Genomic DNA, 115,035 nt, shown 5'->3' with positions numbered 1-115,035 from the left:
TTAGACAGGCCCTTCTTCTGAGCCCGTTCGGCATGCTTGCCAGAACGGGCTCCGTGGCATCTGACCCCTGAACACCGTCGTATCGTTTTAACGCTTTGTAAATCACAGGGTGTGTGCGGGCGTGTATGCTGAGCGAATTCACGGAGTCTAAAAATGTCGCCAACAAAACAGAGGTTTACCTGCGTTTTTACCGTGGCCGTCGGTACCGTGATGCTGCTGTCTGGGTGCGATGGCGGCTCCAGTAGCAGCGAGCGGGAGCCCGGGAATTTCAACACCGCCCTGTCGGGGGTGATTGATATCGAAACCGGTACCCGGGTGGATGCCGACAATGCCGATGCGCTTACCCTGAACAGTGCGCCACGCAGCACGCCCCAGAGCCTGCCTCAGGAGTTTATTCTTTCCGGGTATGTCAGTGTGGCTCAGGGCAACTACCCAACTGCGCCGGACTTTCCAGTCATTACCTACCCCGAAGATGCGCAAGACACCTATACCATGACCTTGTCCGCCGGCCAGGCGGTGGAATTGCAGGCTTTTGCAACTCGGGCCGGGGCATCGAGTGTGCGGCTGACGTTCCTGCAGGATGATGTGGAACTGGCCTCAGATTCAGTGGCTACAGGCTCGACTCTGAGCCTGACCAATTCCGATGACGATGGCACCTTTACCGTTCGGGTCGACGCCCTGGGCGATGCCCCTGTGCTCTACGTCCTGTCCTCCGCGCTGGCTCCGACCGGGCAGGGGCTGACCCTGAGCTGGCCCGACCACGAGGTGATCGAAGGTGAGGCGATCGTGGAGCTTGCCGCCGCCCGGGACTTTGGACAAACCCAGGCGATGAATCGGCGGGCGGACATGCAGCCCGTTGAGGAACTTGCCCCCGGCATGTGGCGGGTTGCTGCGCCGGCCCGCATGAGCAGCCGGGGCGCTCCCGCGGCACAGGCGAGCACTGTCGAATGGGTTAGGTTACTTCGAGAACAGCCGGGAATCGTGTCGGCGGACCCGAACTATAAAATGCAGGCCTTGGCCAGCCCTTTGACGGAACCGCTCTATCCCGACCAGCAGTGGCACTACGGGCTGCTGAATGCACCTACTGCCTGGCAGTTGGCACCCGGTGGCGGCAGGGGTGTCACGGTCGCGGTCATGGATACCGGGCTTTACCGACGCAGCAGCACCAGCTGGCACAGCGACCTGAACGCCAATGTGGTGGCCGGATTTGATTTCGTGTCAGAGCAGCTGGACAACGACGGACAGCCCGGGCCCGACAACAATCCCAGTGACCCTGGCAACAGCATCGGTAACAGCGTATTCCACGGAACTCACGTTGCCGGCACCGTTGCCGCGTTGGCCAACGACTCGGGTGGAACCGGCGTGGCGTTCAATGCCTCGCTGATGCCGGTGCGCGTGCTGGGTGAGGGGGGCGTTGGTTCCTCCGCCGATCTGCTGGCTGCCATACGCTGGGTGAAAGGTCCCGACTCTGGCGGGCCCCGTGCCGACATTGTGAACCTGAGCCTTGGCGGACTGCCCTTTATCCAGACCTTGCAGAATGCCATTGACGAGGCCACCGGTCGCGGCGTGGTGTTCGTTGCTGCGGCAGGCAATTCAGCGACCTCCGCGGAATCCTTCCCGGCGGCGTTTCGCAACGTGTTTGCTGTCAGCGCGGTCGACGGGGCCGGTCAACTGGCTTCCTATTCCAATTTCGGCAGCTGGATCGATCTGGCCGCTCCCGGTGGCGATATCAGCCGGGATGGGAACGCCGATGGCCGTGGCGATGTGGTGGTCAGCGCAAGTGCCAGCGCGATCGAGGGGGTGCCCCGGGAAACCTACATAGGCTTGCAGGGTACGTCGATGGCAGCGCCCCACGTATCGGGTGTGATGGCGCTGATGAAAGGCATCAACGGTTCTCTGAACTTTGACAGTATCAATGCCTTGCTCGCAGCCGGAGATCTGACCGTGCCGACCTGCGACTCAGAGCCGTGTCCAAAAGATAACCGGTTGGGCTGGGGGCTGATGGATGCGGGCAAGGCCGCACTGGCCGCGCAGAGCAACACCATCCCGGAGCTTTTGACCGCGTCTCCTGCCATTGTGGCCCTCTCCAGCGAAGGGGAGCAGTCTGCCACCGTGGTGCTTGAGGCCTTTGGCAGCGACCGACAAAGCGTGGTGATCAATTCAGTCTCCACGCCGCCCGACTGGTTGACCCTGAATGCCGATCTGACCGGAGCCTCCAGCACGCGATTCGAATTGCCCGTGTCGCTCAATCTGGAGGCGCTTGGCACGGATGTGTCCAAGCGCACAACGATCCGGGTGAATTACACCTCCGATCAGGCGCGTTCCCTTGAAATTCCTGTTGTTGGGCGAGTATTGTCCGATCAGAATGCGAAAGACGCCGGGCGGCATTTTGTGCTGCTGGTGGATCCTGAGCCGGAAGGCAACTTCTACCGCACGGTCGCACAGGCAAATGTGGTCGCTGAGAACGGCCAGTACCGGTTCAGCTTCGTCCCGGACGATGGCCAGGAGCCCAGGTTGACGAATGAGGTGCCGCCTGGCAACTATGTGCTGGTGGCGGGGACAGATCTCGACAACGATGCGCTGATCTGCCACGCCGGCGAGGCTTGTGCCGAATACCCGGTATCCGGCTTGCGGGAGGTCATCACCTTGCCAGACGGTGAACCGGTGACCGGCATTCGCATGACCACCAGTTATTCCCGGCCCTCTATTACCCGGGCCCACCCGGAGCTTCTGCCGCGGCCGGGTTTCCGGGGCTACCAACTTTTATCTGTCGAGCCGGCGGATAACCCCACCAAGGCTATTGCTCAACCATGATAAAAAACCGTTCCATTATTGCGCTTGCCTCCGCGCTTACCCTGACAGCCGGTTGCGCTCTGAGTCAGACCGAAACCGATACCGGCGCACCGCTGGCGAGGCAGATCGGACAGTCTTCCCACTGCGGCCTGGCGGCACCCGGCCACCTTATTCTCCGCAGTGTCGACGATGTCGACCGGCTGGAGCAGTTGCCGGCACGGACCTTGTCGCTGGCACCGCTGCGAGAGCTGGATTATGGTCGGGAATACGTTGTCCTCGCTGCGCTGGGGCAAAAGCCGACGGGTGGGTTCAGTGTCATGCTGGCGGATTCTGCCATTGTGGACGGGCGCCTGGACCTGACAGTTAACATCAAGGCGCCCGAACCGGGTGCGGTGGTTCCCCAGATGATGACGACCCCTTGCGCCGTCATCGCCGTTACGGCAGCGGGCTGGGAAGGTTTGCGGCTGGTCCCGGCGGAAAACAACCGTTGATCTTTCCCGTCGAATCCCTAAGCTATGACGCAGTTTTCAGTTCCAATTTGAGAGTCACTCCCAGCTTATGAGCCAACAACAATATAACGCCGACGCTATCGAAGTATTGAGCGGCCTTGATCCGGTTCGCAAACGTCCGGGGATGTACACCGAAACCAGTCGCCCGAACCATCTGGCTCAGGAAGTCATCGACAACAGTGTGGACGAGGCCTTGGCCGGCCACGCCAGCCGTATTGATGTTGTTCTCTACAGCGACGGTTCCCTCAGCGTGGAGGACGACGGCCGCGGCATGCCGGTGGATATGCACAAAGAGGAAGGCCTGCCCGGGGTTGAACTGATCCTCACCCGGCTGCATGCGGGCGGTAAGTTCTCTCAGGGCAATTACAGCTTCTCCGGTGGGCTTCACGGCGTCGGGGTTTCGGTTGTGAACGCGTTATCAAACCACCTGGAAGTGCAGATCAAGCGCGATGGCCAGCTGCACCGCATCACCTTCGCCGATGGCGACAAAGTGTCGGACCTCGAAGTAATCGGCACCGTCGGCAAACGAAACACGGGCACGCGTCTCAAGTTCACGCCGGACCCCAGTTATTTTGACAGCCCGAACTTCTCCGTCAGCCGCCTGCGCCATAACCTGCGGGCGAAGGCTGTGCTTTGCCCCGGGCTTACCGTCACCTTCGTGCAGGAGAAGACCGGGGAAAAGGACGAGTGGCATTACGAAGATGGGCTTCGCGATTACCTGCGCACCGCGTTGGCCGATCTGGAGGCGATTCCGCTGGATCCGTTCACTGGCAGTTTCTCCGGAAATGCCGAAGCGGTGGACTGGGCTATCCAGTGGCTGCCAGAGGGTGGCGAGGCGGTGATGGAAAGCTACGTCAACCTGATTCCGACCGCCCAGGGTGGTACCCACGTTAATGGGTTGCGAACTGGCCTGCTGGAAGCCATGCGGGAATTCTGTGAGTTCCGGAACCTGCTGCCCCGCGGGGTCAAACTGTCACCAGAGGATATCTGGGAGCGGGCGGCGTACGTCTTGTCATTCAAGATGCAGGAGCCCCAGTTCTCTGGTCAGACCAAGGAACGTCTGTCCTCGCGTGAAGCGGCGGCGTTCGTGTCCGGCATCGTCAAAGATGCCTTTAGCCTGTGGCTGAACCAGCACACCGGTGTTGCCGAGGCTCTGGCCGAACTGTTTATCAGCAATGCCCAGCGCCGCCTGCGGGCCAGCAAGAAAGTGGCGCGGAAAAAAGTTACCTCGGGCCCCGCCTTGCCCGGCAAGTTGGCAGATTGCTCGGGAGGCGATACCGCCCGGTCCGAGCTGTTCCTGGTGGAAGGGGATTCTGCCGGCGGTTCGGCCAAGCAGGCCCGCGATCGTGAATTCCAGGCGGTGATGCCGCTGCGGGGCAAGATCCTTAACACCTGGGAGGTTGATCCTTCCGAGGTGCTGGGCTCCCAGGAAGTACACGATATCGCTGTGGCCATCGGTGTCGACCCGGGCTCGGACAAGCTTGACGGTTTGCGCTACAACAAAGTCTGCATCCTGGCCGATGCGGACTCCGATGGCCTGCATATTGCCACGCTGCTGTGCGCCCTGTTCGTCAAACACTTCCGCCCGCTGGTGGCAGCCGGTCACGTGTTCGTTGCCATGCCGCCGCTGTACCGGGTGGACCTGGGCAAGGAAACCTTCTATGCCCTGGATGAACATGAGAAGCAGGGCATTCTGGACCGACTGGCGGCCGAAAAGCGCAAAGGCAAGATCTCGGTGACCCGATTCAAGGGGCTGGGTGAAATGAACCCCCTGCAGTTGCGCGAAACCACCATGGCGCCGGATACCCGTCGTCTGGTGATGCTCACCATCGAAGACGGTGACGATACTGACAGCCGTATGGATATGCTGCTGGGCAAAAAACGGGCTTCCGACCGCCGCTCCTGGCTGGAAACCTACGGCAACATCGCCGACGTTCCTCTTTAATGCGCAACTAAGGGCCCGTTTAACGGGCCCTTACGTGTTTCTCAGGCCGCTGGCCCCATTCTTATTTGATATGCATATAAAGAATATAAAGATTTCAATTTATTCTTTTTAAGTCTTTTCCTTTGCCGCTATCCTGCCGGTTTTGAGTCTGGGATGAACTCGACATGGACTGGCAAGGCTGGTTTGCGCTCTCTTTAGCAGGCGCCGCTCTGATTTTTATGAGCCTCGGGCGAGTGGCGCCGCACATTGTGATGATGGGCATTCTCGTTATCCTGAGTGCCTCGGGCATCATTTCTGCCGAGCAGGCTCTGAGCGGGTTCAGCAACAGCGGCCTGATCACGGTGGTTGCGATGTTCGTGGTGGCTGCCGGCATCCATCACTCCGGTGGTGTCGATTTGCTGGTGAACAAGCTGTTGCGCCATCCGCGTTCCGTGCGCAGCGCCCAGGCCCGGATTGCCCTGCCTGTCACCTTGCTGAGTGGCTTCATGAACAACACTCCGGTTGTTGCCACCATGATTCCGGCGGTTCATGCCTGGTCCCGTAAGATTGGTATTTCCCCCTCCAAGTTGATGATCCCGCTGAGTTATTCGGCCATTCTCGGTGGCACGCTGACGCTGATCGGCACCAGCACCAACCTGGTGGTGAACGGGCAGTATCAGGAGTTGACCGGAGACCCGGGCTTTTCGATTTTTTCTATCACCGCTGTCGGGTTGCCGGTTGCGGTGATCGGTGTCGCGGTTCTGCTACTGGTGATGCCGCGTTTCCTGCCGGATCGCCAGGATCAGCAGAAGTTCGGCTCCATGCGCGAGTTCACCCTTGAAGTCGCCGTTTCCTTTGACGGCCCGTTGGTAGGCCAGACCGTAGGCCAGGCGGGGCTGCGGGAGCTTGAGCAGTTGTATCTGGTGGAGATTGAACGGGATGGCAACGTGGTCACGGCTGTGCCCTCTGAGGAGCGCCTGAGGGGAGGGGATCGGCTGGTCTTCGCAGGCAACACGCAGGCGATCTCGGACCTGATGCGGATCAACGGCATTGTGCCTTCGGTCCACGAGGATGAGCCCAGCCTGAGCCAGGATCGGGCCGAGAGGCGGCTGGTGGAAGCCGTTCTCTCGCCACAATCCGATGTCGTGGGAATGACCATCCGGGATGCCCGCTTCCGCGACCGCTACGGTGCCGTGGTGCTGGCCGTTGCCCGCGGCGGCAGACGGGTCTCCGGTAACCTGGGCAATATTCGCCTGAAACCGGGCGATGTACTGCTCCTGGAGGCGCGTCCGGCGTTTGTCAGCCGGCAGCACTACAACAAGGACTTTTTGCTGATCAACGACCTGGATACCGAACGCCCTCGCCATGATCGGGCGTGGTTGTCGTGGGCGATTCTTCTGGTGCTGGTAGGGCTGGCTGCCTGCGGCGTTGTCAGCATGCTGAACGCTGCGCTGCTGGGCGCGGCACTGATGATTCTCACCGGCTGCTGCTCCGTTGAGCAGGCCCAGAAATCCGTTGATGTGCCGGTGATCTTGACCATCGGGGCGTCGTTCGCCTTGGGCGCCGCGCTCCAGCAGACCGGAGCGGCCGCCTTGCTGGCGACCACCATCCTGGAATTCAGTCAGGGTGAGGTGTTGCTGGCAATTCTACTGGTCTATGTGGCGGTATCGGTGCTGACGGAAATCATCACCAACAACGCAGCGGCGGTGCTGATCATTCCCATCGTGCTCTCGATGACAACCACCATGGGTATTGGCGCCGAGCCGTTTGTGATCGCGGTGATGATGGCGGCATCGGCGAGTTTCGCGACTCCCCTGGGTTATCAGACCAACATGATGGTGTTCGGCCCGGGCGGATATCGTTTTCTGGATTTTGTGCGCGTAGGGTTGCCGATGAATCTGTTCATCGGCGGGGTGACGGTTGCGGTTATTGCGCAGGTTTACGGGCTTACCTTCGGTTGAGTTGAGCCGGTGTCGGATTTGCCAGGATGTCACAGCAAAGCACTTGAAGCGAGCCGTTGTGATGGAAACCCAGTGACAGAGTGACGCACATGTAGGCACCGGTGACGCAGAGGTAGGGTTCTGTTACATGCAGGGTCTCTGGCTCATTCAACGCCTTGCGCAGGTATTGCTGGCGGAACCAGTCGGCACTGCTGGTGCTCTCCAGAGGGCGGAAACGCGGGTCAGCATGTCGATTGCCCCAGTCTGACAGTGCCGTGTCATCGATCTGAATACCCTGATCGTTCACCAGATAGCATCGAGACACCGCCGGATGGCCAAGCAGCGCCCGGCATGCCTCTTTCACGCTCTGGCCGGAGCTGAGCTTGTCGGCGGCGGTACGGAAGTGCTCGCGGAAGAACGTCACCAGTTGGAGGGTCGGGTCCAGGGTCTGCCGGTTGCGGCTCTTGTACTCGTCCAGCAACTCGTCAAAGCCGGCTTGGGAGCGGGACAGCGCTTCCAGATCGGTGCTGGGCTTTCGGAAGAAAAACCCTTGCACGAAGTCAACACCGGCATCGATGGCAATCAGGGCCTGATCCCTGGTTTCCACACCTTCCAGGAGCACCAGGCAACCGGATTGGTGCAGCAGTGACACAATGCCGTTCAGGATCTGCCGTGCCTTGTGGTCCTCGGTCGCCCGGGTCAGTAGGGTGCGGTCAAGTTTGACGATGTCCGGGGACAGGTTCCAGATGCGTTCGAAGTTCGAGTGGCCTGCGCCGAAGTCGTCAATGGCTGTCAGGCAACCGAGCTGTTTGTAGTAGGCAACGGTTTCTCTCAGTTTCTCTGCATCATCCGTCGGCTGCTCGACAATCTCCATCACAATGCGGTGTGACGGTAGTCCGGTTTTCTTCAGTAGTTGCCCGAAAAAGGAATCAGACTGGCTCCCGCTGGTGACCGCCTGCGGGGAGACGTTCAGAAACAGCCAGTTCAGTTCATCCTCGAAGGTGCTGTAGTTACGGATGTGAAGGTAGCGACAGAGTCGGTCCAGCAGGAGGTTCTCTGCAGGTGAGCTGGGCAGCTGGAACAGATGGAGGGGCAGTACCGCAGCGTTGTCGTTATCGAATGCCCGGATCAGGGCTTCGTAACCGACCGTGCGCTTGTGCGAGATGCTGTAAATGGGTTGCAGAGCCGTCCTGATTCAACATGGGGGACAGCAGGTCCAATTCGGGAGCTGTCAGCTTTTCAGTAAGGCTGCGCGACATAGGTTTAGGATCACTGTACAACGACGTCAGGCGCCCGAGCGCCTTGTTTAACGAAGGTCGTGAGCATAACCCGCAAGTTGACAGGCTGACTACACTAAAATGCAGACTGCCAGACTAAATATGTGGTTGCCACAACTTAATGTTGTATCAGGAAACTGTATGTATCCAAGGGGTTAGCGGAAGAAGACTCGGGCGACCTATGGGTCGCCTTGTCGTCAGTTGTTGCTCGGAACAACAACGTCTTCGTCAAATTCCAGTTCCATCGTGACTACCTCTCGGTGTTTACGCCCAGGCAGCGGGCCTCCAATCGATGCCTTAAGTTTATGATTGCTCTAAATTTGAACAATCCGTAAAAGCCGTATGCGACTAAAGGCGTGGCGAGGTTTGCCTTCGGAGATGCTCAAATATTTTGATGTTGGTCAGCAGAACATTTCGATTTCATCAGCAGGAACAGCTAGTTAAGCTATCGTCTTTGATCAGCAAAACGACGAGAACAACCGAAACCACGCAGAGGGATTAGCGTTCGCCATGCAGATTACGAATTCGCCGACAGGCTATGGGCTGGTCTCCGTAGCACTCCACTGGCTGGTGGCTGTTCTGGTGCTGGGCCTGTTCGCGCTCGGCTGGTGGATGGTCGATCTTGACTACTACGACAGTTGGTACAAGACCGGTCCGGACATTCACCGAAGCGTGGGGATCATCCTGTTTGGCCTGATGGTTTTCCGGACCGTTTGGCGCGGCGCCAACAAAAGACCTGCACCGCTTACGAATCACACCCGGTGGGAAGTAGCCGCGGCCCACGGAGTGCACGTGGTACTTTACCTGTTGCTTTTTACTGCCACCGTCAGTGGTTATCTGATTTCCACTGCGGACGGATCGTCGATCCACGTGTTCGACTGGTTTCACGTGCCCTCGGTGACCGGGCAGGTGAAAGGACTGGAGGACATTGCCGGAGATGTCCACTACTGGACGACCTGGGCCATCGTGGTTCTGGCCGGTTTGCACGCCGGCGCCGCCCTCAAGCACCACTTTATTGATCGTGACGCGACGCTGCGTCGTATGCTTGGCCGTCAGAATTAGGCGGTCCAACAGATTGTTTGCATCGAAACACTTGAGCCAGAAAAGGAGATTGCCATGAAGAAATTGCTGCTTGCTTCTGCCGTATCCATGACGCTGATCGGCAGTGCCCAGGCTGACGGCCATGGTGGCACCTACGCGTTTGACGACGAGGGTGCCCACCAGTTTATTACCTTCAAGATTTCCCACCTCGGTTACAGCTGGCTGTACGGGCGCTTCAACGATTTCGATGGCGAGTTCGTTTATGACGAGGGCAATCCGGAGAACAGCTCTGTATCGGTGACCATCGACACGGCCAGTGTCGACTCCAATCATGCCGAGCGCGATAAGCACCTGCGCAGCGAAGATTTCCTGTATGTGGATGATTTTCCCGAGGCCAGCTTTCAAAGCACCCGGATTGAGATGGGAGCCGATGGCGAGGCCGATATTGTCGGTGATCTGACCCTCCGTGGTGTCACCAAAGAAGTGACGCTGGACGCCAAAATGGTCGGTCACGGAGAAGATCCCTGGGGCGGCTATCGCATGGGGTTTGAAGCCCAGACCGAACTGACCCTGAAGGATTTCGGTGTGCCCAAGGATCTGGGGGAGGCCTCTGAAACGGTCGAGATCATTATCTCCGTGGAAGGCATCCGCCAGTAACATCGCGGCATAACCGTTACGATCGGGCCCCGGGGTTGCGTCAAAGGCGCGGCCCCGGGGCTTTTTGCGCTCAGAGCTGCCTGGCCTCAAAGGTGTTGCAGTTATCTATGTTGCCGGTCTCAAAGCCGCGCCGGAACCAGCGGGCGCGCTGTTCCGAGGTGCCATGGGTGAAACTGTCCGGCACCACTTGCCCGCCCGCCTGGCGTTGCAGACGATCATCGCCAATGGCTGTTGCGGCCTGCAGGGCTTCGTCGAGATCGCCAGGCTCCAGGATCTGGCGCTCCCGGTGCGCAATATGCCCCCAGACGCCGGCAAAGCAGTCGGCCTGCAATTCTTGTCTGACCGACAGCGCATTCACTTCTTGCTTGCTGCGTCCCTGTCCCAGCCGCCGGACTTCCTGGCTGATGCCCAGGACCGTTTGCACATGGTGTCCGACCTCGTGGGCGAGGACATAGGCCTGGGCGAAATCGCCGGGTGCTCCGAAACGGCGGGCCAGATCGTCGAAGAAGGTCAGATCAATGTACACCTTTTCGTCCCCGGGGCAGTAAAACGGCCCGACGGCGGCGCTGGCGAAGCCGCAGGCTGATTGCACCTGGCCAGTGAACAGCACGAGGGTGGGTTCACGATAGTCCGCACCGCGTTCTGCAAATATGGCTTTCCAGGTATCCTCGGTGTCGGCAAGCACCACCGAGGTGAAGTCGGCGAGCTCCTGCTCGGCCTCAGTGAATTCCCGCTGGCTTTCTACGGTGGTGGGGCTGCCTCCCCCCAGCAGGAAGGGCAGGATATCGATGCCCAGCATTTTCCCGCCGAAGATCAGAATGACGCCAACGATGAGTATTGTCCGGCCCATTTTGCTGCGAAAGAGCATGGGCAGAAATCGAAGCAGTACGGCGCTGCCTGCACCGGCGGCGGCATATCGAGAGGTTTGTCCACGCCGGTCTTCCACGTTGTCACTTCGCCTGCCATCTCTCCAGCGCATAGCCATGCCCCCCGGTGTGTCTGCAAAGGTTTGGAGCCGTGGCCCGAAACCGACGGTTTTGATTGTTCACTGAATGCCAGGCGTGTGATCCTGCGATGGGCACGGGAACAGGGTAAAGCCGTGCTGGTTGTAGCTACCTGATGACCCGGGGAATGCCGCGCGATTCCTTGTCCGCACCTGGGTCGGATGCAGTGACGGTGGTGCGGACTCGCTCGCACCTTGGAGTCAAGTATAGACGTCCGCTGCGGGTCTGCCCTGACTGTCAGGGAGGGTCGGAATCATGCGAGTTGAGTTGTTACGGGGGCACGCACGCCCGGGGCCAGGGTGCGCGAGAGTTATTTGTGGGACTGAAGGGATCTGCACAGATGACGTTGACGCCAGAATTGTCCGGCAAAAATCACCAGCCAGATCAGCAGGCCTGCCCACAGGTAAGGTTCGGGCACCTGAAACGAGCCACTGATGGCAAACTCCACCAGGAGCATCAGGGCAACGGCCAGAACTGCGTTCACCATCGCAGTGATCATGGCCTGTCCGCAGGCTTTCAGGTTCGGCTTCATAGTGTTCCGTTGGCTTTTGAGAAGTGAAACGTCTACTGTCGAGCAATAATCAGAATACGGGGCGGGATGGACAGCCTCCATTCGGGGTTTCCGCTATTGGAAGTTGGTGTATCCGAGTCGGCGTCCATATAATGTGGCGCGCCCCGATGCTGGTGAATTTTCCCGGGGTTACGGGTAGCATCGTCGGCAGCATCAATAACAGGTACAAGAGGCAAAAGAGGCATCCATGCCAGAGTTTCAGACTACGGATGAGGGGTTTGAGCGGGTTTCACTTCGGGATTACACGGAAAAAGCCTATCTCGATTATTCCATGTACGTCATCCTTGATCGGGCGTTGCCCAACATCGGGGACGGCCTGAAGCCAGTACAGCGGCGTATCGTGTACGCCATGTCTGAGCTGGGATTGAAATCCACCGCCAAATACAAGAAGTCTGCTCGTACCGTGGGCGACGTGCTGGGTAAATTCCACCCGCACGGCGACAGCGCTTGTTACGAAGCCATGGTGCTGATGGCGCAGCCGTTTTCCTACCGCTATCCCCTGGTTGATGGTCAAGGCAACTGGGGGTCACCCGATGATCCCAAATCCTTCGCTGCCATGCGTTACACCGAGTCCCGGCTGGCGCCGTTTGCAGAAGTGCTGCTGAGCGAACTGGGGCAGGGTACCGTGGACTGGGTGCCCAACTTCGATGGCACGATGGATGAGCCGTCGGTTCTGCCGGCACGGCTTCCGCATGTGTTGCTCAACGGCACCACCGGGATTGCCGTGGGCATGGCGACCGATATTCCGCCACACAACGTGCGGGAAGTGACGTCGGCCTGTATTCGGTTGCTCGACCAGCCAGACGCAACCATCGATGATCTTTGTGAACACATCAAGGGGCCGGATTTTCCAACCCGTGCTGAAATCATTACCCCCCGCAAAGACATCCGCCAGATGTACGAAACCGGCCGGGGCTCACTGCGGATGCGGGCTCGCTGGATCCGGGAGAACGGCGAGATCATCATTACCGATCTCCCGCATCAGGTGTCCGGCGCCCGGGTTCTGGAACAGATCGCCCAGCAGATGCAGACCAAGAAACTGCCGATGGTTGGTGACCTCCGAGATGAGTCGGATCACGAAAACCCAACCCGGCTGGTGATTGCGCCACGCTCCAATCGTGTGGACCTGGAAGGGCTGATGGCACACCTGTTTGCCACCACCGATCTGGAAAAAACCTATCGCGTCAACATCAACGTTATCGGCAACGATGGCCGGCCGGGCGTCAAGGGCCTGGGAGAGGTGCTGACGGAATGGCTGGCGTTCCGGCGAACCACCGTGACACGGCGACTCCAGTACCGGCTGGACAAAGTGTTGTCCCGGTTGCACCTGCTTGAAGGTTTGTTGATCGCTTACCTGAATATCGATGAAGTCATCGAGATCATTCGAACAGAAGACAAACCCAAGGACGAATTGATGTCCCGGTTTGGCTTGTCGGCCGAACAGGCCGAAGCCATTCTGGAATTGAAGTTGCGCCACCTGGCCAAACTCGAAGAAATGAAGATCCGCGGTGAGCAGGATGAACTGTCCGCCGAGCGCGATGAATTGCAGTCTATCCTTGGTTCCGAGGATCGCTTGCGCGAGTTGCTGAAGACGGAGTTGCTGGCCGATGCGGAAACCTATGGCGACGACCGTCGATCACCGATGGTCGAGCGCGAGGAGGCCCGGGCGTTCAGTGAAGAGGATCTGGTCTCCAACGATCCGGTGACGGTGGTGCTGTCCGAGAAGGGCTGGGTGCGCGCGGCCAAGGGCCACGACATTGAACCCGAAGGTTTGAGCTACAAGGCCGGTGACCGTTTTGCTCTGGCCGCCCGTGGCCGGAATAATCAGCCCGCGATCTTTATCGATACCACCGGGCGCGCTTACTCGTTGATGGCCCACAGCCTTCCGTCGGCGCGGGGTCAGGGGGAACCGCTGACCGGGCGCATCAATCCGCCGTCCGGTGCCAGTTTCGCCGGCCTGTTGATGGGGGATGCCAGTCAGAAAACCCTGCTGGTCACCGATGGTGGCTATGGTTTCGTTGCATCGCTCAATGACATGATCAGCAAGAACCGTAACGGCAAGGCGCTGGTGTCGGTGCCCAAGGGCGCCAGCATCATGCCTCCGATTGCGGTGCCTGCTTCGGACAAGCCGCTGTACCTCGCCGCCGTATCGAACGAGGGACGCATGCTGGTATTCCCGCTCAGTGAGCTACCTGAGCTGGCCAAGGGTAAGGGCAACAAGATCATCAGTATTCCGTCAGCCCGGGTCCAGAGCAGGGAAGAGTTCGTGGTGGCCGTCACCGTCTTTACCGAAGACGATCAACTGGAAATCCAGGCCGGCAAGCGCAAGATGGGGCTGCAGTTCAGCGATCTTGAGCACTACCTGGGAGAGCGTGGCCGGCGCGGCCATAAGTTGCCGAGAGGGCTTCAGCGGGTGGACGCTATTGATGTCATTTCCCCAGTGGCACCGGCCCAGCAAGAGGAGACGCCGGAGAGTGAGTGAACTCATACTGATCAACGTGTCCGGGCGCGACCAACCCGGGCTGACCTCGGAAATCACCGGGATCATGGGGCAGTACGATGTCCGAATTCTCGACATCGGCCAGGCGGTGATTCACGACCACCTGACGTGGGGCATCCTGATCGAGATTCCGGATGCGTCCAAATCCTCGCCGGTGATTCGGGACCTGCTGTTCCGTCTGCACGCGCTGGATCTTCAGGTGCATTTTGCGCCGATTACGATTGAGGAATATCAATCCTGGGCTGAGGCGCGTAACCGGGCCTGCTACATCGTTACCTTGCTGTCCCGGGACATCAAGGCGGAGCAGATCGCCCGTGTATCGGCGATCACCGCCCGCCACGGCCTCAATATCGACAACATCACCCGCCTGTCGGCACGTCCGTCCCTGAAGCCATCGGAGAACCGCATTGCCTGTGTCGAGTTTTCCGTACGTGGCCAGCCGGCCGATCTGGAGCAGCTGCGGGCGGATTTTCTGCATATCGCGGGCGAGATGAACGTGGATATCGCGTTCCAGCAAGACTCTATTTTCCGCCGCAATCGCCGGCTGGTGGTGTTCGATATGGACTCGACACTGATTGAAGCTGAAGTGATCGATGAGCTGGCACTGGAGGCCGGGGTGGGCGACCAGGTGGCAGAGATTACTGAGCGGGCCATGCAGGGTGAGCTCGACTTCAGTCAGAGCTTTGCCGAGCGTCTTGCGCTCCTGAAGGGGTTGGATGAGTCTGTGCTGGAGCGGGTTGCGGCTCGCCTGAAGATGACGGAAGGTGCCGAGCACCTGATCAGGAGTCTCAAGGCGCTGGGCTACCGCACGGCGATTCTGTCTGGAGGTTTCACTTACTTTGCCCGGCATCTGCAGGCCAAGCTGGGCATTGATTATGTCTACGCCAATGAGCTGGCAATTGAAAACGGTAAGGTAACCGGGCAGGTTTCCGGCCAGATCGTCGATGGCAAGCGCAAGGCCGAACTGTTGCTGGAAATCGCCGAGAAGGAGCGCATCTCCCGTGCTCAGGTGATTGCCGTCGGGGACGGCGCCAATGATCTTCCCATGCTCAGCCAGGCGGGGCTCGGGGTTGCGTTCCGGGCGAAGCCACTGGTGAAGGAATCGGCTCGCCATGCGATCTCGACGCTTGGGCTGGACGCCATTCTGTATCTGATCGGTTTTCGCGAGAGTGAGACCAATCAAGGGCTCGCGGACGCAGGTAACTGATGTCCGGGCAGCAATAAAAAACGGCGCCTCGAGGCGCCGTTTTTCGTTGGCAGTTGGCTTGGCTTATTGGTCGCCGAAATCGTAGTTCATCTCGGGAACCGGTGCCTGCAGGTAGTAGCCTTGGATGTAGTTCACGCCCGCCTGCCAAAGGGTAGCCAGCACCCCGGCATTCTCGACCAGCGGAATGATGGTCAGCTTGCCGTTGTTCTGCAGCGTTTTGACCATTTCCTTGACCTGTTCCTTGGCCTCGTCGCTCTTCTGGATTTCTTCCGTGAAGGATCCGTCAATCTTCACGTAATCCGCATTAATGTGCTTGAGGGTGTTGAACGGATTGATTGCACCGCCGAATTGGGAAATGGAAATCTTGCAGTGCAGTTCCTGAATGGCTTTGGTGAATTCCTTGGCCTGTTTCAGGTAATTGTTGGCGTCGCCTTCCCGTATCTGGAAAATCAGCGAATCCCCCGGCAGCCTTGCGGCTTTCAGGGCTACGCTGAGCCAGGCAGTGAAGGTCTTGTCCTGCAGGGTTTCCGCCGTGATGTTCAGGAACAGGCGAGTCTCGTGACCCCGTGAGCGGTGGCTGGCCAGCTGTTTGATGGTCTGCAGAATTACCCAGCGGTCAATTTTGATGGCGGTGTCTGCCGGCCCCATCGGCGGCAGGAAGTCATAAGGCGATACTTCCTCGTTGTCCTTGTTCACCATACGGACAAACGCCTCGTAGTGTTCCTCGCCCTCACCACGCAGATTAATGATCGGCTGGAACAGCAACCGGAAACGATTGTCCTCCAGGGCCTTGAGAATGGCTTCGACCGAATTGCTTTCATCCAGGGTTTCGTAGTCGGCCGGGTTGTAGACCAGCACGCCGTTGCCCTGTTCCTTGCCTTCCTGCTTGCGTACATCTGACGAGGCAGTGTGGGCCCGGGCCATCAGCTCCTCGGCCTTCGGCGAGTTCTCGGTGATTGCCGCAACACCGATGCTGACCGTGAACTGGACGGTGCGTCCGTTGATGTCGAACAAGTGGTCTTCCACTGCCTTGCGAACGCGCTCGCTCAGTTCGGCCATGGTTTTCTCATCGCACGGCTGGCTCATGATGGCGAAGGCGTCGTCGCTCAGGCGGGCCAGGGTCGTTCCTTCACCGGCCTGTTCCTTCAGAAGGTTTGCCAGGTCACCCAGCAGCAGATCAGCACCGGATATACCCACCTGACCCTTCAGGCTCATGAAGTTATCCAGCGCAATGTAAGCGAGGGCGCCGGATTCGCTGTTCTTGGCGGCTTTGGCGATGTTTTCGCCGAGCGCGTCCATCAGGAACTGTCGGTTGTACAGGCCGGTCAGCAGATCCTGGCTGCTGATCTGGCGCAACTTTTCTTCCAGTTCAGCGTCGCTGTGCTCCGGCTGAAGTACGATCTGGGTGCAGGCTTCACCGTCGTAGGTGGCGGCCGACACCGACATGGTGACGTTCAATTCGTGATCGTCACTGCGACGCGCGACGCAGTTAAGCGTCATCCCGTCTTCGCCTTGCTCAACGAAGGACTTCATGAATCCTTTGTACTTGTCCTGGCTCTCTGGCGTCAGGGTGTCGAGAACCGGAATGCAGATCAGATCGTCGATGTCGTCATAGCCGAGGAATTCCATGTACGACTGGTTGGCGTAGATGTGCATGCCGTCGTTAATGTAGGCAATGGCATCCTTGGAGCTTTCCAGCAGCAGCTGACAGCGCTGTTCCGCTTCGCGCAGGTGAGACTCCAGCAGTCGGCGGCGGCGACGCTCCTCGAGCGCGGCCAGTTCCCGGTTCACCACAAGAACCAGCAGATCGTTTTGATCTACGGGCACTGTGTCCTGCGCGCCCGCTTTGATGATTTCGACGGTGCGTTCGCGGCTATAGTCGTTGGTGAGCAGCACGAACGGAACATCTTTGTCCATGCGGCGGATCATCGCCAGGGCATCGTCTGCCCTGAACTCCTCGTCGAGGTCCCGGGCAATCAGCAGATCCCACTGACCCGATTTCAGGGTTTCCTCGAGGTCTTCCTCGGAGGTGATGCGATGTGCCCGGGTGGCCTTGCCGGAGTTGCGCAACAGGCTAACGAGCGCTTCGGCATCATTCTGGGAGGGGTCAAGGATTAAAAGATGTACGGTCGCGTTCTTCTTCTGCATTCGTCTGGGCGTCTCGTGGTACACGGTTATCTGAGCCGGCCTTGTGGTCAGGGAAGGGATTTGCTGAGATCCCGGGGTGCGATGGCCGGAGCAGCGGCATCGTTTGGCCGAACTTTTTTCTTACGCTGAATGATGCAGGGGATAGTCGGTAATAACAACCCTAGAAGCCAGGGGTTTTCTGGCCGAACCTAGAGGGACGGCCAGAGCGAGTCGAAATCGTCCTCACTGGCGCTGGGCACGGACGTTTCCGCCATAGTGCGATGGTCAGTATGGTGAAGTTTGAGCTCAAACTGGCTGATGCTGCCGGACGATGCCACCTTGTTGGACAGCACCCCCTCGTCTACCCGGCCATCGTGCAACAGGGAGATTCGACTGCCGGACTGGAATGGCAGTCGTGGCGTTACCAGAGTGGCTGCCTGGTTGATTGCGCTGATTTCGGGCAGCAACAGGCCACGAAGATACTCCGAACTGTTACCGACTTTCTGGATCAGTTTCACGCCGCAGGGCGAGGCGCTGGGCGCCAGTAACTCAATGCCGACCTGAGTACCCTCGTTTTTGACCTGCTGAATCCAGCGCACCATCGCGATGCTCCACGGGTGGGAGTGGTGCTCGCGGACACCGAGGATTTCGCCAGCCTGCAAAACGCTTGGAATGGCGCTTTCCCAGGCAACGCAGTAGCCACCGGGACTGGTGTTGATCAGTGCCGCGAGGTGCGCCCGGGGCCGGTTTTTGTCGCCGCCGGGCGATGGTGAGCTGGTGCCCGCTGAACCCCGGAAGTTGATGGGCGTATCGGCGGCGTGCAGCATGTTCTGGCCGGGTGCGCTGTCGTGGGCATTGGACCAAGGATCGTTCTTCTGTTGGGCGGAGCGGATAAACCGATTACCTTGGTCCTGATCCTCGTTTTCGTTACCGTCGATGAAATCGGCAAACGGCTTCTCGCCAGCAACAAAGTAGTGAGCGGCGGTCAGGCCCACGCAGATTTCCAGCGAACCCTGGCAGGCAATTCGATTGAAATTCCGCTTGGCAACAATGCCCAGAGCCTGGCTGAGGTGTGTCAGCAGGGTGTCGTTAATCCGCGCCGGAACCGGCAGCGGCGATTCCGCATCGAGGTGATTACGGCGATTGTGCAGGGTTTCCGCCACCATGGCTGACAGCCGCTGACTGTCAAAACCGATGCTGTCGTCGCAGGGTGACTGCTCCAGCAGACTCCGGTACATGGGTGGGTTGTCATGCTCAAGGTTGATCACGAACAGGCTGTCTTCACGCACGTCGGTCAGGCATGAAACGTGATCGCTCCAGAGTTCAAACAGCTCGTAAACCTGCAAAAGCTCGTTCTGGCGCAGCTGGTTGGGCCGGGCGCAGCCCAGCAAAAGGATTCGCTTGTAGGCATCCGCCACCGTGCTGGTGCGGCGATGCTGCAGGGTTTCATCCTCCACCTCGATGTTCACCAGCCTGTTTTTGAGTGCGAAGCGGAACAGCCGGTGGCACTCAAGCCAGCTTCGGGTGGGGCTGGGGCAGTACAGCTGATGAGAGCGGACGATCGTGGTGGCCAGTTCTGAAATGGCCCGGTGACAGGCCAGCACCAGATGCTTGCGGTTGCGATCAACGCTGCCGTCATCGAGCAGTTCCAGTACACAGAGTTTGTAGCCGGCGGCCAGATGCAGTTGCAGGGCCTGGGACAGGTTGGCAATTTTGCGCTGTTTCTCGGTCAGTGCCACCGACATGCCGAGGTAGTGTCGCGACAGCTCGTCGCAGACGAACCGGATTTTCTCCCGGATCCGTTCCAGCAGTTGCAGGCGCTGTTGCGGGTGGATGAACAACTGGTTCAATTCGATGATGGCGTGATACAGCTGGCGTGAGGCTTCACCGATATTGGCCAGGGGAAGTTGCCCGGTCCAGTCCCTGAACGCTTTTGGTGTTGGGTCGCAGAAAGACAGTGTCGCCGTCTTTTGCTCCGGGACTCGCAAATCTGGTTTCAGAATCGTGCCTTCCATTTGTTCACGCCACTGTTCGAGATCTTGATATGTATTCAGGGGCAGCCCTGTGCTCCGGGGGATTGTAGGGGTGCCCGTGCCTTTTTCTGAGGCGAATGCGGTGAATACATGTGTTGTTTTGTATCAAACGTTACAGGACTTTAACCAAGCCGACTAGGGACAAAGTGAGAACCGTTCACCACTTAACAATCTTTGACAGTTACGGGGCGAAAACCGGTGTGCAGCGTGTCACAAGTGCAGGTTCAGCGGAGTTTTGCTTTGCTCTCCGGGGACCTCCCGAACGAGCCTGGGCACCAGGAAACCGGGCAGCCGAACGAGCAGTTGCTGAATCAGCGACTGGGCCTGTTCGTCGGGTACATCGAAATGGTGGGCGCCTCGGACCGGGTCAAAGGCGTGCAGGTAGTAAGGCAGCACCCCGGCCGCGAACAGGGCTTCGCTCAGTGATTCGAGGACATCGGCGGTGTCGTTGACACCTCTCAGGATCACGCTTTGGTTCAGTAACGTAACGCCCGCATCGGCCAGCCTGCCCAGCGCCGCGCGTACGTCGGCATCGATCTCGGCCGGATGGTTGATGTGCAATACCATCACCACGGGCACGGGGGGGTTCTTCACCCAGTCGAGCAGGGCATCGCACACTCTCTGGGGGATGACGACAGGCAGCCGGGTATGGAGCCGAAGCCGCTTGATGTGAGGCACCCGGGTGATGGAGTCGGCCCATTCGGCCAGCAATCGGTCGCTGGCCACCAGCGGATCGCCGCCGCTGAGAATGACTTCATTGATTTCGGGGCTGCTGATCAGCGTTTCAATCACCTGGTTCCGGTCGCTGGGGGACAGGCGCTGATCCTCGTAGGGAAAGTGGCGCCGGAAGCAGTAGCGGCAGTTGATGGCGCACTGGCCGGTCACCATCAGCAATGCCCGGCTGCGGTATTTTCGAATCAATCCCGTGGTCTGGATTGCTCCGCTTTCTGCCAGAGGGTCTCGCACGTAGCCATCGGCGGTCTCGGATTCTGCCGTCAGCGGTAACACCTGACGCAGTAGCGGATCGTCCGGATCACCTTTGCGCATGCGGTTCAGGAAAGGCTCCGGTACCCGAACAGGAAACAGTGCATGACCGCTACGGGCGCCGTTCAGCCAACGCTCTGGTGTCAGTTCGAGTCGTTCCAGCAGGGCCTGTGGCGATGTGACGGAGCTGGAAAGTAATTGCTGCCAGGTTCGGGTGTCTTCGGCGCGGTGGGCTTCTATAGCGGTGGGAGTTCGCTGTATCATAGCGACCTTTCATTTAAATACTGCATTCTGTCAGGTGAACATTTCATGGCTTCATATTCTACCAACGAATTCCGCAGTGGTCTTAAGGTTTTGCTCGATGGCGACCCCTGTATCATTCTCGACAACGAATTTGTAAAACCGGGCAAGGGGCAGGCATTCAACCGCGTGAAGCTGCGTAACCTGATGAGTAACCGGGTGTGGGAGCGCACATTCAAGTCTGGCGAATCCCTGGAAGCGGCAGACGTTCTCGAGCAGGACATGGAATACCTCTATACCGATGGCGAATTCTGGCACTTCATGCTGACGGACGGTTCTTTCGAGCAGCATGCCGCCGATGCAAAAGCGGTTGGCGATACCGTCAAGTGGCTCAAGGAGCAGGATGTATACACCGTCACCCTGTATAACGGTGCGCCCCTGTCTGTTGCGCCGCCGAATTTTGTTGAGCTGGAGGTGGTTGATACCGACCCCGGCATGAAAGGTGATACTGCCCAGGGCGGCTCCAAGCCCGCGACCCTGTCCACCGGGGCTGTGGTAAACGTTCCCCTGTTCATCAGCATCGGTGAAGTGCTGAAGGTGGACACTCGTTCCGGTGAGTACGTCAGTCGCGTGAAAAGCAGCTGATCCGCCAATGACGAATCAACCTGTCTGGCAACCCTCTGCCTCGCAGGCTGCATTGGAAAGCCGCGCACAACAGCTGTCGTTTGTGCGCGGCTTTTTTGCGCAGAGGCAGGTGATGGAGGTGGAAACACCGGTGCTGGGCCGGCATGGTGTGACCGACCTGAATCTGGACGGCGTCTACGCTGACGTGTCGGCGGCCGGCATTAGCGGCGGCTGGCTGCAAACCTCGCCTGAATACCACATGAAGCGTCTGCTGGCGGCGGGTTCCGGCAGTATCTTCCAGATTTCGAAAGTTTTTCGCGATGGTGAACGGGGCAGCCGGCATAATCCCGAATTCTCCATGCTGGAATGGTATCGGGTTGGGTTTGACGACGCGGCACTGATGTCGGAAGTGTCTGACCTAGTATGCGGTTGGCTCGGTTGCGCCCGCCCTCGGATCGTTGCCTATCGGGACGCCCTGATCACCTGTGCCCACATTGATCCGTTCGAATCGTCGGATCGTGAACTGCGGCGAAGTTGCGAGCAATGGCTCGAGCCCGAGCAGTTGGCAGGAATGGGGCGGGACGCCTGTCTCGATCTGTTGATGAGCTTCGCTGTGGAACCGCATCTGGGGCGTGACGTGCCGGAGTTTATTGTTGGATATCCAGCGTCCCAGGCGGCTCTTGCCCGGGTCTCCACGCAGGATGGGCATCGGGTGGCGCACCGGTTCGAGCTGTACATCGACGGGCTTGAGTTGTGCAACGGGTACTGGGAGCTGGTGGATGCCAGTGAGCAGCGGCATCGGTTTGAGCACGACAACCAGTTACGGCGCCTGGCCGGGAAGCCCGAAAGGGCCATCGATGAGGCGTTTTTGCAAAGCGTCGAGGCAGGCTTGCCCGAGTGCGCGGGTGTGGCACTCGGGCTGGATCGATTGCTGATGCTGAAACTGGGAACGCGCGATATTTCCGATGTCCTGGCGTTTCCGTTCGAGCGGGCCTAGGCCTGGTTCGGTGCGTTTAGGCCAGGGTGCCGAAGGCTTCGCCTAGCCGGACGGTGGTGCCGGCGGCCAGCTTGTCGTTCCAGCTGACGGCGCCCTTGGGCATCACCATGACCACGGTTGAGCCCAGACGGAAGCGGCCCATCTCCTCGCCTTTTTCAAACCTTCTCGCCTGATCACCTTCGTAGCGGATGGCCGTAAGCTGGCCGTCACCGGGCGCGACAACGCCAGACCAGACCGTTTCCACACTACCCACAATCATAGCGCCGACCAGAACCAGTGCCATCGGGCCTGCCTCGGTATCGAAAATGCACACGACGCGCTCATTGCGGGCGAACAGGTTGGGAACGTTCTCCGCCGTGACCGGATTCACTGAGAACAGCTTGCCCGGAATATAGACCATTTCCCTTAACGTGCCCGCCACCGGCATGTGAATCCGGTGATAGTCCTTCGGGGAGAGGTAAATGGTCGAAAACTCGCCCCCGGCAAACGGTTCGGCGCGGTGTTCATCGCCGCCGAGCAGTTCGGTCAGGCCGAATGATTGACCCTTGGCCTGGAATACCCGGTCACCCGTGACTTGCCCCAGTTGGCTGATGGCGCCATCCACCGGACAGGCCATGGTCTTTTCGCCCTCGGCAATCGGGCGAATACCGGGTTTCAACTCACGGGTAAAGAACGCATTGAAGCTCGGGTAGGCGGTCGGATCGGGTTCCAATGCTTCGCTCATGTTTACCCCGTACCGGCCGATAAACCATTTGATGACCCGGTTCTTGAGCGCCGGGTTGCTGTCATCGTCAGCAAGGCGGCCGGCAAGGCGAGAGACCGCGAGTTGCGGCGTAACGTACTGGCTCAGAACAAACAACTTGTTAAGCATTCATAAAACCCTTTGCGCTCGAGAGCGCGGAAGTTTACCAAAGTCTGGTCCCTGTATAGAAATTGTTTCACGGCCTGACTGTGGTCTCGGAGCCTTGGTATTATCCGAAGCAAAAGCGAGTGGGCGCAGAAGACGCTCGCCATAACAAACTGAGAGGCGTTCATTTTTCCATGTTACTGATCATTGGTGCCGTAGTTGTCTTCGCGAGCGTACTGGGTGGGTATGTTCTGCATGGCGGTAATTTGTTGGTGCTCTGGCAACCAACGGAGATTCTGATCATCTTTGGTGCCGCGGCAGGTTCCTTTGCGATTGCCAATCCGTTGCATACCATCAAGGACGTCTTTCAGGGGGTAATGCGTCAGTTGACCGGCTCGCCCTATAACAAAGCCTATTACATGGATTTGCTCAGCCTGCTGTACGACATTTTCGACAAGTCCCGAAAGCAAGGGGTTATGGCCATTGAAGAGGACATCGACAACCCCGAGGCGAGCCAGATCTTCAGCCGTTATCCGGCGATCATGAAATCCAAGGAATTGCTCGCCTTTATTACCGATTACCTTCGCATCATCAGTTCCGGCAACATGGCCACTCATGAGCTCGAAGGCATGATGGAAAGTGAAATCGATAGCCGGCAGCATGAGCTGGAAGAGCCGGCCCACGCGGTCAACAAGACTGCCGACGCCCTGCCGGGGCTGGGTATTGTGGCCGCGGTTTTGGGTATCGTCATCACCATGAACTTCCTGTCCGAGGGGCCTGAGCGAATCGGCCTGAGCGTCGCGGCTGCGCTGGTCGGTACCTTTCTGGGTATTTTCATGGGGTATGGCTTTATTGGCCCGCTGTCCATCGCCATGGAGCATTCGGCCAAATACGAGCTTAAAGCCTACGAGTGCGTGAAGTCCTCGGTGGTGGCCACGGTTGCCGGCCAGGCGCCGCAGATGGCGATCGAGTTTGGGCGTAAGGCCCTGCCCACGGATAAGCGGCCCGGATTCCAGGAATTGAACGATCACGTTCGATCAAAATAACCCCGACTGCTGACCCGGAGCTGACACGTGGCTGAACAACCAATCATCATCAAGCGCAAGAAGGTCGTGGCCGGGGGGCATCACGGCGGCTCCTGGAAAGTCGCCTTTGCTGACTTCGCTACAGCGATGATGGCGTTCTTCCTGGTGCTCTGGTTGACCGCCACGGCCTCTCCGGAGCAGAAAAAAGCGGTGGAGGGGTATTTTCGGGACCCCGTGGGGTTTACGGACGGCGGATCACCCAACCCGGTGGATCTGGAAGGCAGTGCGTCGGTGGTGAATGAGGCGAGCCAGGATATTCAGTCCAGTCAGATCCAGATCGAAGACGAGGTGGTTGATCAGCTGACGGAAACCCTTGAGCAGCGCCGCATGAAAGAGCTCTTTCAGGAGCTGAAGCAGCGCATTGAAGACAACAAGACACTGCAGGAATTCAAGGATCAGTTGCTGATCGACATCACCGACGAAGGGTTGCGGATTCAGATCGTCGATCGTTCCGGCCGGCCGATGTTTGACAGCGGTCGCGCCGAGCTCAAGTACTACTCCCAGAACATCCTGTTCGAGCTCGCCAAGACTCTGGGTTCGGTGGATAACAAACTGAGCCTGACCGGGCACACCGATGCCACACCCTTCAAGGGCCGTCCGGGGTACACCAACTGGGAGCTGTCGGCCGACCGGGCGAACACGGCTCGCCGGGCTCTGGTGGCCGGCGGGGTGCGCGGAGAGCAGATTGCCAGGGTGGTGGGCTTGAGTGACTCGGTCCTGTTCAAAAAGGACGATCCAACGGCACCGGTCAATCGCCGTATTTCCATCATTGTGCTGAACAAAAAGACCGAGCAGGGAATTCGAAGCAGTGCCGGGCAGAATGAGCCGCCGCTCATTGATCTCACCCAGCCAAGTGAGCAGGAAAAACAGCAGGCCATGGAGCGCCTGGAGCAGGGCAATTGGCTGGAAGAGAAGCCGGAACCGGCGCCCGGTGAACTGAGCTGGTAAACAGACCGCCCGGGTCAGTCCAGCTTTAGCCCCCGAGCCTGCTGTTCGGCCATGTCCTGAAGGATTCTGTGGAAACTTTTCAGTCGCTCCGGGCTGATCCGTCCCGCCTCCGCTGCCGCGTCAATGGCGCATCCCGGATCCCCCATGTGCCGGCAATTGCGGAACTTGCAGTGGCCAATTTCATCGCGAATTTCCCGGAATCCGTATTCGATCTCATCCGGCGTCATGTGCCACAGGCCAAACTCCCGGATGCCCGGTGAGTCGATCAAGTCGCCGCCAATCGGTACATGAAACAGTTTTGCCGTGGTGGTGGTATGGGTGCCCTTGCCAGTGCTTTCTGAAATGGCGCCGACGCGGATCGCCTCATCCGGAATCAGCGTCTGGATGATGGATGATTTGCCCACGCCAGACTGGCCAACAAACACGCTGGTCTGATCTCTCACCAGTGCCTGAACCTCTGGCGAGGGTTGGTCTCCGGATTCCACCGCCGACGTCCGGACCACGTCATAACCCAGCGCTTGGTAACGACTCAGCAAGGCGTCAATCTGAGCCCGGTTGTGGTCGCGGATCAGGTCGGTCTTGTTCAGCAGGATGACGGCGGGAATGTCCGAAGTCTCCGAAGCGACCAGATAGCGGTCGATCAGGTTGTCGTGGGGTTCGGGCTCGACCGAAATCACCAGGATGATATGGTCGATGTTGGCAGCTACCGGCTTCAAAGCACCAAAGTTGTCCGGCCGCTGAAGCAGGTTTTTGCGGTCGCAGCGTGCCACGATCACTCCGGTCCCGTTTTTCCCGGGCCGCCAGATGACCTTGTCGCCGGTCACCAGGCTATCGATGTTGGCGCGCACAAAGCATCGCACCACTGTTCCGGTGTCTTCCCCTTCCAGCACTTCGACGTCCAGTTGCTGGCCGTAGTGCGCGATAATCAGGCCCTGCTGTTCCGGGCCCAGTTCACCCGCGTCGGCCTGGGCTTCGATGGACTTTTCCTTCCGGGCGGCTCGCTCGGCCCGCTCCTGCTGGATTTTTTTGATACGAAATTGCTGCTGTTTGTTCAGTCGCCGTTTTGCCATGCGGGATCGCGAGTCGGTATCCGGTGGAGTTGAGGTGTTACATGATACGTTAATCGGCCACAATACGAAGTGAATTTCCCGAATTCACTCAAGACAACCCTGAATCTTAGGAAAGAACCATGGCAGAAGGCGATCGCTTAGTTTGGATTGATCTGGAAATGACCGGGCTGGACCCGGAACAGGAGCGGATTATCGAGATGGCGACCATCATCACAGACTCGCAATTGAACCTGGTGGCGGAGGGGCCCGTAATTGCGGTCCATCAGCCTGACAGTTTGCTGGATGCCATGGATGAATGGTGCACGAAAACCCATGGTGCCAGTGGCCTCACCCAGCGCGTGAAAGAGAGTTCAATCAGTGAAGCGGAGGCCGAGCGCCTGACGCTGGAATTCCTGCGCCAGCATCTGGAGCCTGGAGCATCGCCCCTGTGTGGCAACAGCATCGGACAGGATCGCCGCTTCCTGGTGAAGTACATGCCTGAGCTCGAGGGATTCTTCCACTACCGCAATCTGGACGTTTCAACCATCAAAGAACTGGCCCGTCGCTGGCGGCCCGATGTGCTGGCGGGTGTCAAAAAGCAGGGCAGTCACCTGGCGCTGGACGATATCCGCGATTCCATCAACGAACTGCGCCACTACCGCGACACCTTCTTCAGCCTATAGACCGTGCCGGCGCAGCGCCCATTGAACGTGTTCGCGGACCATGTCTGAGGGGTGCTCCGCCCGCTGTTTGAGGGCCTCAATCACCGGTATGGTGGAGGGTGCATTACCGAGGCCCACCGCCAGGTTTCGCAACCAGCCCTCATAGCCGGTGCGCCGGATGGCTGAGCCCTCGGTCCGTTTCAGAAACTGCTCTTCCGTCCACAGAAACAGCTCGGCCAGGGTGCTGTTGTTGAGTCCGTGACGTGGCTGGAAGTCGGCTTCCCGGGTACTGTTGCTGAATTTCTGCCAGGGGCAGACCAGCTGGCAATCGTCGCAGCCGAACACCCGGTTTCCGATGAGTGGCCGGAGATCTTCGGGAATGCTGCCCTTCAGTTCAATGGTCAGATAGCTTATGCAGCGCCGCCCGTCCAGTTGGTAAGGGCTTACGAACGCCTGGGTCGGGCAGATATCCAGGCAGGCCGAGCAGCTACCGCAGTGTTCGGTTTCAAAAGGCGCATCTATGGGCAGGGGAGCGCTGGTGAAAATCTCCCCGAGGAAAAAGAACGAGCCTGCCTTGGGGTGAATCAACATGGTGTTCTTGCCAATCCAGCCCAGACCCGCGCGTTGCGCGAGGGCTCGCTCGAGCACCGGCGCGCTGTCGACAAAAGCGCGGTGGTGATAACCGGCCACCGCTTCATCTATGCGGCTGGCCAGTGTCGCCAGCCGTTTGCGGATCACTTTGTGGTAGTCCCGTCCCTGCGCGTACCGGGTCACGTAAGCCTTTTCGCGATTCCTGAGCACTTCTTTCGGATTATCCGGGGCTGGCAGGTAATCCATACGAACGGAGATGACACGTTCTGTACCCGGCACCAGCGACTCAGGCGTATACCGCTTGTCGCCGTGGTGGCCCATGTAGTCCATCTCGCCCTGATAGCCATTGGCCAGCCAGTTCTTGAGATGCCTGGCGTGCTCACCTGTTTCGGGGGTCGTGATGCCTGAGCTGGAAAAGCCAAGTTCGCGGGCCCATTCGTGAATGCGTTGGGCCAGATCAGCCAGAGTTTCTTCTGGAATGGCCGGAGAGGATGTCGTACTGGTGGGGCCTGTCATGGCAAGGGCAACTCACTGTAAAACAGAGGGTTTGTCGTGGCTTTGATTAAGTTTCGACCTTTAGGGTGGTTTTGCTATTCTTTCCAGATAGCTGGCTTTTTTTCTTTATCCGCTTTCTGCAACGGGACCTCAGCCTCATGCCGCCCTTCGCCAACAGCAGTTTACCAGACTCACTGTATTCCGCCGAAGGGGTGAGAGCGTTAGATCGTTATCTGATTGATGAGCAGGGCATTGATGGCTTCGAGTTGATGCTGCGCGCGGCCAGCGCGGCATTTCGTCGCCTGGTCTCGCGCTGGCCTGAGGTAAACACAGTGCTCGTGCTGTGTGGCGCGGGCAATAACGGGGGGGATGGGTACCTGGTAGCGGCGAATGCGATTCGCCACGGTTTGAGCGTGAACTGCATCGCCGTAGCGGCAACGGAAAAATTGACCGGCGATGCGCGCCGGGCCTGGCAGAAAGCTGCTGCCGACGGCGTTAATGTTCAAGAGCTGGCGAACCTGAGCGACGGGGAGCTTTCAAGCCTGTTTTCGGGTGCCGGAGTTGTGGTGGATGCCATGCTTGGTACGGGGGTCTCTGGAGCCCCCCGGGAGCCGTTTGCCGGACTGATTTCGCGCTGTAACGCCTCGCCTGCATGGGTGCTGGCGATCGATTTACCCTCTGGCTTAAACGCAACAACCGGGGCCACAGAAGGGGGCGCCGTGCAGGCTGACCTGACCGTTACCTTCATCGGATTGAAAGTGGGGCTGTTTACCGGTCAGGGCGCGGCGACGTGCGGCGAGGTGGTGTTTGATTCCCTCGATACCGAGGCGGAATCCGTGGGTTGCAGCGAGCGCCCGCTGGCGTCCAGGCTGGACTGGCCTGCCATCATGCACTGGTTGCCGGACCGTCGAGCAAATGCCCACAAAGGTTGCTTCGGACATGTGCTGGTGGTGGCCGGAGATCGTGGCTTCGGGGGCGCGGGGTTGATGGCGGCCGAGGCAGCCAGTCGCTCCGGTGCCGGCCTGGTGTCGCTGGCAACGCGGCCGGAACATGTGCCCGCGGCGCTGTCCCGCTGCCCGTCGGTGATGGCCCAAGGGGTGATCCATGGTTCGGAGCTGCCCCCGTTACTGCAGGCGGCGTCGGCCGTGGTGTGTGGCCCGGGGATGGGCACGAATTTCTGGGGCCAGCAAATGCTTGAGCAGGTCATCGCCAGCGGCAAGCCTGCGGTGCTGGATGCCGACGCCTTGAATCTGTTGTCGTCAAGGGTGCCGGTCAAGGCCGATAATCACATCCTGACGCCTCACCCGGGCGAGGCCGCCCGGCTTCTCGAATGCACGGTGGCGGACGTGGAGAGTGACCGGGTTCTGGCTGCTCAAAAACTTCAGGATCAATATGGTGGCACGGTGTTGCTCAAGGGGGCGGGTACGGTGCTGGCATCGGTTGACGGCACAATCGATATTGTCAGTGGCAGTAATCCCGGACTTGCCACGGGTGGCATGGGTGATGTCTTGTCGGGCATTATTGGCGCGCTTTATGGTCAGCTGGAAGATGTCCGCCGGGCAGCCGGGCTGGCAGCTGCCGTCCATCTTGCGGCCGCTGATCGGGCATCCGTGCACAAAGGTTATATGGGGCTAATCCCCAGCGATGTGATTGACGCTTTGCCGCTGATTTATCGTGAATCGGAAGGCTTGCCGAATCGAAATCGGGAGGAGTAATGGCAGTTTTCGGCAATGAACGCCGTTTTTTTTTGAAGGACGAGACAGAAACGGAGGCGCTCGGGCAAGAACTGGCACGAGTTGTGGTAGCATCCGAGCGAGGCGTCACCCTGTTTCTGGACGGTGATCTGGGTATGGGCAAAACCACCATGAGTCGTGGTTTGATGCGTGGGCTCGGGCACGAGGGGGCGGTAAAAAGCCCAACGTACACATTGGTCGAGCCCTATGAAGACCTGGCCATGCCCGCATATCACTTCGATCTGTACCGGCTGGGCGATCCGGAAGAGTTGGAATACATGGGTATCCGGGATTATTTCTCAGCAGACACCGTGTGCCTGATTGAGTGGCCTGAGCGCGGTCAGGGGTTGTTGCCGGATCCAGATATTGAGATTCATTTTGAACGCGAGGGCGATGGGCGCTCTGTCGTGCTCCGGGCGGGCACGGAAGAAGGCGCAGCACTTCTGAACAGTCTCGAATTGGTCGGCGACAGCTAGCGGTTTCGTTATCGGTTTTGGTGGGCAGGAAGGCAGTATGAGCATGGAAAAATGGATCCCGAGAGCGTTGGCCGGTGTTGTGTCGGCACTCTTGCTAAGTGTGTCGGTTATTGCCCACGCGGGTTCGCGGGTCGAAGACGTGCGCCTGTGGCCGGCCCCGGATCACACTCGCCTGGTGCTGGATACGGCCGGCAAGGTTTCGCACAATATTTTTTCCCTCGAGAATCCCGCCCGATTGGTGATCGATCTCAAGGACGCTGAACTGGGTGCGGATTTTGACGCTCTGAACCTGGACGGCAGCCCGATTCTTCGCATTCGCAGTGCCCCGCGGAACGGAAATGATCTGCGCGTGGTGCTCGATCTCAAAGGCGACATCAAACCTCGCAGTTTCCAGCTGGACCCGAACGGGCAGTATGGCCATCGTCTGGTGGTTGACCTGATTGACGAAAACGGCCGTCGGTTTGAAAAAGCCAGCACGCCCACCGTAACCCAGAGTACCGACGGCAAGCGGGATGTCGTGGTGGTGATCGACGCCGGACATGGCGGTGAAGACCCGGGCGCTATCGGGCCGCGGGGAACCCGGGAAAAAGACGTGGTGCTGAAGATGGCGAAAACCCTCGCCCAGCTGATTGATCAGAAACCGGGCTACACCGCGAAGCTGACCCGCACCGGCGATTATTACATTGGCTTGCGCAACCGGACCTTGCTGGCGCGTAAGTACAACGCCGATCTGTTTGTCTCTGTCCATGCCGATGCCTTCCGTACCCCTCAGCCGAAAGGGGCGTCGGTGTTTGCGCTGTCCCAGCGAGGTGCCACCAGTGAGACGGCACGCTGGCTGGCCCAGAGTGAAAACCGCTCGGATTTGACCGGTGGCGTCTCCCTGGGTGACAGGGATGATATGCTGGCGGGCGTGTTGCTGGACCTTTCCATGACGGCCAGCATCAATGCCAGTCTGGGCGTCGGCGGTTCAGTGCTGGGCAACCTGGGGCGTGTGGCCAAGCTCCACAAGCCACGGGTAGAGCAGGCGTCGTTTGTGGTGCTGAAATCGCCGGATATTCCTTCCATCCTGGTCGAGGCCGGTTTTATCTCCAATCCGCAGGAAGAGAAAAACCTTTCTACCCAGTGGTATCGGGATCGCCTCGCGTCGGCCATCATGGAGGGCATCGACGACTACTTCCGCAAAACGCCGCCACCAGGAACTCTGTTGGCCTGGCAGAAGCACCAAGGCAATCCGGCCGTCAGTCATTACCGGATCAAAGCCGGTGACACCCTGTCTGGGGTGGCCAGAGAAAATCAGACAACGGTCAGCGAGTTGATGCAGTTCAACGGCCTGACGGACGACCGCGTTATGGTCGGTCAAACCATTCGTATACCCGCATCCTGAGCAAGAGGTTTTTTCAGAACATGCCCCACATTCAGTTACTCTCGCCCCGGCTAGCTAACCAGATTGCCGCGGGCGAGGTGGTGGAGCGTCCCGCATCGGTGGTCAAGGAGCTTGTCGAAAACTCGCTGGACGCAGGTGCCGGCCGGGTTGACGTTGAGATTGAGCAGGGTGGCGTTAAGCTGATCCGTATCCGCGATGACGGAGGCGGTATTCACGAGTCCGATCTCCCGCTGGCTTTGAGCCGGCACGCAACCAGCAAAATAACCAATCTGGATGATCTTGAGGCAGTTTCGTCTTTGGGTTTCCGGGGTGAGGCGCTGGCCAGTATCAGTTCCGTCTCGCGGTTGACGCTGACTTCCCGTACCGAAAGTCAGGAGGCCGCTGCCCGTGTCGAGGTGGAAGGCCGGGAGATGGACGCGCATCTCTCGCCTGCCGCGCATCCTGTCGGCACCACCGTTGAAGTCCGCGACCTGTTTTTCAATACGCCGGCCCGACGCAAGTTTCTGCGTACAGAAAAAACCGAGTTCAATCACATAGAGGAATGCGTACGGCGTCAGGCTCTCAGTCGGTTTGATACCGGGTTTACGCTGCGCCACAACCAGCGTGTCGTTCAGAGCCTGCGCCCGGCCTCCACACCACTGGACAAGGAACGGCGCATTGGTTCCCTGTGCGGGCAGCAGTTTATCGACAATGCCGTGGCGATTGACGCCGAAGCCACCGGGCTGCGCCTGTGGGGTTGGGTCGCGCTGCCCACCTTCTCGCGCAGTCAGGCCGACCTGCAGTATTTTTTCGTAAACGGCCGGGTTATCCGTGACCGGCTGGTGGCTCACGCAGTGCGCCAGGCATACCGGGATGTGCTCTACAACAACCGGCATCCGGCGTTTGTCCTGTATCTGGAGCTGGACCCCGCGACGGTCGATGTGAACGTGCATCCGACCAAGCACGAGGTGCGGTTCCGGGACGGCCGTCTGGTGCATGACTTCATTTTTCGAACCTTGCACAAGGCGCTTGCCGATGTGCGGCCCGATGATCATCTCCGTGGTGCTGTCGCTCAGTCGGTGGTGCGGGAGGGGGCCGGCGCACCGGTGGCTTCGGCAGCCGTGCCAAACCATGAGACGACAAACTGGGGCGCCGGTGTGCAGGCGTCTGCGCAGGTGCCATCGCCCGGAGGCGCGTCGGCCTACAGCGGTGGCCAGCACGCTCAGCCCCAGCAGAATTGGCAGGCCAGCGACCAGATGGCTTTCTATGGCTCGTTGAATAGTGGCGGTGGCGTGGCGCAGGACTCCGCTGCACAGCCGGCCGCGACAGATCTGTCGGTCGCGCAGCCTACACCGCCAAATGACAGCGGCCAGGAGCCACCGCTGGGGTACGCCATCGCTCAGCTGCACGGCATTTACATCTTGGCGCAAGGTCGCGCCGGGCTCATTGTCGTCGACATGCACGCCGCCCACGAACGGATCACCTACGAACGCATGAAGCGCGCCCTGGCAGAGCAGGATCTCAAGAGCCAGCCATTGCTGGTGCCTGTCTCCTTGGCAGTCAGCCAGAAAGAGGCTGCGCTTGTTGAGAGTCACGGCGAGGAACTGCAGCAATTGGGGTTGCAGCTTGAACGCATCGGGCCGGAGACCCTGGCGGTGCGCCAGGTGCCGGCGCTGTTACGGGGCGCTGACACCGAACAGCTGGTTCGTGACGTGTTGTCGGATTTGATTGAGCATGGCCAGAGTGACCGGGTCGAGGCGGTGACCCATGAGTTGCTGGGAACCATGGCGTGCCACGGCTCCGTGCGCGCCAACCGTCAGCTGACCATTCCGGAAATGAACTCCCTGCTGCGGGATATGGAGGCCACCGAGCGCAGCGGCCAGTGCAACCACGGACGTCCGACCTGGACCCTGGTCACCCTGTCCGAGCTGGACAAGCTGTTCCTGCGTGGTCGCTGAGCGATGACAACCCCGACTGGGAGCGAGTCCCCCAACCCCCCGTTGGCCATCTTCCTCATGGGGCCAACGGCGTCCGGCAAGACGGATCTGGCGATTGAGCTGTGCCGCCGACTGCCTTGTGACATCATCAGCGTGGATTCGGCGTTGATTTACCGGACCATGGATATCGGGACCGCCAAACCGAGCGCGCAGGAGCTGGCGGCCGCGCCCCACCGCCTGATTGACATCTGTGACCCTGCGGAAACCTATTCGGCGGCGGATTTCCGCAGGGATGCCCTGGCTGAAATGGCGACCATCAGTCAGGCAGGGCGGATTCCCCTCCTGGTTGGCGGCACCATGATGTATTACAAGGCCCTGCTGCACGGGATGTCCGGCTTGCCGGCGGCCAGTGCGGAGGTCCGCGCGGCTCTGGAGCGTGAGGCTGACGAGAGAGGGTGGCAGGCGCTCCACGCGGACTTGGAAGCCGTCGACCCTGTCGCGGCCGGCCTGATCCACCCCAATAACCGTCAGCGATTGCTCAGGGCCCTGGAGGTCTACCGACTGACCGGCAAGCCCATTTCCTCGTTCTGGCAGGCCGAATTTGGCAATTCATCTGCAAATCAGCGAGATGGGGTGGAGGATTTCACTTATTTCACACAGTGGCAGGCAGACGAATTCCCAGACCTGCCGTATACTGTTGTTCAGCTGGCCGTAGCTCCGTCAAAGCGGAGCCAGCTTCATGAAAGGATCTATCAGCGGTTCTTGAACATGCTGGAGCAGGGCTTCCTTGATGAGGTGCGTGCCCTGATGGCGAGGGGAGATTTGCATCCCGGTCTCCCGTCCACGCGTTGCGTGGGGTATCGTCAGGCTTGGGAATACCTGGCCGGCGACACGGATTACGAGGCGTTTGTGAACAAGGGAGTTGCTGCCACCCGCCAACTGGCCAAGCGGCAGTTAACCTGGTTGAGGAAGTGGTCCGATGTGGTCTGGTTAGACAGCGACGATCCGGATATTGCCGAAACCGCCTTGAAAAACATCAGGCTTCACACCACTTTAAAATTTGACGATGACGATCTGAACTAACTAAAAACAGGAGAACACCCATGTCAAAAGGGCACTCGTTACAAGACCCTTATCTGAATGCCTTGCGCAAGGAGCGCGTGCCGGTATCCATCTTTCTGGTGAACGGTATTAAGCTGCAGGGCCAGATTGAATCTTTCGACCAGTTCGTGATTTTGCTGAAAAACACTGTCAGCCAGATGGTTTACAAGCATGCCATTTCTACCGTGGTTCCGGCGCGTAACGTGCGCCTGCCGCAGCAGGGTGCAGCAGGCGAGGGTGACTCTGAAGACTGATCGGTCTGCTCGCTGAATAACGCCACCCGCGTTTCCGAAGAACCTCAGGGTTCGACGAGCGCGGGTGTTTGTTTTTATAGCCTTTTAAAAATGATTCCTCCGGAGTTGAAATAGTTTGTTTGAACGTCCTGATGTCGGTGAACGCGCCGTTCTCGTCCACATAGATTTTACGGCTTATGACGATGCCGAAGACCCGGGCGAGTTCCGGGAGCTGGTTACGTCAGCCGGGGTGGAGCCCGTTGCCCTGGTGGAGGGCACTCGCAAGCAGCCCAGTCCCCGGTTGTTTGTCGGTGAGGGCAAGCTGGAAGAGATCCGGGATACCATTCAGGCCAATGAAGCCGATGTGGTGCTGTTCAATCACGCCCTGAGCCCGAGTCAGGAGCGGAATATTGAGCGGGAGCTGAAATGTCGGGTGCTGGATAGAACCGGCGTTATCCTTGATATTTTCGCTCAGAGGGCGCGCACCCATGAGGGCAAGCTGCAGGTTGAGTTGGCTCAGCTGGAGCACATGTCCACCCGGCTGGTGCGGGGCTGGACGCACCTTGAGCGTCAGAAAGGCGGGATTGGTCTGCGCGGGCCGGGGGAAACGCAGCTGGAAACAGACCGCCGGCTGCTGCGCGAGCGCATCAAGTCGATCCATAAAAGGCTGGGCAAGGTCCGCCGCCAGCGGGATCAGGGGCGGCGCGCTAGGCAGCGGGCAGACATACCGACGGTGTCTCTGGTCGGCTACACTAACGCGGGCAAGTCGACGCTTTTCAACCGAATCACGACCTCCAGCGTATATGCTGCAGACCAGCTCTTTGCGACCCTCGACCCGACGCTGCGGCGCTTAGAGCTGCCGGATATCGGGCCTGTGGTGATGGCGGATACCGTCGGTTTCATCCGGCATCTGCCACACAAGCTGGTTGAAGCGTTCCGGGCAACCCTGGAGGAAACCACCCAAGCATCGCTGCTGGTGCATGTGGTGGATTGCCATGACAGCCGTCGGGACGACAACATTGAGCAGGTTGAAACGGTACTGGCGGAGATCGGTGCAGACGAAATTCCAGTGCTTCAGGTATTTAACAAAATTGATTTGCTTGAAAATTTTTCGCCAAGGATAGATCGTAACGAAGACGGTGTTCCCATCCGCGTCTGGGTCTCGGCGGTCACTGGTGAAGGTATCAATGATCTGTTCGATGCGGTTGTGGAGCGGCTGGCCGAAGACGTGGTTCATTACTTCGTGCTACTGGGGCCTGCCGACGGCAAACTGAGGGCGCTACTGCATTCGGCAGGGTCCGTACTGAGTGAGGAACACCGCGACAACGGCGATGCAGTGGTAGAGATTCGCCTGCAGAACCGCGACTGGCGCCAGCTTCTGAGCCGCGCCGGAGTAAAAGAAGAATCTATTCGTCTCGACGAAGGCCATGCCTGAACAGCATCGGCTATTGCCGGGACGTCGATAAATCCCTAGTATTTGCAGCCATCTACAAGTCAGGAACGGAGAGCACTATGGCCTGGAATGAACCGGGTGGAAACCGCAACGACAATGACCCCTGGGGAACCGGCGGCGGTCGGCGCGGCGATGATCAGGGGCCGCCAGACCTCGACGAGGCGTTAAAGAAAGGCATTGAAAAGCTGAACAAAATGCTGGGCGGAAAAGGCTCCCGGGGCGATGGGGGCGGTTCCGGCTCCAGCAGTTCCGGTGGCTTCGGCGCTGTCCTGGCGTTGGGCTTACTGCTGGTTCTGGGCTACGTCATCTACCAGTCTTTCTATACCGTGGACGAGCAGGAGCGAGCGGTCGTACTCCGGTTTGGTGAGTTCAATCGCACCGAATCGCCGGGTCTGCGATTTAAAGTGCCCCTCATTGATGACGTCACCAAGGTGCGCGTCACCAACGTGCGTACCGCCGAATCCAGCGGTCAGATGCTGACCCAAGATGAAAACCTGGTCACCGTCGATCTCCAGGTTCAGTACCGGGTTGAAGATGCCCAGGCGTATGTGCTGAACGTCAGGGATTCCAATCAGGCGCTGGCCTTTGCAACCGATAGCGCCCTGCGGCACGAAGTGGGCAGCTCGTCCCTGGATGATGTGCTGACCGAAGGCCGTGCCGAACTAGCCGTACGTGTTGAGCAGCGGCTTCAGCGCTTCCTGCAGGAATATGGTACGGGTCTTCAGATCGTGCGGGTCAACGTGGAGAGCACTCAGCCTCCGCCCGCCGTCCAGGACGCCTTCCGTGAAGTGCAGCGTGCTCGTGAGGACGAGCAGCGCGTGAAAGAAGAGGCAGAGACCTACCGCAACAAGGTGGTTCCGGAAGCACGAGGCCAGGCTCAGCGAATGATCGAGGAGGCCAACGCCTACAAGCAGGAAGTGATTGAGCGTTCCCGCGGTGAATCATCCCGCTTCCTGGAGTTGCTGAACGTCTATGAGCGGGCGCCGGAAGTAACGCGTGAGCGGATGTACCTGCAGGCGCTGGAGACTGTGCTGTCGAACACCAGCAAGATCTTTGTCGACACTGAAAGCAGTGGCAACATGATGTATCTGCCGCTTGATCGCCTGACCCAGGGCGCTACGTTGCCGCGTGGTTCTCTCAGTGGTGGCAATCAGTCATCCAATGACCGCAACGCGGAAGTGGATATTCAGGAATTGACCGAGCAGGTCATCCGGGAGCTTCGCTCCAGGCAGGAGAATAATGGACGGAGGAGCAGATAATCATGGGACCTAAAGGTGTATTGGGGCTTGCAGGCACCCTGATCGTTGTCCTGCTCGTTCTTTCAAGTGTGTATATCATTCCGGAAACCCATCGCGGCGTCTTGTTGCGCTTCGGTGAGTTGGTGGAAACCGACATCCCGGCCGGCCTTCACTTCAAGGTGCCGGTCATTGATCAGGTACGGGAGTTTGATATCCGGGTTCTGACCATGGATCTGCCTTCCCGTCAGTACCTGACAACGGAGAAAAAACCGCTGGATGTGGACTCCTACATCGCCTGGAAGATTCGTGATGTGGATCAGTTCTACCGGGCGACCGGTGGTGACGAGTTCCGTGCTCAGTCCCTGTTGTTGTCCCGAGTGGACAACGGGCTGCGGGACGAATTCGGTATTCGGACCATGCACGAAGTGGTCTCCGGGCAGCGTGATGAGTTGATGCACACCCTGCGTGACAGGGTGAACGAAACCTCGGTTGACGAGTTCGGTATTGAGGTACTCGACGTGCGGGTCAAAGCGATTGAGCTGCCGGGGCAGGTCAGTGAAAACGTTTACCGCCGGATGGCGACCGAGCGTGAAAAGCTGGCGCAGGAATTTCGTTCCCGTGGCCGAGAGCTCGCAGAAGGGATTCGTGCCGACGCGGACCGTCAGCGCACGGTCATTCTTGCCGAAGCCTTCGCGGAATCTGAGGAAACCCGAGGTGAGGGAGACCGGGAGGCGGCTTCGATATACGCTGATGCCTATGGCTCCAACAGGGAGTTCTACAGTTTCTATCGGAGCCTGCAGGCTTATCAGAACACCTTCTCGGGCAAGGGTGACATCATGGTCATCGATTCCGACAGCGACTTCATGAAGTTCCTGAAGGACCCGATGGGCGCGAAATAAGCCCCCGCGTCTGCCGTAAAAACCGGGATACCGAGGTATTCCGGTTTTTTTGTGTCGTTCAACCGTGTAAAATCCGACCGGTTTTGTTTCGGGGTTTTGCTACCCCGAGTTCGCCTTAAATCCTGTGTAACCCCCCGTGCTTTGTGCCGGAGCGGGCCTGACGGACAACGTTATCTCATGACAGTATCTGATCGCTGGTTGCTGCCGGACGGGGTAGAGGACATTCTGCCGCCACTGGCCGGACAGATCGAATCCCTGCGCCGGGATGTAATGGATACCTGCCAACGCTGGGGATACCAGCTGGTGATTCCGCCCCTGGTCGAATATCTGGAGTCTCTTTTCACCGGCACCGGCAATGACCTGCAACTGCAGACCTTCAAGCTGACCGATCAGCTGACTGGTCGGATGATGGGGGTTCGGGCCGATATGACGCCGCAGGCCGCTCGCATCGACGCCCATACCCTTGCCCAGGAAGGCATCACCCGTCTCTGCTACGCGGGCCACGTACTGCATACGCGTCCAAGGCACATGCTGGCTGGCAGGACGCCCATTCAGGCTGGGTGTGAACTGTTCGGGAGCCAGTCTGAAGAGGCGGATACGGAGGTTATCCGGTTAATGCTGGAGGCGCTGCGCGTTGCCGGTTTGCCGGGCATCCATCTGGATCTTGCGCACGTGTCGATCTATCAGAGTCTCATGGGCGCGGCGGATTTTGATGCTGCAACCGAGGCGGCAATTTTTGATGCGATGGCACGGAAATCCGTGCCCGAACTGGATGGCCTGTTGGGCGAATGTGAATCTGGCTCGCCCGGAGCCAGATTGCGGGATCTGGCCCGAGTCAGTGGTGGCCGTGAAGCCCTGGCGCAAGCGTCGGAAATCCTGAAGGGTTTTTCTGATGATCTGGACGCGGCGTTGAACAAGCTGAGTCGCGTGTCCGATATGTTGGCCGAAAGCTATCCAGAGGTGAGTGTCGGGTTCGATTTTTGTGAGCTTCGCGGCTACAACTACCATACCGGACTGGTGTTTGCGGCCTACGTTCCGGGCCATGGCGACTCCGTGGCCAAAGGCGGCCGCTATGACGCCATCGGCAGCGACTTCGGGCGCGCCCGCCCGGCCACCGGTTTCAGTCTCGATATCCGGGCACTGGTGTCGTTGGGGCAGCGTCCCTGTGAGATTCCCGGTGCCATCTGGGCACCCGCTGATGCCGATCCGGCACTGGAACGCGCCGTTGTGGAACAAAGATCGGCCCATACCGTGGTGCGAGCCCTTCCTGAAGATGCAGGGGTCGATCCAAGGAACAGAGGCTGTGACCGTCAGCTTGTGAAGCGTGACGGCACATGGGTTGTTGAGAGCCTGGGCTGAGGCTTGCGGGCTTCTGGCTGTCTTTTACAGGAATTTGAATGAAACGCCTGCCCCCGGGGCAGCGGCACTGAGAGAAAATCATGGGTAAAAACGTTGTTGTGCTGGGCACCCAGTGGGGTGATGAAGGCAAGGGCAAGATTGTTGATCTGCTGACCGACAAGGTGGCGGCAGTGGTACGCTTCCAGGGTGGCCATAATGCGGGCCACACACTGGTCATTGATGGCAAGAAAACCGCCCTGCACCTGATTCCTTCCGGAATTCTGCGTGAGCACGTATTTTGCCTGATTGGCAACGGTGTGGTGCTTTCACCGGAAGCGCTCCTGAAGGAAGTCCGGGAATTGGAGGCCAACGACGTGGCCGTGCGGGACCGGCTTCGTATCAGCGAAGCGTGTCCGATCATCCTGCGCACCCATGTCCGCATCGATCAGGCTCGCGAGCGAGCCCGAGGCAACGACAAAATCGGTACTACTGGTCGCGGTATCGGACCGGCTTACGAGGATAAGGTTTCCCGTCGTGGTATTCGCCTGGGCGATCTGGCCAACCCTGCGAATTTCGAAGCGAAGTTGCGGGAAATCATGACGTATCACAACTTCGTTCTGACGGAGTATTTCAAGGAAGAGCCGGAAGACATCGATGCGGCGCTGGATGAGCTCAGGCAAATGGGCGAGGAAATCCTGCCGATGGCTGCGGATGTGACCGACATGCTGCACGATTTCCGCAAGCGCGGCGACCATATTCTCTTCGAGGGTGCGCAGGGCTCGTTGCTGGATATCGATCTGGGTACCTATCCGTACGTAACCTCGTCCAACACCACCGCTGGCGGCACCGCGACCGGCTCCGGTTTCGGTCCGCTGTTCCTGGACTATGTGCTGGGTATCACCAAGGCCTACACCACCCGGGTTGGCAGTGGTCCTTTCCCGACCGAGCTGTTTGATGACATGGGTAATCACCTCGCCATCAAGGGCAATGAAGTTGGCACCACCACCGGCCGCGCTCGGCGTTGCGGATGGTTTGATGCCGTCGCCCTGCGCCATGCCATCCAGATCAACAGCGTCTCGGGCATCTGCCTGACCAAGCTGGATGTGCTGGATGGGCTGGAAACCGTCAAGGTCTGTATTGGTTACAAGACGCCGAATGGCGATATCAACCGTCCGCCCATCGGTTGCGAGGCGTATGAGGATATCGAACCGGTATACGCCGAATTGCCGGGCTGGAGTGAGAGCACCGTGGGCCTGACCAGCATCGATCAGTTACCCGAGAATGCCAAGGCTTACATCCGCTTCCTCGAGGAACAGATCGAGGCGCCGATTGATATCATTTCCACTGGCCCGGACCGGGTGGAAACCATCACCTTGCGCCATCCTTTCGGCGAGTAAGCCGAAGCGTTCCCAGAACCGCCCTTCGGGGCGGTTCTTTTGTTTTGGACTAGGGCTTTTCGGCGATGATGGTGGCCCGCCTGGGCCCTGGGTAGCCTTCGATGGTCTTTGATGGGTCTTCCGGATCCAGGAAGTCTTGAAGGGAATTGAATCGCATCCAGTCGGTACTGCGTTGTTCTTCGGTGGTGGTTTCGGTGACATCCACCACCCGTGCATTTTCAAATCCGGTTCGATCCAGCCAGCGCAGCAGGGTGTCACAGCTCGGCAGGAACCAGACGTTGCGCATCTGGCCGTAGCGGTCCTCCGGCATCAGGCTGTAGCCCTGCGGACCATCCACGACCAGTGTCTCCAGCACCAGTTCACCACCTTTGCGCAGGGTGCCTTTCAGCTCCAGCAGGTGGTCCAGCGGTGAGCGTCGGTGGTACAACACGCCCATGGAAAATGTGGTATCGAAAGCCTGAAGATTGTCCGGGAGGTCTTCCATGCGAATTGGCACAAGATCCACCGGCACGTCTCCCAGATAGCGTTTAACACTGAGAAACTGAAAAAGGAACAGCAGTCCCGGGTCAATGCCGATCACCCGCCCTGCGCCTTCCCCGAGCATGCGCCAGCAGTGGTAGCCAGAGCCGCAGCCCACATCCAGGATTCGACGTCCCCGAAGGTCCGAAAGGTAGGGAGCCACCCGATCCCACTTCCAGTCCGATCGCCATTCGGTATCAATGTAGGTGCCGAAAAAATCGAACGGGCCTTTGCGCCACGGCATCAGTCCCCGCAGTGATGACTCGAGCTGCTCCTGTTGATCGGCAGATAACGGTGCGCCAGTGCTCAGGGTAACGGCGGATCGGGTGAGGTCGGAGGAGATGTCAGGCACTTCTGGCAGGCTGTGCACGGCGTTCAGCCAGCGGGCCATGTCCCCGTGGGGGCGTTCCTCAAAGCGCAGTTTTAACTGCGTGCGCAGGCGCTCGGCCCAGCGGGCTTGTCCGGTGTTTTCCAGATCGGAAAACAGGGTTTGGTAGCAGGTTTGCCAATTGAAGTGTGTCATGAGTGGGGATGTCACTTAATCGCTTTTAATGGCCAGCATGGAAACGAAATTGAAACACTGATACCAGACCACGACATCGTTGAACCCGGCTGCCAGCAGGCGCTCTTTGTGGGCGGCCAGAGATTCCGGAATCAGCACGCGCTCAATGGCGGTGCGCTTCTGACTGATTTCCAGGTCGGAGTACCCGTTCGCCCGTTTAAATTCATGGTGCAGGCGGGTTTGTATGTTCTGTTCCTGTTCCGACTCGAAGTGGATCTTTTCAGACAGAATAAGCACACCGCCGGGGCGCGTGGCCTCGGCTATCCTCGCCAGCAGCTGGGCGCGCGCTTCCGGTGCGACGAATTGCAGTGTGAAGTTCAGTGTGGTGACGGAGGCATTGCTGAGCTCGGTTTGCAGGAGATCTTCACAGCGGAGCGTCACCGGCAACGGGTTATCATCCAGAGCAATGTAGTGCTCGCAGCGTTCAATCATGGCACTGGAGTTGTCCACGCCAAATAACCTGCAATCCTGGTACGGAATGCCGTGGCGCATGGCCAGGGTAGAGGCACCCAGTGAACAGCCCAGATCGTAGCAGTTGGAGCCGGCCTGAACGTATTGTTCGGTAATCACCTCGATCATGGGAATGATGGTGGTATAGCCGGGCACTGAGCGACGGATCATGTCCGGGAAAACCCGTGCGACGGAGGCGTCAAACCGGAAATCGTCGGGGCGCCGTTGTGTGGCGAAGAGCCGATCGGTGGTCTGCTCGGGTGCCTGCCCGGGCGGTTTGGATTCACTCATCGTCTGCGGGCTCCGTGGCAGCGGGCGACTGCGGCACCGACGGGGCTGTAGGTGATTGGCGGTAACAGCGAACACCACGGTTTTTGTAATCCACGAGGATGCCCCGGAACGATGGGTCCACGTCCGCTGCAATGGCGAGGTACCCGTTTTCGCACGCGGCGTGAAGCTCGGATGCTTTGTGGGACATCCGGAAAGCCTTGTCCGGATTGACGTGAATGGCCTCAAAGCTACCGACGGGCACGTGATCCTTGTTATCGGAGTGGTCGATCCGGCCGGTGGCCTCCAGCACCAGAACCGTCCCGATGATGGAAACCACGGCGGTCAGAATCAGGCTGCGAACGGAATATTGGGCCTCTTGCTCAGGCATGGTTACCTCAAAAGCTGACATGATGTGGGTGCATTAGAATTGGCCGGGAAGTGACAGCGACGGCGACTGAAGAGCGGCCAACTGTTCCCTGAGCGACAGAATCTGATCGGACCAGAAGCGGGGTTGACCAAACCATGGGAAGAAGCGCGGAAATGCCGGGTCGTCCCAGCGTCTGGCCAGCCAGGCGCAGTGAGCAATCTGGCGGTAGCAGCGCAACGGTTCGATCAGGTGGCGCTCCCTGCGGTTGAAATCACGGAACATTTCGTAGCCTTCCAGTAACTCGCCCAGTTGCGCCCCGCGCTCGGCGTCTTCACCGTTGAGCAGCAGCCACATGTCCTGAATGGCAGGACCGGTTCGGCAATCGTCCAGATCTACGAACAGCATCTGCTCATCCCGGCACAGGATGTTGCCCGCGTGGCAGTCGCCGTGCAGGCGTAGATTTACCAGCGGGCCGGCATCATCGATCCGGGCGGCACACAGCTCGATCAGATCCCGGAGCAGGCTGTCCCAGGCGGGACGAAGGTCGGCGGGCACCCAGTTGCCATCAATCAGCAGCTGATTGTTGGCTACCAGCCCGTCAAGCAGGGCCAGGGCCGGGCGATGCTGGAACGATTGCCGGGCGCCAATGTTGTGCAGCTGCCCGAGCCATTGTCCCAGGCGGTACAGCGTATCTGGCACGCTGACATCAGGGGCCTGTCCACCGCGCTGCGGGAATACAGCAAAGAGGAATTCGCCATGGCGGGCCAACGTGTCGCCAGAAGGCATGGACAGGGGGGCGACAATGGGAATGTCAGCTTCCGACAGCTCCCGTGAAAAGTCATGCTCTTCCCGGATTTGTAACTCGGTCCATCGGCCCGGTCGGTAGAATTTGGCGATCACCGGAGAGGCTTCGTCCAGACCAATCTGGTACACCCGGTTCTCGTAACTGTTGAGTGCGAACAGGCGGCCATTGATGTGGAACCCGGCGGATTCCATGGCGTCCAGGATGGTGTCTGGCGTCAGTGAATCGTAGGGATGAGTTGATGCGGCTGCTGGGGCGTCATGGGTCATAAATGTAGCGACTTAAAACTCCGTATCGTAATCCGATTTCATGGACTGGATATGATACCAGTTTTCATCCAGTTCCCAGCGGATTCTCCGGATACCTTCGGCACCCAGAATGATATCGCCCGCCCGGGCCTGAATTTGCGCCAGCTCCCGCTCGGCCCGTTGCCAGGATTTGTCGCCTTCGGCCAGGTTTTTCATGCTCGGGTAAACCGCGCCCAGTGCCTGATGGGTTGAGACATTGTGGGAGCGCAGGGAACTCATGATGGCGATATCGCCCTCAACACGAAGCACTCTGTGTTGGTAGGGGTATCCGGAAACCACCGGATCAGACTTCAGCAATCCGTTCAGCGTAATGACTTCAAAGCCGCGCCAGCCCAGCCAGCTGACAAAAACGGCGGCCACAACCATCACCAGAAAGAATTGTTTCTTGTCAGACATACCCTCGGAGCTCCATGCACGTTTGCTGCCTTCCCGAGACTGAGTATAACTGCTCTGATGCGTCGCGTAAGGGCCGCCGGCATTTCTGCGGACCTGACCGCGAATCGGGTATTCTTGTGAAGGGCTGAATAATGTCGGGAGAGTAGGGTTTGCCGAAAGAACGTCTTGAGACTCAAACGGTTGTGATTGGCGCTGGCGTGGTTGGCCTGGCGGTGGCCCGCCGACTTGCGCTGGCCGGACATGACGTTGTGGTGCTGGAAGGCGGCTCCCGTTTTGGCGAAGGCACATCATCGCGCAGCAGTGAAGTTATCCATGCGGGAATTTATTACCCGGCGGGGAGCCTCAAGGCGCGTCTTTGCGTGCGTGGCCGCGATCAACTGTACGACTATTGCCGTGACCATCGAATTGCCCATCGCCAGTGTGGCAAGTGGATTGTTGCCAGTTCGGCGTGCCAGGTTGAGTCCCTGGGGGCGATCGCGCCTCGCGCGTTGGATAACGGGGTAACACTATATAGTGCCGAGGGCCGGGAGCTTGCCCGAGCGCTTCCAGAGCTTTCGGTCGAGGCGGCGTTGTGGTCGCCACAGACCGGCATCGTGGATAGTCATGGGCTGATGCTCTCGCTGGTGGGTGAGATTGAGGATGCCGGCAGTCGAATTGCTTTCGGTGCGCCGGTTCTGGAGGCCGAATCATCACCACAGGGGCACCGCCTGATTGTCGGCGGACAGATGCCCTGTGAATTGCTGGCCCGGAATGTAGTCAACGCCGCCGGGCTCGGCGCCGTTGACCTGGCACGTCGCTGGCGCGCGCTGCCTGAGTCGGGCCGGCCGCGTCAATGGTTTGCCCGGGGCGTCTACTTCAGCTATGGCGGCAAGCCTCCGACGCAGGCGCTTGTCTACCCGGTGCCCGAGTCGGGTGGTCTGGGCGTGCATCTGACCCTGGATCTGGCGGGGCAGGCCCGGTTTGGGCCGGACGTGGAGTGGATTGACGAGCTTGATTATACCGTTGATCCTCAGCGTGTTAGTCAGTTCGCAGAGGGGATAAGGCGCTGGTGGCCGGGGCTGGATCCGGCTCGTTTGTCGCCAGCCTATGCCGGTATTCGCCCGAAACTGCACGGTCCGGATCAGGCCAGTGCGGATTTCCGGATTGACGGTCCGGAGTCCCATGGCCTGGAAGGGCTGGTGAATCTGTTTGGTATTGAATCCCCGGGTTTGACCTCCTGCCTTGCGATTGCCGATGAGGTGAGTGCCCGCCTTTGCTAAAGAGGCGTTCTCGCCAGCGCCCAGACTTGTATTTCCCGGGCCCCGTGCGCCTCGAGCAAGGCAGACAGGGTCCGCACCGTGGCGCCGGTGGTGACGACATCGTCAACGATAGCGATCCGTTCCGGAATATCCGCTGTTACTTCGAAGACCTTTTGCAGGTTTTTCAGCCTTTGGCCCTTGTCCAGTCCTCGTTGGCTGTCGACATGGCTCTGGCGTCTGACCAGTGTGCTCGCCACTGGAATATTCAGCCGCAAACCGAGCTCTTCGGCGATGACCTGGGCCTGGTTGAATCCGCGCTTCATCCGGCGCCTGCGATGCATGGGCGCCGGTACCAAGATGTCCGGCTTGGTTAACTGGTCCTGATGCAGCAAGTCAGCCAGTTGCGCGCCGAGGGCGGTTACCAGAGGGCGGAGAAACTGCCGTTGTCCCCGATCTTTGTAGCAACGGATCATGGCGTCGGCCGGAAACTGGTAACGCCAGGGGATGATGGCCCGTGCATAGGGCGGTGGATTCGCCAGGCAGTCGCCGCATACCAGGTCAGGCCGGGGCATGGGCAGTGCGCAGATCGGGCAGGCCTGATGGTTGGTGGGCAAGTCTGATCGACAGGGATCGCAAAGGCCGTCTGTTGCCGAGCTACCCAGGCAGGCAACACAGACACCGGCGGCGCGAGACAGGTTAACCTTTAGTTCTAATAAGGTTGACAGGATGCCTGTGCTCTTTATCATCTGGTTCTTCCGTAAACCCAAAGGCCGGAAAAGGTTAACAGGACTCCTCTATGACTGCCACTGCACCCCGTCACGACTGGACACTTCAAGAAGCGCGAGCGTTATTTGAATTGCCATTTAATGATCTGCTCTTCCGCGCCCAGAGTGTACACCGTGAACACTTTGATCCCAACGAGGTGCAGGTAAGCACGCTGCTGTCCATCAAGACCGGCGCCTGCCCAGAGGACTGCAAGTACTGCCCGCAAAGTGGCCATTACAACACCGGGCTGGAAAAAGAGCGCTTGCTGGAAATCGAAAAAGTGATCTCGGAAGCCCGTGTGGCGAAAGAGCGCGGCGCATCGCGTTTCTGTATGGGCGCAGCCTGGCGCAGCCCGTCAAAAAAAGACATGCCTTACGTTCTGGATATGGTGAAGCAGGTGAAATCGCTGGGCCTGGAAACCTGTATGACGCTGGGCATGCTCAAGGAAGAGCAGGCGCAGGAACTCGCCGATGCGGGGCTGGATTACTACAACCATAACCTGGATACCTCCGAGAAGTACTACAGCCACATTATTACCACCCGCACCTATCAGGATCGCCTGGATACACTGGACAACGTTCGCAAGGCGGGCATGAAAGTCTGCTGTGGCGGCATCATGGGCATGGGTGAAGATGAGGATGATCGCGTGGGTTTGCTGGTTCAACTGGCGAACCTGCCACAGCATCCCGAGAGTGTCCCGGTGAACATGCTGGTGAAGGTGAAGGGTACCCCCATGGAAGATGTGGACGATCTGGATCCGTTTGAATTCGTCCGGATCATTGCCGTTGCCCGCATTATGATGCCGGCCTCCCACGTGCGCCTGTCTGCGGGCCGGGAAAATATGAACGACCAGATGCAGGCGCTGTGTTTCATGGCTGGGGCCAACTCCATTTTCTACGGCGAAAAACTGCTCACCACCGCAAACCCGGAAGCCGACGCGGATATGCGCCTGTTCCAGCGCCTGGGTATCCGACCGGAGCAGCGGGAGCAGTGCGCCACCGAAGAACAGGAGGTCGAGGCAATTTCCGATGCGGTGGAACACGAGGCGACCCGGCACCTGTTTTACGACGCCACGCGGGAGACGGCGGCGACCTGAAGCACTTTCCACTCAAGCACCGGGGGAGTCTTTGAGACTCGGTGCTACTTCTAGTTGCGAGGTGTCCCGTTGCGAGACTTCGAAGCCGAGCTGGCTGAGCGAAAAAAGGCCGGCCTCCATCGTGTCCGGAGGCGGATCTCTGGCCCGCAGCAACCGGTGCTCAGGGCCGATGGCAAAACCGTGTTGTCGTTCTGCAGCAACGATTACCTCGGTCTGGCCAGTCATCCGACCAATATAGAGGCCTTGCAGAGTGCGCTGCCCACCACAGGCCTCGGTGGTGCCGCGTCTCACCTGATCTGCGGCCATCATGACGCCCATCATGATCTGGAGTTGCGATTGGCCGAATTCACCGGCCGCAGTGCCGCACTGCTTTTCTCCACCGGCTATATGGCGAACATGGGTGTTATTTCTGCACTGGCTGGCCGCGGCGATACCATTTTTTCCGACCGTCTGAATCATGCGTCCATTATTGATGGGTGCATACTGAGCCGCGCTCGGGTGCGCCGCTATGGGCATGGTGACGTTGAGGCCCTGGAGCGCATGCTGGCGGAAACCGCCGGACACAAGGTGGTGGTGACAGACGGCGTATTCAGCATGGACGGCGACGTGGCCCCGTTGCGCGAACTGGCGCGGCTGTGTCGGGAACACGATGCCGTACTGGTGGTAGACGATGCCCATGGTCTTGGCGTACTTGGCCGGCACGGGCAGGGCAGTGTGGCTGAGCTGGGCTTGTCTGAGCAGGACGTGCCCATATTGATCGGAACGCTGGGCAAGGCCGTCGGCACCAGTGGTGCGTTTGCTGCGGGCCCCGCCATGCTGATGGAATACCTGGTTCAGAAGGCACGAACCTACATTTACACCACGTCCATGCCGCCGGCCATTGCAGCGGCAACCTGTGCCAGTCTTGATCTAGTTGAGCAGGGTGAGGCGCGGCGCAGTCACCTCCGTGAGTTGGTGGCTGAATTCCGTGTGCGAGCCGCAGCCCTGGGGTATCCGTTGATGCCATCGCATACCCCCATCCAGCCCATAATTGTGGGCGAGAACTGGAAAGCGCTGGCACTCAGCAAAGCGCTCGAGGAGCGGGGCCTGCTGGTTACCGCCATTCGACCGCCTACCGTGCCGGAGGGCGAGGCTCGCTTGCGAGTGACGTTCAGCGCGGGGCACTCAAAGGAAGATCTTGAGCGATTGTTGGCAGGCTTGTCGGAATGCCAAAACCTGCTTTATGCGACGGAGGACAGTTTGTGAACGTTGCTTTGCGTGCCGTGCAGCCGTCGGCTGACATGGAGTCTGTGGCGACGGCTCCGATTGCCAATAAGGCCGATATTGCCCGCGCATTCGGGGCGGCCAGCGCCACCTATGAGGGCGCCTCCCGGCTCCAGCGGATGATGGGCGATGCCATGGTCAAAAAACTGGCCGATGAACGTCATAGTCCGGCCAGTGTGCTGGATCTCGGCTGTGGTACCGGTTGGTTTAGCCGTGTGTTGTCGCAAGTGCCCTGTGTCAAAGACGTGACTGGTGTGGATCTCTCGGCGGGCATGGTTGAGCAGGCGCGTCAGCAGGGCGGGGCACAACTATCCTGGCTGGTAGCCGATGCAGAACGCCTGCCGTTCCCGGATCAGAGCTTTGATATCGTCTTCAGCAACCTGATGATTCAGTGGTGTTCGGACCCTCGGCCGGTGCTGCGGCAGTGCCGGCGACTGCTGAAGCCTGGCGGGCAATTGATGATATCCACCCTGCTTGACGGCACCCTGCGAGAGCTGAAAACCGCCTGGGCTCAGGCTGATCCCGGGCGCCCTCACATCAATCGGTTCGAGTCGGGAGAGCGGTTGGCGGATCTGGTTGACAGGGAATTGCCCGGTGCTCAGATCACTCGTCGGACGATTACCTTGCCCTACCGGTCACCGCTTGCGTTGACCGGCGAGTTGAAGCAGCTTGGCGCGGGCTTCAAAAGTGATGCCCGGCGCAAGACGCTGACCGGACCCGGGCGTGTCCGCGCCATGTGCCAGGCTTATCCAACGCATGCAAACGGCACCGTATCAGCCAGCTATGAGGCGGCCTGGATTTACTGGCGGCCATAAAAAACTACCCACGCTCTGAGAAAGGATGTTCTGCTCGATGGCACGTAATACCTATTTTGTAACTGGTACCGATACCGGTGTTGGCAAGACCATGGCGTCTGCGGCCATTCTCGAGGCCGCTCGACACCTGGGAAAGCGTACGGTGGCCATGAAACCGATTGCTTCCGGATGTGACAGCACCCAAGACGGGCTGCGTAACGAGGACGCGCTCATTCTTCAGGGCGCGATTACCGAGTCGCTTGGCTACGACATCATCAATCCGGTGGCACTGGAGCCGGCGATTGCGCCCCATGTGGCGGCTCAGCAAGCTGGCGTGTCGATTTCCGCCGCTCGTCTGGCGGGCTTCTGCCGGGGCATGCAGATGCGTCCTGCAGATCTGATGCTGGTTGAGGGCGCCGGGGGCTGGCGGGTACCCCTGAATGAGCGCGAGACCTACGCCGCAGTGCCCAGAGAGCTGGACATACCTGTCATAATGGTCGTCAGCCTGAAACTGGGCTGTATCAACCACGCAGTACTGACCGCGGAAGCGATTCGTGCCGACGGACTCCGGCTGGCAGGCTGGGTGGCTAATCGGGCTGAGCAGGAAGCGATGAGTTGTGAGCAGCAGACCTTTGACTATTTGCTCGCTCATTTGGGGGCACCCTGCCTGGGTAGCCTTCCGTGGAGTCCGGAAGCGGACCCGGTTGCCTTGTCGGCGCATCTTAATATCGGTTCGTTGTTTGAAAATTGACCTTGAATATGGCCTACTTGAGTCAATAATTAGTCGCCGGTGAGGTGGTTATGATCAACAATGCTTTGTCTGCGGGCCTTCAAGGTGTCCAGAGCAGCGTGGCCGGTATGGAGGGGGCTGCCCGAAAAATCGCCAGAGCCGGCATTGATGGTCCGCAAGGCAGCTCGGCAGCGAGCAGCACTCTGGCCGAGCCATTGATTGACCTCAAGCTTTACAAGCGAAGCGTTGAGGCCTCGGCGCAAGTCGTCAAGACAGCAGATGAAACGCTGGGCACTTTGCTCGACATCATGGCCTGATTCCGCCCGAATGATCTGAGTGCCGTTGCTCGGATAGCCCCGTTTTTCGCCTTCTCCTGTTCCCCGGTGTCAATCGATATCCCGGCCGTGTCGCCCGACAACGACTTTGCTACGCCGCCCGTAGTGCTACCGGCGACGGACTCCCTTTTCTCCTTATACCAATAAGACGGTCTCTTCTGATGCCCGGAATCTGGCGTTCCGCCATGCCGGATAGCGGCCTGGTGTGTGACATAGAGCAACACAAAATTCCTGCTCGGCTATTGACAATTCTGTGCTGCGAAACGTATGTTTCAAACAAGTGTTTAATTAACGCTGTGGCGCCCTTCGCTGCAGTGTCTGAGTAAACCCAAGGCTTATAGCTGCGTCCCGTTCAGCTGAGTCCGAGAACTGAGGTTGATTACATGCCTGAATACAAAGCGCCCCTGCGTGACATCAAATTCGTAATGACCGAGCTGCTGAACAGCGAGCAGCACTATGCCGGCCTGGAGGGTGCAGAGGATGCAACTCCGGATATGATCGATGCCATCATCGGGGAAGGAGCCAAATTCTGCGAGCAGGTTTTGTCTCCGCTCAATCAGGTGGGTGACAAGGAAGGTTGCACCTGGAGCGAAGATGGCGTGAAGACGCCGACAGGCTTCAAAGAAGCTTACCAGCAGTACGTAGAGGGCGGATGGCCTTCAATGACTGCGGATCCGAATTACGGTGGTCAGGGTCTGCCTCACTCTCTTGGTCTGGTTATGAGCGAGATGGTAGGTACCTCTAACTGGTCCTGGGGTATGTACCCCGGCCTGAGCCACGGTGCGACCAACACCATCGAGGCGCACGGTACGGAAGACCAGAAGCAGGTTTACCTGACCAAGCTGATCAGCGGCGAGTGGACCGGCACCATGTGTCTGACCGAGCCGCACTGTGGTTCTGATCTGGGTACCCTGCGTACCAAAGCCGAGCCGAATGCCGATGGCTCCTACGCCATCACCGGCACCAAGATCTTCATCTCCGCCGGTGAGCACGATATGGCGGAAAATATCGTTCACATCGTTCTGGCGCGCCTGCCGGGCGCTCCCGAAGGCACCAAGGGTATCTCCCTGTTTATCGTGCCCAAGCAGCTGCCGAACGAAGACGGCTCTGCCGGCGAGCGCAACGCGGTTTCCTGTGGTTCTCTTGAGCACAAGATGGGTATCCATGGCAACGCCACCTGCGTGATGAACTTCGACGGTGCCAAGGGCTGGCTGATCGGACCTGAGAACAAAGGTCTGAACTGTATGTTCACCTTCATGAACACCGCTCGTATCGGTACTGCTATCCAGGGTCTGGGTGCGTCTGAGCTGGGCTTCCAGGGCTCACTGGCCTACGCCAAGGATCGTCTGGCTATGCGTTCTCTGAGTGGTCCTAAGAACCCGGAAGGCATTGCCGACCCGATCATCGTTCACCCGGACGTGCGTCGCATGTTGCTGACCCAGAAGGTCGTGGCAGAGGGTGCCCGCGCCCTGATTTACCTGACTGCACAGCAGGTAGACATCGTTCACGGTGGCAAGACCGAGGAAGAGCGCAAGGCTGCTGACGAAGCGCTGAGCTTCCTGACGCCGATCGCCAAGGCCTTCCTGACCGAAATCGGTTACGAAGCGGCTAACCTGGGTATGCAGGTGTTCGGTGGCCACGGCTTTATCTCCGAGTGGGGCATGGAGCAGAATGTTCGTGACGCACGTATCGGTATGATTTACGAAGGTACTACCGGTATCCAGGCGCTGGATCTGCTGGGCCGTAAGGTTCTGATGACTCAGGGCGAGTCTCTGAAGGGCTTCACCAAGCAGGTGCACCTGTTCTGCAAAGAAAATGCAGACAATGAGCAGCTGAAAGAGTTTATCGAGCCGCTGGCTGCGATAAACAAGGAGTGGGGCGAGCTGACAATGAAGGTTGGCATGAACGCCATGAAGAACCGTGAGGAAGTGGGTGCGGCGTCTGTCGACTACCTGATGTACTCCGGTTACGCCGTGTTCGCATACCTTTGGGCGCGTATGGCGAAGGTTGCTCTGGACACCATGGCCGACGGAACCTCCGAAGAGATGTTCTACACCGCCAAGGTCCAGACAGCACGCTTCTACTTCAAGCGCATGCTGCCGCGTTCGAAGGCGCACGCTGAAATGATGCTGGCAGGCGCTGACAGCGTGATGGACATGCCTGAGGAAGCGTTCGCTTTCTGAGCTTGAGGGTGTCGAAACGCGTCCTGTAGTTCCAAGCCCGCACTCTCAGGAGGCGGGCTTTTTTGTGAAGTCAATAATATATTTGGGGTAGAATAGGCCCCTATTGAAAATGCGTGGTGGGCATTCGGTACTGGCAGCCGGAATGAAGTGTTGTCAGATTTGTCCAGCCGCCAGACAACATTGATAGAAATGCTGGAGAGTACAGATGGCCGATTACCAGGCGCCTTTGCGTGACATGCGCTTTGTTCTGAATGAAGTCTTTGATGCGCCGTCGCTTTGGGCTTCGCTGCCCAAGGTGGCGGAACATGTTGACCCGGAAACCGCCGACGCGATTCTGGAAGAGGCTGGCAAAATCTGCAGTGGCGTTCTCGCGCCTCTCAACCGTGAAGGTGACGAGCAGGGTAGCCGCTGGAATGACGGCGAAGTGACCGCTCCCGAAGGTTTCAAGGAAGCCTATCAGACCATCGTTGAGGGTGGCTGGAATGGCCTTGGCGGTAATCCGGAGTTTGGCGGTATGGGGATGCCCAAGACCCTGGTGGCGCAGTTTGAGGAAATGATGCAGGGTGCCAACATGGCCTTTGGTCTGGCGCCGATGCTGACGGCCGGTGCGTGCCTGGCGCTGGATGCTCATGGCAGTCAGGAGCTGAAGGAAAAATACCTGCCCAATATGTACTCAGGGGTCTGGTCCGGCGCGATGGACCTGACCGAGCCGCATGCCGGCACTGATCTGGGCATCATCCGCACCAAGGCTGAGCCGAACGACGATGGCTCGTTCAGTGTGACTGGCACCAAGATTTTTATCACTTGGGGCGAGCACGACATGGCCGAGAACATCATCCACCTGGTGCTCGCGAAGCTGCCCGATGCCCCGAAAGGGCCCAAGGGTATTTCCCTGTTCCTGGTGCCGAAGTTCATGGTCAACGAAGACGGTTCGCTGGGTGAGCGCAATACGCTGAGCTGTGGCTCCATCGAGAAGAAGATGGGGATCAAGGCTTCTGCAACCTGCGTGATGAACTTTGACGGCGCCAAAGGCTGGTTGGTCGGTGAAGAAAACAAAGGCCTGGCCGCTATGTTTACCATGATGAACTACGAGCGTCTGGGCGTGGGCATTCAGGGTATCGGTGCCGCCGAAGCCTCGCTGCAGAGCGCCCGTGAGTATGCCATGGAGCGTATCCAGAGCCGGGCACCGAGCGGTGCTCAGCAGCCGGACAAGGCCGCTGACCCGATTCTGGTCCACCCCGATGTGCGTCGCATGCTGCTGACGATGAAAGGCTATGTCGAAGGCGGTCGCGCCTTCTCCACCTACGTGGCGCAATGGCTGGATACCGCCAAGTACGCGGAAGATGAGGAGCGTCGCAAGCACGCCGAAGGCATGGTTGCCCTGCTGACCCCGGTTGCCAAAGCGTTCCTGACCGATCGCGGCCTGGAAACCTGTATTGCTGGTCAGCAAGTCTTCGGTGGGCATGGCTTTATCCGTGAGTGGGGTCAGGAGCAGTTGGTGCGTGATTGCCGGATCACCCAGATCTACGAGGGCACCAACGGTATTCAGGCGCTGGATCTGATGGGGCGTAAAGTGGTGGGCAGTCAGGGCAAGCTGTACGAGCTGTTTGCCCAGGATCTGGCGGCATTCATCGAAGTGAACAGTAGCGACGAAACCATGCGTCCGTTCCTTGAGCCTTTAGTGGCGGCGTTTGAGCGTCTGTCTGATGTCACCGAATTTGTTATCAAGCAGGCGGGGGATAACCCGGACGTCGTTGGTGCGGCCTCGGTTGACTACCTGGATCTGTTCGGCCTGACTGCACTGGGTTACATGTGGGCCAAGATTGCTAAGGCTGCTGCACCGAAAGCGGCGGAAGATGCATCCGGCTTCTACTCGGGCAAGGTCAAAACCGCCAGGTTCTACTTCGATCGGCTGCTGCCGAAAACGGTTTCTCTGGCCGAAGCGATTCGCAGTGGCAGTGACTCCATGATGGCGCTGACAGCTGACGAGTTCTAAGGCTGTCGAAGATGAAAAAAGCAGGCCCGGAGGCCTGCTTTTTTTTTGGTCTACCCTGTGATCGTTACAGTCTTTCAATTCGATCCGGGCTGGTTACAAAGGGGTTTTCATTGCCTTGGATTTCTGCAATCCGGCGATGACGAGTTAGCTCTGTGTCGTCGGGCGGATCCTGACGATTCCAGCCCTTGAACACCGGGGGTGCTCCCAGCCATGGCAGGCCATACGTGTCGACCATGTAGGCCATGGTGCGAGCGACGTCGCCTTTCACCCGCTCCGGCGGTTCGAAAAATCCTGCGCTTTCTCGCATGCCGCAGTCATCCGTGGGAATGCTCTGGTTCAGGTTTTCGTAGCGGACGTTATGGCGCTTCATTTCGAGCCGGTTATTGACAGGCACCATGTTGTGCAGGTCAGAAGCAATCTGACGATAGCGATTGTCCTGATCGCATTGACGGGACGTACCGCAGTCCAGCGCAGATCTTATGTCCGCCAGAGGGTAAACATAACCATCGGTGAGCATGAAGCCCTTGGTTTTGAATTCCTTTTCGCAGAAGAACGAGCTTCCTCCTCCGGCATAGAGGTTGTTCCAGAACTCTTGTTTGATCACGGTATCGGGATCGCTGAACCGAGTATTCTGGCCAATAACAACGCCGGTGGCGACCAGCAGTGAAAGAGCAGTTAGAGTTTGGATTTGTTTTTTCATACGCCTCAATGACCTCTCAGTGGCGGGAAGCGTTATTGTTGTATTGTTAGGTTTTTCACCTATTGGTCAAAAACCTGACGCTTCGTTCACCCACGCTGTGAAGTATGGCACATTGATTTTTATTAATAGAATGTATCTAGTTGAAAAATGTGTGCTTTTGTTATTTTGTTAACGTTTTATTTCAGTTTGTTGCGAATCTCTTCGTAGTTGTCTTTCAATGTTTGGCCCAGTTTCTCGGCGGCTTGTCGGGTTTCGTGGGAAGCGTTTTCTGCGTCATGGAGAATGTCTTCCAGTTTTGCACGGAATCGATCCCACTCCTTTTCAAGGTCGTCCCATTCGTCCTTAACGTCCTCTCGCGCCAGGTGCATCTGAACGCGAGCTTCGTCCCGATACTGTTTGATTTTTTCCGACAGTTTTTTCAGTTCGTCTTGAAATGACATGATGACCACCTCCTTGGTTGGTTATTCCTTAACCATGCGCCTAGGAGGAAAAAAGTGTCAAGATGCCAGATGCGCCGAAGCGGCTTTGGCTTGATCCAGATCAGTTACGCTGGGCGAGGTGGACCGAAAGATCGCGCAGGTAATGCCAGGGAGAGAGGTCGCCGAATCCCTTGGCGGCGCGATCGATCTGAGTGCAGATTTCGAGTGCCTGGTGAAGTTGGGGGGTATTCAGGCGCCGGGCTGCCTGTTCGATTACCCGGGCCCGTTGAGGCTGGAAGACGCCGCGCTTTTTCAGAAAAGCGGAAGGCGCATCGCCCTGGCTGGCGACGCTTTTCAGTTCAAGGATAAGGTTGAGATCGCGGCTGAGCACGGTCAGCATGCCGAGAGGATTTTCGCCCTCCTGCTGGAGTACGCCGATCATTTTGCCGGCATGGGGCGCACGACCCGCAAGCAGTTCGGTTGCCAGTTCGAAACCGTTGAAGCGAGAGCTGTCCAGTACGGCTTGCTCCACCGTTGCCTCGTCAATGGTTTCGCCTTTGGTGAGCAGTTGCAGGCGATCCATCTCTTGGCTGGCAGCCAGCAGGTTGCCTTCCAGTCGCTCGGCCAGCATGGAAAGGGCGCCTTGGGTAAGGTGCAGGCCCTGGCGGCTGGCTCTTTGCTTTAACCAGCCTTGGAACTTTTCGGCATCGACTGGCCAGACCGGCACGTGAACGCCTTTGTTTTGCAGTGATTTGTACCACTTTCGGCGCGTCTCTGCAGCGTCCAGCCGGGTGCTGATCAGCAGTAGGATTATGTCGTCGGTGGGGGCTTCCAGATAGCGTTCCAGTGCGTCTTTGCCCTTGCCGAGTTTTCCGTTGGGCAAGTGAATCTCAATCCGTCGGCGTTCTGCGAACAGCGACATGGCATTGAATTCGTCGGCAACGGTGCTCCAGTCCAACTGGTGATCGGCGTGAAAGGTGAGCCGGTCGTGGAAGCCTGCGTCCCTGGCGGCCTGGCGAATCTGGTCGCAGCACTCCTGGACCAGCAGAGGTTCATCGCCGGAAATGAGGTACACCGGCGCGAGCCCTTTCTTCAGCAGTTGTGGAAGTTGTGCGGTCTGCGTCTTCATGGCGAAGGTGTGGTCTCGGCTTCGGCTTCGGTCTCAGCCTCTTTCGATGCTTCGTGCGCTTGCCGGATTTCCTCGATACGGGCTTCAGTCAGGGGCGCGAGGCGAAAGATCACCTGCTGGGCGAGCCGATCATCAAGCTGGATTCGAAGGGCTTCCTCTTCCTGTCGCTTGGCAAGAACGTTGGTTTCGTCGTACCGGTAACTTTCGCTGGCGGTTAAGCGAGTGTCTGCGATCACCGGGACGCGATCCGCGCTGATCAGGTTCACATCCACAGAGCGTCGGACCGTGTATTCCGCTGCCGCAGCCTGGGCCGTAATGGCCGACGCCCGGCGGTTTTCCTGGAACTCGCTCAGGCTAAGAACGTACGCGGCATCCGCCTCAGGCTGAAGGTCCACTTCACCCAGTTCCAGCTGAGTGCGAACCGAACTACAGAGCGTCTCGGGTATTTGTTGCGTGCAGGCGACAGCAAGCGGTTGCAGTGCAGGGGAAACTGGCGGCGCGCCGCGCAACTGAAAGCCACAGCCACTCACGCCGGCCAACAATAGGATTGCTGCCAGCGTGGATGGGCGAGAAGGGTTCAGTGCTCGGCGCGGGGCCATATCAGTTCGCCACCACGTTGACCAGTTTGCCGGGCACCACAATCACCTTGCGTACGGTTTTCCCTTCGGTGAAGCGCTGAACGTTTTCGTTGTCCAGAGCGAGTGCTTCCAGATCGTCCTTGGTGATGTTCGCAGGGACCTCTTGCTTGGCCCGGACCTTGCCGTTGACCTGAAGTACGATCTGCAGTTCGCTGCGCACCATCGCTTTCTCGTCGGCTTTCGGCCAGCGGGCGTCGACCACCGGCTCTTCGTGGCCAAGCGCTTGCCACAAGGCGTGACATGCGTGCGGTGCGATCGGCGCCAGAAGCAACACCGCGGTATTCAGTGCTTCCTGGCGAACAGCGCGGCTTTGCGGTTCGTTGTCGCCCAGTTTGCCAACCTCGTTGAGGAGTTCCATTACTGCGGCAATGGCGGTGTTGAAGGTCAGCCGTCGGCTCAGATCATCGCTTACTTTAGCGATAGTTTCATGGGTCTTGCGCCGCAGGTTTTTCTGGTGGTCTTGCAGTTCGGCCGCGTTCAGGGTTGGCGCTGGACCTTCTGCGGTATGCTCGCCCACCATGCGCCACAGGCGCTTAAGGAAACGATGCGCACCTTCGACACCGCTGTCGGACCATTCCAGGGATTGCTCCGGAGGCGCGGCAAACATCATGAACAGGCGAACGGTATCGGCGCCGTATTGGTCAATGATCGCCTGCGGGTCGATGCCGTTGTTCTTGGACTTGGACATCTTGGTGACGCCGCCGGTAACGACGGGTTCTCCGTCTTGCTTGTGAATGGCGCGAACCGGTTGGCCTTTTTCGTCCCGCTCGACGGTGACGTCGGCGGGTGAAATCCACACCTTGCCGCCCTTGTCATCTTCACGGTAATAGGTTTCGGCCAGCACCATGCCCTGGCACAGCAGACGCTTGAACGGCTCGGAACTGGTCACAAGGCCCACGTCCCGCAGCAGCTTGTGGAAGAATCGGGCGTACAGCAGGTGCAGGATGGCGTGCTCAATGCCGCCAATGTACTGATCCACGGGAAGCCAGTAATTGGCCGCGGATGGGTCCAGCATGCCCTGGTCATAATTCGGGCTGCAGAAACGCGCGTAATACCAGGACGACTCCATGAAGGTGTCGAACGTATCGGTTTCAAGTGTGGCCGGCTGACCTTCAAAGGTGGTCTTGGCCCACTCCGGGTCAGCTTTGATCGGCGACTGCACACCGTCCATTTCGACCTCTTCCGGCAGGCGCACCGGCAGCTGATCGTCCGGTACCGGGCGCTCGGTGCCGTCGGCCAGTGTCATCATGGGGATGGGTGCGCCCCAGTACCGTTGGCGAGAGACGCCCCAGTCCCGCAGTCGGTAATTCACGGTCCGCTTGCCGAGGCCGTTGTCTTCAAGGTAATCGGCGATGGCGTCAAAGGCCTCTTCGCTGGTCAGGCCGCTGTACTTGCCGGAGGAGACCAGGGTGCCTTTCTCGGTGAAGGCTGCTTCCTGCACGTCGATTTCCCGGCTATCTCTTGCGGCGATAACCTGTTTGATGCGCAGGCGGTATTTACGGGCAAATTCGTGGTCGCGCTCGTCGTGGCCGGGCACCGCCATAAGGGCACCTGTGCCGTAGTCGGTCAGTACGAAATTGGCAATCCAGACCGGGATTTCTTCCTGGGTCAGCGGGTGAATGGCCTTGAAGCCGGTATCAATCCCTTTCTTTTCCATGGTGGCCATTTCGGCCTCGGCCACTTTACTGTTGCGGCACTCGTCGACAAACTCGGCTACATCGCGATGGCGCTCAGCTGCGGCCTTGGCCAGAGGGTGCTCGGCGGCGACAGCCATGTAGCTGACTCCCATCAGGGTGTCCGGTCGTGTGGTGTAGACCGTCAGACCGTCGTCACTGTCTTTGAGCGGGAAGGTCAGTTCGGTACCAACGGACTTGCCGATCCAGTTGCGCTGCATGGTTTTGACCTGTTCCGGCCAGTCATCCAGTTCATCCAGATCGTTCAGCAGTTCTTCGGCGTAATCAGTGATGCGAATGAACCACTGGGGAATCTTCTTCTGCTCGACCAGCGCGCCAGAGCGCCAGCCGCGGCCATCCACGACCTGCTCGTTTGCCAGAACGGTCTGGTCGACAGGGTCCCAGTTCACGGTGGACATCTTCTTGTACACCAGGCCTTTTTCGTACAGCCGGGCGAAGAACCATTGCTCCCAGCGGTAGTAGTCCGGGCTGCAGGTGGCGAGTTCCCGGTTCCAGTCATACCCGAAGCCCAGCTGCTTGAGCTGGTTCTTCATGTACTCAATGTTGGCGTAGGTCCACTTCGCTGGTGCGGTTTTGTTGGCAATGGCGGCATTTTCCGCAGGCAGGCCAAAGGCATCCCAGCCCATGGGTTGCATCACGTTCTTGCCCTGCATGCGTTGGTAACGGGAAATGGCATCGCCGATGGTGTAGTTGCGAACATGCCCCATATGCAGCTTGCCGCTGGGGTAGGGGAACATGGACAGGCAGTAGTATTTTGGCTTGCCCGGTTCTTCTTTCACCTCGAAGGTTTTGTTTTCTTCCCAGAATTTGCGGGCATTCTGTTCTACGTTACCTGGATTGTATTGCTCGTCCATTCCTGCCATTACCAAAGTTACCCTATAACAAAATGATGTTCGGAGCGGCCGGTCATTCTAACGCACCCACGCTCCAACAGGTAGTCTGCCAATCCGCGAATCCTGTGCCATGATTAGGAGGTGCTGAATGCCGGCGGCGGCCCGTTTTCCCAAGGCCGACGCCTTCCTTCCGGACTGTGTTGAGGAGTCGTTATGAGCGAGCCCGAACGTAATCATCTTTCAGGAAAAGCACTGGAGGTTTATGACCGGATGCTCGAACGGGTTCAGGCCCGGTTGAAATCCCTGCCTGACGTGACGGTTCAGGCGCTTGAGGACGAAGTCGAGAAGGCGGTCGAGTTCGAATACGAGCTGGAGGAGATGACACGGGAGGAGACAGACCTTCTCGGGGCCTACCTGGAACGCGATCTGAAACACCTGATGCATTTCGTGGAGGAGACTGGTGAAGGGCTGCAGGAATGGCTGCAGCTGGACCTCGCGCTCCTGGAACACCAGTTAGCCGACCGCCTGTTATCTGTCGCAGACAAGACTCTGGTGGACACGCTGGAGCTGAAACAGAAACTGGAAAACACCGATGCCGGCCACTACATCTCGGGAGAAGTGGCAACCGCGGGTATGTTTCGTTGTCTGAACTGCAGTCATATGCGCTGCCTGACGGCCACGAGTCACCTGGAACCCTGCGAGGCGTGCGGCTCCCACTATTATGAGCGGGTCACGAGCCGCTGGCCGAGACCGGAGGAATAACGCGTTCGCGAACAAACACCACCAGGATCAGGGCGAATGTCAGGGCCGGCCAGGAGCCGGTTTGCATAAACGGTGTGCTGCCCTCGGCGACAAAAACTTCGCCTCGGAGTGTAACGCGCTCAAACTGCGGCGTTGCTTGGGTGATTTCACCCAGGTGGTTGATAATGGCCGTGACGCCATTGTTGGTGCCGCGCAGCATGTACCTGCCGGTCTCCATGGCTCGCATGCGGGCGATCTGCAAGTGTTGCAGAGGCCCGATGGAAGCCCCGAACCAGCCATCGTTACTGATCGTCAGCAGCAAGCCTGACTGGCGGCTGTTGAAGGCAACAAAATCCGGGTACGCCACTTCGTAGCAGATGAAGGGCATGATCTGTGTGTCGCCGGCCTTTAGTGGCGACTGGTATTCAGGGCCCCGGCTGAAGCTGCTCATGGGCAAGTCGAAGAAGCCAATCAGGCCTCGCAGCATGCCCTCGAGAGGCACGTACTCACCAAAAGGCACCAGCTTCTGTTTGTGGTAGATGCCCTCGCCCTGGCCAATGGCCATGATGCTGTTGTGAAACGTAAAGTCTTCGAGCCTTTCACTGAAGCCGTACCAGGGTATGCCGGTAATCAGCGTGCTGTCGTCGCCCAGGCGTCCGCCGATGTGATCTATGATCTCGCCTGCCTTGTCCTGGGGAATGGGTATGGCTGTCTCGGGCCAGAGGATCAGGTCGGTATCCCAGTGGCCGTTGGTCATGGTCAGGTAGGTGACGATCTGGTCCCGCAGAAAATCCGGATCCCATTTGATTTGCTGGGGAATATTACCCTGCATGGCCGCAAAGCTGGTGGGCGTGTCGCTGATCTGTGTCCATGCCACCTTTTTCAGTTGGGGGGCGAGCAACCAGGGGATCAGGGCGAGGATGAGGGTTGTTGCCAGGGCACCCCACTTGCGATGTCGGGCTAGCCAGAGGGCGCCGTAGGCTGCAGCACCCGTTGTCACGATCCATAGCGTAATACCGTGCACGCCGACCAGCGGTGCCAGGCCGCCCAGTGGGCCGTCAGTGTGTGCGGTGCCCAGGTATAGCCAGGGGAATCCGGTCAGCAACCAGCCGCGCAGCCAGTCGCCCAGGAGCCAGATCGCCGGAAACAGAATCAACCGGCGAATCCGGTTCTCTTTGGCCAGCTTGCCCCAAAACCAGAAAGCCAGTCCGTGGAACAGGGCCAGGCCTGCTACAAACAGGGTGGTCAGCAGAACGGCGACGGGAATGGACGTGTTGCCGTATTCGCTGATACTGATGTACACCCAGCTGGCACCGCTACCGAACAGCCCGAGCCCGGTCAGCCAGCCGGCGCGGAACAGCTTTTCGGGTGCGAGCGGGATGGCGACCAGAAGTATCAGGAACACCGACAGGGGGCCAAACCACCACTGCTCGAACGGTGAGAAGGTCAGCGTCTGCAAGGCCCCAGAGGCAAGCAGTACCAGCGGCGCCAGCCAGCGGTTACCCGTGAGTGCGAAGGGGAGGTCTTTCAGTGTGATTGAGTTATTGCCCAACTCGGGTTACCTGCAACAGTCGGATGACACGGTTATCGGCGTTGGCAATGGTAAATCTCAGGCCGCCGAATTCAACCGTTTCTCCCCGTCTGGGCAGGTGACCGAACTCTTTGAGCACCAGGCCACCGATGGTGTCGAACTCTTCTTCGTCGAGTTCAATCTTGAAGAACTCGTTGAAGTCCTCAACCGGTGTGACGGCTTTGACTGCGTAAGTACCGTTGCCGCGGGCCTTGATGTGGGTTTCTTCGTCGAAGTCGTGCTCGTCTTCAATTTCGCCGACGATTTGCTCCAGCACGTCTTCGATTGTGATCAGTCCGGCGGTGCCGCCGTATTCGTCCACCACAATCGCCATGTGGTTACGGTTTTCCTTGAACTCCTTGAGCAGCTGGTTCAGCCGTTTGCTCTCGGGAACAAAGGTGGGGGGTCTGAGGATTTCGCGGATGCTCGGCCAGTTGAGGTCGCCGTTCAGGGCCAGCGGGAGCAGATCCTTGGCGAGAAGAATGCCGATCACATCGTCCTGATTGTCGCCAATGACTGGAAAGCGGCTGTGGGCGGAATTGATGATTTCGCCGAGAAACTCCTTGGGCTCCTGGGAAGCTTTGACGGTAACCATCTGCGAGCGAGGAATCATGATTTCCTCCACGCGCATGTCGATCACCTGCATCGCACCTTCGATGATGCTCATGGCATCGGTGTCGATGATGTCCTGCGTTTCTGCCTCCCTCAGGATTTCCAGCACGTCCTCAACGGACTCAGGCCCGCTGGAGAAGGCCTGCGATATGCGTTCCAGCCAGGACTTGTTGCCCTGACTGCGACTCGACTGATCGTCGCTCATGAGTCTCTTTCCACTTCCTCTGCTTCGTAAGGGTTACCAAATCCGAGCTGTCTCATCAGCTGGATCTCGAGGGCTTCCATGACCTCGGCATCTTCATCGTTGACGTGGTCGTAGCCCTGTAAGTGCAGCATACCGTGTACGACCATGTGGGCCCAGTGGGCCCTGAGTTCTTTATGTTGTTCGTGCGCTTCTTTTTCAACAACCGGTGCACAAATAACGAGATCGCCGGCCAATGGAATTGTTATACCCGCTGGCGCCTCAAATGGAAAGGAGAGCACATTCGTGGGTTTGTCTTTGCCACGGTACAGCAGATTCAGGGCCTGACTTTCTTCCGTACCGACGATGCGAATGGTCGCCTCGGATGGTTCGTCGTCTTGCCAGGCCGCATTGGCCCAGGCCTCGAAGTCGGATTGTTGCGGTGTGCCCGGTTGCTCGTAGACCGGCTGGTAGTCCACCGTGAGTGTGCTCACCGGCTCTCACCTCCGTCGTCAAAGGCATCATAGGCCTCGACAATACGTTGGACGAGAGGGTGTCGGACCACGTCCTTGGCACCAAAGCGAGTAAAGCCAATGCCGGACACTTTTTCCAGCACGCCGGCGGCGTGAATCAGGCCGGAATTCTGCCCGCGAGGCAAATCCACCTGGGTGGTGTCGCCAGTGATAACGGCAGTGGAACCAAAGCCGATCCGGGTCAGGAACATTTTCATCTGTTCCCGGGTGGTGTTCTGGCTTTCATCCAGGATGATGAACGAGTTGTTCAGGGTGCGACCCCGCATGAAGGCCAGTGGGGCAATCTCAATCACGCTTTTCTCGATCAGGCGCGTGACCTGATCGAATCCCAGCATTTCGTAGAGGGCGTCGTACAGCGGGCGCAGGTAGGGGTCGACCTTCTGAGCCAGGTCGCCGGGCAGAAAGCCCAGCTTCTCTCCGGCTTCAACGGCCGGGCGCACCAACAAAATGCGCTTGACCTGCTCGTCCTTCAGGGCCTCGACGGCACAGGCGACGGCCAGCCAGGTCTTGCCGGTTCCGGCGGGGCCGATGCCAAAGTTGATGTCGTGGGTGCGAATGTTGTGCACATACTTCTGCTGGTTCGCGCCCCGGGGCTTGGCCTGCAGTTTCGGTGTTTTAATGACGGTGACGGCACCATCGAACGGCACATCCTCAGGCAGTCGCTCCAGACCGGTTTCCCGGATGAACAGGTGGACGGTATCCGGTGACAGGTCATCCGTAGCTTCGGTTTCCCGATACAGGTGGCGGACGACTTCAGTGGCGGCGGCGACGTGCTCGGTTTCGCCTTCAATGCGGAAATGATGGCCTCGGCGTCCTACCTTGACGTGCAGGCGTCGCTCGATGTGCTTGAGGTTCTCATCAAACTGTCCGCACAGTATTGCCAGTCGGCGCTGGTCTACGGGGTGCAGGTCAAACTGTCTGGAATCGTGGGTGTTCAAGGATGCTCCGTGTTGCTTGCCGGCTGGGCCGGACGAAAGGAAAACGTTAGTCGAGTACGGATGAAGATTGATGGGGCTGCGCCCCATCAATGCAAGTGCTCATCCACCGGCAGGCCCCTCAGGGAGTTGGGGTAGGCCTCGACAATGTCCACGTCGATGAAGTGGCCGACCACGTCCGGGTTGTCGTGGCGGAAATTGACGATCCGGTTGTTTTCGGTCCGGCCGGCGAATTCGCCCGGGTCTTTCTTGGACAGGCCGGTAACAAGAATGCGTTGCGTGGTACCCACCATTTTCCGGCTGATGTCCATGGCCTGCTGGTTGATCCGCTGCTGCAGAATGCTCAGGCGTTGCTTCTTGACGTCCATCGGCGTGTCGTCTGGCAGGTCGGACGCGGGTGTGCCTGGGCGCGCACTGTAAATGAAACTGAAAGACACATCGAAGCCGATGTCGTTGATCAGCTTCATGGTGTCTTCAAAGTCTTTCTCGGTTTCGCCCGGAAAGCCAATGATAAAGTCGGACGAGAAGCTGATGTCCGGGCGGATCTTGCGCAGCCGGCGCAGCTTGGACTTGTACTCCAGTGCGGTGTGGCCTCGTTTCATGGCCGCAAGGATTCGGTCGGAACCGCTCTGAACCGGCAGGTGCAGATGGCTGACCAGCTCCGGTACCTGCTCGTAAACGTCAATCATCGCATCGGTGAATTCCACCGGATGAGACGTGGTGTAGCGGATCCGGTCGATGCCATCAATGGTGGCGATCAAGGTGATCAGTTCGGCCAGATCCATGACATCGCCGTCATGGGTTTCACCGCGATAGGCGTTAACATTCTGGCCCAGCAGGTTGACTTCTCGGACACCCTGAGAGGCCAGGTGAGCAACTTCGGCAATGACGTCATCGACGGGGCGGCTCACTTCCTCGCCGCGGGTGTAGGGCACCACGCAGAAGGTGCAGTACTTGCTGCAACCTTCCATGATGGAGACAAAAGCGGAGGGGCCATCGGCACCCGGCTCTGGCAGGCTGTCGAACTTCTCGATCTCCGGAAAACTCACATCCACGACACCGACGCCATTTCCCTTACTGCGAACCTCGGTGATCATGTCCGGCAGACGGTGCAGGGTCTGGGGGCCGAACACCATGTCGACGTAAGGCGCGCGCTCAAGGATGGCATCGCCTTCCTGGCTCGCCACGCAGCCACCGACGCCAATGATCAGGTCGGGATTACTGGTCTTCAGCGACTTCCAGCGGCCAAGCTGGTGAAACACCTTTTCCTGAGCCTTTTCGCGGATGGAGCAGGTATTCAGCAACAGGATGTCTGCGTTCTCCGGGGTGTCGGTCATTTCAACCGCTTCGCCGGAGCGCAGCAGGTCTGCCATGCGGGATGAATCGTACTCGTTCATCTGGCAGCCGTGGGTCTTGATATACAGCTTCTTGGCCATGGGTCTCAACGTATTCTGGTGGATGTTGCGCCGTGCAGTCACTCAAAAAAGGCGCAGTCAAAAAAGAACAGCGTATTATAGCGGGGTGCTTATTCTTCAACCACCGTTGTCTCGGCTTGTTGCTAGTTCACTATGGTATGATTCGCGACTTTTCAAGCACTGAATTCTCGATATGACTCCCGAACGCCTCGCCCGAATCAAGCAGATTCTCGATACTCGTCAACCCGACCTGAGCGTCTTGACCGATCAGGTTCACAAACCCCGCAATCTGTCTGCGATCATACGCTCCTGTGACGCCTTCGGGCTGGCCAACATGCATGTGGTTTGGCCGAAAGAGGGCTTTCGGGCGTTCCGCAAAACGGCCGGTGGCAGCTACAACTGGGTAACGACACACACCCATCGAACCATGGACGATGCGATCCGTCACCTGAAGGGGCGCGGACATCGGCTATACGCCGCTCAGCTCTCGGATCGGGCCGTGGATTACCGCGAGGTGGACTTTACCGTGCCTTGCACGGTGATCATGGGAAACGAAGTGGATGGCGTCAGCTTGGGAGCCGCTGATCAGGCGGACGAGCATATTGTGATACCCATGATGGGCATGGTGGAGTCGCTCAACGTTTCCTCCGCCTGTTCGATTATTCTTGCCGAGGCTCAACGCCAGCGAAAAGCGGCGGGTCTGTATGACTACCGGCGCCTGCCCGACGAGGACTATCAGCGGCTTCTGTTTTGCTGGTGCCAGCCTGTCGTCAAGCGCTATTGCGACGACCGAAAGCTGCCATACCCGCCGATGGATCCGGAAACCGGCGAGCTGGTCGATGGTGTGGGCTGGATGAATGAGGTGCGCAAAGCCCGTTATCCGCACCTCGAAAATACCGGCGAGACGGAAGTCTGAGCCGCGCTTGTCTTATTCTTCCCGAGCTTCCAGGTAGCGCTGGAGCTGTTCCCGCAGGGCCTTGGGCAGGCGGGTGATGGTCAGGGCGTCTTTGTCCCGGTCGTAATACACCGCCTGGTTCACCAGATCGGAAGAAAACGACACGCTCATGCCGCCGCCGGAGCCGGCGATGCGGACCAGTTTCTTGACCTTGCGGTGATCCGGGTGGATAACACCGCTTTCCGGTAGTTCGGTGTTTTTACCGGCAAATTCCTGGAAGCGCTGGGGAGCGCTTTCATCCAGGTACTCCGAAAGGGCGCCGATTTCGACCGGCTCGCCGAGCGCGTGTTGTTCCTTGCAGAATTCGTACGCTTTGGTGCGCACTTCTCCAGCCTTTTCCGGCTCCGAGGTTTTTGCAAACGCTTCAACCGCGTCCAGAAATGTCAGGGTTTCTTTCTCCACGTCTACCTGATTGGTGAAGCCGGCAAGACGGATGAACAGTTCGCCCGGCTCGCCGGTTCCGCGGCCGTGGAGGAGGGTCAGGTAGTTGTCGCCGCTGTTGTTGCCCAGCCAGTCATCCAGTTCGATGCGCATTGCCAGATTCAGGCGAGACAGGCTGAGCACGTCGGTGGCGTCCAGGGCCTGGTTGCCGTCGAAGCGCATCGCGCTGTCGGTTTCGAGGATCAGGAGGTATACCATTTCGGCGTCAGCCAAGGCTTCATGGACAATCATCAGGTGGCCCTGAAACTCCTCCTGGCAGCCGGTGAGCAGCTCCTGCCACTGGCCAAACAGTCGGTCGGTCAAGGAGCTGAAGCTCTGTTTGTCTTCGAGGTAGTCTTTCAGCCAGCTGCCGAAGGGGCTCTCTCCGATATCGTCGGAGAAGCGGCCATATTTCTTCCCAGGCTTACTGTTGAACAGGCGTTTCATCTGTTTGTGCAGAGACTCGTAATCGCCGCCGGGCTCGGCAAGGGCTTCCCCGGTGCTGAGTCTGGCAGGTTGTCCAGGCTGGTACTGGCTGGCAAAGGCGGTGCGGAGGTGTTTGATGGCCATGCTCGGACTCTCTCACAGTAGGTGCAATAAAAAAGCCCCGGAGGCGCAAGGCCTGCGGGGCTCGGTCGGTGCCGCGGGTCAGATGCGCTTGCTCCGGATCAGTTCCTGAACCAGGTGGCTGACAGCGTCAGGGATTTCCTGTTCGCTGTCTGCGGAAATGGAGGCAGAGGCTACATCGGAACCGAGGTTGACCGCAACGGCAATCAGGCCATGGGCCGACAACAGTTGTGCCGCTTCGCGGCGATCATCGGTATCGCCGGCATTGGCCTCGGTAAGCACGACGGTTGTCTTGCCGTGATCGAACAGCGCGCGCTCAACGGCAAGCGCCAGGGCCGTTGCCTGCTTGCCGCCGCAGCCGATGATGGCCGGCTTTTGCGCCAGGCGACGTTCGCGCTCCTCGGCACTGACCGGCTCGAACGAGGTGTCCTTGTCGGCCTGACCGGCGATCATGCCCGCACCCACCGTGATGTTGGTGAGTCGGTCGACAATGATAAAGCTGCCCGTCGCATGGTTGCTCGGGTAGTTGTCGTATGCCACCGGCTGGTTCAGTGTCAGCTCACAAAGACCAATTTCATTGAGTGCCAGTTGGGCAGGGTTGGCCTGCTGTTCGAGCGTGTTCACATCGGTCTGGTGGTGAATCTTCTTGATTGTGCCGGAGGTGAAATTGGGGCCGAGTTTGATGTTGTACAGGCGGCCGGTTTCCAGGGGCGCATCGGTCATCCAGACGATGTTGGCGTTGAAGTGGTTGTCCACTTGCGGTTCGTCGCCGACCTTGATCAGCATATCGCCCCGGCTGACATCGATTTCGTCCTCCAGGGTCAGGGTCACGGCCTGGTCGATGTACGCCTCTTCCAGATTGCCATCAAAGGTAACGATTTCCCTGACTTTACTGGTACGGCGTGAGGGCAGGGCCATGACCTCGTCACCGGGGCGAACGACTCCTGAGGCAATGGTGCCGCAGAAGCCGCGGAAGTTCAGGTTGGGGCGGTTGACGTACTGAACCGGCAGACGGAAGTGCTCCATGTTTTTATCTCGGGAGACTTCAACGGTTTCGAGGATTTCCATCAACGGCTGGCCGGTAAACCAGGGCGTGTTCTCGCTGGGATTGACAACATTGTCGCCCTCGAGCGCTGAGATCGGCACAAAGCGGATGTCTTTCAGGCCCAGCTTGGTGGCAAAGGCGAGATAGTCGTCTTTGATTTCGTTGAATCGTTCTTCGCTGAAATCGACCAGATCCATCTTGTTGATGGCCACCACAATATGGCGAATCCCCAGCAGGGATGCGATGTAGGAGTGGCGTCGGGTCTGGGTCAGAACCCCGTGTCGGGCATCGATCATCAGGATGGCAAGCTGTGCGGTGGATGCGCCAGTGGCCATGTTACGGGTGTATTGTTCGTGTCCGGGTGTGTCGGCAATGATGAACTTACGCTTATCGGTGGAGAAGAAGCGATAAGCGACATCAATGGTGATACCTTGCTCTCGCTCAGCCTGGAGGCCGTCGACGAGCAGGGCCAGGTCGAGTTTCTCACCCGTGGTGCCCATTTTGGCGCTGTCGGTTTTCAGGCTGGCCATATGATCTTCGTAGATCATTTTTGTGTCGTGCAGGAGGCGGCCGATCAGGGTGCTCTTGCCATCGTCCACACTGCCGCAGGTCAGCAGGCGCAGCAGTTCTTTGTTCTCGTGTTGATTCAGGTAGGCCTGAATATCTTCCGCAATCAGATCAGACTGGTGTGACATCTTAGAAGTACCCTTCCCGCTTTTTCTGTTCCATGGAACCGGCAGAATCGTGGTCAATGACCCGTCCCTGACGTTCGGAGCTCTTGGCCAGCAACATTTCCTGAATGATGTCTGTGAGTGTGTCGGCTTCGGACTCGATGGCGCCGGTGAGCGGATAACAGCCCAGGGTGCGGAAACGAACCGATTTCATCATCGGAGTCTCACCCTCTTTCAGGGGCATGCGGTCGTCGTCCACCATGATCAGCGTGCCGTCGCGTTCAACGACTGGGCGCTTGGCGGCGTAATAGAGAGGCACGATCTCAATATTTTCGAGGTAGATGTATTGCCAGATATCCAGTTCGGTCCAGTTGGACAGGGGGAAGACGCGAATACTCTCGCCTTTGTTGATTTTACCGTTGTAGATATTCCAGAGTTCCGGGCGTTGGTTCTTCGGATCCCAGCGGTGATGTTCGTCCCGGAAAGAGTAAACCCGCTCTTTGGCGCGAGATTTTTCTTCGTCCCGACGCGCGCCACCGAATGCGGCGTCGAATTTGTATTTGTTCAGGGCCTGTTTGAGGGCCTGGGTTTTCATGATGTCGGTGTGCTTGGCGCTACCGTGCGTAAAGGGGCCGACGCCCTGTTCGACACCTTCTTGGTTGGTGTGCACGATCAGATCCAGGCCGTACTCTTTGGCTTTTCGGTCCCGGAACTCAATCATTTCCCGAAACTTCCAGGTGGTGTCGATGTGCATCAGCGGGAAGGGCAGCTTGCCAGGGAAAAAGGCCTTGCGGGCAAGGTGCAGCATGACCGCAGAATCCTTGCCAATCGAGTACAGCATGACCGGGTTGTCAAACTCGGCAGCGACTTCCCGAATGATGTGGATGCTTTCGGCTTCCAGCTGTTTCAGGTGTGTGAGGTTGTATGAGGTCATCGATATTCCATCGCCGATTATTGGAGGACTTCTGAATTAGAGGGCTAGGAGTATATCAGACGGGTGTGCGGCATAAGAACAGCCGCAACAATAGTTTGAAGTTATAACAATATGCCGGGAGACGGCGCTGAAAAGCTTGCTTCAGGTTATGGTCTTGGCGTCTGCCAACAGCTTTGCGACGTGACGATCCACGTAATCGAATCCGTTGCCTTCGAACTCGGCGAAGTTAATCCCAAGCTGGAATTCATCACGTGCGACACGACGCATGTGCACAATGTTGCCGTTCGCGACGATGGAGACCGGTTGGTTGGCGATAACGGGGACGGAGAAGCTGGTTTTTATGGGGATCCAGTGGCCGGCTGCTGGAGGTTGCTGGGTGGGGACAAGTTTTTTAATAAGCTCCTGACTGCAGGAGAGCATCAGGCCTGAGCGGGACATGTTGGTGGCCTTGCAGGTCAGTTGCGTGCCGTCCTGAGTCTCTACGGAAATGTCGATATTGACGTCGACACGTTGCTGGTTCCGTAGATTGCTTTTTATGGCAACTGATTTCATGGTCACTCGTCTGGCTTGGATGGTTTTGATTGTCTCTGCCTTGCCCATAAATCCCTTCCAGAGAAACGCTTAGGCTCGAAAAGTTTAGATGTTTGCCGTTCAGGCGGCAAGAAGCCTGTCGTCCATTGTGTCAGATTTGTTTCAAAAAAATGAATAGCAATTCACAAATTTTGCCGGCTGATTTGCCTGGCAGATAGCTTGTCCTCTTCGACCAGCAGACGACGCTTGCTGCAGTTTGGTTCCCGGCTGAGGTAAAATTGTCGTTCAACTCATGTCGGGGGTTTGCTCCAAACTCCGGGGATTCAGAATTTTCTATGACAGACAAAACTCGTGATGCCGCTGTTGGAAGCGGTAAGGTGGGCTTCATCAGCCTTGGATGCCCGAAAGCATTGGTGGATTCAGAGCGCATCCTGACGCAGCTTCGCCAGGACGGATATGAGGTGGTGCCTTCCTACGACGATGCCGATGTGGTGGTCGTGAACACCTGCGGCTTTATCGATTCCGCCAAGCAGGAGTCGCTTGATGCTATCGGTGAAGCGATGGCCGAGAACGGCAAGGTCATTGTCACCGGTTGCATGGGGGTGGAGGCGGATCGAATCCGCGACACGCATCCGGGGGTTCTCGCCGTCTCCGGACCCCATGCCTATGAGGAGGTGGTTGGAGCCGTCCACGAGTACGTTCCTCCAAAAAAAGAGCACGACCCGTTTACAGACCTGGTACCGCCTCAGGGTGTGAAGCTGACCCCGCGGCACTACGCCTATCTGAAGATTTCCGAGGGCTGCAATCACCGCTGTACCTTCTGCATCATACCGTCCATGCGCGGCGACCTGGTGAGCCGCCCCATCGGTGATGTCATGGATGAAGCCAAGCGGCTGGTGGATGCCGGGGTCAAGGAATTGCTGGTGATTTCTCAGGACACCTCGGCCTATGGGGTGGATATCAAATACCGCACCGGTTTCTGGCAGGGGCGGCCGCTCAAAACCAAGATGCAGGCGTTGTGCGAGGCGCTCGGAGAGTTGGGGGTCTGGGTGCGGCTTCATTATGTGTATCCCTACCCGCATGTGGATGACGTGATTCCACTGATGGCGGAAGGAAAGATCCTGCCGTACCTGGATATCCCGTTCCAGCACGCCAGCCCGAAGGTGCTCAAGGCCATGAAGCGGCCTGCGCACGATAGCAAGACCCTGGACCGCATCCGGAAGTGGCGGGAAATCTGCCCACAGCTCACCATCCGCTCCACTTTCATCGTCGGCTTCCCCGGCGAAACGGAAGAAGATTTTCAGTATTTGCTGGACTGGCTGGAGGAGGCGCAGTTGGATCGGGTGGGTGCCTTCAAGTACAGCCCTGTCGAGGGTGCCAAGGCGAACGAGATTGACGGTGCGGTTCCTGAAGAGGTCAAAGAGGAGCGTTTGGAGCGCTTTATGGCCAAGCAGGCGGAGATTTCCGCCGCACGGCTTCAGGCCAAGATCGGGGCGACCATCGATGTGCTGATTGATGAGGTTGATGAAGAAGGCGCCATCGGACGCTCCAAAGCGGATGCGCCGGAAATCGATGGCATGGTGTACCTAAATGACGAAACCGATCTGGTGCCGGGGCAAATCGTGAAAGCGGTGGTTGAGCATGCCGACGAGCACGATCTGTGGGCGAGCCTTGCCCGGTAAGGTCGGGTGTGTTCCTGGCAGGAAAAGCAAAACGGGCGCTCACTGAGCGCCCGTTTTGCTGTACAGGGTTACCCGCCGAGTTTTTTGAGCAAAATCTCGTTGAACAGCTTCGGATTGCCTTGGCCTTTGGATGCCTTCATAAGCGGCCCCATGAACCCACCCAGCATCTTTTTGCGCTTCTTCGGGTCTTCCTCGTTCTGGAATTGGGCCACCTGGTCCGGCATGCCGGCCAGCACCTCATCCACCATGGCTTCCAGCGCTCCGGTATCTGAGACCTGCTTGAGTCCTTTCGCCTCGATGATGGCGTCCACGTCGTTGCTTTCGCCGGTCCACAGGGCCTCGAACACCTTCTTGGCGCCTGCCGAGGACACGGTGTTGTCGGCAATGCGACTCACCAGATCGCCAAGCTGGGCGCCGGAAATCGGGGAGTCGGCGACGGATTTCTCCTCCGAATTGAGGCGGGCGCTAAATTCCCCCTGAATCCAGTTCGCAACCAACTTGGTGTCTTTTGTGTGGTTGGCCGCTTCCTCAAAGAAAGCGGCCAACCTGGCGTCGCTGCTGAGCAGGCCGGCATCGTAGTCATTCAGGCCATACTGCTCCTGGAATCTGGCGCGACGGGCGTCCGGCAACTCCGGCATTCTGGCGCGCGCGTCGTCAATAAACGAGTCATCTATTTCGATCGGCAGCAGATCCGGGCACGGGAAGTAGCGGTAGTCGTTGGCTTCTTCTTTGGTGCGCATGGAGCGGGATTCATCCCGGTCGCCGTTGTACAGCCGGGTTTCCTGCTCGATCTGGCCGCCGTCTTCGAGGATGTCCATCTGGCGCTCAACTTCGTGGGCAATGGCCTGTTCCATGAAGCGGAATGAGTTCAGGTTTTTGGTCTCGGTTCGCGTACCCAGCGTGTCCGAGCCTTTCGGCTTGAGGGAAATATTGACGTCGAAGCGCATGGAACCCTGGGACATGTCGCCATCGCAAATGCCCAGAGAGGTAACGATGCTGTGCAGTTTCTTGGCAAACGCGACGGCTTCCTCGGCGCTGTTCATGTCCGGCTCGGTGACCACTTCGATCAGTGGGGTGCCGGCACGGTTCAGGTCAACGCCGGTCATACCGTGGTAGTCCTCATGCAGGGATTTGCCGGCATCTTCTTCCAGGTGCGCGTGATGAATCCGGACGCGTTTGGTGTCGGCGTTGGGCAAGTCGATGTCGAGGTAGCCCGGGCCAACTATGGGTTGCTCCAGCTGAGTGGTCTGGTAGCCCTTGGGTAAGTCCGGGTAGAAATAGTTCTTGCGCTCGAACATGGAGCGTCGGCCGATTTCGGCGTTTACCGCCAGGCCGAACATGACCGCGTAGCGGAACGCATTCTCGTTCGGTACCGGCAGGGTGCCGGGCATGGCGAGATCTACGGCGTTGGCCTGAGTGTTCGGTTCGGCGCCGTAAGCGGTGCTGGAACCGGAGAAAATCTTGGTTTTGGTGGCGAGCTGAACGTGTACTTCCAGCCCGATCACGATATCCCACTGCATGTGTTCGTCTCCTCTGTCGGGCTTAATGGGGCTCGCGCTGGTGCCAGTCAGTCACCTGCTGGAACTGGTGGGCTGCGTTGAGCAGCCGTGCTTCCGCGAAGTGGTCTCCGATGATCTGCAGACCAACCGGCAATCCGTCCATAAAACCAGCCGGGACAGACATGGCCGGCAGCCCGGCGAGGTTCACGGCGATGGTGAAGATGTCTTCCAGGTACATGGTGACCGGATCGTTGGTCTTTTCACCCTGAACAAAGGCCGGAGACGGGGTGACTGGGCTCATCAGAACGTCAACATCCTTGAAGGCGTTGGCAAAATCCTGCTGGATCAGTCGGCGCACCTTCTGCGCTTTCAGGTAATAAGCGTCGTAGTAACCGTGGGACAGGGCGTAAGTGCCCACCAGAATCCGGCGCTTTACTTCGGTGCCAAAACCCTCGGCACGAGTTCGCGTGTACAGATCCATCAGGTCTTTCGGGTTTTCGCAGCGGTAACCGTAGCGGACACCATCAAAACGGGACAGGTTAGCCGAGGCTTCCGCCGGTGCTATGACGTAGTAGGCTGCAATGGCCAGGTTGGCATTTGGCAGTGACACATCTTTCACGGTAGCGCCGAGCTTTTCGTATTCGCGAATGGCGGCGCGAATCTGCGCCTCCATGGCCGGGGTGAGCTGGTCGGAGAAATATTCTCTGGGCAAGCCGATGCGCAGGCCTTTCAATGGCTCGTTCAGAGTGGCGGTGTAATCCGGCACCTCCCGGTCAATGGAGGTGGAGTCCTTCGGGTCAAAACCGGCCATGACGTTGAGCATCAGCGCGTTGTCTTCCGCTGTGCGCGCCATGGTGCCGCCCTGGTCGAGGCTGGAAGCGAAGGCGATCATTCCGTAACGGGACACCCGGCCATACGTTGGCTTCAGGCCGGTGATGCCGCACAGAGCGGCCGGTTGCCGGATGGAACCGCCGGTGTCCGTTGCGGTCGCGGCCGGCACGAGGTGTGCCGCAACGGCCGCCGCTGAACCGCCCGAAGACCCACCGGGTACGCGCTTCTGATCGTTTCCGGCACCCCAGGGATTGGTAACCGGGCCGAAGTGGCTGGACTCGTTGGAGGAGCCCATGGCGAATTCGTCCATGTTGGTCTTGCCCAGGCAGACGGCGCCGGCCTTGCGGAAATTTTCCGTTACCGTTGCGTCATAAGGCGGCGCGAAGTTTTCCAGCATCCGGGAGCCGCAGGTCGTGCGGACACCGTTGGTGCAGAAGATGTCCTTGTGCGCAAACGGAATGCCGGTCCAGGGCGTGGCATTGCCCGCTGATCGTTGCTGGTCGGCGGCCTTGGCGTCGGCCAGCGCTTGTTCTTCGGTAACAGTAATAAAGCTGTTGTACTTGCTGTCTTCGTTCTTGATGCGGTCAAGAAACTGCTGGGTCAGTTCTACGCTTGAGGTGCGGCCGCTTTCCAGTTCACGAGCAAGTTCTGCTACGGTTTTATTGTGCATGTTGATTCCTGAAGTCTCTGTTCGTCAGATCACTCAATGACTCGGGGAACGAGGTAAAGCCCGTCTTCAGTGGAGGGAGCAATAGCCTGGAAAGCCTCCCGCTGATTAGTTTCGGTTACCTCGTCGGCCCTCAGTCGCTGCACCGCGTCCAGTGGGTGCGCCATAGGCTCCACGGCGTCGGTGTCCGCGGCAGCGAGTTGATCCACCAGGTCAAGAATGTTGCCCAGATCTTTTTCCAGGGCCGAAACCTGATCGTCGTCCACTTGGATGCGGGCGAGCACAGCGACTTTTTCGATGTCCTCACGGGAAATGGTCACGCATTGCCTCCCAGTATCTAAACTGACATTGGTATTCGTAGTAGAAGAAAAACGAAAGTGGCTGGCACTGCAGCCGGTACACTAAACCGGTAATGGTAACAGATTCGGGTCGCAGCGGCAGGGAGAAAGCCACCAGAGTATGGGTAAATCGTTAGGTTTCAGCGATTTTACCGCCTTGCCTGCGGGGGTGCTCGCTGCTAAAGTTGCCGCATTATTTTTGCCACAGCAACTTTCAGGTTGAAACAACGCGAATGTTAATCAAGAAACTCCGAGGCCTATTCTCCAGCGACCTGTCTATTGACCTGGGTACCGCCAACACTCTCATCTTTGTGCGCGAGCGCGGTATTGTCCTGAATGAGCCATCGGTGGTGGCAATTCGTACCAGCAATTCCCAGAAAATGGTCGCGGCCGTAGGTGCGGAAGCCAAGCGTATGCTCGGGCGTACGCCGGGGAATATCACCGCGATTCGCCCCATGAAGGACGGTGTGATTGCCGACTTTGTGGTGACTGAAAAGATGCTTCAGCACTTTATTCACAAGGTGCACGAGAACAGCTTTATCACCCCGAGTCCTCGCGTTCTGGTGTGTGTGCCCAGCAAATCTACCCAGGTAGAGCGCAAGGCCATTCGCGAGTCGGCACTGGGTGCTGGCGCCCGCGAGGTTTACCTGATCGAAGAGCCGATGGCGGCGGCGATTGGTGCCGGTTTGCCGGTTGAAGAAGCCAGTGGTTCCATGATTGTGGACATCGGCGGTGGCACCACCGAGATCGCCATCATCTCACTCAATGGCATCGTTTATGCCGAGTCAGTGCGCGTCGGTGGTGACAAGTTCGATGAAGCCATTGTCACTTATGTGCGTCGCAATTATGGCAGCCTGATTGGCGATACCACGGCCGAGCGCATCAAGCACGAAATCGGTTGTGCCTACGAGGGGTTGGAGATCCGTGAAATTGATGTGCGTGGTCGCAACCTGGCAGAAGGTGTGCCCCGTGCGTTTACCCTGAACAGCGAGGAAATCCTCGATGCTCTGCAGGAATCGCTGGCGCAGATCGTGCAGACGGTGAAAAGTGCGCTTGAGCAGTCGCCCCCCGAGCTGGCCTCCGATATCGCCGAGCGCGGTATTGTGCTGACAGGCGGCGGTGCGCTGTTGCGTGGACTCGACAAGCTTCTCAGCGAGGAGACCGGTCTGCCGGTAATCATTGCTGAAGATCCGCTGACCTGTGTCGCCCGTGGCGGCGGCAAGGCGCTTGAGTTGATTGATAAGGGTGGCATTGGAATGTTCTCCCAGGAGGGATAAGCCCGTAGGGAGGAATCACCATTAAGACCATCTTTGTTCAGGGCCCGGTTCCCGGCTTAAGGCTCCTGCTCATCATCATCGTATCGGCAGCCCTCGTGGTTGCCGATGCCCGTTTTGATAAACTCTCCTCCGTACGCAGTACCCTGGGGACCGCTCTGGCCCCGGTATACTGGCTGGGTAATGCCCCGCAAGAGTTCAGTGACTGGTTCTCCGGTCTGTTCGTCAACAAAGAAGATCTGCAGCAGGAAAACGAAGACCTGCGGGCACGTCTTCTGATTCTTGAGCGTCGCGCGCTCAAATACGCCGCCCTTGCGTCCGAAAACAACGAGTTGCGCCGTCTGATGAACTCGTCCGAGGTCCTGGACGACCGGACGATTCTGGCTGAAGTGGTGGGCATCTCTCCCGATCCGTATTCCCACGAGATTGTTATTAATAAAGGTCTCCGGGACGGCCTGCGCGAAGGCCAGGCGGTTCTGGATGCCCATGGTCTGATGGGGCAGGTGGTGCAGACCAGCCAGATCACGTCCCGCGTGATTCTGGTGTCCGACAGCAGTCACGCGGTCCCCGTGGAAGTGGTTCGCAACGGGTTGCGGGCTATTCTTCTGGGCAACGGCAATACGGATACCCTGGAGCTGGTTCATGTTCCGGACACTGCCGATGTTCAAGAAGGCGACCTGCTGGTCAGTTCTGGTCTGGGTGGCCGGTTTCCAAGGGGGTACCCGGTGGCTGAAGTCTCTCGCATAACCAAGGAACCGGGGGAGCCATTTGTTTCCATCGAAGCCGCACCAAGGGCTGAACTGAACCAGAGTCGACTGGTTCTGGTGGTATTTTCGCCCGTGGACCCGCGAACTGCGCTGACCGAGCCGGAAGACCCAGGTTCTGCTGATCGTGCGGCGGAAAGTAACGCTGCGGAGGAAGAAAACTGATGTTGTCGGTGATCAGTTATCCGGTTTTTGCGTTGTCCGTGGTGGTAGCCCTGGTGCTCAGTATCTCGCTGTTCCCAGTGGATTGGCTGGCGTACCGGCCCGAATGGCTGGGTCTGGTGGTCTTCTACTGGACGTTCCGGGCGCCGGCCCAGTTCGGGATTATTTTTGCCTGGTGCCTGGGATTATTGCTGGATGTGCTCGAGGCCACACCGCTCGGTGTCAATGCCATGGCCATGGGTTTGATCGCCTTTCTGGTGCTGACGGTTCATCAGCGTTTGCGCATGTACCCGATCCCTCAGCAAAGCCTGATGGTATTCCTGTTGTTGGGCATTAACCAGATGCTGGTGCATTTCATCAAGCAAATGCTGGGTGCCGAAGATGCGGGGTTCAGTTACCTGTGGCCAGCGGTCACGGGCGCCCTGATCTGGCCGATTGTGTGCGTACTTCTGGACAACATGAACCGAAGGCTTGGGTAATGATGTCCTCTATCATCCTCGCATCGGCCTCCCCGCGCAGATCGGAATTGCTGCAGCAGATCGGCGTATCGTTTACCGTGCAGCCCGCAGATGTGGACGAAACACCGTTGAAGGACGAGCGCCCTGAGCACTACGTCGAGCGGTTGGCCAGAGAAAAGGCGCTCGCGGTGGCCGCCATCCATCCAGATGCCATGGTGCTTGGCTCCGATACCTCGGTTGTACTGGATGGGTGTGTTCTGGGCAAGCCACGCGATCGCGCAGATGCGAGGCGAATGCTTTCTGAGTTATCCGGTCGCTCACATCAGGTGATGACAGCGGTGGCGTTGGCACACCAGAGCGAGTGCCGTTCCCTTGTGGTCACAACAGACGTCGAATTCCGCGTCCTGTCGGACGGTGAAATGGATGCCTACACCGCCACTGCGGAGCCGATGGACAAAGCCGGGGGGTATGGGATTCAGGGCCATGGTGGTATTTTTGTCAGAGAACTCAGGGGTAGTTACAGTGCGGTGGTTGGCCTGCCGTTGCAGGAAACGGCCAGTCTGCTGGAGCAAGCAGGCTATCCCGTGTGGACGCACTGGCCAATCAGTCTGGAGAACTGAACATGAGTGAAGAAATCCTGATCAATGTAACCCCTGTAGAAACCCGGGTCGCGCTGGTCGAAAATGGCATGCTCCAGGAAGCCTATATCGAGCGCACCAGCCGCAAAGGCATCGTCGGGAATATCTACAAGGGCAAAGTGGTCAGGGTGCTGCCCGGAATGGAAGCGGCCTTTGTTGACATAGGTCTTGAGCGGGCGGCCTTCATTCACGCGTCGGATGTGATCTCACCAAACGCTGCGGACGACGCCAACGAATCCCCGAAAACGGTGCCAGATATTCGCACGTTGCTGAGGGAAGGGCAGTCGCTGGTGGTGCAGGTAACCAAAGACCCCATTGGCACCAAAGGCGCCCGGCTGACGACCCAGCTTTCCATCCCCTCGCGCTATCTTGTCTTCATGCCCGGTGTGTCTCACGTCGGAATTTCCCAGCGTATTGAAGATGATACTGAGCGCGCGAGGCTCAAGGAGTTGGTCGAGCAGGCGGCTGCGGAGGAAACGGAGGTTCAGGGCGGTTACATCATCCGAACCGCTGCCGAAGGCGCCTCTCCTGAGGACCTGGTTGGCGACATGGCTTACCTTCATCGGTTGAGCCAGTCGATTCAGGAGCGGATGGCCCGGGTCAAGGAACCGGCGGTGATTTATCAGGATCTTCCCCTGTTCATCCGTACGATCAGGGATCTGATCCGGCCGCAAACCGAAAAGGTTCGAATTGATAGCCGCGAGAGTCACCAGCGCGTCATGGAGTTTGTGGAAGAGTTCGTGACCGAGTTCTCCAATAAGGTGGAGTACTATCCCGGCGAACGTCCGATCTTCGATCTGTACTCTGTCGAAGACGAAATTCAAAAGGCCCTCAGTCGCAAGGTGCAGCTAAAATCTGGCGGTTACGTGATCATCGATCAGACCGAGGCGATGACCACCATTGATATCAACACCGGGGGATTCGTCGGGCACCGGAATCTTGAGGAAACCATCTTCAAGACTAACCTGGAGGCGGCCAGGTCGATCAGCCGTCAGCTGAGGCTCCGTAACCTGGGTGGAATTATTATTATTGATTTCATCGATATGGAAGATTCTGAGCATCAACGCCAGGTTCACCGCATGCTGGAAAAAATGCTCGAGCGGGATCACGCCAAAACCAAAATCACCGGTGTGTCTGAGCTCGGACTGGTGGAAATGACCCGCAAGCGAACCACCGAGAGTCTGGGCCAGGTTCTGTGCGAGCCTTGCCCGATTTGTGACGGTCGCGGCTTTCTGAAGACCAGCGAAACCGTGTGCTATGAGGTGTTCCGGGAGATTCTCCGGGTGAACCGTGCTTACGATGCCGAGAGCTACCTGGTGATGGCCTCGCAGAGCGTGGTGGATCGGTTGCTCGATGAGGAGTCTGATAACGTTGCCGATCTTGAAACCTTCATCGGAAAGACCATCCGGTTCCAGGTTGAGCCCTTCTACAGCCAGGAGCAGTACGATGTGGTTCTGCTCTGATCCGGGGGTAACTGGTCGACAGTTGGTTTAGGAGGCCGGATGTCCGCCACCGGTGATGAACGCAGCTCGACCGAGAGCCCTCCCGAGAAGCCCTCAATGCGGCTTGCCGCCCGTTTATCGAGTGCGGTCTGGTGGCTGTTGCTCTTCGTACTGGTGTTGTTTGCCCTGTACGCCGGGCTTGGCCGGCAGCTGACCAGCAACATCGATTCCTATACCGCCGACCTTGCGACTGAGCTGTCAGCGCGCCTTGGCCATCCGGTCTCGATTGGCCAGCTGTCATCCCGATGGTTCTGGCTTGACCCTTCCTTCACTGCCCGCGATGTTGTTATTAACAAACCCGACTCGGATCAGGCTCTGGCGCAGATCGAGTATTTGCGGGTCCGTTTTGACTTTCTGTCGTCGCTGCTTCGGTGGCGGGTTGTTTTCGAAGATTTTGAAGTCGACGGGGTGGAGCTGGCCCTGAGCCAGACCGGTGCTGGCGACTTGGATGTGCAGGGGCCAGAATTGACTGGGCCGGTTAACAGCCGCCTGAGCCAATTGTTGAGGGTGGCGGGGCAGTGGTTGTCGGAACCCTACGTCAAGGTGACACGCCTGAGCCTTGCCCTGCAGGACCGGGAGGGAGAGGTTCGCCACCTGGATGTTCCGCAGCTTGACCTGGTGTATCGCCAGGGCCTGTTCCGTGCGTCCGGCCGGGCAATCAAGTCGGGCACTGCCGAGCAACTGGCAAGCTTCAGTCTGGTGGGGCGGCAGTTTTTCCGCGGCGACTTCACCGGGCAGCTGTATCTCGACGTTCAATCCGGCCGATTGTTCGATGAGCTGGTGGATGACTATGAATGGCGCGATCTTCGGGTTGAAGGTGTTGATCTGGGCGGTGAGGCCTGGCTTACGTTTCAGGGCGGCGAAGTTCAGCAGATCAATGGCCGCCTTAACACGCCTTATCTGCAGTTGTCGGTCCGCCAGGAATCCCTCGCCCCAATTGAGGATATCCAGGCTCGGTTCGGCTGGCGCCGGGCCAACAATACCCATCCTGAAAACCGCTCAGAAGCAGGTGCCGCTGATGATTTGGAGCCGCCCGGGGAGTGGCACCTCCAGCAACTGCAATGGCGTTGGAATACCGACACGGTGTCGCCTTTCAGCTTGAGCCTCTTGCCAACGGGTGATGGTTTGCGCGCGCATGCGGATGCTTTGCCGCTCGGGCCGCTTCAGCGCCTGCTGTCGGCGCTACCTGTGTTGCCCGATGTCGCGACCAGTGCTCTGGCCAATTACCGTCCTGAAGGTTTTCTTGACCGGGTAACGCTTGAGCTTCCGGCCGATCCCCAGGCCAGCTTCCAGTTCGGTGGCCAGCTCAGAAACGTTCGGATTCAGGCACACAACGGCGCGCCGAGTATGACGGGGCTGGCCGGGCAATTGTGGCTCGATCGCGAGCATGGTTACGTTCAGATAGAAAGCGCCGATGAGCCGATCGGCATGGCGTTCCCCAAACTTTACAGCGCAGGGTGGTTATTTCCTGAATTAAAGGGCCGCGTCATCTGGCAGACCGATGAAAATGGCTTTCGCGTCTTCTCTGATGATCTGACGATGCACTACGGCGAGCAAACCCATTTTGCCGGGGCCTTCAAGCTCGCTCTGCAAAAAGACGTTGCCAATACGCTGGAGCTCGACATCAATGTCCAGAATGGGACGGAAGAGACCTTATACGCGTTCCTGCCCGACAAAACGTTGAACGCCAACCTATATGACTGGTTGACCGAGGCCATCCAAACGGCGGATAACGTTTCCGGATATTATCGCGGCGGCGGCCAGATCGGTGCGCGTGCCGAACAAGGCTCGTTTGTATCGTCGATGGCTTTCGATTTCGACAGGGCCACGGTGGCGTACAGTGACCGCTGGCCAGTGGTATCCGGGGCTAAAGGCCGGGTTGTGGTCAAGGACGGACTGACGGACGTGACGCTGCAGGCAGGCCGTACCGGCGGTCTCTCGCTGGAACCCAGCACCGTGACGGTTGGCACCGAAAATGACGAAAGCGTTGTCCGGGTGAACGCCTCCGCACAATTTCCAGGCAAGGCGGTTGGCTTCTGGCTCAGTAATAGTCCTTTGGGTGAAATGGTCTCCGAACGTGCGGCGGAACTGGAGATCGACGGCACCTATGACATGGCCTTGGACCTGGCATTGCCTCTGGGTGAAACGGCTGAACCTCGGGTGGACGTGCAGCTCAAAACCGTCGATGGGACCGTTCGGTATCCCGACGCGGACCTGGTCTGGAAAAAGATCACTGGAGAGCTGGGTTACAACTCGGACACCGGAATTTCCGGGCTTGGGCTGAGCGCCACGTTTCTCGGCCAACCGGTGGAAATTACGATTGCATCGGCCGGCAACGACTCCGGGCTCTCCATCCGGCAGTGGGGGCGGGTTCCGGTTGCGAGTCTGTTCAGGCTGGCAGGCGCAGATGAGGGCAGCAACTTCGGCGTGAGCGGGATCGTCTCCTACGCGGCAGAGCTTGAGATGGGAGACCAGGCTGAACCGGGCGTGCGTATTCGTTCTGGCCTCCGGGGGGTCGCCCTGGACTGGCCTGGTACGCTGGCGAAAACAGCCGATGAAGTGGCGCCGTTGAAAGCCTACATCAGGCCCGCTGCAGACGGTGAACTCTCAATTGATGCCGACTGGGAGAATCGCGCCGCTTTCTCGTTGTTGCTCAAGAACTCCGGCTTGGATCTGACCCTCAAGCACGTCTACCTTAAGGATCAGCGGCTGGAAAACGTTCAGCTAGAGGCGACGTCCTTGGGGGATCGCTGGGTGATCGATACCCGTTCCGAGCGCTTGGTTGGGCGCGTGGTTATCCCGGATAACGACAGCGTAGTGGAGGCTGACCTGGACGTATTGCGACTTCGTCGCGATGAAAAAGAGGAAGGTGACGCGACGAGCGTGCTCACTCTGGAGGAACAGCTTGAGGCGTTCCGCTCGCTCGGGATGGGAGAGTGGCCGGATATCGATGCCACAATCGCTGACCTTCGGCTCGGTGACGAGTCACTGGGGGCCTGGTCCTTCCGACTGCGCCCGGAGTCGGAGCGGTTGATCGTGGAAGGCATGGAGGGGCGATTAAATTCGCTGACGCTCCGGGGCGACATGACCTGGAGCATCCTCGGGGGGCGGGAAGCAACTCAATTCGCCGGACAGATTGCCGGTGGTGCCCTGACCGATCTCGGGCCGTTGTTGGGTTACGATGTACCACTCACCAACGAAACTACCCATATTGACGTCGATTTCGACTGGCCGGGGCGGCCTGACGAGTTTTCGGTAGAGCGACTGAGCGGCTCCGTGCAGCTGCGGCTGGACGAAGGTGTCATACTTGAACAGAACAACACCGCGCAGCTGTTTCGTGTCTTTAATTTGTTGAATGCAGACACCCTGTGGCGCCGTTTAAAGCTCGATTTCTCGGACCTGTACGAACGGGGTGTGGCATTTGATGCCGTCTCCGGGCAGGCTCAGATCAACCAGGGGTTGCTGACGCTGGATCCGGAGCTCCAGGTGGTGGGGCCGTCGGGGGCCTTCAAGGTAACGGGCGCTACCAATATGGCGCTGGAAAACCTGGATATGAAGCTGGTCGTGGTGCTGCCCCTGACTCAGAACCTGCCTCTGGCCGCCTTGTTGATGGGCGCGGGGGCACCCATTGGCGGGGCCCTGTTCGTGCTGGACAAAGTTCTGGGGGATCCGTTAAGCAAGCTGACGAGTGCCACGTACCGTGTCTCGGGGACCTGGGAGCAGCCTGAGGTAAAACTGCAACGTGTTTTCGATACCGGTCAATAACAGGAGCGGGTGATATGACAGCTGATCAATCTCAGCAGGTGGCGGCCATTCAGATGGTCAGTGGCCGAAATATTGACGCCAATCTGAAGGAAGCGGCCCGGCTGCTTGCTGAAGCGGCCGCGCAAGGCGCCTCGGTCGCTGTTCTTCCGGAAAATTTTGCGGTGTTGTCGACCGGCCAGATGGTGAGCTGTGGCAACCGGGAAGCCGAAGGAGAGGGGCTTATCCGTCGCTTCCTTGCAGAACGAGCCCGTGAGCTGGGTATCTGGATAGTGGGCGGTTCCTTGCCTCTCGGGCTTCGCCCTGACGGGACGCGCATTGACGACAGGGTCCGGGCCACGTGCCTCGTGTATGACGATCAGGGGCGTCAGGTCGCACGTTACGACAAGATCCATCTGTTCGATGCCATGGTTGAGGACGCGCACGGCCAATACCGCGAATCGGATACCTTTGAGCCCGGAGACGAAGTGGTGACGGTGGATACGCCGGCCGGCGTGCTTGGCATGGCTATTTGCTACGATTTGCGCTTCCCCGAGCTGTTCAGGGCGTTGCGGGCAAAAGGTGCTACCTGGGCTTGCCTGCCCAGTGCCTTCACCTGGCAGACGGGTGAGGCTCACTGGCACGCTCTGATTCGAGCGCGCGCCATCGAGAACCAGTTATGGATCGTAGCGCCCAATCAAGGCGGCCAGAACAGCGAGCGGCGCAAAACCTATGGCCACTCGCTGATCTGTGATCCCTGGGGCAGGGTAGTTTCTGAAATCGATCGCGAGGGGCCGGGGCTGGTATGCGGAGAGCTGAATATGGAGCAGCTTGCGGAACTCAGAAAGCGGATGCCCGTGTGGGAGCATCGCCGGCTTTAGCGTAGCTGCTTCCGTCTTTTTTCACGGATTGGCGGCTTCGGCGTCGTCAATGCACTCGCGCAAGTAGCGGAAGAGTTTTTTCGCCTGCCCGGTGTTCTTTTCCTTTTCCACGTCTTTTCTGGCGTTTCGGGCCAGGTTACGAAGGTGTTGCAGGTCAGAGGTCGGGCAGTAGTTGAAAAACTCCCCGACCACACTGTCGCCTTCGGCAATCATTCGATCCCGCCAACGCTCGGCCAGATGATGACGACGGGTGTGTTCCTCGCTGCCGGCGTCGAAGGCATCGATCGCCCGCTTGAGGCTTTCGGGGTCGTCCTCACGACGAATGATCTTGCCGATGTATTGCAAATGGCGCCGGCGAGCCTCGTTCTGTCGGATCCGGTGTGACTGCTCCACCGCCGACTTCAGGGATTCGCTGATCGGCAGGGTTTCCAACTGCTCCTTGCTCAATTCCAGCATTCGCTTGCCGAGGTCTTGCAGTGCGTGCATCTCGCGCTTGAGTTGGGATTTGCTCTTACCAAGCTCGTCTTCTTCGTAGGAATCGTGTTCGCTCATGATGGATCCGTAGGGTTAGGTCAGAGACCGACTGTTAGCCGTAGAACACGGTGGCAAGGCCCAGAAAAGCCATGAAGCCCACCACATCGGTGACCGTTGTCAGGATAACGCTGCCGGCCAACGCCGGGTCAATGTTACGGGATTTGAGAAACAGGGGCAGAACTGTACCCACCAGCGCTGCCGCGACCAGATTTATAACCAGAGCGGCGGCGATGATGCCGCCAATCAGCAGGTCATTGAACCAGAGCGCCGCCGCTGCTGCGACGACCAGCGCCCAGAATAAACCGTTCAGGACGCCAGAGAGAAACTCCCGGTTGAGCAGCCAGCCCACGTTCGCGCCACTGATTTGGCCTACGGCCATGCCTCGTATCACCAAGGTTAGCGTCTGGCTGCCGGCAATGCCGCCCATGCTGGCGACAATGGGCATTAACACCGCCAGTGCGACGACCTTGGAAATGGTTTCCTCAAACAGCCCGATCACGCCGGCGGCGATGAAGGCGGTAATCAGGTTGATCCCGAGCCAAACGGCACGCCGTTTGGTGGTTTTCCACACGGGCGCAAAGGTATCTTCGTCTTCGTCGAGACCAGCCATGCTCATCAGGGAGTGGTCGGCGTCCTCGCGGATAACGTCGACCACGTCATCGATGGTGATTCGGCCCAGCAGCTTGCCATCGTCATTCACAACCGGCGCCGAGATCAGGTCGTAGCGTTCAAACAGGGTTGCGACCTTGGTGTCGGTCAGAGCAACCGGGATAGGCTCAATGTCTGTATCCATCACTTCCCGCACGGTGGCCGCCGGGTTGGACACGAGCATGGTGGTAATGGGCAGCATACCGATGAAATCATCCCGACGGCTGACCACAATGAGGCTGTCGGTCATCGGAGGCAGGTTGCGGTGTCTGCGCAGGTATCGCAGGACAACGTCGATGCTGATGTCGGGGCGGACGGTGATGGTGTCCGTGTTCATCAGACCGCCGGCGGTGTCCTCCGGATAGGACAGGACTTCCTCTACCCGCTGACGATCCTGCTCGTCCATGGTATCCAGAACTTCCTGGATAACGGTATCGGGCAACTGTTGCAGAAGGTCAGCGAGGTCGTCGGACTCAAAGTCCTCGATGATATCCGCCAGTTCCTGGGCGTTCAGCTGGCTCAGGAAATAGCCCCGGATATCATCGCTCAGGTACTGGAGAACCTCACCTTCGAGTTGTTTGTCCACCAGGTTCCAGAGCAGGGCGCGCTGGCGCGGAGGGGACGATTCCAGAAGGTGGGCAATATCACTGGGGCTCAGGCCACCGTTGAGGATCCGGGCGACCTGTTTCAGCGATCCGCTGTCGAGGGCTTCACTCAGGGAGCGGAGTCGCTGGCGAGCCTGACTTTTTTCCAGAATATCGGTCATGGATTACCTGCAGTCAGAAAACGCCTGCATTATAGCGGAGTTAGAGTCTATTGGTGAGGGGGACTTTCAGGTAAATGCTGCGCCCTTGAAGCGCCTTATTCTCCTTCACCAAAATAATCGTTGATGAGGTCGGTCAGCGCCTCAACCGCAGCCTCCTCATCGGGCCCATCGGCGACCAATTCGACCTCGGTACCCTTGCTGGCGGCCAGCAACATCACTTGCATGATGTTCTTGGCGTCCACGTCCCGGCCTTTGCCGTGAATTCGGACACTGCTGTCGAATTCCGACGCTTTGGCCACCAGCTTAGCCGTAGCGCGGGCGTGCAGGCCTAACTTGTTAATGATGGTGATGGGGCGGCGAATCATGGCGAGTTCAGTTGTGTTCCGGCAATTGCAGGTGCGGGAGTTCAGAGTGCCGGACCTGCACGTTGCTGTAGCGCTTTTGGAAATGCTCGCGCAGTTGCTCACTGACAAACACCGAACGGTGCTGGCCGCCTGTGCAGCCGATCGAAATGGTCATGTAACTGCGGTTGCTGTCGGCAAACGCCGGAAGCCAGCTCTCAAGAAAACCGATCAGGTCATCAACCATTTTCCGGCTGGCAGGTTCCTGCTCTAGAAAGTCGATTACCGGTTGGTCCAGGCCGGTATAGGTTCGCAGGCTGTGGTCCCAATAGGGGTTGGGCAGACAGCGCACATCGAACACGTAGTCCGAATCCAGTGGCACGCCATGCTTGAAGCCAAAGGATTGAAAAAGCAGCGCCAGTTCCTGATCTTTGCGCCCTACGACCCTCTGTTTGACCATGTCGCGCAACTCGTAAATCGAGGTGCCGGTGGTGTCGATATACAAGTCTGCCAGCTTGGAGAGGGGTTCGAGCAATTTCTTTTCGTTGTGGATGGCTTCCCGGAGGGAGGTTTTCTCATCACTCAGAGGGTGCTTGCGTCGTGTCGCGTGGAAGCGCTGAAGCAGGGACTGTTCGTCCGCATCGAGGAAAATAACCTCGACCGTCAAACCGGTGCCTTTGAGTCGCTCATGAATGTCTTCGAAATTGCTCAGCTCGCTAGACAGGTTGCGGGCATCAATGCTGACGGCCATTTTGCTGAGTCGACCCGGCTTGGCCTGGTCGGTCGCTTGTTGGGTCAGGGGCGACAACAATCCAATGGGAAGGTTGTCGATACAGTAATAGCCAAGATCCTCAAGGACATGGAGTGCTGTACTTTTACCGGAACCAGACCTGCCACTGACAACGATCAGTTTCATGGTGGGTTCAGCCTCCCTGAGTGGATGGTTACGAATTCGTTGCGGTCATCTGCTGGTAAAGGGTGCCGGGTGCATCGCATTGGCGAAGCCGGTCACAAAAGATCCGTTCGTTGAACTTCTCGGCCAGCTGGCTAAGCAGTTCGAGATGCTCGCTGGTGGCTTCTTTCGGCACGATCAGGGCAAAGATAAGGTCAACGGGCTGATTGTCGATGGCGTCGAACTCGATACCCTCCTCCAGGGTTACCAGGACGCCAATGACCCGATCGAGCCCTTCGAGCCGGCAGTGGGGAATGGCGATGCCCTGGCCAATGCCGGTGCTGCCCAGACGCTCCCGCGCAACAAGATTATTGAAAATCTGGCTTTCGTTGAGCGTGCTGTCGTGCTGATGGATTTGGTCGGCAATAAATTCCAGCACCCGTTTCTTGCTTGATGCAGAAACTTTGCAAAGCGTCAGTTCGGGCAAAAGGATATTGTCAATTGTCAGGGATGTGTCGCTCATGAATCGACTGCAGGTCGGTTAAAAAAAGCTGCGGCAGGGTAACCGTGCCGCAGCGCTCTTGGCTAATGCTGGTGAAAGCTCTGGCTACCGGGAACCGTTGCCGTGCTTTCGCTCCACGTTCTTTTCCTTGTGCTTGAGGATCTGACGGTCAAGCTTATCAATCAGGGAATCAATTGCCGCATACATGTCATCATTTTCAGCCTTTGCGTGAATTTCACCACCAACCACATGCATGGTTGCTTCCGCCATCTGGCGCACTTTCTCGACCTCCAGGGTAACCTGGCAGTTGTTGATGTGATCAAAGTGCCGCTCCAGCTTTTCGAACTTCTCTGAAACGTAATCCTTGAGTGCGGGAGTCAGTTCTACATGATGGCCTGAAATGTTGAGTTGCATAGGCGTCTCCTGTTGTCATCATGCCGTCCCAATGGGCCGGGCTGAAAGCCAGCGCAGCGGTGTGCGCCAGCGAAATTGTTCAGGGGCAGCCTTGGCAGACCGTATTCCCCTAAACCAGTCTTTTTCGTTCGTTGGATGGCGGAATGTGCATGGCTTCCCGGTATTTGGCTACCGTGCGTCGCGCCACCCTGATGCCCTGTTCTCCTAGCATGGCCGCAATTTTGCTGTCGCTCAACGGCTTTTTTGGTGTTTCCGCTGCGATCAGTTTCTTGATCATTGCACGGATGGCCGTCGAAGAACACTCCCCGCCTTCGTCTGTACTGACGTGGCTCGAGAAAAAATACTTCAGCTCGAAAATACCCCGGGGAGTGTGCATGTATTTCTGCGTGGTCACCCGGGAGATCGTCGATTCATGCATTTCCACCGCCTGCGCAATATCGGACAGGATGAGCGGTTTCATCGCCTCTTCGCCCTGATCCAGAAACCCCTGCTGGTGCTCGACGATGCGCGTAGCCACCTTCAGCAGCGTTTCGTTTCTGCTTTGCAGACTTTTGATGAACCACTTGGCTTCCTGCAGCTGATCTCTGAGATAGGTATTGTCGGCGCTGCTGTCCGCCCGCTTTATTAATGAAGCATAGCTCGCATTGACGCGGATGCGCGGTGCAATCTCGGGGTTTAGCTCAACCCGCCAGCGGCCATTGTGTTTCCGGACAATTACATCGGGAATCACGTAATCGGGTTCCGCCTGATCGATAACATCACCCGGACGCGGGTTGAGATTCGTGATCAGGGCGAGCACGTCACGAAGCTGGTCTTCTTTCAGCCGGCTCCGGCGAAGCAGTTGCGCGTAATCACGGTTGCCCAGCAGGTTAATGTAGTGGGTAATAACCAGTCTTGCCTGCGGCAGCCAAGGGGTTTCCGGTGGTAACTGGTTCAGCTGGATAAGCAGGCATTCCTGCAAATCCCGGGCAAATACGCCTGACGGATCGAAATGCTGCAGACGGTGCAGTACCGCCTCCACTTCGTCGAGTTCCAGCGGATCCTCGTCCTGCTCATCCATCAGGCCGGCGTGGATTTCTTCCAGCGGGCTGGTCAGATAGCCACGATCATCGACCGCATCCAGCAGGGCATGGGCAACAGCTGCGTCTCGTTCACTGAGAGGGGTCAGGTTCAGCTGCCACAGCAGGTGATCGTGCAGGGTCTCAGTCGGTGAATTCCGGGTCTCGAAGTCGTGATCATTTTCGTCATCGTTACGAGCGGCCGACGCCGGTGCTGATTGATAGATGTCGTCCCAGGCTGTGTCTACCGGGAGATCGTCGGGAATGTTGTCCGGTGCGTCATTCTCGGTGGACCAGTCGGGGCCGGTATCCGGTTCGTCCCAATCTTGCTCGGGGTCTGGCGCGGCGTCTCCGGTTACTTCGCTCTCAGCGGAGCTCTCGGCCTTTTCAGCGTCGTCACTGGTGGTGTCTGGCTGGTTGTCGTCGTCTTCCGACGTTTCCAGCATTGGGTTGGATTCCAGTGCCTGCTGGATCTCTTGTTGGAGATCGAGGGTAGATAGCTGCAGTAGCCGGATCGCCTGTTGAAGCTGGGGGGTCATCGTCAGGCTTTGACCCAGCTTTAACTGTAAAGAGGCTTTCATCACCATGGTTCAGGATCCGTTACTCATCAGCTCACGCGATTACGGAATGTGTAGTAAAACTCTATATGAGACCAGCGGTTGCGGAATTTTCGCCGGCTAGCAAGTTCTTTGCCGAGTTTACTCGGTAGCGATTGCCAAGACAATCTGGTGCAGGGTGTCACAGTCGGAATTCGTCCCCGAGATAGACTTCCTTCACCTGTTGATTGGCGAGGATGCTCTCGGCGTTTCCAGAGGCAATAATGTGCCCGCCGGACACAATATACGCGGTTTCGCAGATGTCCAGGGTTTCCCGGACATTGTGGTCGGTAATCAGCACGCCAATGCCTTTATCCCGGAGGTGTCGGATAATGTGTTTGATGTCGCTGACCGATATGGGATCGACCCCGGCGAAGGGCTCATCGAGCAGGATAAAAGCCGGCTCCATGGCCAGTGCACGGGCAATTTCCACGCGCCGGCGCTCACCACCGGACAGTGCCATGCCGGCGCTGTCACGGATGTGGGTAATGTGGAATTCTTCCAGCAGTTCTTCGAGCTTGTGTTCGCGCTCGCTTCGGCTCAGGCGTTTCCGGGTTTCCAGGATTGCCATGATGTTGTCACGTACTGACAGTTTTCGGAACACCGAGGCCTCTTGGGGCAGGTATCCAATGCCTTTTCTCGCGCGACCGTGCATGGGCAGGGGTGTGATGTCCTGTCCGTCGATGGTGATGCGGCCATGATCGGCAGGCACCAGACCCACAATCATGTAGAAGCAGGTCGTTTTACCTGCGCCGTTGGGGCCGAGCAGGCCAACGATCTCGCCGCTGCGAATCTCCAGCGAGACGTCAATAACCACTTTTTTCTGTTTGTAGCTTTTCGCCAGATTACTGGCTCTCAGAACTGCCATCGGATCCCTGTTTTTTGCTGGTGCTACGTGGCTGAATGACCATTTCGACACGGCCTCGACCGGAGCTGGTTTCGCTGCCACCCTCGGCGGTTACAACTCGACGGACGGTATCATAATGAATGACCTCTCCGCGGAACAGGTTCCCGTTCTGCTGTATGATGGCGTCTCGCTCGAACGTCAGTTCATTATCCGAGGCGGACCACTTAATACTAAGCGCCCGCGCATCGGTTTCACCCGATCCGTCCCGGGCTGGCTGCTGGTAGCGAGCAGGGCTGCCGGTGGCTTCCACCCGGTTGAGATCATTTCCGGACCGGTAAAGCACAACCCGGTCTGCGGTCAGGCGGGTTTTACCCTGAACCAGTTCGACGTCGCCGCTGTATGTGGCTATGCCCTGGCCATCATCCAGCCGGGCGCTGTCTGCGCTGACCCTGATCGGTTGGTCGGAGTCCAGGCTAAAGGCGGCGGCAGGGCCGGTAAGTGTCAGCGCGAAGGTGAGTGCCAGCGCCCCTCGGAGCCGCTTATTTGCCTGTTTCATAACGTCCTTCCACCTGGGATTTGAGTTCCACAATGCGTTCGTCGATCCATGCTTTCATACCTTTGGACCGGGTTACCCCGATTTTGTCGGCTATGGTAACCGGCGCTTCGGTGTAAACGATACCCAGATCGTTATCCAGCGTGAGGGATTCTGTGGTCAGGACGGTTTCCCGCTCCCCCAATTGCTGAAACACTCGCACGTTGCCGGTCAGGTACAATATCCCCTCGTTCTGCAGCAGGCTGCCGTCTTCGGCTTCGATTTGCCAGGGCGAGCCGGCCTGCTCGCTGAAAATATTGGCTTTTGGGGCCTCAACGGTGGCCAGGTTGCCCTCTTCAAACTGTTCAATACGCGGGCTGGTGAACTGGATTTCCAGCTCGCCGGCCTCGTTGTAAGAGGTATAGCTGCCATTCACGACAAAGCCATCGGGCTCCCGGTTGCCCCGCAGCTCTGCTCGATCATCGGCAGAGGGCGGTCGCTCGTCACTGCGCCAAAGCAGGAACAGGGTCGCCCCGACGGTGGCGATCAGTGCCAGTGAGCGCAGCCAGGGGCGGTTCTCCAGCGTGAGCAGGGCTATCAGGCCGCCTTCTGGAGTGTCCCGGTCTGTTTCCTGAGTGCCGTCCTGAAGACTGTCGGGTGAAGATCCGTTTGTCATGCATCCGATTCCAGGTATTTTGCCAAAGCGCCGTCCAGTTTGTTCTGTGATGTCAGGATCAGGTCACATGCTTCTCTGACGGCCCCCGCGCCCCCGGCGACCTGAGTGCAGTAGTCCGCGTGTTGGCGCACCAGCCAGTAGCCGTTTGGCACGGTAATGCCCAGGCCTGCGTAGCGAATAGCCGGCAGGTCGGGCAGGTCATCACCCATGTAGGCGATCTGTTCCGGCAGCACATCCATGGTGCTGACCAGCTCCTGCAGTGCCACTTTTTTATCCTCACGGCCTTGCATGAGGTGTTTGATGCCGAGATCGTTCATCCGTTTCTCGGTCAGCGGTGAGCGTCGCCCGGTGATAACGGCGACGGTGATGCCTGCGGCCATGAGTTGTTTAAGGCCCAGACCGTCCAGAATGTTAAAACCCTTCAGTTCGTCGCCGTTAGCGCTGAAGTAAAGCCTGCCGTCGCTCATGATGCCGTCGACGTCCAGGGCGATCAGCCGGATCTGCGCGGCCTTTGCCAGCAAGGTATCGGGCCAATGGGCTTGCAGCGGGTGCGGTGCGCTGGTCATCAGATCACTCCGGCTCGCAGCAGGTCATGCATATTAATGGCGCCAACCAGTTCACCCTGTTCGTCGGTTACTGGCAGGGCGTTGATTTTCATTTCTTCCATAATATTCAGTGCCTCCGCCGCGAGGTGATCGGCCTGAATGGTCTTGCCGTTGCGAGTCATCACCTGTTCGATGGCGGTGGTGTGGACATCCAGGTTCTTGTCGAGCGTGCGTCTCAGGTCGCCGTCGGTGAAGACTCCGGTCAGTTTGCCTCTGGCATCCAGCACAGTCGTCATGCCTAATCCCTTGCGGGAGATCTCCAGCAGGGCGCCACTGAGGGTGGTTCCCTCCTGAACCCGGGGGATACGGTCACCGATGTGCATGATGTCTGATACGTGCAGCAGGAGTCTGCGCCCCAGGCTCCCGCCGGGGTGCGAGAAAGCGAACTCTTCTGCGCTGAATCCGCGTGCCTCCAGTAGAGCCACCGCAAGGGCGTCACCCATGACCAGCGTGGCGGTGGTGCTGGAGGTGGGGGCGAGGCCCAGCGGGCAGGCTTCCGTCTGGACGCTGACATCCAGATTGGCCACGGCTTCCTTGGCTAGGGTGGAAGTCGGATTGCCGGTCATGCTGATCAGCGGTGCGCCCATGCGCTTGATCAGCGGCAGTATGGTTACCACCTCGCTGGTGTTTCCACTATTTGAAATGGCAATCACGACATCCTGACTGGTGATCATGCCAAGATCGCCATGACTGGCTTCGCCCGGATGCACGAAGAAAGAGGGGGTGCCGGTGCTGGCCAGCGTCGCCGCGATCTTGTTGCCGATGTGGCCTGACTTGCCCATGCCGGTGACGACAACCCGCCCTTTGCATTGCATGATCACTTCACAGGCTTTGACGAATTCTCCATCGATACGTTGTTCCAGGGCCTCGATGGCCTGGCGCTCAATGCGGATGGCCTGAAGTGCGGATGTGCGAAAATCCTGTGTGCTCTTTTCGGTCATCGGGATCCTAGCCTGGTCTGAGTGGGTGAGTGTCGAAACGCCAATCAAGAGTCGGTGTGTTAACCGGAAACTAGTTCAAGTCGGCTGATCAGTATATCATTTTCATGTATCGATGCTGTTCGGTTGCGGTATGTTCGGGCAAACTACTCCCGGTGTACAACCTGTTTTGAGTTCAAGGGATTGAGCTTCGCACCCTTCCAATGCCATGCCGCAGCTCCCACAAAGGAAAAGGCCATGGATTCGCCTGCATACATCTCCCTGAAAAATGTTGTCTTCTCGCGCTCGGGTCGACGTATCTTCGATGGCGTGTCGCTGGAGATTCCGCGAGGGAAAATCACTGCGATCATGGGGCCTAGTGGCACCGGAAAAACCACACTTCTGCGTCTCATTGGTGGTCAGCTCAAGCCCGATTCGGGCAGCATTCAGGTTGATGGGGTTGAAGTGCCGGGTCTGAAACGGCGCGCACTGTATACCTTGCGCGAAAAAATGGGGCTACTGTTTCAGAGTGGCGCCCTGTTTACCGACTTAAGCGTCTACGAGAACGTGGCATTTCCGCTGCGAGTGCATACCAGGTTGCCGGAGGACATGGTCCGGGACATCGTTTTGATGAAGCTTGAGGCGGTCGGCCTCCGAGGCGCCCGTGATTTGATGCCTTCCGAACTGTCCGGCGGTATGACCCGGCGTGTGGCCCTGGCGCGAAGTATTGTGTTGGATCCCGAACTCATCATGTATGACGAGCCTTTCACGGGACAGGACCCCATTGCCATGGGTGTGCTGGTCAAACTCATTCGCGATCTGAATCGATCCACGGGCATGACCAGCGTGTTGGTATCTCATGATGTTGCGGAGTCGCTGAGTATCTGCGATTACGCCTGCATTGTGGCCGATGGCAAGGTCATCGGTGCCGGCGAGCCAGAGGAACTCAAATCCCATCCGTCCGAGCAGGTTCAGCAGTTTTTGCAGGGGCAGCCGGATGGGCCGGTGCCGTTTCATTACCCCGCGACGAGCGTGGATGCTGATTTCGGACTGACGGGAGGCAGCGCATGATGGATCGGGTTTCGGCTCTGGGGCGCATGGGGTTGGATGTGGTCGCCTCGCTGGGCCGGGCAGGTCAGTTCCTGTTTGGTGTGTTGGCGGGTATTCCCAGGCCGTCCACTGGTTTTCCTCTTTTGCTCAAGCAGCTTTACGCCGTTGGTGTGCTGTCTCTGGTCATCGTGGTGGTGTCCGGTCTGTTTATTGGCATGGTGTTGGGCTTGCAGGGCTACACCATTCTGAGTGACTACGGTTCAGAAGCCGCGATCGGACAGATGATTGCACTGACGCTGGTCCGGGAGTTGGGCCCGGTGGTAACCGCGTTACTGTTTGCTGGTCGCGCAGGCTCTGCCCTGACGGCGGAGATCGGGCTTATGAAGGCCACCGAGCAACTGTCCAGCATGGAAATGATGGGGGTGGATCCTTTGAAGCGTGTGGTAGCTCCCCGCCTGTGGGCTGGTTTCCTGGCGATGCCGGTTCTGGCGCTGATCTTTTCCATGGTGGGAGTTCTGGGCGGCATGCTGGTGGGAGTGGAATGGCTCGGTGTGTTCGAGGGGTCTTTCTGGGGCAACATGCAGTCGTCGGTGGATTTCAGGGATGATGTTTTAAACGGCGTGGTCAAAAGTGTGGTGTTCGGTTTTGTGTGTGCCTGGATTGCGGTGTACCAGGGCTACGACTGCGTGCCCACATCCGCTGGAATCAGTTCGGCCACAACAAAAACGGTTGTTTACTCCTCCCTGGCTGTGCTGGGGCTGGATTTCGTGCTTACCGCCATCATGTTCGGTGAGTTTGGTCATTAAGTATCGGGTGTTGGTGATGACACAGAGAACGATGGAAATTGCAGTGGGTTTGTTTATGATTGCCGGCCTTGCTGCGTTGCTGTTTCTGGCCCTCAAAGTCAGTGGTTTGTCGCTGCAGTCGGCCGGGAGTACCTATACGGTGTACGCCAACTTCAATGACATTGGTGGGTTGAGGCCGCGCGGGCGGGTCTCCATGGCAGGCGTAACGGTGGGATCGATTGAATCGATCTCGCTGGAGCCGGAAACCTTCCAGGCGCGAGTGTCTCTGGCCATCCGTTCGGATGTCGACAACATTCCGGCGGACAGCTCCGCTGTGATTCGCACATCCGGTTTGCTTGGGGAACAGTACATTGACATATCGATAGGCGGGGAGATGGATTCTCTGGCAGCAGGGGATACTTTCTACTCCACCCAGTCGGCCATGAACCTTGAACGTGTGATCAGCAATTTTGCTTCTGGCCGCTGAGCCAGGCTGACAGACAAAGATTTTTTGAGGAGAACCTGATGTTCGGAATGACCCAACGCTTCCTGATGCTGCTTGTTCTGATGGTGAGCCTTGCCAGCGCAGCACAGGCCGATGAGGCCGAAGACCTTCGACGTTACGTCGATGACAAAACGCAGTTGTTGGTCGATCAGTTGAATCGGGAGCGTGGACTGTACGAGGCTGACCCGGAAGCCTTCTACGCCAGCATGAATGAATCTCTGGACGAATTCGTGGATTTTCGCCGGATCGCCGCCCGGGTCATGGGGCGCTACGCGCGCCAGACTACTCCGGAGCAGAGGGACGAATTCGTTGCCAAGTTCAAACGCAGCCTGTTTGACAGTTACGCCCAGGCGTTGGTGAATACCGAGGACTTCAGTATTGAAGTCAAGGAAGCCGTCATCAATCCGCGTGACGAGGATCGTGCGTCGGTACAGATGGAGGTCATTACTTCCTCGGGCAACCGTTATCCGGTTTCCTACTCCATGTATCGATCGTCGGAGGGCAGTTGGCTGATGGAGAACGTCATTGTCGAAGGGGTGAATATCGGGCTGGCTTTCCGTGACCGGTTCGCTCAGGAAATGGAGGAGAACCGGGGGCAGGTTGACGTGGTCATCGATGGCTGGGGCGACGCCGTTGAGTCGCTCAATCTTGAGCAGGAAGTTGATAAGTCGTGACTTCTGTGGTGCCGAGCGTCGAGTTGCGCGATCGCACGCTGATCGTTCGGGGCGTGGTGGATGCCCAATCCGTCGTGCCGCTGCGGCAGCAGGGGGAGGCGCTCATACGCTTGGCACAAGCCCGCCTGGATGTGGATCTCGCGCAACTGGAAACCGCGCACAGTGTTGTCCTCTCGATGCTGTTGTGCTGGCAGCGTGTCGCAGGACAGTCCGGCTCGAGTCTGTGCTTCAGGCATATCAGTGATCGGCTCGAGTCGCTGGCGGCGCTGAGCAACCTCGACGAACGGCTGCCCGGATTCGAGCCTGTCTGACGATTGACAGCTGGTGCAGGTTACATCCTTTCCATTCGCGCCATGCGAAAGCTGACCCAGCGTCGTTAATTGGTTACAATCCCGCCCCTGATTTTTATAACGCCCGAGGATTTAGTTATGGACGCCACCGAAGTTACCGCGCTGGTCGAAGAATCGTTTCCCGGCTGCGAGGTTCAGGTACAGGTTGATGGTACCCATTACCTGGTCGTCGTGGTGGGTGAGGTATTTGACGGACTGCCGACCATCAAGCGGCAGCAAATGATCAACAAGGCGCTGTTCCAGCAAGTAATGGATGGCACGATCCACGCATTGCATCCAAGAGCCTATACTCCGTCCGAATGGGCCGAGCGACAGGGCTGATGTCCAGCACCGACAGAACAGGATAATTATCGTGGACAAACTATTGATCAGGGGACGTGAGCCCCTGAATGGCGAAATCCGGATTTCCGGTGCCAAGAACGCTGCACTGCCGATCCTGGCGGCCACTCTTCTGGCCGACGAGCCGGTCAGTGTCGGCAACCTGCCGCATCTGCACGATGTGACGACCATGATGGAGTTGCTGGGACGGATGGGTGTGGAACTGCTCATCGATGAGAAGATGAGTGTTGAGGTACATGCCAACACCATCAAGCACTTCCATGCACCGTATGAGCTCGTGAAAACCATGCGCGCGTCCATTCTCGTGCTGGGGCCGCTGGTTGCGCACTTTGGCGAGGCCGAAGTGTCACTGCCCGGTGGTTGCGCCATTGGTAGCCGACCGGTTGATCTGCACATCCATGGCCTTGAAATGATGGGTGCCGACATCAAGGTGGAAAACGGCTACATCAAGGCCAAAACCAATGGTCGCCTCAAGGGTGCGCATATTTTTCTCGATACCGTGACGGTTACCGGTACCGAGAACCTGATGATGGCTGCCGCCCTCGCTGACGGCAAGACCATTCTGGAAAACGCTGCTCGTGAACCGGAGGTGGTGGATCTGGCTGAGTGCCTCATCGCCATGGGTGCCGATATCAAAGGGCATGGCACCGCAACGATCGAGATCAATGGCGTCGAGCGGCTGCACGGCTGCCATTACGATGTGCTCCCGGACCGGGTTGAAACTGGAACCTACCTCGTCGCCGCAGCCGCAACCGGCGGTCGGGTGAAGCTCAAAGACACCCGAGAAGATCTGTTGGAAGCGGTGTTGCTCAAGCTGAATGAGGCAGGCGCTCACATCTCTACCGGTCCGGACTGGATTGAGCTGGACATGAAAGGCAACCGGCCGAAGGCGGTCAGCCTGCGCACGGCACCTTACCCTGCGTTCCCCACCGATATGCAGGCGCAGTTTGCGGCGATGAATACCGTGGCTGAAGGCACCGGAACAATCGTCGAGACCGTGTTCGAAAACCGGTTTATGCACCTGCAGGAACTGATCCGCATGGGTGCAGACATCACTCTGGAAGGTAACGCTGCCATCATCAAGGGCGTCGAGCACCTGAACGGAGCGCCGGTGATGGCCACCGATCTGCGTGCGTCGGCAAGCCTGGTGATTGCCGGGCTGGTAGCAGACGGCGATACCATCGTTGATCGTATCTACCACATCGACCGGGGCTACGAGTGCATCGAAGAAAAGCTGCAGTTGCTGGGCGGAAGTATTCGTCGGCTGCCGTCATAACGGAGACCACGGGAAACCGGAAGGAAGTATGACTGATTCCATCACCATCGCGTTGTCGAAGGGTCGCATCCTTGATGAAACCCTGCCGCTGCTGGCCGAGGCCGGTATTGAGCTGGTCGACGACATCAAGAAATCCCGAAAGCTGGTGTTCCCCACAACGGATCCCAATGTGCGGGTGCTGATCATCCGCGCAACGGATGTGCCCACCTACGTTCAGTACGGCGGTGCTGACCTCGGTGTGACCGGTAAAGATGTGTTGATGGAGCATGGCGGCGAAGGGCTTTATGAGCCGCTGGATCTCAGGATCTCCAGTTGTCGCCTGATGACGGCTGGTCCGAAGCAGCAGCCGTCTCCGTCTGGCCGGATCAAGGTGGCCACCAAATTTGTGAATATCGCCCGGCGCTATTACGCCGCGCAGGGGCGACAGGCCGACATCATCAAGCTTTACGGTGCGATGGAGCTGGCGCCCATTCTGGGCCTGGCGGATGAAATCGTGGATATCGTAGACACCGGAAATACCCTTCGGGCGAATGGCCTGGAGGCCCGCGAGCTGATTGAGCATATCAGCAGTCGTCTGGTGGTGAACCGTGCCTCAATGAAGATGAAACACGGACGCATTAACCCCATAATCGAACGCATGGCAGCCGCCGTCGAATCCCGGCACGCAGAGGCGTAAGCTCGCTCTGTTGCCCGTCGGGCGGCGCGGCCGTTCGATTGCCCCGGCTTCGGCCCTTTTCAATTCCCTCTTCCAACGCAGGATTGAATACATGTCTGATTTCAGTATCACCCGGCTCAATGCCTCCCAGAACGATTTTGATGGTTCGCTGGCCAGCCTGCTGGCCTGGGACGACAGTGTTGATCATCAGGTGAACGAATCAGTGCGCCACATTCTGGCCCAGGTGAAGGCTCGGGGGGATGCAGCGGTTCTGGAATTTACCGAGCAGTTCGATCGCCTGAAAGCTGGCAGTCTGGCCGATCTGGAAATGAGCAAAGAGCGTTTGCAACAGTCGCTCGAGGCTATTCCCCAGAATCAGCGCACGGCGCTTGAGGCGGCGGCGCAGCGGATCCGTGACTATCACGAGCGTCAGAATCAGCAGTCCTGGCACTACCAGGAAGCCGATGGCACGGTTCTGGGGCAGAAGGTTACACCGCTGGATCGTGCCGGGCTGTATGTGCCCGGGGGCAAAGCCGCCTACCCATCCTCAGTGTTGATGAATGCCATTCCCGCCAAGGTCGCCGGCGTGGCTGAAGTTGTGATGGTTGTGCCGACGCCGGACGGGCAGGTCAACGACATGGTTCTGGCTGCAGCGGCTATTGCCGGTGTCGACCGGGTATTCACCATTGGTGGCGCCCAGGCGGTGGGCGCATTGGCTTACGGAACCGAAAGCATCCCGGCGGTCGACAAAATCGTGGGGCCAGGGAACATCTACGTGGCCACCGCCAAGCGGGAGGTGTTTGGCACCGTAGGCATCGACATGATCGCAGGTCCATCGGAGATTCTTGTGATCTGTGACGGCCAAACCAATCCCGACTGGATTGCCATGGACCTGTTTTCTCAGGCCGAGCACGATGAGCAGGCGCAGTCGATTCTGATCAGCCCGGACAAGGCGTTCCTGGATTCAGTCGAGGCCAGCATCAGGCGTCTCCTGCCAACAATGGAGCGCGCCGATATTATTGCCGAATCGTTAAAGAGCCGGGGCGCATTTATCCAGGTGGCAGACCTGGACGAGGCCGCCGAGGTATCGAATCGCATCGCGCCAGAGCACCTGGAGTTGTCGGTGGACGATCCCGAAGCCTTGCTGGAAAACATTCGTCATGCCGGTGCCGTCTTTATGGGGCGTTACACCGCCGAAGCCCTCGGCGATTACTGCGCGGGTCCCAACCACGTTCTGCCCACCAGTGGCACGGCACGGTTCTCCTCGCCGTTGGGTGTGTATGACTTTCAGAAGCGATCTTCCATCATCGGCTTTTCTGCCAGCGGTGCCGATCGGATGGGGCGGGTTGCGTCGGTGCTGGCCAGAGGGGAGGGGTTGACCGCCCACGCCCGTTCTGCGGAATACCGCATCAAAGAATGAGTGTTAATGCCCGCTGGAGTGGAGGCGTAACGGATGAGTAAGTTCTGGAGTCCACTGGTTAATGACCTGGTGCCCTACGTGCCGGGAGAGCAGCCGAAAGTGGCCAACCTGGTGAAGCTGAATACCAACGAGAGCCCTTTTGGCCCTTCGCCGAAAGTGATCGAGGCAATCCAGGCCGAGTTGAACGACAGTTTGCGGCTGTATCCCGATCCAGAAGGTGACAGTCTGCGCCAGACCATCGCGACCTATCATGGTGTCGATCCGCAGCAGGTGTTCCTGGGCAATGGGTCGGACGAAGTACTCGCCCACATCTTCTATGGTCTGTTCCAGCACGGTGAGCCGATTCTGTTTCCGGACGTGACCTACAGTTTCTACCCGGTTTATTGCGGGCTGTACGGTATCGACAGCCGGCAGATCCCGTTGACCGATGATTTTGAGATTGATCCTGCCGATTACTGTGGCTCCAACGGCGGGGTGATTTTTCCTAACCCCAATGCGCCCACGGGCCGTTATCTGGCATTGACACATATCGAAAAGATACTGGACGCCAACCCGGACAGGGTAGTCGTGGTGGATGAAGCCTACATTGATTTTGGTGGCACCAGTGCCATTACTCTGGTGGATCGGTACCCCAATCTTCTGGTGACACAAACCTTGTCGAAGTCGCGGGCACTGGCTGGTCTTCGGGTGGGTTTCGCCGTTGGCCATCCGGATCTGATCGAGGCGCTGAACCGGGTCAAGAACAGTTTTAACAGTTACCCGCTGGATCGCCTGGCACTGGCTGGCGCTAAAGCCGCCTACGAGGATGAATCCTGGTTCCGCGAATGCTGCCAAAGTGTGATAACTGAGCGGCAGCGTGTTACGCAAGCTCTGGAACAGCAAGGCTTCGAAGTGCTGCCATCGATGGCTAATTTCGTTCTGACCCGTCACCCTGATAAGTCGGGCGACTACCTGGCCAGCGGACTTCGGGAAAAGGGGATCATCGTCCGGCACTTCAACAAACCGAGAATCAGCGAACACCTTCGGATTACGATTGGCACGGCATCGCAAAACGACGCGCTGATCGATGGGCTGTCGTCTCTCTAACCCGCCCGTTGCCTGATTGAGTGGGCCGGGGTTAGCAGCGTGTTTTCCGGTGATAGGAGAAGCTTATGGGTAATCGTGACGATATTCTGAAGAAGATTGATGAGTGGCTTCTGCCCGAGAATTTCCAGGATTATTGCCCGAACGGCCTTCAGGTGGAAGGGCGCCCGGACGTCAAGCTGATCGTTAGTGGGGTCACCGCCTCCAAGGCACTGATCGATGCCGCTATCGATGCGGGTGCAGACATGATTCTGGTTCACCATGGGTATTTCTGGAAAGGCGAGGATCCCCGGGTTCGTGGCATGAAGCGGGATCGTCTCAAACTGCTCCTGAATCACGATGTCAATCTGGTGGCCTACCACCTGCCGCTGGATGATCACCCTGAACTTGGTAATAACCGGCAATTGGCCAAGATTCTGGGAATTGCCAATCCCCGACCCCTTGGAGGGCTTGTCTGGCAAGGCGAGTTGGAGCAGCCGGTGCAGGTGTCTCACTTTGCCCAGCAGATCTCCGAAAAGCTGAATCGGGCGCCATTGTGGGTCGGCGAAGGGAAGGACGAGATTCGTCGTGTGGGTTGGTGCACGGGCGCCGCGCAGGGTTTCATCGATAAGGCTCTAGAGGCCGGGCTGGATGCCTACATCAGTGGGGAGATCTCCGAACCCACCACACACACCGCTCGGGAATCCGGCATTCACTATTTTGCCGCAGGCCATCATGCCACCGAACGCTACGGTGTTCAGGCTCTGGGCGAGGCATTGGCCAAGGAATTCGGGTTGACGCACAGGTTCATCGACTGCGACAACCCGGTTTGATCTTTCAGGCGCTGTTTTTATCAGCCAGTCCGAAATCCTCAGCGAGCGTGCCAGAGGCTTTCGGGTCGGTCTTGGGAGCATAGTCGCGGGGCGCCTCAACGCCGTCGTCGCTCAAGCCCTCCAGGCGCTTTCGAGCCGCGTCTTCACCGAGCTCTTCCATCCACTCATCGTCATTGCACAGGCGATTCGCGCCCCGAGCCATGTGCTGATTGATGTCGCGATACGTGTCGTTGAACCGGCGCAGCAGATGAGCCGATTCCATGAAATGCTCATTCACCTGTGCTTGATAGCGGGTGTATTCATTCCTCAGTTCTTCAATCTGTTGCTCCGCCCGGCGCTGCCGGAGCGTGGTTCCTTGGCCTGAGCGGCCAACAATAACCCCGATGACGATGCCGACGATGAGCGCGGCAACCGCTGCCAGAATCAGGTTTTCCATAGGTTGTGTCGTCCCTTTTTGACTGGAATTTTACCTCGCACGTCTACCGAGTATAGCGTCCTGAGCGCTGACAGCACATTACCGTGTGATGAGCCAATCGTCGTAAATTTACATCTGGTGGGCATCGTGGCGAAAAAAGCCGAAATGCGCGACAATACAGCGCCCAAATTTCATGATTCAGATCTTGGAAAACCGAATGCCCGCAGCGACGTCCACACGAAAAACCAGTGCGAACCTGACACCCTGGGAGCGTTATCAGCAGGATCTTGAACGCCCTGATTTTCAGAAAGATTCCGCCCAGGAGGACGCCGTGCGTCGTCTTCAGGCACTCTATGAAAAGCTCGTGGCTGCGGAAACCGAGCGCAACAGGGCGATGGTCAAGTTGCGCCGAAAGCTGAAAAAGGGCAGGGAAGAGCCGGTAAAGGGGCTTTATTTCTGGGGCGGTGTCGGGCGCGGCAAAACCTATTTGATGGACACCTTTTACGAGTCGCTCCCGTTTGAGCGCAAAATGCGCGTTCACTTTCACCGTTTCATGCAGCGCGTTCACCATGAGCTGAAGCATCTCAAGGGCGAGAAAAACCCGCTGGAACTGGTGTCCCGGAAATTTGCCGAAGAAACCCGAGTGATTTGTTTCGATGAGTTCTTTGTCTCCGATATCGGCGACGCGATGATCCTGGCCACCTTGATGGACGGCTTGTTCAGTCGCGGGGTAACGCTGGTCTGTACCTCCAATATCGTACCGGATGGCCTGTATAAGGATGGACTTCAGCGGGCCCGTTTTCTGCCGGCGATTGCGCTGGTAAAAAAATACACCGATGTGGTCAATGTCGACGGCGGTGTTGATTATCGGCTAAGAACCCTCGAGCAGGCCGAGCTGTTTCACTCGCCGCTGGATCAAGACGCCGATGTCAGCCTGCGAAAGAGTTTTGATGCCCTCGCGGTTGAAGCAGGGAAACACAGTCAGAGCATCGAGGTGAATGGGCGGAAAATTCCGGTCCAGGCGCACGCCGACGACGTGGTCTGGTTCGATTTCACCGATGTGTGTGACGGACCGCGAAGCCAGAACGACTACATCGAGTTGGCCCGCCAGTTTCACGCGATTATCGTCAGTAATGTGCCGGTGCTTGGTGGCGATAAAGACGATCAGGCGCGTCGGTTTATCAACATGGTCGATGAATTCTATGACCGCAACGTAAAAGTCATCATGTCGGCTGCAGCACCAATTACCGAGCTATATGCAGGTGGCCGATTGAGTTTTGAATTCGAGCGCACCGAATCCCGGCTGCTGGAAATGCAGTCCCATGAATACCTCGAGGCACCTCACAAGCCTTGATTGGCGGTCGGACTTCAGGTCCGATCAGTGACCAGGCCGGGCGATGGGGCTGTTTGTCCGGACATAACAAAGAGAGATGCATCCATGAGTACCGATAACGTAGTGATTGTCAGTGGCGTGCGAACCCCGATGGGCGGCTTTCAGGGCAGCTTGTCGGCGATTTCCGCGCCCGAGCTTGGCGCGATTGCCATCGCTGAAGCGGTCAAGCGAGCGGGCCTGCAGCCTGCTGATGTGCAGGAAGTGATTATGGGAAATGTTTTGCCTGCAGGCCTGAAGCAGGGCCCTGCGCGTCAGGCGATGCGGCAGGCGGGGCTGCCTGACAGCACGGGTGCAACCACAATCAACAAGCTGTGTGGTTCAGGTATGAAGGCCGCGATGTTTGCTCACGACCTGATCAAAGCTGGTAGCAATGACATTATGGTCGCCGGCGGTATGGAGAGTATGTCGAACGCGCCGTACATCCTGCAGAATGCCCGTAAAGGTTACCGTATGGGTGCTGGCGATACCGTTCAGGATCATATGTTTCTGGATGGACTGGAAGATGCAGAAACCGGTCGTCTGATGGGTGCATTCGCCCAGGAAATGGCGGATAAGAAAGGGTACACCCGTGAAGAGATGGATGACTACGCGATCCAGTCGCTTAAGCGGGCCCAGCGCGCTATTGAAGGCGGTGTTCTGAAGCCTGAGATCGTGCCGGTTTCCGTGAAAACCCGAAAAGGTGAAACCGTAGTTGAACACGATGAGCAGCCTTTTAACGCCAATATCGAGAAAATTCCCTCCCTCCGACCGGCGTTCAGCAAGGACGGTACCGTGACTGCGGCGAATGCGTCCTCCATTTCCGATGGCGCCTCTGCGCTGGTTCTGATGCGGGAATCCGAAGCCGAGAAGCGCGGCCTCAAGCCAATCGCCCGGATTGTGGGACACAGCACCCAATCCCAGCATCCGTCAGAGTTTACCTGCGCGCCAGTTGGCGCCATCGAAACACTGCTGGGTAAGACCGGCTGGAACAAGGCAGACATCGATTTGTTCGAAATCAACGAAGCCTTTGCCATGGTCGCGATGATGCCGATCCGGGAGCTTGGTCTGGATCCGGAAAAAGTGAATGTCCATGGTGGCGCCTGCGCCCAGGGCCATCCAGTGGGCTCAACCGGCTCCCGCCTGCTGGTGACTCTGATGCATGCGCTTCAGCATCACGGCAAGAAGCGAGGTGTGGCAGCCTTGTGCATCGGCGGTGGGGAAGCCACGGCAATGGCGATAGAACTGATTTGAGCATGAATAAGCCCGGCGATTGTCCGGGCTTTTTTTATTGGCTGGTCGGGGATAAACCAAAATCATACTTTTGACTGATCAAAGCGCTCGACAGCCTTAGCTATAGTGCGTACATCACGAGCACTGTGCATGAAGCCTCCAATTCATCGTGAACACCAATAATCAGAGCAGCGACTCAGAACAACAATGGAGTAGCCTTCCAATGACAAGAAAAACTCATCAATGGCAGCGTTGGACCAAATTACCGCTGGCTGTGGCAGTAGCAGCTGGTATGTCTGGTCAGGCCCTTGCCTACAGTAACAGCGTTTGGGGTGTCGACTACCAGTTCAATACCACTTTGACAGCGGGTGCTGGCTGGCGGATGGAAGATCGCGACAAGCGGTTGATCGCCCAGGGTAACCTGGGGCCAGAGTATGCTCCCGGTGGTGACTTGGAAAACATCGGTGCTTCCACCAACAACTATGACGACGGCAACCTGAACTTTGAGAAAGGAGACACCTACTCAAAGATCGTCAAGGGCAACAGTGAATTGTTTGTCGACTACTACGTTGACAGCGATGTTCTGACCCGTGTAGGTGGCCTGGTGCGCGGCCGTTACTGGTACGATTTCGAACTGAAAGACGAAAGCCGTGCGGTGGATTTTGTGGGCCAGCAACGTGAGCTGAACCCGAGAGCCAAAGCCAATGCTTCTGGCGGCGAACTGCTGGATGCCTATGTGTTTACCGACTGGTACTTCGGCAACGTGCCCGTCAGCCTGCGTTACGGCCGCCAGGTGGTGAGCTGGGGTGAGAGTACGTTCATCCAGGGCGGCATCAACGTCATCAACCCGGTTGACGTGCCGGCCTTCCGCGCCCCGGGCGCCGAGCTGAAAGACGCCCTGCTGCCGGTTGAAATGTTCTACATGTCTGCCGGCGTGACCGAGAACATCACTCTGGAAGGTTTTGTCCAGGCCGACTGGGAGCCGGTCAAGCCTGATGACTGCGGTACCTTCTTCTCCACCAACGATTTTGCGGCCGATGGCTGTGGCCCGGTTCTGCTGGCCGGTCAGTTGCCGGATTCTCAGGCATTTGCCCAGGGCTTCATCGCACCGCGGGTAGGGGATAAGGAAGCAGATTCGAAGGATCAGTTCGGCGTGGCCATGCGCTGGTACGTACCTGCGCTGAATGATTCCGAGCTGGGCTTCTACTACATCAAGTACAACAGCCGTCTGCCGTACGTAAGCGGTGTGGTAAACAATCCTTCCAACCCAGGTGATACCCAGCAGAACGATCCATCACAGGAGTTCACGACGTTCCCGAGCTACTTCATCGAGTACCCGGAGAACATCAACCTGTACGGTATCAGCATCAACACCACTACGCCGGGCGGTTGGTCTCTGGGCGCAGAATACAGCTTCCGTGACAACGTGCCTCTGCAGTGGAACGCGTTCGAGCTGATCTTTGGTGGTCTGCAGCAGCGCGGCCCGAATGGTGAAATCCTGAGTCAGCTGGAGCAGCAGCGTCTCGAGGAAACCGGCAATGCCAACCTGGCAGGCCAGGAAGTGGCCGGCTACGACCGCTTCAACGTGTCCCAGACCCAGTTCACCCTGATCAAGTTCTTTGACCAGATCATGGGTGCCAGCCGAATGACCTTCATTACCGAGTTCGGTGCGACCTACGTCCACGACCTGCCGGAATACGACGAGGCCCGCTACGGTCGTTCCGGTACCTATGGTATCGGTACCATTCCGCTGGAAGGTGTTGGCGATGTCTGTCTTGGCGCAAACATAAATACCAACTACTGTAATAATGAAGGGTTTACCACCGATTTCTCATGGGGTTACCGCGCTCGTTTCGTTTGGGATTACCCGAACGTCTTTGCCGGTGTGAACCTGCGTCCGCAGTTGGCTTGGTCGCACGATGTGGAGGGCTACAGCCCGCAACCAGGTGGCGCATTTAATGAGGGTAGTAAGGCTCTGGGTGTCTCCCTGGAGGCGATCTATCAGAACAAGATCACCGGTAATATTGGATACACCAACTTTTTCGGCGGTAAGCCGTATAACGAGTTGACAGACCGTGACTTTGCGACGGTCAGTGTTTCCTACTCATTCTAATACCGGAAAGAATTCGTTTTACGAGGGATGAAAATGAAATTAAACAAGAAACTACTGGCCACGGGTGTACTGGCTGCAAGTGTTTTTGCAGGCCAGGCCTTTGGTGCGGTTTCTGCCGGTGAAGCGGCCAAGCTCGGCGACACTCTGACCCCGATTGGTGCAGAGAAAGCCGGTAACGGTGGCGATATTCCAGAGTGGACAGGCGGATTGGATACTCCGCCCGCCGGCTACAAGAGTGGTGGCGCTTACGTTGACCCGTTCTCCGGCGAACAGCCGAAGTTTGTGATTGATCAGAGTAACGTCGACCAGTACGCCGACAATCTGTCCGCAGGACAGGTCGCGATGATCAAGCGTTACAAAGATTACGTCATGCCTGTTTTCGAAACGCACCGGTCAGCGGTATATCCGGAGCGAATCCAGGAGCAGACGGTTGAGAACGCAACCAGTGTTGAGCTGATTCAGGAAGGTAACGGCCTCGGAAATTATGAAGAGGCAACCCCCTTCCCGATTCCGAAGAATGGCTTGGAAGTAATCTGGAACCACATTACCCGTTACCGCGGTGGTTCTGTGGTCCGGACCATCGGCCAGGTAACGCCCACGGAAAGTGGTGCGTTCTCGGTTGTGAAGTTCCAGGACGAATTTACCTGGCGGACGGCACTGAGCGATTACGAGCCTGGAAAAGATCCGAACGTGCTCTTCTACTTCAAGCAGGCGATTACTGCGCCTGCGCGACTGGCGGGTAACGTTCTGCTGGTGCATGAGACGATCGATCAGGTTGCTGAGCCTCGCCGGGCTTGGGTCTACAACGCAGGTCAGCGTCGTGTCCGTCGTGCACCTCAGGTCGCCTATGACGGCCCAGGTACCGCGGCTGATGGCATGCGTACCGCTGATAACTTCGACATGTATAACGGTGCACCTGATCGGTATGACTGGGAACTGATTGGTAAAAAGGAAATGTACATTCCGTACAACTCCTACCGTCTGATGAATCCTGACCTCAAGTACGATCAGATCATCAAGGCTGGCCACATCGATCAGCAGCTGACCCGCTATGAACTCCACCGCGTCTGGCACGTGCGTGCAACGCTGAAGAGCGGTGAGCGTCATATTTATGCCCAGCGTGACTTCTACATTGATGAGGATTCCTGGCAGGCTTCAGTAATTGACCATTACGATGGCCGCGGAGAACTGTGGCGGGTTGCGGAAGCTCACGCCGTCCAGTTCTACGATCATAATGTGCCCTGGTATGCGATTGAAGTACTCTACGATCTGCTCTCAGGCCGCTATCTGGCCCTCGGGTTGACCAATGAGGAAAAGAACGCGTACGAATTTGGCGCGGATCGTCAATCCCGGGATTACACACCAGCGGCTCTGCGCCGGGCTGGTACTCGGTAAAACCTCGGGAAATACAGAAAAGGCGGACAAATGTCCGCCTTTTTTTATGTATTTACCAAGGCGAGCCCCTTACTTGTTAAAAAACCGCCACTTTGAAAAATAGTTTTACGTCAATTTTTTGCAGCTAGCCCCCAAGTTGGTTTAACCTTCCAATCATACTAAAGGCGTACCCGTTGCCGGTCGCCACTCAAAGTCAGTACCAATAAGCCAATTCCCGGCACTCAGATAGTTACGAGTGTCGGAGTATAACGGGGCAGCGAGTGAAACCATTCCATGACGGCTGTGCGGCCAATGATGAGTTCCAGTCAGCGAATAATGGTCTGAATAGAGGGGAGCTGGTAAAGGACCTCTTGAGGCAGCGGATTCAGGTCCCGGCTTTGGCCGGTAATTACCTGAGGCGACCTCAAATCGAGCAAGCCATAACGGCGGCGGCACAGTCCCGCAACGTTATTCTCGTGGAGGGTGGTTGCGGTTTCGGCAAGACGCACCTGGTGGCCGCTGCGCTCAGCGCCATGCCCCCGCAGGTCGCAAACTGCCGCTGGACCAGCCTGAATGGTCAGGACAATTCCCCCTCGCGCTTTCTGACGCTCCTCGCCGTTGCGCTGAATCTTTCGGAAACACTTGAACGCAGTCTCCATAGTGGTGGCACCTTCGCGGATGTCCTTGCCATGATGCTGGTCGCCCTCGACCGTGAAGCGGGGCCGGGCGTCCAGACTGTGCTGGTTCTCGATAACGTTCAGTGCCTGACCAACCCGTCGGTGACCGCTCTTTTGCATCAGTTGGTGACCGATACCCCGCGTTGCCTGTGCATAGTAGTGTTATCGAGGGCCGCGCTACCGTTCGAAACGCACAATCTGGAGCTCGAGAATCGTCTGGTACGATTCGGGCTCGAATCGCTAGCCTTCAGTCGGTCTGAAACCTTTGAGTTTTTCGAGCAGTTGCCAGAGTCGGAGCGTTTGACGAGCATAGCCGTCGATCAGCTGTATGATTTGAGTGAGGGCTGGCCGGCGCCGCTGGCCCTGTATCGAAGAGAAATCGCCTCGACTGGTGATGTTCGCTCGCTGATGGATAGCGAAAGCGTCCAGCGTTTTCTGAAAGAGTCAGTGCTGGGTAACCTGACACGGGCCCAGCGGCGTTCGCTGCAGCTAATGGCCGAGTTGGAGCTGTGCTCCGATGCGTTGTTTACATCGGCCGAATTTCCCGGCGATCCTGCCGATTTCTTGCCCTCTGAGGCCGTCGAACTTGGACTCCCGCTGAAAGCTGTACCTGGCAGGGGACGGTGGTATCACCTGAACCCGTTGCTGCAGGAGTGGTTGAAAACGCCGCAGTTGACGGGCCAGCGTGAGCGCATGCGCTATGTCAGTCAGTGGTTCGGTGAGCGCGACCAGTTTCCCGAAGCTCTGAAGTATGCATTGCTGTCCGGTGATTCCAAGCTTGTGATCAATATTGCTTCCGAGGGCTCCGAGGCCTTGCTTCTGGGGCAAGATACCGCGTCTTTATTGAGGCTTCGCAAGGCTCTCCCTCCTCAGCTACTGGAAAGCAGCGCCCGCCTTCGCATCGTTTACGGCTGGGTTCATGCGATTGGCGGCCAGTTCGGTCAGGCCAGGGAGTTGATAGAGAGGTTGGATGATGAGCAGCGAGCGGCGCACTCCGCCCGATTGTGTGCGCTGAAGGCTTTTATTCTTCGGGGCGAGGGTAGTGTCGAAGCGGCGTTGGAGATGGCTGACCAGGCCCTGGCGCAAGATGAACTGTCGGCTCAGGCGCGCCTGGTGACCCAGATGGTGCGTTCCGGAGCGTTATCGGCCTGTGGGCGGTTCTCAGAGGCGCGAGAAGCTAATCGTATTGCTGCAAAATTAGCGCGCGAAGCAGGGGATTTCGGATCCGAGGCGCTGGCTGTCTATACGCACGCTGGCATCGAGCTGGGTAAGGGCGCGCTGAAACATGCCGAGCAGTTGTTGCGGACCGGTCTTGATACGGCGATGCATGAGCTGACTCGTTACGCCCGTATCGGGGAGATTCGGTTGCAGCTGAGTCTTGCACTGGTGCTCTGGCATCAGGGGCGTGATAAGGAGGCGGACCGCCTGCTGGTTTCCTGTAGCCGACATGCCGAGCAGTCCCGGGATGTGGGGTTGCTGATGGTCATGGCGCTCAGGGTTTTGATGTGTCGTGCTGTTGGCCAGTTTGACGAGGCGTTTGTCTGGATTGGCCGCGCAGAGAGGACAATGCACGCCTGGCAGGTGGATGAGACGCTTTTTGCGCCGGTGCTCGAAGCGCTCAAGGCCAGTTGCTGGCTGGCTCAGGGGCAGCCGGAAAGTGCCGCGCAAGCGGTCGAGAAGCTGGAGCCCTATCGCTGTTCTGGGAGGGTGCCGGAGCTGTTTCCAATGATGCCCGGCATGCTGGACTGTCTTCAGGTCCGGGTTGCCATGGCTCGTGATGATGTCGAGGGAGCACGCCGACAGCTCACAGATATCCGCAGTCGCTACGGTGAATTGATGCCGGCCGGTGTGGCGTTCCATATTGGCCTGCTGGAAGCGGTATTGGCCGCGGAAACCCATGGTCAGGCGATGCTGCAGGCGGTTGTGGAAGAAGCCGCGGAGGAGCACTTTCTGAGCCCGTTTGCGGAACTGGCGCAGGAACTCTCACCGCTCATGCAAAAAACCTTTACTCGCCTGCCCGAAGGCGCGTTCACATCCGCGCTTGGTCAACTTTTTGATATACAGGATGCCCAGGGCGCGGATGTGTTGCCTGAACCGATCAGTGATCGTGAACACGGCGTTCTGGAACTGATTGCCAAAGGGCTATCGAATCAGGAAATTGCCGACGAGCTTCATATTTCCCTGCATACGGTTAAAACTCATGCTCGCAGGATAAACGCCAAACTGGATGTGAAATCCCGCACCCAGGCAATTGTCCGCGCGCGGGAACTGGGTCTGCTCTAGCTGTCTTTCAGCGCATCGATCCGGACATCTTTCTCAGCCCAGAGCTGGCTGACCCAGCGCTGGAAATCGGTCCGGATGGCCCGGTCGTTCTGATAGTCCATGCCGAGGAACTGCTCGGGAATCTCTTTGGTCTGAACATCGATCACGATTCGCCGGATTCGCCCGCACAGGTAATCCCAGAAACCTGCCTTGCCGTCTGGATACACAATGGTGACGTCCAGCATGGTGTGGATCATCTCACCCATTGCCTGAAACACGAACGCTGTGCCGCCTGCTCTGGGCTTGAGAAGGTTGTTATAAGGAGAACGCTGTCGCTGATGCTTGGCTTCGGTAAAGCGTGTGCCTTCCATGAAATTGAAAATGGTGACCGGGGTGTAGCGGAATTTCTCACAGGCCGCCTGGGTAGCAGCCATATCCTTCCCTTTCAGCTCTGGCCGCCGTGCCAACTGCTCTTTGGTGTGGCGGTGCATGAACGGAAAGTCCAGAGCCCACCAGGCGATCCCCAGAAACGGCACCCAGATTAACTGTTTCTTCAGGAAAAACTTCAACAGGGGGATTCGGTTGTTCAGTACGTACTGGATGGCCGGGATATCTGCCCAGCTCTGGTGGTTGCAGGTTACGAAATACCATTGATGCTTGTTGAGGGCTTCCAGCCCCCTGACATCCCACTCGACCTTGTGCAGCAGGTCCATCAGGCAGTTATTGAAGCCGATCCAGATCCAGGCAATCTTGTTAAGCACCACCGTGCAGGCGGTTCGAACACCTGTGACCGGTATGACCAGCTTCACGATGGCAACCACCAGCAGGATCGGAAACAGCGCCAGGGTGTTGGCAAGGATAAGGAGGGCGGCAAGCGTGCCTTTCAGAGGGGCAGGCAAAAAATCCAGCATGCGCAAAACATCTCTGTCGATTGATGGAAGGTTTGTTGTTTGGTCAGCTTTCGGTCTTGGCTGTGTCCTGCCGGCTCTGGCCGGGTAGCAGGCTTGA

General features: G+C 58.2%; 106 protein-coding genes (2 of these 106 only partly in view). 59 read left to right on the top strand and 47 right to left on the bottom strand.

Annotation, left to right across the window (positions count from 1 at the left end):
- From LPB19_RS15740 to LPB19_RS15720, 5 genes are all read left to right on the top strand, one after another.
- Positions 1-4, top strand: partial view of a TRAP transporter large permease subunit gene (locus LPB19_RS15740; protein ID WP_206643822.1) — the 3' portion only. Its footprint begins 2,048 nt before the window's first position; the window shows 4 of its 2,052 coding nt (coding positions 2,049-2,052); the start codon falls outside the window, past its left edge; its stop codon occupies positions 2-4.
- A gap of 149 nt (positions 5-153) precedes the next feature.
- Positions 154-2,814, top strand: coding sequence for a S8 family serine peptidase (locus LPB19_RS15735; RefSeq protein WP_228289136.1), 2,661 nt, complete (start codon positions 154-156; stop codon positions 2,812-2,814).
- Complete coding sequence (locus LPB19_RS15730) at positions 2,811-3,284, top strand: protease complex subunit PrcB family protein (RefSeq protein ID WP_206643821.1); 474 nt, start codon at positions 2,811-2,813, stop codon at positions 3,282-3,284. The genes LPB19_RS15735 and LPB19_RS15730 overlap by 4 nt, the downstream gene beginning before the upstream one ends.
- A gap of 67 nt (positions 3,285-3,351) precedes the next feature.
- The gene (gene parE, locus LPB19_RS15725; protein WP_206643820.1) at positions 3,352-5,247 is read left to right on the top strand and encodes a DNA topoisomerase IV subunit B; all 1,896 of its coding nucleotides are present in this window, start codon (positions 3,352-3,354) and stop codon (positions 5,245-5,247) included.
- 164 nt (positions 5,248-5,411) lie between these two features.
- Positions 5,412-7,187 (top strand): SLC13 family permease, encoded by a 1,776-nt coding sequence (locus tag LPB19_RS15720; protein WP_206643819.1) that lies wholly within the window; start codon positions 5,412-5,414, stop codon positions 7,185-7,187.
- Here LPB19_RS15720 and LPB19_RS15715 read toward each other — a convergent pair.
- Positions 7,174-8,295: an EAL domain-containing protein gene (locus tag LPB19_RS15715; protein ID WP_266097071.1), complete on the bottom strand. Its 1,122-nt coding sequence runs from the start codon at positions 8,293-8,295 to the stop codon at positions 7,174-7,176. The two genes, LPB19_RS15720 and LPB19_RS15715, sit on opposite strands and share 14 nt — an antisense overlap.
- Positions 8,296-8,953: 658 nt before the next feature.
- Here LPB19_RS15715 and LPB19_RS15710 point away from each other — a divergent pair.
- Entirely contained in the window at positions 8,954-9,505 is a 552-nt protein-coding gene (locus LPB19_RS15710) for a cytochrome b (protein ID WP_206643818.1), read from the top strand.
- Positions 9,506-9,559: 54 nt separating this feature from the next.
- Complete coding sequence (locus tag LPB19_RS15705; protein WP_206643817.1) at positions 9,560-10,141, top strand: YceI family protein; 582 nt, start codon at positions 9,560-9,562, stop codon at positions 10,139-10,141.
- A 70-nt stretch (positions 10,142-10,211) separates the two neighbouring features.
- Here the strand turns inward: LPB19_RS15705 and ypfJ are convergent, their stop codons facing one another.
- Positions 10,212-11,120 (bottom strand): KPN_02809 family neutral zinc metallopeptidase, encoded by a 909-nt coding sequence (ypfJ, locus tag LPB19_RS15700; RefSeq protein ID WP_206643816.1) that lies wholly within the window; start codon positions 11,118-11,120, stop codon positions 10,212-10,214.
- A gap of 335 nt (positions 11,121-11,455) precedes the next feature.
- Positions 11,456-11,677, bottom strand: a complete 222-nt coding sequence (locus LPB19_RS15695) for a hypothetical protein (protein ID WP_206643815.1) — start codon at positions 11,675-11,677, stop codon at positions 11,456-11,458.
- Between the two features lie 226 nt (positions 11,678-11,903).
- Between LPB19_RS15695 and parC the strand changes: the two genes are divergently transcribed.
- The gene (parC, locus tag LPB19_RS15690; RefSeq protein WP_206643814.1) at positions 11,904-14,198 is read left to right on the top strand and encodes a DNA topoisomerase IV subunit A; all 2,295 of its coding nucleotides are present in this window, start codon (positions 11,904-11,906) and stop codon (positions 14,196-14,198) included.
- Positions 14,191-15,423: a phosphoserine phosphatase SerB gene (gene serB / locus LPB19_RS15685; protein WP_206643813.1), complete on the top strand. Its 1,233-nt coding sequence runs from the start codon at positions 14,191-14,193 to the stop codon at positions 15,421-15,423. Before parC ends, serB begins: the two co-directional genes overlap by 8 nt.
- A gap of 63 nt (positions 15,424-15,486) precedes the next feature.
- Here serB and LPB19_RS15680 read toward each other — a convergent pair whose 3' ends face one another.
- The 3 genes from LPB19_RS15680 to epmB all read right to left on the bottom strand — a co-directional run bounded on the left by LPB19_RS15680 (position 15,487) and on the right by epmB (position 20,831).
- Positions 15,487-17,571, bottom strand: coding sequence for an EAL domain-containing response regulator (locus LPB19_RS15680; protein WP_206643812.1), 2,085 nt, complete (start codon positions 17,569-17,571; stop codon positions 15,487-15,489).
- 188 nt (positions 17,572-17,759) lie between these two features.
- Positions 17,760-19,565 (bottom strand): GTPase, encoded by a 1,806-nt coding sequence (locus LPB19_RS15675; RefSeq protein ID WP_206643811.1) that lies wholly within the window; start codon positions 19,563-19,565, stop codon positions 17,760-17,762.
- A 228-nt stretch (positions 19,566-19,793) separates the two neighbouring features.
- Positions 19,794-20,831 carry an EF-P beta-lysylation protein EpmB gene (gene epmB / locus LPB19_RS15670; protein WP_206643810.1) on the bottom strand — a complete coding sequence of 346 codons (1,038 nt, stop codon included), beginning with the start codon at positions 20,829-20,831 and terminating at the stop codon, positions 19,794-19,796.
- A 45-nt stretch (positions 20,832-20,876) separates the two neighbouring features.
- Here epmB and efp point away from each other — a divergent pair, with 45 nt between their 5' ends.
- Together efp and epmA are read left to right on the top strand one after the other, a co-directional pair.
- Positions 20,877-21,452 carry an elongation factor P gene (gene efp, locus LPB19_RS15665; RefSeq protein WP_206643809.1) on the top strand — a complete coding sequence of 192 codons (576 nt, stop codon included), beginning with the start codon at positions 20,877-20,879 and terminating at the stop codon, positions 21,450-21,452.
- A gap of 7 nt (positions 21,453-21,459) precedes the next feature.
- Complete coding sequence (gene epmA / locus LPB19_RS15660; RefSeq protein WP_206643808.1) at positions 21,460-22,428, top strand: EF-P lysine aminoacylase EpmA; 969 nt, start codon at positions 21,460-21,462, stop codon at positions 22,426-22,428.
- A gap of 16 nt (positions 22,429-22,444) precedes the next feature.
- Here epmA and asd read toward each other — a convergent pair whose 3' ends face one another.
- Positions 22,445-23,299 (bottom strand): archaetidylserine decarboxylase, encoded by an 855-nt coding sequence (gene asd / locus LPB19_RS15655; protein ID WP_206643807.1) that lies wholly within the window; start codon positions 23,297-23,299, stop codon positions 22,445-22,447.
- Positions 23,300-23,469: 170 nt separating this feature from the next.
- Between asd and motA the strand changes: the two genes are divergently transcribed.
- Together motA and motB are read left to right on the top strand one after the other, a co-directional pair.
- On the top strand, positions 23,470-24,321 hold the full coding sequence (motA, locus tag LPB19_RS15650; protein WP_206643806.1) for a flagellar motor stator protein MotA: 852 nt from the start codon (positions 23,470-23,472) through the stop codon (positions 24,319-24,321).
- Between the two features lie 27 nt (positions 24,322-24,348).
- Positions 24,349-25,308, top strand: coding sequence for a flagellar motor protein MotB (gene motB / locus LPB19_RS15645; RefSeq protein WP_206643805.1), 960 nt, complete (start codon positions 24,349-24,351; stop codon positions 25,306-25,308).
- A 14-nt stretch (positions 25,309-25,322) separates the two neighbouring features.
- Here the strand turns inward: motB and rsgA are convergent, their stop codons facing one another.
- A complete protein-coding gene (gene rsgA, locus LPB19_RS15640; RefSeq protein WP_206643804.1) occupies positions 25,323-26,378 on the bottom strand; it encodes a small ribosomal subunit biogenesis GTPase RsgA in 1,056 nt (351 codons plus the stop codon).
- A 119-nt stretch (positions 26,379-26,497) separates the two neighbouring features.
- Between rsgA and orn the strand changes: the two genes are divergently transcribed.
- A complete protein-coding gene (orn, locus tag LPB19_RS15635; RefSeq protein ID WP_206643803.1) occupies positions 26,498-27,040 on the top strand; it encodes an oligoribonuclease in 543 nt (180 codons plus the stop codon).
- On the opposite strand, the gene queG is transcribed toward orn, so the two are convergent.
- Entirely contained in the window at positions 27,035-28,126 is a 1,092-nt protein-coding gene (gene queG, locus LPB19_RS15630; protein WP_206643802.1) for a tRNA epoxyqueuosine(34) reductase QueG, read from the bottom strand. The genes orn and queG overlap by 6 nt on opposite strands.
- A 137-nt stretch (positions 28,127-28,263) precedes the next feature.
- On the opposite strand from queG, the gene LPB19_RS15625 reads away from it, so the two are divergent.
- The 11 genes from LPB19_RS15625 to LPB19_RS15575 all read left to right on the top strand — a co-directional run bounded on the left by LPB19_RS15625 (position 28,264) and on the right by LPB19_RS15575 (position 41,273).
- Positions 28,264-29,820, top strand: a complete 1,557-nt coding sequence (locus LPB19_RS15625; protein WP_206643801.1) for an NAD(P)H-hydrate dehydratase — start codon at positions 28,264-28,266, stop codon at positions 29,818-29,820.
- Positions 29,820-30,314: a tRNA (adenosine(37)-N6)-threonylcarbamoyltransferase complex ATPase subunit type 1 TsaE gene (gene tsaE, locus LPB19_RS15620; protein ID WP_206643800.1), complete on the top strand. Its 495-nt coding sequence runs from the start codon at positions 29,820-29,822 to the stop codon at positions 30,312-30,314. The genes LPB19_RS15625 and tsaE overlap by 1 nt, the downstream gene beginning before the upstream one ends.
- A 37-nt stretch (positions 30,315-30,351) precedes the next feature.
- Entirely contained in the window at positions 30,352-31,698 is a 1,347-nt protein-coding gene (locus tag LPB19_RS15615) for an N-acetylmuramoyl-L-alanine amidase (RefSeq protein ID WP_206643799.1), read from the top strand.
- Positions 31,699-31,718: 20 nt separating this feature from the next.
- The gene (gene mutL / locus LPB19_RS15610) at positions 31,719-33,635 is read left to right on the top strand and encodes a DNA mismatch repair endonuclease MutL (protein WP_206643798.1); all 1,917 of its coding nucleotides are present in this window, start codon (positions 31,719-31,721) and stop codon (positions 33,633-33,635) included.
- A 3-nt stretch (positions 33,636-33,638) separates the two neighbouring features.
- Complete coding sequence (gene miaA / locus LPB19_RS15605) at positions 33,639-34,697, top strand: tRNA (adenosine(37)-N6)-dimethylallyltransferase MiaA (RefSeq protein WP_206643797.1); 1,059 nt, start codon at positions 33,639-33,641, stop codon at positions 34,695-34,697.
- 20 nt (positions 34,698-34,717) lie between these two features.
- Positions 34,718-34,969 carry an RNA chaperone Hfq gene (gene hfq / locus LPB19_RS15600; RefSeq protein ID WP_206643796.1) on the top strand — a complete coding sequence of 84 codons (252 nt, stop codon included), beginning with the start codon at positions 34,718-34,720 and terminating at the stop codon, positions 34,967-34,969.
- 115 nt (positions 34,970-35,084) lie between these two features.
- Positions 35,085-36,383, top strand: coding sequence for a ribosome rescue GTPase HflX (gene hflX / locus LPB19_RS15595; RefSeq protein ID WP_206643795.1), 1,299 nt, complete (start codon positions 35,085-35,087; stop codon positions 36,381-36,383).
- 77 nt (positions 36,384-36,460) lie between these two features.
- Complete coding sequence (gene hflK / locus LPB19_RS15590) at positions 36,461-37,660, top strand: FtsH protease activity modulator HflK (RefSeq protein ID WP_206643794.1); 1,200 nt, start codon at positions 36,461-36,463, stop codon at positions 37,658-37,660.
- A gap of 2 nt (positions 37,661-37,662) precedes the next feature.
- Entirely contained in the window at positions 37,663-38,538 is an 876-nt protein-coding gene (gene hflC, locus LPB19_RS15585) for a protease modulator HflC (protein WP_206643793.1), read from the top strand.
- A 177-nt stretch (positions 38,539-38,715) separates the two neighbouring features.
- On the top strand, positions 38,716-39,897 hold the full coding sequence (locus LPB19_RS15580) for an ATP phosphoribosyltransferase regulatory subunit (RefSeq protein ID WP_206643792.1): 1,182 nt from the start codon (positions 38,716-38,718) through the stop codon (positions 39,895-39,897).
- Positions 39,898-39,977: 80 nt separating this feature from the next.
- Positions 39,978-41,273: an adenylosuccinate synthase gene (locus LPB19_RS15575; protein ID WP_206643791.1), complete on the top strand. Its 1,296-nt coding sequence runs from the start codon at positions 39,978-39,980 to the stop codon at positions 41,271-41,273.
- 49 nt (positions 41,274-41,322) lie between these two features.
- Here LPB19_RS15575 and cmoB read toward each other — a convergent pair whose 3' ends face one another.
- The 5 genes from cmoB to LPB19_RS15550 are packed head-to-tail and all read right to left on the bottom strand — an operon-like array spanning position 41,323 to position 44,947.
- Complete coding sequence (gene cmoB, locus LPB19_RS15570; protein ID WP_206643790.1) at positions 41,323-42,315, bottom strand: tRNA 5-methoxyuridine(34)/uridine 5-oxyacetic acid(34) synthase CmoB; 993 nt, start codon at positions 42,313-42,315, stop codon at positions 41,323-41,325.
- A gap of 15 nt (positions 42,316-42,330) precedes the next feature.
- The gene (gene cmoA, locus LPB19_RS15565; protein WP_206643789.1) at positions 42,331-43,095 is read right to left on the bottom strand and encodes a carboxy-S-adenosyl-L-methionine synthase CmoA; all 765 of its coding nucleotides are present in this window, start codon (positions 43,093-43,095) and stop codon (positions 42,331-42,333) included.
- Positions 43,088-43,462: a kinase gene (locus LPB19_RS15560; RefSeq protein WP_206643788.1), complete on the bottom strand. Its 375-nt coding sequence runs from the start codon at positions 43,460-43,462 to the stop codon at positions 43,088-43,090. The genes cmoA and LPB19_RS15560 overlap by 8 nt, the downstream gene beginning before the upstream one ends.
- 33 nt (positions 43,463-43,495) lie before the next feature.
- The gene (locus LPB19_RS15555; RefSeq protein ID WP_206643787.1) at positions 43,496-44,512 is read right to left on the bottom strand and encodes a serine/threonine protein kinase; all 1,017 of its coding nucleotides are present in this window, start codon (positions 44,510-44,512) and stop codon (positions 43,496-43,498) included.
- A gap of 12 nt (positions 44,513-44,524) precedes the next feature.
- Positions 44,525-44,947 carry a hypothetical protein gene (locus LPB19_RS15550; RefSeq protein WP_206643786.1) on the bottom strand — a complete coding sequence of 141 codons (423 nt, stop codon included), beginning with the start codon at positions 44,945-44,947 and terminating at the stop codon, positions 44,525-44,527.
- Between the two features lie 149 nt (positions 44,948-45,096).
- Here LPB19_RS15550 and LPB19_RS15545 point away from each other — a divergent pair, with 149 nt between their 5' ends.
- Positions 45,097-46,206, top strand: coding sequence for an NAD(P)/FAD-dependent oxidoreductase (locus LPB19_RS15545; protein WP_206643785.1), 1,110 nt, complete (start codon positions 45,097-45,099; stop codon positions 46,204-46,206).
- On the opposite strand, the gene LPB19_RS15540 is transcribed toward LPB19_RS15545, so the two are convergent.
- Entirely contained in the window at positions 46,203-46,931 is a 729-nt protein-coding gene (locus tag LPB19_RS15540; protein WP_206643784.1) for a ComF family protein, read from the bottom strand. The two genes, LPB19_RS15545 and LPB19_RS15540, sit on opposite strands and share 4 nt — an antisense overlap.
- Before the next feature lie 50 nt (positions 46,932-46,981).
- Between LPB19_RS15540 and bioB the strand changes: the two genes are divergently transcribed.
- The 7 genes from bioB (at position 46,982) to LPB19_RS15505 (ending at position 55,347) form a co-directional block, all read left to right on the top strand.
- On the top strand, positions 46,982-48,046 hold the full coding sequence (gene bioB, locus LPB19_RS15535) for a biotin synthase BioB (protein ID WP_206643783.1): 1,065 nt from the start codon (positions 46,982-46,984) through the stop codon (positions 48,044-48,046).
- Positions 48,047-48,115: 69 nt separating this feature from the next.
- Entirely contained in the window at positions 48,116-49,291 is a 1,176-nt protein-coding gene (gene bioF / locus LPB19_RS15530) for an 8-amino-7-oxononanoate synthase (protein ID WP_206643782.1), read from the top strand.
- Positions 49,288-50,124, top strand: coding sequence for a malonyl-ACP O-methyltransferase BioC (bioC, locus tag LPB19_RS15525; protein ID WP_228289135.1), 837 nt, complete (start codon positions 49,288-49,290; stop codon positions 50,122-50,124). Before bioF ends, bioC begins: the two co-directional genes overlap by 4 nt.
- A 37-nt stretch (positions 50,125-50,161) precedes the next feature.
- A complete protein-coding gene (gene bioD / locus LPB19_RS15520; protein ID WP_206643781.1) occupies positions 50,162-50,854 on the top strand; it encodes a dethiobiotin synthase in 693 nt (230 codons plus the stop codon).
- Between the two features lie 50 nt (positions 50,855-50,904).
- Positions 50,905-51,150, top strand: coding sequence for a flagellar biosynthesis protein FlgE (locus tag LPB19_RS15515; protein ID WP_206643780.1), 246 nt, complete (start codon positions 50,905-50,907; stop codon positions 51,148-51,150).
- Positions 51,151-51,551: 401 nt separating this feature from the next.
- Positions 51,552-53,351, top strand: coding sequence for an acyl-CoA dehydrogenase C-terminal domain-containing protein (locus LPB19_RS15510; protein WP_206643779.1), 1,800 nt, complete (start codon positions 51,552-51,554; stop codon positions 53,349-53,351).
- Positions 53,352-53,556: 205 nt separating this feature from the next.
- The gene (locus LPB19_RS15505) at positions 53,557-55,347 is read left to right on the top strand and encodes an acyl-CoA dehydrogenase C-terminal domain-containing protein (protein WP_206643778.1); all 1,791 of its coding nucleotides are present in this window, start codon (positions 53,557-53,559) and stop codon (positions 55,345-55,347) included.
- Between the two features lie 64 nt (positions 55,348-55,411).
- Here LPB19_RS15505 and LPB19_RS15500 read toward each other — a convergent pair whose 3' ends face one another.
- The 5 genes from LPB19_RS15500 to leuS form a co-directional block, all read right to left on the bottom strand.
- Positions 55,412-56,047 (bottom strand): endonuclease, encoded by a 636-nt coding sequence (locus tag LPB19_RS15500; RefSeq protein WP_206643777.1) that lies wholly within the window; start codon positions 56,045-56,047, stop codon positions 55,412-55,414.
- 176 nt (positions 56,048-56,223) lie between these two features.
- A complete protein-coding gene (locus tag LPB19_RS15495; protein ID WP_206643776.1) occupies positions 56,224-56,487 on the bottom strand; it encodes a hypothetical protein in 264 nt (87 codons plus the stop codon).
- Positions 56,488-56,587: 100 nt separating this feature from the next.
- Complete coding sequence (holA, locus tag LPB19_RS15490; RefSeq protein ID WP_206643775.1) at positions 56,588-57,595, bottom strand: DNA polymerase III subunit delta; 1,008 nt, start codon at positions 57,593-57,595, stop codon at positions 56,588-56,590.
- Positions 57,592-58,194, bottom strand: a complete 603-nt coding sequence (locus LPB19_RS15485; RefSeq protein WP_206643774.1) for an LPS-assembly lipoprotein LptE — start codon at positions 58,192-58,194, stop codon at positions 57,592-57,594. The genes holA and LPB19_RS15485 overlap by 4 nt, the downstream gene beginning before the upstream one ends.
- 1 nt (position 58,195) lies before the next feature.
- The gene (gene leuS / locus LPB19_RS15480; RefSeq protein WP_206645822.1) at positions 58,196-60,781 is read right to left on the bottom strand and encodes a leucine--tRNA ligase; all 2,586 of its coding nucleotides are present in this window, start codon (positions 60,779-60,781) and stop codon (positions 58,196-58,198) included.
- A 192-nt stretch (positions 60,782-60,973) separates the two neighbouring features.
- Here leuS and LPB19_RS15475 point away from each other — a divergent pair, with 192 nt between their 5' ends.
- Positions 60,974-61,522: a zinc ribbon-containing protein gene (locus LPB19_RS15475; protein ID WP_206643773.1), complete on the top strand. Its 549-nt coding sequence runs from the start codon at positions 60,974-60,976 to the stop codon at positions 61,520-61,522.
- Here LPB19_RS15475 and lnt read toward each other — a convergent pair.
- The 5 genes from lnt to miaB form a co-directional block, all read right to left on the bottom strand.
- Entirely contained in the window at positions 61,491-63,038 is a 1,548-nt protein-coding gene (gene lnt / locus LPB19_RS15470; protein ID WP_228289283.1) for an apolipoprotein N-acyltransferase, read from the bottom strand. The two genes, LPB19_RS15475 and lnt, sit on opposite strands and share 32 nt — an antisense overlap.
- A gap of 4 nt (positions 63,039-63,042) precedes the next feature.
- On the bottom strand, positions 63,043-63,888 hold the full coding sequence (locus LPB19_RS15465; RefSeq protein ID WP_206643771.1) for an HlyC/CorC family transporter: 846 nt from the start codon (positions 63,886-63,888) through the stop codon (positions 63,043-63,045).
- Positions 63,885-64,358, bottom strand: coding sequence for an rRNA maturation RNase YbeY (ybeY, locus tag LPB19_RS15460; RefSeq protein ID WP_206643770.1), 474 nt, complete (start codon positions 64,356-64,358; stop codon positions 63,885-63,887). The genes LPB19_RS15465 and ybeY overlap by 4 nt, the downstream gene beginning before the upstream one ends.
- Positions 64,355-65,335 carry a PhoH family protein gene (locus tag LPB19_RS15455; RefSeq protein WP_206643769.1) on the bottom strand — a complete coding sequence of 327 codons (981 nt, stop codon included), beginning with the start codon at positions 65,333-65,335 and terminating at the stop codon, positions 64,355-64,357. Before LPB19_RS15455 ends, ybeY begins: the two co-directional genes overlap by 4 nt.
- Positions 65,336-65,421: 86 nt before the next feature.
- On the bottom strand, positions 65,422-66,768 hold the full coding sequence (gene miaB, locus LPB19_RS15450; RefSeq protein ID WP_206643768.1) for a tRNA (N6-isopentenyl adenosine(37)-C2)-methylthiotransferase MiaB: 1,347 nt from the start codon (positions 66,766-66,768) through the stop codon (positions 65,422-65,424).
- A gap of 172 nt (positions 66,769-66,940) precedes the next feature.
- Here miaB and trmH point away from each other — a divergent pair, with 172 nt between their 5' ends.
- Positions 66,941-67,663, top strand: a complete 723-nt coding sequence (trmH, locus tag LPB19_RS15445; RefSeq protein ID WP_206643767.1) for a tRNA (guanosine(18)-2'-O)-methyltransferase TrmH — start codon at positions 66,941-66,943, stop codon at positions 67,661-67,663.
- Positions 67,664-67,675: 12 nt separating this feature from the next.
- Here trmH and LPB19_RS15440 read toward each other — a convergent pair whose 3' ends face one another.
- The 4 genes from LPB19_RS15440 to LPB19_RS15425 form a co-directional block, all read right to left on the bottom strand.
- On the bottom strand, positions 67,676-68,692 hold the full coding sequence (locus LPB19_RS15440; RefSeq protein ID WP_206643766.1) for a nucleoid-associated protein: 1,017 nt from the start codon (positions 68,690-68,692) through the stop codon (positions 67,676-67,678).
- A gap of 78 nt (positions 68,693-68,770) precedes the next feature.
- Positions 68,771-70,429, bottom strand: a complete 1,659-nt coding sequence (cysN, locus tag LPB19_RS15435; protein ID WP_206643765.1) for a sulfate adenylyltransferase subunit CysN — start codon at positions 70,427-70,429, stop codon at positions 68,771-68,773.
- 1 nt (position 70,430) lies between these two features.
- Positions 70,431-71,339 carry a sulfate adenylyltransferase subunit CysD gene (gene cysD, locus LPB19_RS15430; protein ID WP_228289134.1) on the bottom strand — a complete coding sequence of 303 codons (909 nt, stop codon included), beginning with the start codon at positions 71,337-71,339 and terminating at the stop codon, positions 70,431-70,433.
- 141 nt (positions 71,340-71,480) lie between these two features.
- Positions 71,481-71,939, bottom strand: a complete 459-nt coding sequence (locus LPB19_RS15425; protein ID WP_228289133.1) for a PilZ domain-containing protein — start codon at positions 71,937-71,939, stop codon at positions 71,481-71,483.
- A gap of 266 nt (positions 71,940-72,205) precedes the next feature.
- On the opposite strand from LPB19_RS15425, the gene rimO reads away from it, so the two are divergent.
- The gene (rimO, locus tag LPB19_RS15420; protein ID WP_206643764.1) at positions 72,206-73,552 is read left to right on the top strand and encodes a 30S ribosomal protein S12 methylthiotransferase RimO; all 1,347 of its coding nucleotides are present in this window, start codon (positions 72,206-72,208) and stop codon (positions 73,550-73,552) included.
- Positions 73,553-73,620: 68 nt separating this feature from the next.
- Here the strand turns inward: rimO and gatB are convergent, their stop codons facing one another.
- The 3 genes from gatB to gatC are packed head-to-tail and all read right to left on the bottom strand — an operon-like array spanning position 73,621 to position 76,869.
- Complete coding sequence (gatB, locus tag LPB19_RS15415; protein ID WP_206643763.1) at positions 73,621-75,072, bottom strand: Asp-tRNA(Asn)/Glu-tRNA(Gln) amidotransferase subunit GatB; 1,452 nt, start codon at positions 75,070-75,072, stop codon at positions 73,621-73,623.
- A 22-nt stretch (positions 75,073-75,094) separates the two neighbouring features.
- Positions 75,095-76,552 carry an Asp-tRNA(Asn)/Glu-tRNA(Gln) amidotransferase subunit GatA gene (gene gatA, locus LPB19_RS15410; protein ID WP_206643762.1) on the bottom strand — a complete coding sequence of 486 codons (1,458 nt, stop codon included), beginning with the start codon at positions 76,550-76,552 and terminating at the stop codon, positions 75,095-75,097.
- A gap of 29 nt (positions 76,553-76,581) precedes the next feature.
- Entirely contained in the window at positions 76,582-76,869 is a 288-nt protein-coding gene (gatC, locus tag LPB19_RS15405; RefSeq protein ID WP_206643761.1) for an Asp-tRNA(Asn)/Glu-tRNA(Gln) amidotransferase subunit GatC, read from the bottom strand.
- A 251-nt stretch (positions 76,870-77,120) separates the two neighbouring features.
- Between gatC and LPB19_RS15400 the strand changes: the two genes are divergently transcribed.
- The 7 genes from LPB19_RS15400 (at position 77,121) to LPB19_RS15370 (ending at position 86,307) form a co-directional block, all read left to right on the top strand.
- Positions 77,121-78,164 (top strand): rod shape-determining protein, encoded by a 1,044-nt coding sequence (locus tag LPB19_RS15400; protein ID WP_206643760.1) that lies wholly within the window; start codon positions 77,121-77,123, stop codon positions 78,162-78,164.
- A 77-nt stretch (positions 78,165-78,241) separates the two neighbouring features.
- Positions 78,242-79,090 (top strand): rod shape-determining protein MreC, encoded by an 849-nt coding sequence (gene mreC, locus LPB19_RS15395; protein WP_266097069.1) that lies wholly within the window; start codon positions 78,242-78,244, stop codon positions 79,088-79,090.
- The gene (gene mreD / locus LPB19_RS15390) at positions 79,090-79,566 is read left to right on the top strand and encodes a rod shape-determining protein MreD (protein ID WP_206643759.1); all 477 of its coding nucleotides are present in this window, start codon (positions 79,090-79,092) and stop codon (positions 79,564-79,566) included. The genes mreC and mreD overlap by 1 nt, the downstream gene beginning before the upstream one ends.
- A 2-nt stretch (positions 79,567-79,568) precedes the next feature.
- Positions 79,569-80,165: a Maf family protein gene (locus tag LPB19_RS15385; protein WP_206645818.1), complete on the top strand. Its 597-nt coding sequence runs from the start codon at positions 79,569-79,571 to the stop codon at positions 80,163-80,165.
- A gap of 2 nt (positions 80,166-80,167) precedes the next feature.
- Positions 80,168-81,646: a ribonuclease G gene (rng, locus tag LPB19_RS15380; protein WP_206643758.1), complete on the top strand. Its 1,479-nt coding sequence runs from the start codon at positions 80,168-80,170 to the stop codon at positions 81,644-81,646.
- A 39-nt stretch (positions 81,647-81,685) separates the two neighbouring features.
- Entirely contained in the window at positions 81,686-85,450 is a 3,765-nt protein-coding gene (locus tag LPB19_RS15375; protein ID WP_206643757.1) for a YhdP family phospholipid transporter, read from the top strand.
- A gap of 14 nt (positions 85,451-85,464) precedes the next feature.
- Positions 85,465-86,307 (top strand): carbon-nitrogen hydrolase family protein, encoded by an 843-nt coding sequence (locus LPB19_RS15370; protein WP_206643756.1) that lies wholly within the window; start codon positions 85,465-85,467, stop codon positions 86,305-86,307.
- Positions 86,308-86,328: 21 nt separating this feature from the next.
- On the opposite strand, the gene yjgA is transcribed toward LPB19_RS15370, so the two are convergent.
- From yjgA to LPB19_RS15310, 12 genes are all read right to left on the bottom strand, one after another.
- Positions 86,329-86,859, bottom strand: a complete 531-nt coding sequence (yjgA, locus tag LPB19_RS15365) for a ribosome biogenesis factor YjgA (RefSeq protein ID WP_206643755.1) — start codon at positions 86,857-86,859, stop codon at positions 86,329-86,331.
- A gap of 34 nt (positions 86,860-86,893) precedes the next feature.
- Entirely contained in the window at positions 86,894-88,255 is a 1,362-nt protein-coding gene (gene mgtE, locus LPB19_RS15360; RefSeq protein ID WP_206643754.1) for a magnesium transporter, read from the bottom strand.
- Between the two features lie 95 nt (positions 88,256-88,350).
- The gene (locus tag LPB19_RS15355; RefSeq protein ID WP_206643753.1) at positions 88,351-88,620 is read right to left on the bottom strand and encodes an HPr family phosphocarrier protein; all 270 of its coding nucleotides are present in this window, start codon (positions 88,618-88,620) and stop codon (positions 88,351-88,353) included.
- Between the two features lie 7 nt (positions 88,621-88,627).
- Positions 88,628-89,512 carry an RNase adapter RapZ gene (gene rapZ / locus LPB19_RS15350; RefSeq protein ID WP_206643752.1) on the bottom strand — a complete coding sequence of 295 codons (885 nt, stop codon included), beginning with the start codon at positions 89,510-89,512 and terminating at the stop codon, positions 88,628-88,630.
- A 28-nt stretch (positions 89,513-89,540) separates the two neighbouring features.
- Positions 89,541-90,011, bottom strand: a complete 471-nt coding sequence (ptsN, locus tag LPB19_RS15345) for a PTS IIA-like nitrogen regulatory protein PtsN (RefSeq protein ID WP_206643751.1) — start codon at positions 90,009-90,011, stop codon at positions 89,541-89,543.
- Between the two features lie 84 nt (positions 90,012-90,095).
- A complete protein-coding gene (gene hpf, locus LPB19_RS15340; RefSeq protein ID WP_206643750.1) occupies positions 90,096-90,404 on the bottom strand; it encodes a ribosome hibernation promoting factor in 309 nt (102 codons plus the stop codon).
- A 109-nt stretch (positions 90,405-90,513) separates the two neighbouring features.
- Positions 90,514-92,043, bottom strand: a complete 1,530-nt coding sequence (locus tag LPB19_RS15335) for an RNA polymerase factor sigma-54 (RefSeq protein WP_206645817.1) — start codon at positions 92,041-92,043, stop codon at positions 90,514-90,516.
- Positions 92,044-92,200: 157 nt separating this feature from the next.
- On the bottom strand, positions 92,201-92,926 hold the full coding sequence (gene lptB, locus LPB19_RS15330) for an LPS export ABC transporter ATP-binding protein (RefSeq protein WP_206643749.1): 726 nt from the start codon (positions 92,924-92,926) through the stop codon (positions 92,201-92,203).
- Positions 92,904-93,461 carry a lipopolysaccharide transport periplasmic protein LptA gene (lptA, locus tag LPB19_RS15325; protein WP_206643748.1) on the bottom strand — a complete coding sequence of 186 codons (558 nt, stop codon included), beginning with the start codon at positions 93,459-93,461 and terminating at the stop codon, positions 92,904-92,906. Before lptA ends, lptB begins: the two co-directional genes overlap by 23 nt.
- Positions 93,445-94,113, bottom strand: coding sequence for an LPS export ABC transporter periplasmic protein LptC (lptC, locus tag LPB19_RS15320; protein ID WP_323127893.1), 669 nt, complete (start codon positions 94,111-94,113; stop codon positions 93,445-93,447). The genes lptA and lptC overlap by 17 nt, the downstream gene beginning before the upstream one ends.
- Positions 94,110-94,679 carry a 3-deoxy-manno-octulosonate-8-phosphatase KdsC gene (kdsC, locus tag LPB19_RS15315; protein WP_206643747.1) on the bottom strand — a complete coding sequence of 190 codons (570 nt, stop codon included), beginning with the start codon at positions 94,677-94,679 and terminating at the stop codon, positions 94,110-94,112. Before kdsC ends, lptC begins: the two co-directional genes overlap by 4 nt.
- Positions 94,679-95,659: a KpsF/GutQ family sugar-phosphate isomerase gene (locus LPB19_RS15310; RefSeq protein WP_206643746.1), complete on the bottom strand. Its 981-nt coding sequence runs from the start codon at positions 95,657-95,659 to the stop codon at positions 94,679-94,681. Before LPB19_RS15310 ends, kdsC begins: the two co-directional genes overlap by 1 nt.
- Positions 95,660-95,893: 234 nt before the next feature.
- Here LPB19_RS15310 and LPB19_RS15305 point away from each other — a divergent pair, with 234 nt between their 5' ends.
- From LPB19_RS15305 to LPB19_RS15255, 11 genes are all read left to right on the top strand, one after another.
- The gene (locus tag LPB19_RS15305; protein WP_206643745.1) at positions 95,894-96,706 is read left to right on the top strand and encodes an ABC transporter ATP-binding protein; all 813 of its coding nucleotides are present in this window, start codon (positions 95,894-95,896) and stop codon (positions 96,704-96,706) included.
- The gene (mlaE, locus tag LPB19_RS15300; protein ID WP_206643744.1) at positions 96,703-97,491 is read left to right on the top strand and encodes a lipid asymmetry maintenance ABC transporter permease subunit MlaE; all 789 of its coding nucleotides are present in this window, start codon (positions 96,703-96,705) and stop codon (positions 97,489-97,491) included. Before LPB19_RS15305 ends, mlaE begins: the two co-directional genes overlap by 4 nt.
- 16 nt (positions 97,492-97,507) lie before the next feature.
- A complete protein-coding gene (gene mlaD, locus LPB19_RS15295) occupies positions 97,508-97,957 on the top strand; it encodes an outer membrane lipid asymmetry maintenance protein MlaD (RefSeq protein WP_206643743.1) in 450 nt (149 codons plus the stop codon).
- A gap of 65 nt (positions 97,958-98,022) precedes the next feature.
- Entirely contained in the window at positions 98,023-98,649 is a 627-nt protein-coding gene (locus LPB19_RS15290) for an MlaC/ttg2D family ABC transporter substrate-binding protein (RefSeq protein WP_407943966.1), read from the top strand.
- The gene (locus LPB19_RS15285; RefSeq protein WP_206643741.1) at positions 98,646-98,960 is read left to right on the top strand and encodes an STAS domain-containing protein; all 315 of its coding nucleotides are present in this window, start codon (positions 98,646-98,648) and stop codon (positions 98,958-98,960) included. Before LPB19_RS15290 ends, LPB19_RS15285 begins: the two co-directional genes overlap by 4 nt.
- 117 nt (positions 98,961-99,077) lie before the next feature.
- The gene (locus LPB19_RS15280) at positions 99,078-99,320 is read left to right on the top strand and encodes a BolA family protein (protein WP_206643740.1); all 243 of its coding nucleotides are present in this window, start codon (positions 99,078-99,080) and stop codon (positions 99,318-99,320) included.
- Between the two features lie 31 nt (positions 99,321-99,351).
- Positions 99,352-100,614 carry a UDP-N-acetylglucosamine 1-carboxyvinyltransferase gene (gene murA, locus LPB19_RS15275; protein ID WP_206643739.1) on the top strand — a complete coding sequence of 421 codons (1,263 nt, stop codon included), beginning with the start codon at positions 99,352-99,354 and terminating at the stop codon, positions 100,612-100,614.
- 28 nt (positions 100,615-100,642) lie between these two features.
- The gene (hisG, locus tag LPB19_RS15270) at positions 100,643-101,290 is read left to right on the top strand and encodes an ATP phosphoribosyltransferase (RefSeq protein WP_206643738.1); all 648 of its coding nucleotides are present in this window, start codon (positions 100,643-100,645) and stop codon (positions 101,288-101,290) included.
- A gap of 91 nt (positions 101,291-101,381) precedes the next feature.
- Complete coding sequence (hisD, locus tag LPB19_RS15265; RefSeq protein ID WP_206643737.1) at positions 101,382-102,689, top strand: histidinol dehydrogenase; 1,308 nt, start codon at positions 101,382-101,384, stop codon at positions 102,687-102,689.
- 33 nt (positions 102,690-102,722) lie between these two features.
- Entirely contained in the window at positions 102,723-103,775 is a 1,053-nt protein-coding gene (hisC, locus tag LPB19_RS15260; RefSeq protein ID WP_206643736.1) for a histidinol-phosphate transaminase, read from the top strand.
- Positions 103,776-103,840: 65 nt separating this feature from the next.
- A complete protein-coding gene (locus tag LPB19_RS15255) occupies positions 103,841-104,584 on the top strand; it encodes a Nif3-like dinuclear metal center hexameric protein (RefSeq protein ID WP_206643735.1) in 744 nt (247 codons plus the stop codon).
- Between the two features lie 4 nt (positions 104,585-104,588).
- Here LPB19_RS15255 and LPB19_RS15250 read toward each other — a convergent pair whose 3' ends face one another.
- The gene (locus LPB19_RS15250) at positions 104,589-105,020 is read right to left on the bottom strand and encodes a YhcB family protein (RefSeq protein WP_206643734.1); all 432 of its coding nucleotides are present in this window, start codon (positions 105,018-105,020) and stop codon (positions 104,589-104,591) included.
- 235 nt (positions 105,021-105,255) lie between these two features.
- Here LPB19_RS15250 and zapE point away from each other — a divergent pair, with 235 nt between their 5' ends.
- The 5 genes from zapE (at position 105,256) to LPB19_RS15225 (ending at position 114,048) form a co-directional block, all read left to right on the top strand.
- Positions 105,256-106,353, top strand: a complete 1,098-nt coding sequence (zapE, locus tag LPB19_RS15245) for a cell division protein ZapE (RefSeq protein WP_206645815.1) — start codon at positions 105,256-105,258, stop codon at positions 106,351-106,353.
- An 84-nt stretch (positions 106,354-106,437) separates the two neighbouring features.
- Positions 106,438-107,622, top strand: coding sequence for a thiolase family protein (locus LPB19_RS15240; protein ID WP_206643733.1), 1,185 nt, complete (start codon positions 106,438-106,440; stop codon positions 107,620-107,622).
- 202 nt (positions 107,623-107,824) lie between these two features.
- Positions 107,825-109,714, top strand: coding sequence for a DUF1302 domain-containing protein (locus LPB19_RS15235; RefSeq protein ID WP_206643732.1), 1,890 nt, complete (start codon positions 107,825-107,827; stop codon positions 109,712-109,714).
- Between the two features lie 33 nt (positions 109,715-109,747).
- Positions 109,748-111,109, top strand: coding sequence for a DUF1329 domain-containing protein (locus LPB19_RS15230; protein ID WP_206643731.1), 1,362 nt, complete (start codon positions 109,748-109,750; stop codon positions 111,107-111,109).
- Positions 111,110-111,369: 260 nt separating this feature from the next.
- Entirely contained in the window at positions 111,370-114,048 is a 2,679-nt protein-coding gene (locus tag LPB19_RS15225) for a LuxR C-terminal-related transcriptional regulator (RefSeq protein ID WP_206643730.1), read from the top strand.
- Here the strand turns inward: LPB19_RS15225 and LPB19_RS15220 are convergent.
- Positions 114,045-114,938: an acyltransferase gene (locus LPB19_RS15220; RefSeq protein WP_206643729.1), complete on the bottom strand. Its 894-nt coding sequence runs from the start codon at positions 114,936-114,938 to the stop codon at positions 114,045-114,047. The genes LPB19_RS15225 and LPB19_RS15220 overlap by 4 nt on opposite strands.
- Before the next feature lie 43 nt (positions 114,939-114,981).
- Positions 114,982-115,035: the 3' end of a glucosaminidase domain-containing protein gene (locus LPB19_RS15215; protein WP_206643728.1), read on the bottom strand. Its footprint extends 867 nt past the window's final position; the window shows 54 of its 921 coding nt (coding positions 868-921); the start codon falls outside the window, past its right edge — the gene reads right to left on this strand; it ends in the stop codon at positions 114,982-114,984.

It is taken from the genome of Marinobacter salinisoli (assembly GCF_017301335.1).
Classification (GTDB): Bacteria; Pseudomonadota; Gammaproteobacteria; order Pseudomonadales; family Oleiphilaceae; genus Marinobacter; species Marinobacter salinisoli.
Note: the sequence above shows the minus strand (reverse complement) of the source record. Positions and strands in the feature narration are given on the sequence as shown.

Excerpts from the sequence above, each read along its gene's own strand:
- parC (WP_206643814.1), top strand. The coding sequence starts at position 11,904 with ATGCCAGAGTTTCAGACTACGGATGAGGGGTTTGAGCGGGTTTCACTT.
- LPB19_RS15540 (WP_206643784.1), bottom strand. The coding sequence starts at position 46,931 with ATGATAAAGAGCACAGGCATCCTGTCAACCTTATTAGAACTAAAGGTT.
- LPB19_RS15680 (WP_206643812.1), bottom strand. The coding sequence starts at position 17,571 with ATGCAGAAGAAGAACGCGACCGTACATCTTTTAATCCTTGACCCCTCC.
- LPB19_RS15675 (WP_206643811.1), bottom strand. The coding sequence starts at position 19,565 with ATGGAAGGCACGATTCTGAAACCAGATTTGCGAGTCCCGGAGCAAAAG.
- LPB19_RS15355 (WP_206643753.1), bottom strand. The coding sequence starts at position 88,620 with ATGATTCGCCGCCCCATCACCATCATTAACAAGTTAGGCCTGCACGCC.
- LPB19_RS15250 (WP_206643734.1), bottom strand. The coding sequence starts at position 105,020 with ATGGAAAACCTGATTCTGGCAGCGGTTGCCGCGCTCATCGTCGGCATC.
- miaB (WP_206643768.1), bottom strand. The coding sequence starts at position 66,768 with ATGGCCAAGAAGCTGTATATCAAGACCCACGGCTGCCAGATGAACGAG.
- yjgA (WP_206643755.1), bottom strand. The coding sequence starts at position 86,859 with ATGAGCGAACACGATTCCTACGAAGAAGACGAGCTTGGTAAGAGCAAA.
- LPB19_RS15485 (WP_206643774.1), bottom strand. The coding sequence starts at position 58,194 with ATGGCCCCGCGCCGAGCACTGAACCCTTCTCGCCCATCCACGCTGGCA.
- hisC (WP_206643736.1), top strand. The coding sequence starts at position 102,723 with ATGAGTAAGTTCTGGAGTCCACTGGTTAATGACCTGGTGCCCTACGTG.
- LPB19_RS15280 (WP_206643740.1), top strand. The coding sequence starts at position 99,078 with ATGGACGCCACCGAAGTTACCGCGCTGGTCGAAGAATCGTTTCCCGGC.
- rng (WP_206643758.1), top strand. The coding sequence starts at position 80,168 with ATGAGTGAAGAAATCCTGATCAATGTAACCCCTGTAGAAACCCGGGTC.
- LPB19_RS15730 (WP_206643821.1), top strand. The coding sequence starts at position 2,811 with ATGATAAAAAACCGTTCCATTATTGCGCTTGCCTCCGCGCTTACCCTG.
- LPB19_RS15255 (WP_206643735.1), top strand. The coding sequence starts at position 103,841 with ATGGGTAATCGTGACGATATTCTGAAGAAGATTGATGAGTGGCTTCTG.
- LPB19_RS15735 (WP_228289136.1), top strand. The coding sequence starts at position 154 with ATGTCGCCAACAAAACAGAGGTTTACCTGCGTTTTTACCGTGGCCGTC.
- LPB19_RS15475 (WP_206643773.1), top strand. The coding sequence starts at position 60,974 with ATGAGCGAGCCCGAACGTAATCATCTTTCAGGAAAAGCACTGGAGGTT.
- LPB19_RS15240 (WP_206643733.1), top strand. The coding sequence starts at position 106,438 with ATGAGTACCGATAACGTAGTGATTGTCAGTGGCGTGCGAACCCCGATG.
- hpf (WP_206643750.1), bottom strand. The coding sequence starts at position 90,404 with ATGCAACTCAACATTTCAGGCCATCATGTAGAACTGACTCCCGCACTC.
- mutL (WP_206643798.1), top strand. The coding sequence starts at position 31,719 with ATGCCCCACATTCAGTTACTCTCGCCCCGGCTAGCTAACCAGATTGCC.
- LPB19_RS15510 (WP_206643779.1), top strand. The coding sequence starts at position 51,552 with ATGCCTGAATACAAAGCGCCCCTGCGTGACATCAAATTCGTAATGACC.
- rapZ (WP_206643752.1), bottom strand. The coding sequence starts at position 89,512 with ATGAAACTGATCGTTGTCAGTGGCAGGTCTGGTTCCGGTAAAAGTACA.
- LPB19_RS15230 (WP_206643731.1), top strand. The coding sequence starts at position 109,748 with ATGAAATTAAACAAGAAACTACTGGCCACGGGTGTACTGGCTGCAAGT.
- LPB19_RS15220 (WP_206643729.1), bottom strand. The coding sequence starts at position 114,938 with ATGCTGGATTTTTTGCCTGCCCCTCTGAAAGGCACGCTTGCCGCCCTC.
- ypfJ (WP_206643816.1), bottom strand. The coding sequence starts at position 11,120 with ATGCGCTGGAGAGATGGCAGGCGAAGTGACAACGTGGAAGACCGGCGT.
- LPB19_RS15625 (WP_206643801.1), top strand. The coding sequence starts at position 28,264 with ATGCCGCCCTTCGCCAACAGCAGTTTACCAGACTCACTGTATTCCGCC.
- efp (WP_206643809.1), top strand. The coding sequence starts at position 20,877 with ATGGCTTCATATTCTACCAACGAATTCCGCAGTGGTCTTAAGGTTTTG.
- leuS (WP_206645822.1), bottom strand. The coding sequence starts at position 60,781 with ATGGACGAGCAATACAATCCAGGTAACGTAGAACAGAATGCCCGCAAA.
- hflK (WP_206643794.1), top strand. The coding sequence starts at position 36,461 with ATGGCCTGGAATGAACCGGGTGGAAACCGCAACGACAATGACCCCTGG.
- cysN (WP_206643765.1), bottom strand. The coding sequence starts at position 70,429 with ATGTCACACCAGTCTGATCTGATTGCGGAAGATATTCAGGCCTACCTG.
- mlaE (WP_206643744.1), top strand. The coding sequence starts at position 96,703 with ATGATGGATCGGGTTTCGGCTCTGGGGCGCATGGGGTTGGATGTGGTC.
- holA (WP_206643775.1), bottom strand. The coding sequence starts at position 57,595 with ATGAAGACGCAGACCGCACAACTTCCACAACTGCTGAAGAAAGGGCTC.
- mlaD (WP_206643743.1), top strand. The coding sequence starts at position 97,508 with ATGACACAGAGAACGATGGAAATTGCAGTGGGTTTGTTTATGATTGCC.
- LPB19_RS15370 (WP_206643756.1), top strand. The coding sequence starts at position 85,465 with ATGACAGCTGATCAATCTCAGCAGGTGGCGGCCATTCAGATGGTCAGT.
- mreD (WP_206643759.1), top strand. The coding sequence starts at position 79,090 with ATGTTGTCGGTGATCAGTTATCCGGTTTTTGCGTTGTCCGTGGTGGTA.
- hflC (WP_206643793.1), top strand. The coding sequence starts at position 37,663 with ATGGGACCTAAAGGTGTATTGGGGCTTGCAGGCACCCTGATCGTTGTC.
- epmB (WP_206643810.1), bottom strand. The coding sequence starts at position 20,831 with ATGATACAGCGAACTCCCACCGCTATAGAAGCCCACCGCGCCGAAGAC.
- LPB19_RS15235 (WP_206643732.1), top strand. The coding sequence starts at position 107,825 with ATGACAAGAAAAACTCATCAATGGCAGCGTTGGACCAAATTACCGCTG.
- gatA (WP_206643762.1), bottom strand. The coding sequence starts at position 76,552 with ATGCACAATAAAACCGTAGCAGAACTTGCTCGTGAACTGGAAAGCGGC.
- LPB19_RS15425 (WP_228289133.1), bottom strand. The coding sequence starts at position 71,939 with ATGGGCAAGGCAGAGACAATCAAAACCATCCAAGCCAGACGAGTGACC.
- orn (WP_206643803.1), top strand. The coding sequence starts at position 26,498 with ATGGCAGAAGGCGATCGCTTAGTTTGGATTGATCTGGAAATGACCGGG.
- cysD (WP_228289134.1), bottom strand. The coding sequence starts at position 71,339 with ATGACCTCATACAACCTCACACACCTGAAACAGCTGGAAGCCGAAAGC.
- LPB19_RS15305 (WP_206643745.1), top strand. The coding sequence starts at position 95,894 with ATGGATTCGCCTGCATACATCTCCCTGAAAAATGTTGTCTTCTCGCGC.
- lptA (WP_206643748.1), bottom strand. The coding sequence starts at position 93,461 with ATGAAACAGGCAAATAAGCGGCTCCGAGGGGCGCTGGCACTCACCTTC.
- miaA (WP_206643797.1), top strand. The coding sequence starts at position 33,639 with ATGACAACCCCGACTGGGAGCGAGTCCCCCAACCCCCCGTTGGCCATC.
- lptB (WP_206643749.1), bottom strand. The coding sequence starts at position 92,926 with ATGGCAGTTCTGAGAGCCAGTAATCTGGCGAAAAGCTACAAACAGAAA.
- LPB19_RS15505 (WP_206643778.1), top strand. The coding sequence starts at position 53,557 with ATGGCCGATTACCAGGCGCCTTTGCGTGACATGCGCTTTGTTCTGAAT.
- LPB19_RS15400 (WP_206643760.1), top strand. The coding sequence starts at position 77,121 with ATGTTAATCAAGAAACTCCGAGGCCTATTCTCCAGCGACCTGTCTATT.
- LPB19_RS15550 (WP_206643786.1), bottom strand. The coding sequence starts at position 44,947 with ATGTCTGACAAGAAACAATTCTTTCTGGTGATGGTTGTGGCCGCCGTT.
- LPB19_RS15385 (WP_206645818.1), top strand. The coding sequence starts at position 79,569 with ATGTCCTCTATCATCCTCGCATCGGCCTCCCCGCGCAGATCGGAATTG.
- LPB19_RS15375 (WP_206643757.1), top strand. The coding sequence starts at position 81,686 with ATGTCCGCCACCGGTGATGAACGCAGCTCGACCGAGAGCCCTCCCGAG.
- gatB (WP_206643763.1), bottom strand. The coding sequence starts at position 75,072 with ATGCAGTGGGATATCGTGATCGGGCTGGAAGTACACGTTCAGCTCGCC.
- LPB19_RS15310 (WP_206643746.1), bottom strand. The coding sequence starts at position 95,659 with ATGACCGAAAAGAGCACACAGGATTTTCGCACATCCGCACTTCAGGCC.
- hisD (WP_206643737.1), top strand. The coding sequence starts at position 101,382 with ATGTCTGATTTCAGTATCACCCGGCTCAATGCCTCCCAGAACGATTTT.
- LPB19_RS15495 (WP_206643776.1), bottom strand. The coding sequence starts at position 56,487 with ATGTCATTTCAAGACGAACTGAAAAAACTGTCGGAAAAAATCAAACAG.
- bioD (WP_206643781.1), top strand. The coding sequence starts at position 50,162 with ATGGCACGTAATACCTATTTTGTAACTGGTACCGATACCGGTGTTGGC.
- asd (WP_206643807.1), bottom strand. The coding sequence starts at position 23,299 with ATGCTTAACAAGTTGTTTGTTCTGAGCCAGTACGTTACGCCGCAACTC.
- LPB19_RS15615 (WP_206643799.1), top strand. The coding sequence starts at position 30,352 with ATGAGCATGGAAAAATGGATCCCGAGAGCGTTGGCCGGTGTTGTGTCG.
- parE (WP_206643820.1), top strand. The coding sequence starts at position 3,352 with ATGAGCCAACAACAATATAACGCCGACGCTATCGAAGTATTGAGCGGC.
- LPB19_RS15440 (WP_206643766.1), bottom strand. The coding sequence starts at position 68,692 with ATGGCCATCAAACACCTCCGCACCGCCTTTGCCAGCCAGTACCAGCCT.
- LPB19_RS15705 (WP_206643817.1), top strand. The coding sequence starts at position 9,560 with ATGAAGAAATTGCTGCTTGCTTCTGCCGTATCCATGACGCTGATCGGC.
- LPB19_RS15555 (WP_206643787.1), bottom strand. The coding sequence starts at position 44,512 with ATGACCCATGACGCCCCAGCAGCCGCATCAACTCATCCCTACGATTCA.
- LPB19_RS15335 (WP_206645817.1), bottom strand. The coding sequence starts at position 92,043 with ATGAAAGCCTCTTTACAGTTAAAGCTGGGTCAAAGCCTGACGATGACC.
- ptsN (WP_206643751.1), bottom strand. The coding sequence starts at position 90,011 with ATGAGCGACACATCCCTGACAATTGACAATATCCTTTTGCCCGAACTG.
- tsaE (WP_206643800.1), top strand. The coding sequence starts at position 29,820 with ATGGCAGTTTTCGGCAATGAACGCCGTTTTTTTTTGAAGGACGAGACA.
- trmH (WP_206643767.1), top strand. The coding sequence starts at position 66,941 with ATGACTCCCGAACGCCTCGCCCGAATCAAGCAGATTCTCGATACTCGT.
- hfq (WP_206643796.1), top strand. The coding sequence starts at position 34,718 with ATGTCAAAAGGGCACTCGTTACAAGACCCTTATCTGAATGCCTTGCGC.
- LPB19_RS15695 (WP_206643815.1), bottom strand. The coding sequence starts at position 11,677 with ATGAAGCCGAACCTGAAAGCCTGCGGACAGGCCATGATCACTGCGATG.
- cmoA (WP_206643789.1), bottom strand. The coding sequence starts at position 43,095 with ATGAGTGAATCCAAACCGCCCGGGCAGGCACCCGAGCAGACCACCGAT.
- LPB19_RS15515 (WP_206643780.1), top strand. The coding sequence starts at position 50,905 with ATGATCAACAATGCTTTGTCTGCGGGCCTTCAAGGTGTCCAGAGCAGC.
- motA (WP_206643806.1), top strand. The coding sequence starts at position 23,470 with ATGTTACTGATCATTGGTGCCGTAGTTGTCTTCGCGAGCGTACTGGGT.
- lptC (WP_323127893.1), bottom strand. The coding sequence starts at position 94,113 with ATGACAAACGGATCTTCACCCGACAGTCTTCAGGACGGCACTCAGGAA.
- LPB19_RS15560 (WP_206643788.1), bottom strand. The coding sequence starts at position 43,462 with ATGCCTGAGCAAGAGGCCCAATATTCCGTTCGCAGCCTGATTCTGACC.
- bioB (WP_206643783.1), top strand. The coding sequence starts at position 46,982 with ATGACTGCCACTGCACCCCGTCACGACTGGACACTTCAAGAAGCGCGA.
- LPB19_RS15500 (WP_206643777.1), bottom strand. The coding sequence starts at position 56,047 with ATGAAAAAACAAATCCAAACTCTAACTGCTCTTTCACTGCTGGTCGCC.
- LPB19_RS15720 (WP_206643819.1), top strand. The coding sequence starts at position 5,412 with ATGGACTGGCAAGGCTGGTTTGCGCTCTCTTTAGCAGGCGCCGCTCTG.
- hisG (WP_206643738.1), top strand. The coding sequence starts at position 100,643 with ATGACTGATTCCATCACCATCGCGTTGTCGAAGGGTCGCATCCTTGAT.
- LPB19_RS15710 (WP_206643818.1), top strand. The coding sequence starts at position 8,954 with ATGCAGATTACGAATTCGCCGACAGGCTATGGGCTGGTCTCCGTAGCA.
- rimO (WP_206643764.1), top strand. The coding sequence starts at position 72,206 with ATGACAGACAAAACTCGTGATGCCGCTGTTGGAAGCGGTAAGGTGGGC.
- epmA (WP_206643808.1), top strand. The coding sequence starts at position 21,460 with ATGACGAATCAACCTGTCTGGCAACCCTCTGCCTCGCAGGCTGCATTG.
- mgtE (WP_206643754.1), bottom strand. The coding sequence starts at position 88,255 with ATGACCGATATTCTGGAAAAAAGTCAGGCTCGCCAGCGACTCCGCTCC.
- queG (WP_206643802.1), bottom strand. The coding sequence starts at position 28,126 with ATGACAGGCCCCACCAGTACGACATCCTCTCCGGCCATTCCAGAAGAA.
- LPB19_RS15290 (WP_407943966.1), top strand. The coding sequence starts at position 98,023 with ATGCTGCTTGTTCTGATGGTGAGCCTTGCCAGCGCAGCACAGGCCGAT.
- rsgA (WP_206643804.1), bottom strand. The coding sequence starts at position 26,378 with ATGGCAAAACGGCGACTGAACAAACAGCAGCAATTTCGTATCAAAAAA.
- cmoB (WP_206643790.1), bottom strand. The coding sequence starts at position 42,315 with ATGACACACTTCAATTGGCAAACCTGCTACCAAACCCTGTTTTCCGAT.
- LPB19_RS15465 (WP_206643771.1), bottom strand. The coding sequence starts at position 63,888 with ATGAGCGACGATCAGTCGAGTCGCAGTCAGGGCAACAAGTCCTGGCTG.
- LPB19_RS15575 (WP_206643791.1), top strand. The coding sequence starts at position 39,978 with ATGGGTAAAAACGTTGTTGTGCTGGGCACCCAGTGGGGTGATGAAGGC.
- kdsC (WP_206643747.1), bottom strand. The coding sequence starts at position 94,679 with ATGACCAGCGCACCGCACCCGCTGCAAGCCCATTGGCCCGATACCTTG.
- LPB19_RS15580 (WP_206643792.1), top strand. The coding sequence starts at position 38,716 with ATGACAGTATCTGATCGCTGGTTGCTGCCGGACGGGGTAGAGGACATT.